A 115,343-nucleotide genomic window follows, 5' to 3' on the forward strand; every position below is an offset into this window, starting at 1 on the left:
GCTGATAGCTGATAGCTGATAGCTGATAGCTGATAGCTGATAGCTGATAGCTGATAGCTGATAGCTGATAGCTGATATCTATTCATCACGTTTTTAGCTACAATATGCGCCGATCAAATTTAAGGTAATTAATCACAGTGACTCACTCTTCCCATAATTCAGTACTGGTATTACGCGCTCAGCAAATTAGTGAATCTCGTCGCGAATTTAATGCCCGTGGCGCTAAGTTAGCACGTTGTGAGCAATGCTTAATTGCAAAGCACTACTGTATTTGTGAAGGCGTAGAGAAAGCGCAGTGCGATGCTGCAGTGTGTTTATTGATGTACCATAACGAAAGTTTTAAACCTTCAAATACGGGGCGTTTAATTGCCGAAATTATACCCGATAACCATGCTTTTAAATGGGATAGAACTAATCCAGATGATGCGCTAATAGCGCTTATTAATGATGAGCAATATCAGCCAATGGTTATTTTTCCTGCTGAGGATGTAGAAGAGGGCCGAGCTATTACGCAAGTGAATATTGAGCCTAATAAAAAGCCGCTATTCATATTTTTAGATGGTACATGGCGTGAAGCGAAAAAAATGATTCGTAAAAGCCCATATTTAGATAACTTGCCCGTATTGTCTATTACAGCTGATAAGTTATCAGATTATCGCTTACGAGTTGCGCCTCATGCGCATCAATTAGGCACAGCTGAAGTAGGTATTTTAGTGCTAGCACTCGCGGGTGAAATGGATGCAGCTAAAAAGCTTGAGGATCACTTTATAAAGTTTAGAGATGCGTATCTTATGGGAAAACGAAATAAAGGTAGACCAGAGTCTCTCTAATACCAATTGTATTGAGTGGTAGTATTAAATTTAGGGCAAAGAAAAGCGCGCTCTATCTCTAGGCGCGCTTGCGGAATCTTCTAATTTTCTGCATCCTGCAATTGAACTTAATCAACTCCAATTTTTACTGTTCCATGTTTATTGCTATATTACTTTTTAGTTCTATGCAATATAAGCCAATCCGGGCTTATCTCCTTTATTCCTAAACGTCCTGTTGCGGTAAAACCTATTACCAAATCCTTCATTTGCACGTCCTAGTGCTTCCGTGTTGTTATCAGTCCATTGTGTTGCCTGTTAAGGCCTGTCCTTTATATTCCTTCAACTTCCTGTTAAGCAACACTCCAATGTTGCACTCCTGTGTGCATCTTCCTGATGCTGTCCGTTTATTAACACTCCGTTGCGATACTCATCCTGAGCCTGTCCTAACTCCGTGTTATCCTTAATAACCAGTCACTGGTTTGCGAGTAATCAATCCCTGTCCTTTTACTCGTTAAGCGTCATTGCTTAGTTGATGTATTAATTATAGGTGGATGGTCCAACTAAAGTAGGACAAAAACGCTAAATAGTTTATGTATTATTATTGTTAAATACTATATAGTTATTTAATATCAATGGTTTATGTTTTTTTTGGTAGGTTTTTAATCGGTGTTTTACTTATAAGCTGCCACTTCCGTGAGATATCTCTTACAGGGTATTTCTGTTTTGGACGCTTTTTTAGTATTTATGGGTATTTAGGGTGTGCACTTTTTAACTGTTCACGGTAGAATTATTGATAATAATTACTATTTAGGTGGAATAATGAAGAAAACACTCGCTATCGCTTTAGGATTTATCGTATCGGCGCCAGCCTTTGCAAATGATGTTGTTAATATTTACTCTTTTCGCCAACCTTTTTTAATACAACCTATTTTAGACGATTTTACAAAACAAACCGGTATTAAAACAAATGTTGTGTTTGCTAAAAAAGGCTTAATCGAGCGTGTAAAACGCGAAGGTAAACATAGTAAAGCTGATTTAGTTCTTACTTCTAATTTTAGTGCACTCATTCAATTAGAAGATTTAAACTTAACTCAAACAATTAATAGCAATAATGTAAATGCTAACGTACCTTCTGCTTTTCGAGATGGAGATGGTCAATGGGTTGCGCTAACAAAACGCGTGCGAAATGTATATTCGTCGAAAGATCGTTTGGGCGCATTACCAAAGCTCACTTACGAAGAACTAGCCGATCCAAAGTATAAAGGGCAAATTTGTACTCGTTCAGGTAAACATCCGTATAACCTAGGGTTAGTTGCTTCAATGATTGCGCATCACGGTGAAGCGCAAACTAAAACATGGCTTGAAGGCATGAAGGCTAATTTAGCACGTAAACCACAAGGTAATGACCGTGCTCAAGTTAAAGCCGTTAAAGAGGGGCTATGTAATCTTGCGTTAGGCAATAGTTACTACTTGGGTAAAATGTTGCAAGACGAAGAACAAAAAGCATGGGCTGAGGCGGTACACATTAATTTCCCTAATCAAACTGATCGTGGTTCACATATTAATGTTTCGGGGGCTGTTATCACTAAATATGCTAAAAACCCTGAAAATGCCTTGAAACTCATAGAGTATATGACCGACAATAAAGCGCAAAACATGTATGCATCGCTTAATATGGAATACCCAGTTAAGCCTGGTGTGCAATTATCCAGTTTGGTTGCATCATGGGGCAGCTTTAAAGAAGATAGCTTGCCACTTGATGAGATCAGTAAATATCGTCCGTTAGCGCTTAAGTTAATTGATGAGGTGAAGTTCGATCTTTAATGACTTATAAATTTAAGCTGTCTAAATGGCAGCTATTCGCGTGGTCGACAGGTTTAGTTTTGTCGGCCCCGTTGTTCTTCCTTCTTTTTGAATCGCTACAAGGCAACTCAGAGGTTTTTACTCACCTTTGGGACACTGTGCTTTGGGATTACATTTCTAACACTGTACTACTTATATTAGGTGTATGTGCACTCAGTAGTGTTATAGCGTTGCCACTTGGTTGGCTAACTGCTTATTGTAACTTTCCCGGTAAAAAACATTTTGAATGGGCGCTCATGCTCCCCCTTGCTATGCCTACTTACATTATTGCCTACGTGTACACTGATTTACTTGATTATGCAGGACCTGTGCAAATTACTCTAAGGGAGTGGTTTGGCTGGCAATCTCCCAGTGACTATTGGTTTTTTGATATACGTACCCTGCCGGGCGCAATAGTCATGATTGCCTTGGTGCTTTACCCATACTTATTTTTAATTTTTAAAACGGCTTTGAGAGAGCAGTCTTTTAAATTGGTACAGGCAAGTCAATTAATGGGACTTTCCCCAACTAAAAGTTTTTTTAAAGTGAGTCTTGTATTATCTCGTGGTTCTATTGTTGCGGCCCTTGCGCTTATTAGTATGGAAACAATGGCCGATTTTGCAACAGTAAGTTATTTTGCTGTTAGCACGCTTACAACCGCGGTATACGATACATGGTTTGGCTATTACTCCTTGACTGCCGCTGCAAAAATATCAGGTGTCATGCTGTTACTACTATTTTTAACGCTTATGGCAGAGCGCTTTAGTCGTCGTAATCAAGCTGTATTTGAACGCCAATCGGGCGTAAATAGTGAAGCACTTTATATTTTAAAGGGAAAGTCGGCTTGGTTAGCAACGGCATTTTGTGGCACGGTTTTACTTGTATCTTTTGTGATCCCGATTGCAGTATTACTTAATTACGCCATTACCTACTTTGAAAAAGCATGGAGTGCTGAGTTTTTTAATTATGCGTGGCAAAGCCTAAAAGTGGCAGGCGTTGTGAGCGTAGTAACAATTGCATTAAGTGTTTTTGTTGTTTTTTATCAGCGTATAGCAACACAGTCTTACCCTCTCGTTCCTGGGCGACTAGCGAGTACGGGCTATGCACTGCCTGGCACCGTATTAGCAATTGCCGTTTTATTACCTCTAACACTGTTAGAAAGTAGTATTAATAATGTATTAGAGCCTTATAATTTAGACATAGGTTTGTTACTAACAGGCAGTGTGTTTACTATTGTGATTGCTTATGTCGTTCGGTTTTATGCCATTGCTCACGGAGCGATAGAGTCGAGCTTTGTGCGTATTAGTCCATCACTTGATATGGCAAGCCAGTCTATGGGTAAAAGCCAAGGCCAAACATTGCGTTTAGTGCACCTACCTTTATTAAGAAGAGGCTTACTGACAGCTGCTTTACTCGTTTTTATTGAATGCATGAAAGAGCTTCCTGCTGCGTTACTACTCAGACCATTTAACTTTGAAAGCCTGGCAACGCATGTTTTTCAGTACGTGAGTGATGAGCAGTTAGAGCTGGCTTCTATATCTGCTTTATCTATTGTTATTGTTGGATTTATCCCCTTGTATTTTATTAACCGTTCTATGGAGCAACACACTTAAATGAGTAGTTTAATTTTGCAAGGTGTCAGCTATCACTATAACGGTACAAAGGTGATCGAAAACTTAGACTTAACCGTGGGTAAAGATGAGATTGTATGTTTGCTTGGTGCTAGTGGCTGCGGTAAAACCACCACATTGAAAGCCATTGCAGGCTTAGTTGAGGCCAAGCACGGAAGTGTATTTATAGATGGCAAGCTGGTAAGTGATGAGTCAACATTTATTGCACCAGAGCACCGAAATATAGGTATGATGTTTCAAGATTACGCGTTGTTTCCTCATTTAAGCGTAGCAAATAACATTGCGTTTGGGTTAGGTAAAATGAGCCAATCTGAAAAACAACAGCGTGTGGATGAAATGCTTCAGTTAGTGCATTTGTCTGGTTGCGCAGATAGATTTCCTCACCAGCTTTCTGGTGGGCAGCAGCAACGCGTTGCGATTGCCCGTGCATTGGCTTATAAACCAAGTTTACTACTTCTTGATGAGCCGTTTTCAAATATAGATACCCAAGTTCGTTTTGAATTAATTGCAGATATTCGCCGTATTATTAAGGCGCAACAAGTATCAGCGGTATTTGTTACCCATTCAAAAGAAGAAGCTTTTGCTTTTTCTGATACGCTTGCCATTATGGACCGCGGTAATATTGCCCAACAAGGCACGCCAGAGCAGCTTTTTGCTGCTCCTAGGTCAAAGGTGGTTGCAGAGTTTCTAGGTCAAGGCATATACTTATCCGCAGAAGCATTAACGGCTACTGAATATAAAACACCTTTTGGCACCGTTGAGTCAGATACGCAAACGAGCCGCCATCCATGTAGTGGTGAGTTATATGTGCGACCTCACCAAATTGAACTTGTGCAAGAGTGTCAAAGTGACAAACTCAGTAAACGGGCTACAATATTAAGTCGTCGCTTTATTGGCTCTGCGTATGTTTATAAAGTTGTTATAGCCGAACAAACGCTTGAAGTTGAAGCGCAATATGGCCAATCATTTGAAATCAATGAGCAGGTTATAATAAAAATAAAACCCCACACAGTGAATTTTTTTGAATCATAGTTAATGTGATTCACTGTGTTTATATCTGTAAAACTGAGGAATAACAATGGCGCAAGCGCAATCTGGGATTTGTGCTGAAGCAAACCTGCATGGTTTGCATTTATTTTTTAATGTGTTTGATGGTCAAGACGAATCATTGCGCGCTAAATTAAAACAAGTAAGCGCAATCGAAGAAGAGTTTAATGATCAGTTTTCAGAGTCGATGTTGTCGTGCGTTGTTGCCATTGGCGCCCAATATTGGCCTCATATTCTTCCTGAGTATATTCCTAGTGAGTTGCAAAGCTTTCCTAATATAAATCATCCAGATCACCAAATGAGTGTTCAGCCGTGCGACTTGTTTGTGCAGGTGCGTTCAGACAGAGAAGACGTAAACCACTTATTTGCATTGCAAGTTTTAAAGCTTTTTGCACCTGATGTAGAGCTGGTGGAGCAAATACGTAACTTTCGTTTTTTAGATGGCCGAGATTTTAATGGTTTTATTTATGGTGGTGATATGCCACACGGAAGAAAAAAGCGTTCAACTGCTTTAATTAATAAACCTGGTTGTTTTGAAGATCAGGGAAGTTATATTCATGTTCAGCGCTATAAACACGACTTAACTGTTTGGCAGCACTTATCGCTCAGTGAGCAAGAGCAAATTATGGGCCGTACACGACTTGATAATACGCTTATAACCCCAGCATTAAATACCAGTCATGCCACGCGTAGCGAATTAAAAGATGAAGAGGGGCAACCCCTTTTGTTGAATCAAAGCATGCCTTATGGCGATGTTTATGAGCAAGGTATGTTATGCATAAGCTGCGCAAGTACTGGTACTGCATTTGAGGCTGTATTAAATAGCCGTTTAGGAGAGGGGGAGTGTTACGATCATTGGCTTGATTTTACTCAAGCCGATATGGGGTCAGCTTTTTTTGCCCCCTCAGTTGGGTTTTTAAAGCAAATTTAAACCGTATCAAACAAAATACGTACACGTTCAAGTGTGACATCTATTTCAGAAATTTTTGCTGGAGCAATAAATATAGTATCGTCTCCGGCAATAGTACCTAATACACCATCGGCCTTTCCTAACGAGTCAAGTAAGCGGGCAATAAGCTGCGCAGCGCCTGGGCTGGTGCGAATAATGATCATCATTTCATTATGCATAATATCAATGACTAACTGGCGTAATGGGCTTTTAGCTGTCGGCACTCCCATTTCAGCGGGTAGGCAGTAAACCATTTCTTGCTTAGCGTTGCGGGTACGCACAGCACCAAACTTACTTAACATGCGTGACACTTTACTTTGGCTTATATTGTCAAAGCCTTGCTCTTTAAGTGCATCAACTATTTCGCCTTGAGAGCCAAAGTTTTCTTCTTTTAAAAGTGATTTAAACGCTTTTACCAATGCTTCTTGTTTATCTTGAGGTTGCATAGTCTTTATTCATTATTGTTATTTATGCTGTAAATACTACACAAAAATGAATAATTATGCAGCAGTTGTTTAGTCAACTTGACAGTTTGATGCGATAAACCACCAAAGTTTACAACTATGGTCGAAAATATCGCAAAATAGGCCCGATAAATTTGTTTTTAGGCGCTAATTTCATTATCTTAAGGGCCACAAGTATTTCCTACCTCAAATGACGGAGAATTCCAATGAAAGTTGCTGTATTAGGTGCTGCAGGCGGTATCGGTCAAGCATTGTCTTTACTATTAAAAACAGGCTTACCAGCTGGTTCTGAATTATCACTTTACGATGTTGCACCAGTTGTACCAGGTGTTGCTGTTGACCTATCACACATCCCAACTGATGTTAAAGTAGCAGGTTTTGGCGCAGACGATTTAAACAAAGCGCTTGACGGTGCTGATATTGTTTTAATCCCAGCGGGTATGCCACGTAAACCAGGTATGGATCGTGCAGATTTATTTAACGTAAATGCCGGTATCATTAAAACACTAGCTGAAGGCATTGTAGCTAGTTGTCCTAAAGCACTTGTGGGTATCATTACTAACCCAGTAAACGGCACAGTACCGATTGTTGCTGAAGTGTTCAAGAAAGCAGGTACATACGATGCAAGCCGTGTATTTGGTATTACTACGCTTGACGTGATTCGTTCAGAAGCATTTGTTGCTGAACTTAAAGGCGTAGACGTTGCTACAGTTAAAGTACCAGTAATTGGTGGTCACTCTGGCACAACTATTCTTCCTCTACTTTCTCAAGTTGAAGGCGTAACTTTCACTGAAGACGAAGTTGCTGCACTTACTCCACGTATCCAAAATGCAGGTACTGAAGTAGTAAATGCTAAAGCAGGTGGTGGTTCAGCTACATTATCAATGGGTGCTGCTGCAGCACGTTTTTGTATGTCTTTAGTTAAAGGCCTACAAGGTGAAGATGTTGTAGATTACGCATACGTTGCTGTTGAAGATGGTGATGCAGAGTATTTTGCACACCCAGTACGTTTAGGTAAAAACGGCGTTGAAGAAATTCTTTCTTACGGCGAGCTAAGCGCATTTGAAGAAAAAGCGAAGAACGATATGCTTGAGACACTGAAAAAAGACATCAAAGAAGGTGTTGATTTCATGGCGTAATAGCCAGAATGAGCATTAAAAAGCCTGCATTTGCAGGCTTTTTTGTTGCTCGAATATTATTTACTATTAGTGTTAAATAACAGGCTCGTTAAGGCTAGTGATCACGGTCAACGGCTATACGGGCTAAGCTTACCAATGCGTGCTTGTATTCAGATTCTGGTAAAAAATCTAAGCAAGCAATTGCTTTATCGGCTTCAAGCTCTGCTTTTTGCATTGTAAACTCAAGTGCATTGGTTTGTTTTAACGTAGATAAAATCTCTTCTAAATGTTCCATACCATTACTGTGCTCAATGGCATCACGAATTAACTGTGTTTGATGTGTATTACCGTGTTGCATTGCATATATAAGTGGTAGGGTAGGCTTACCTTCGGCTAGATCATCGCCTATATTTTTACCTAGTTGGTCTGCATCGGCGTTATAATCAAGCACATCGTCAACAAGTTGAAATGCCGTACCTAAGTGCATACCGTATAAGTTTAATGCATTGAGCGTGGCTTCATCATTGTTGGTAATAATAGCAGCAAGCCCGGTAGCAGCCTCAAACAGCTTAGCCGTTTTAGAGTAAATAACTTGCATGTAGCTGGCTTCGGTTGTGTCTGGATCGTTGCAATTCATAAGTTGCAGCACTTCACCTTCAGCAATTATATTGGTTGCATCGGCGAGTATTTGCATAATTTGCATTTTGCCTAAACCAACCATTAACTGGAATGAGCGCGTGTATATAAAGTCGCCAACTAATACGCTAGCAGCATTACCAAATTCAGCGTTAGCCGTCGGGGTGCCTCGGCGTAAGTTTGACTCATCAACAACGTCGTCGTGTAATAAGGTAGCGGTGTGAATAAACTCAACAATGGTCGCAAGTGTAATGTGGTCTTTACCAGTATATCCTAGCGCTTTGGCAGCTAAAATAGCCAACATAGGGCGAACGCGTTTGCCGCCGCTATTAACTATGTATAAACCAAGTTGGTTTACTAACGCCACATCTGAGCGCATTTGCGCATGTATAAGTTGATTGACGTCATTCATATCGCTTTCTATTAACGCCTGGATAGCTTTTATATCCATTGATCTCCGAGCCAATTTTTATGTGTGAACGGCGCAGATTGTACAACAAAAAACGCACTAGCTCGATATTTTGTGACGATTGATTTAAAAAACCTACCTAAAGTGCTTAATAAGTGCTTAATTCAATCACAAATGTGTTTAATTATTAGACGATGAAAGGTGGTTTTTGAGTTTGAATAATGGTCGACGCAGGTTGCAATTTTATTAGTAGGGTTATTTTTGCAAAGAGTTAAAAAGCGCTTGGCAAAAGGCTTAATTAATATAAAATAGAGAAAATATTGAATTGCTCTCAAAGCAGCTACTTTTTATTCATTTTAATTACAAAATAGGCTTGCTAGTTATTTCGCGTTAGCGTAAACTTCGCGCCCTATCGAAGAATATTTTAGTTGCGCCGATTTGAGGGTGCACAGACGGAGTTAATTATGTACGCGGTTTTCCAAAGTGGTGGTAAACAGCATCGTGTGACTGAAGGTCAAACGATTCGTCTTGAAAAATTAGACGTTGAAACTGGTGCGGCAGTTGAATTTGATTCAGTGCTTTTAGTTGCTGATGGTGAGAAGATCGAGATCGGTGTACCGTTCGTAAACGGTGGTAAGATAACAGCTGAGGTTGTTTCACATGGTCGCGGTGAGAAAATTAAGGTTGTTAAATTTAGACGCCGTAAGCATTCTCGTAAGCAAATGGGCCACCGTCAATGGTTCACTGAAGTTAAAATCACTGGCATTAGCGCTTAATTAGAGGTACTTAGAAATGGCACATAAAAAAGCAGCTGGTAGTACTCGTAACGGTCGCGATTCAGAAAGCAAACGCCTAGGTGTTAAGCGTTTTGGTGGCGAATCAGTTCTAGCGGGTAGCATCATTGTTCGTCAGCGTGGAACACGTTTCCACCCTGGTACAAACGTAGGTATCGGTAAAGACCACACTATCTTTGCAAAAGCAGATGGTAAAGTTCAATTTGAACAAAAAGGTCCTTTAAACCGTAAATACGTAACTATCGTAACTGAGTAATCAGTAAGGTAGTTAAAAAACCCCGCCTTTGCGGGGTTTTTTGTTTTGAGACAAAAATATATACCAAAGCCAAGCCTGCAATCGGCTTGGCTTCGGTATATAATGTATAAATTAGCAAGCCAATCCCTAAAGTGAGTAATCATGAAGTTTGTAGATGAAGTAGAAATTCGCGCAGAGGCCGGAGACGGCGGAAGCGGTATCGTGTCTTTCCGACGTGAAAAATATGTCCCAGATGGTGGGCCTGACGGCGGTGACGGTGGAGACGGTGGTAGTGTTTATCTACAAGCTGATGAAAACTTAAATACCCTTATTGACTATCAGTTTGAGCGTTTTCACAGAGCTGAGCGCGGCACAAACGGACGTAGCCGAAACTGTACAGGTAAAAAAGCAGACGATTTGTTTGTAATGGTTCCTGTAGGTACGCGTATAACCGATGTTGATACGCAAGAAGGGCTTGGTGATTTGACCCAACATGGTCAACGAATTTTGGTTGCAAAAGGTGGTTTCCACGGCTTGGGGAATGCACGTTTTAAATCAAGTACTAACCGAGCGCCTCGTCAAAAAACATTAGGTACCCCCGGTGAAGTACGTAACTTAAAACTAGAGCTACTACTATTAGCGGATGTGGGCTTATTGGGTTTACCAAATGCAGGTAAATCGACCTTTATTCGCAGTGTGTCAGCAGCAAGACCAAAAGTAGCTGATTACCCATTTACAACGCTTATTCCTAATTTAGGTGTAGTGCGTCCGGAAGCTAACAAGTCATTTGTAATAGCTGATATACCTGGGTTGATTGAAGGTGCGTCTGATGGTGCCGGTTTAGGTATCCGCTTCTTAAAGCATTTAGAGCGTTGTCGTGTGTTATTGCACATTATTGACGTAATGCCTATAGATGGATCAAATCCAGTCGATAATGCGTTTGCAATTATAAACGAACTGCATCAATACAGTCCTAAGCTTGCAGAAAAGCCTCGTTGGTTAGTGTTTAATAAAATAGATTTGTTACCTGAAGATGAAGCACAAGCACTATGCGATGCGATTGCACAAGAGCTAGGTGAGTCTGAAAATATTTATCAAATCTCAGCTATTAACAAGCTGCATACTCAACCGCTTATACACGATATTATGACATTGCTTGATAGCATGCCTAAAGAGAAGTTTGAGCAAGTTGAAGATGAAGAGATAGAGTTTAAATGGGATACCTACCATCAGAAAGCCACTAAGGGCGATGATGATTGGGATGACTGGGATGAAGATGATTACGATGTAGAAGTAGTCTACGAACGTTAATTTTCATTAAATATAAAAAGGAGCAGTGGCTCCTTTTTTGTTTTTTAATAGTAAAGTATTAGGTATTTAATGTGATTATTTCAATGATTGCCGCTATGGCAAATAACCGTGTTATTGGTCTTGATAATAAAATGCCGTGGCATTTACCTGCAGATCTCCAACATTTTAAAGCCGTTACTACAGGCAAGCCTGTGATCATGGGTCGTAAAACTTTTGAGTCTATTGGCCGTCCTTTACCTGGTAGACGCAATATTATTATTACGCGCAACACTGAATATAAGGCCGAAGGTATTGAAACGGTAACAAGCCCAGAGGCCGCGCTGAGCTTGGTTTGTGATGTTGAAGAAGTGATGATTATTGGTGGTGGAAATGTTTATCAGCAGTTTTTAACACAAGCTGAGCGCTTATATTTAACCTTTATTGATCTCGATGTTGAAGGCGATACACAGTTCCCCGATTACCAAGCTATTGCAAATTGGGAAGTGAAAGAAGAGCAATCTAAACAGCCAGACGAAAAAAATAAACATAGTTATAAATTCGTAACTTTATATAAATACTGCTAACATTATTGCGAAAGGTTAACTAGGTTGGTACAATATTAACCAGTTAACGTAGGAATAAAGTACCAAACAAGGGTCGACAATGTTTAAATTATCAAAGTTAGTTGTTATTGCTGCTATCGCTGCAGTTTCACTTTCGTACACAGCTCCAGTAAAAGCTGATGATCAACTAGCAATATCTATTTGCGAGTATATCGCAGCAGATGATAAAAACCGTTTACGTAGCAAGTTAAAAAGCTCTCGTGTAAAAATTCGTAACATATATGATTCTATTCAATGTAACGGTAATAACTTATTGCGTCATGCTGTTGCCAGCAATGCAGTAAATGCAGGTGAGTATATTGTTAAAAACTTATCTAAAAGTTCATTGTCAGACGGTGCCGACATAGCCTGGGCTGAAGGCAATCACGCAGGTTCTGCGCTTATTCCTGTAATTAAAGACCGTGCTGGTTTGTAATTATTAGTAATTTAAAAAAAGCCGCGATTATCGCGGCTTTTTTGTTGCTGGAAAAATAATTGACTATTTAGAGGCCGATATTACTGAGTAATATCGGCCTCTATCTGTCTGAGTACTCTGATCAGCTTTTATCATGTTTATTTATGAATGTCTCAGTTCACTCACTTATAAATGCTTCACCTTCAATCATCCATTTAGCTGCAGGCTGACCTTTTAGGTAATGATCGAAGTACTGCATCATACGGACTGAAAAATCGACCTGATTTGGGAATTTTTTAAGGTGATGCGGTTCACCTTCATACTGTAAAAAAGTGGCATCTTTGCCTGCACGACGAAGTGCTAAATAATACTGTACGCCTTCGTGCCAAGGCACCGCATCATCTTTGTCTCCAAACATGATTAAAATTGGCGTATTGACCTTGTCAGCAAAAAATACGGGTGAGTTTTCAATATATAACTCTGGTGCCTCAAATAAGTTTTTACCTATGCGGCTTTGTCCTGTTTCGTATTGAAACTGGCGAGCAAGGCCTGACTTTAAGCGTATGCCACTGTATGCGCTGGTCATGTTAGATACCGGCGCGCCTGATACAACCGCTTTAAACATATCTGTTTGGGTGATCATAAATGCACTTTGGTACCCGGCCCATGAGTGACCTTGCAAGCCAATTTTGTTTGGATCGGCAATACCAAGATCTATTAACTTTTGGGTGGCGTTGATCATGGTTTGCGTTGACGATTTGCCCGGGTGACCTATTTCAAAACGAATATCAGGTAAAAAGATGGCGTAGCCATTTGATGTAAACATTGGGAAATTAGGGCGATGATTTAACTCCATTTTAGGAAAATCAAACATACGCTGGCTCATGTAACGATAAAAATAAACAACAACAGGCACTTTATCGCCTTTTTTGTAACCGTCAGGCTTTATTAAAACACCTTGCAAGTCTTCACCATCAAAGCCTTTGTAGCTAATCAGTTCAGGTTTTTCACCCCAAGCAAAATTTGCGGTTTGAGGGTTCAAATCAGTTACTTTTTGTGTGGTTAAAAAGCTTAAGTCGGTTTGATAGAAATCTGGGAACTGATGATAACTCTGTTCAGTAAATAGGTATTTATCTGCTTTCTTGGCTTTTTTAACAATATCAAAACGTTTATCACCACTGAGTGTCTCAGTAATGGTCGTATTTTCTAAATCAAGCTTTGCAACCCCCCGTTGCTTTGTTTGAAGGTTAACAGCAGTAACTAGTAGTGTTTCATCTTGTTTAAAGCCTACCTGGTTTCTATCAAGTTTAATGACGCGATACTGTGTATTAGTCTGCTTTCCATTTGTTAAGCGTTTAGCTTGATTGGTGTTTACATTAAACGCCCAAATATCATATTTGCTATAAGCAAGTACTTGGCTGCTATCGCTCATCCAGCCTGCAAAACCATAGCCTGGTTGATCTGATGGGTAATCGTGTTTGTCGTCGGCAAAAGTTGCTTTTATGGCTTTTGTAACCGGAGTAACTTTATTGTTAGCTAATTCTTTTAGTTGTATTTGGTTGTCAGCAAAGTAAGCCGCAAATAAGCCATTAGGAGAAAGAGAAGGTCTAAAAGGGCTGTTAGTCACAATAGGAGTTTGCTTGCCTGTATTAATGTTTACAGCGTAGTAATCTGCAAAAAAGCCGCCATACATTATTTTTTCTAAATAGGGAGTATTTGACGAGCCCAGTAAGGAAGTATCGCGTTCTGTATTAAGAGCAACACTAGGCATTGCAGGGGTACTTAGTTGAACCACTTTTTGTGAATTTACATGGTATACGGCTTCGTAGTGACGGTGCTTATTAACCGCGTTCCATTGCTGTTTTTCTCGTGGTTTTATCTCTGGGTCTTTATTATGCCAAACATCCAAGCCTTTTTGATCGCGAATAGTGGCAATGTCATAGAGTGAGGGTTCATCTACGAATTCTTTGGCTTTTACTTTCGCTGCAAGTTTTGGTCGGTTTTCAAAGTATAAGCGTTCGCCGTTTTCTGACCAGCTTAGTTTTGCGGTTTTGCCTATAGTCCACTCTTTGTTTGTAGATTCAATAGTTAAAAGTGCTTCGTTTTTCCATAATTGTAGTGAGTGGTTTCGACGGCGAGTATCTTCGTTTACATAATTACCCAAAGTAAATGCTACGGTTGCTTCGATTGGGTGCCATGCTATTTTATTAGCAACAACACCGGGTTCATCAATTAGCACTTCACTTTTAAAAGTTGTTAGTGTGATTAGCTTTATTTGGTTGTCGTTACCATCAGGGTAACTTTGGCTTAGTAAAAGCTGATCATTGGTAGCACTTATACTGTAACTAAAAACATCATCAATAGTTTCACTTTGTTGGTTTTTTAAATTAACAATAACGAGCGAGTAAACCTTGTCTTTTTTGTCAGGTGAAATGGCGCTGCTGTCTTCATCTTCACTCTTATCCTTGGTATTTTTTTCTACATTATCAGTTTTATCTGCTTTTTTATCTAAGCGATACGCAAGCCATATCCCGTCGTTTGATAATGCGTAGTCTTTTACATTCTCAAAACGTTTTTGCTCACCTGTTTCTGTATTTACTAGCACTAAGTTATTTTTAAGCGTGTTTTTTTTCTTGGTGGTTTCTTTTTCGAGTAATGTGGGTACTTGTGTAAATGCAGTCCAGTTGGCTGCTTTGTTTATAAACGGCTTGGTGCCGCGGTCCACTTCGCTGATTAAACTATTTGAGGTTAAAGAGTAAACCTGACCTGCAGCATTGCCGCGGTATGGCGTGGCACTTAAAGATAAAATACGTCCATCTTCAGATAGTTGTGTGCCTTTGGCTGATTTAAAGTTAAATACATCTGTGAATTCTAATGCCTCTTTTGCATTAGGCGCGGTGCTGACTAAGCCAGTAATAAGTGCGCTACTTAGTAGGGTGAGCTTTGTTTTCATTATTGAATCTCGTTTTTTAACATTATTTTATTGTAACGAGTTTGACTAATATTTCGACCAGATAGGATAGAAGGCAGGTGGTGGCGATAAGTAACAGGTATAAACGATAAAACGACCATTTGGTCGTTTTATTTAAAAAATAATTCAGTGGGTATGATTATGTTAGAGCCAAATTTTTTGCAATTCAGGCCATTGTTTTTCAAATTGCACGCTTGGCTTAGTTTTAAAGTCACTGCGCACAAATTGATTCATTTTTCCTTCAACATAGGCAAGTAAAAAGTTAGCCAGTGTAAGCTCATCGCTTTGGAAGTTTTTACCTTCACGGAGCTTACGTTCTCTGAGTACTTGTTTAAGTTGGGTCTCTAATTTCTCAAAAAAGCTTTGAACGCGTTCACGTAAGCGCTCTTGTTCACCTTGCAGCGCATCACCGGTTAAAATACGAGTAATACCAGGGTTTTTTTCGGCAAATGTTAAAAGTAAAAGTAAAATATTATAAACACGGGTTTGGCTTTCTTTTTCGTTTTCTAAAATAAGGTTAATGCGCGATAAAAGAGTGTCTTCAATAAACTCGATTAAGCCTTCAAACATGCGCGCTTTGCTAGGAAAATGACGATACAGAGCCGCTTCAGATACACCAACCTCAGCAGCTAGTTTAGCTGTGGTGATACGTTGACCAGGGCTTGTTTCTAACATTTGTGCGAGTGCTTGCAGTATTTGCTCTTTGCGATTACTTCTTTTTGTCGCAGGCATGAACATTCCTTTTTTATTAGTTATTCTTGGCTGGGGTTAATCATTTTTTGTTCAAATGAAAAGCATATGTTAATGTTTTATTCAGTTTGTTTCCAGCCTTTTATAGATGTTTAGCCAGCTGTTCGATCACTTTTAAAGCAATTGTACTTTTACTGCTAACGGGCAATTCTAACTGTTTATTTTGCCAATACAGAGTCAACGCGTTTTGATCAGAATTAAACCCTAAACCACTTTGCGATACATCGTTTGCGCATATCATATCTAGGTTTTTATTAACTAATTTACCTTTAGCATAACTCTCAACGTTTTGCGTTTCAGCGGCAAAACCTACAGTGTAAGGGCGGTTTTTTTCTATATTAGCAACCGCTGCAATTACATCTGGGTTTTTAACTAACGTTAGTGTTAGCTCGTCGCCTTGCTTTTTCATTTTTTGAGTTGCTACTTCGCCAGCTCTGTAATCGGCAACAGCTGCGCAGCCAATAAACGCATCCGACTGCGGTGCATATACTAGTGCTTCATTTAATAGTTGCTCTGCGCTTTCTATATTTATTAGGTTTGCACCAATAGGTGCTTTAATAGTTACAGGGCCAGAAATTAAATTAACGTTAGCACCGAGTAACAACGCGGCTTCTGCAAGTGCGTAACCCATTTTTCCAGAACTATGGTTTGATATAAACCTAACAGGGTCAAGCGGCTCACGGGTTGGGCCTGCAGTGATAGTAATTGTTTTACCAGCTAAAATTTGAGGAGGTTGGTTTTCAACACATAACGCTACAAGCTCATGTGGTTCAAGCATACGTCCTGAGCCGACATCTCCACACGCTTGCTCTCCTTTACCCGGGCCCCAAATAAGTACGTTACGCGCTTTCAAGGTGGCTAGGTTTGCTTGCGTTGCAGCATGTGCATACATTTGCTGGTTCATAGCTGGGGCTATTGCAACTTTTGCTGGGGTCGCAAGTAGTAAAGTCGTCAGTAAGTCGTCTGCAATGCCGGTCGCCATTTTTGCAATGATATTACATGTTGCAGGAGCGACTAAAATAAGATCAGCCCACTTGGCAAACTCAATGTGTCCCATCGCGGCTTCAGCGGCAGGGTCGAGCAATGAATCCGATACTATCTCACCGCTAACGGCTTGCATTGTGAGTGGCGTAATAAAATGCTTAGCTGACTCAGTCATGACAACTTTTACTTCACAACCATGCTCTTTTAATCGTCTTACGAGCTCAGCGCATTTATAGGCTGCAATTCCACCGCTAATACCCAGTACAATTTTTTTGTTTGTTAACGTCATCATGGTTGTCTGTCAATCTTATTAAATATGGCGCCTAAAATAACAAATCTTTACTCGTTCAGCTAAGTTTTTAATTTAAAATTACAAGCTAAATTTTTATTTTGCATTACATTTATAAGACACATGAGTTATTCAAGGATGAAAAAATGCAACTAACTTCACTGCCCAATGCTCAACGCCCACGTGAAAAGCTTATCGAAAAAGGCGCTAAAGCGCTAAGTGATGCAGAGCTCCTCGCCATATTTTTACGTACCGGGTTGCCGGGGATGAACGTAATAGAGTTGGCTCAGCACTTACTGAACGAAAATAAAACATTACATAACTTGTTTAATGCCAGCATGGACGAATTTTGTTCGCAAAAAGGATTGGGAACGGCGAAGTATGTTCAATTACAAGCGGTACTTGAATTAAGTCAGCGTTATATGCAGGAGCGCTGCCAACGAGATGCCGTGTTTAACTCCCCTAATTCAGTATACGATTACCTAACCATTCAAATGCGGGGTCTACAGCAAGAGGTATTTATGGTGCTTTATCTTGATAGTCAAAACCGCTTAGTAAAAGATGAGATTCTTTTTTACGGCACAATAAATGCCGCAAGTGTGTATCCGCGGGAGGTTGTTAAAGCGGCACTTAAAAATAATGCAGCGGCTGTTATCTTTGCTCATAACCATCCAAGTGGGATTGCTGAACCAAGCCAAGCAGATAAGCTTATTACCAATAAATTGCAGCAAGCACTGCAATTAGTAGACATAAATGTGCTTGACCATATCATTGTGGGAGGTGAAACGTGTGTTTCGTTTGCCGAGCGTGGCCTTATTTAACTCTCTTTAATATAGAAATGTGCTAAAAATGAGCGGTTTAATACATTTTAGCAAATTAGTTTAATTTAAATGCAGTTTTTACTTTCCCTAAGGGCATTCGATCTTTATAATTGGCCGCTATCAAATTTACATATGAGCTGGTTGGATAGATCAGTATTTGATCTTTGCCTGTAAAAGCTGTATAAAGAGCGCCCTTCGATTTATCTAGGGCAGAAATACACGGCCTTAGATTAAATTAAGCTCGAGCGAAGTTATTGGAGATATATAGACATGTCTAAAGTATGTCAAGTTACAGGTAAGCGTCCAGCGGTTGGTAACCACCGTTCACACGCGAGAAACGCGACTAGACGTCGTTTCCTACCTAACCTACAAACACACCGTTTTTGGGTTGAAAGTGAAAAACGTTTTGTAACATTACGCACTACTACTAAAGGTATGCGTATTATCGATAAAAAAGGCATCGACGCGGTTCTTACAGAAATCCGTGCTCGCGGCGAAAAAGTTTAAGGAACTGAATCATGCGCGATAAAATCCGTTTAGTTTCAACTGCCGGTACTGGTTTTTTCTACACTACTGACAAAAACAAACGTAACATGCCTGAAAAGATGGAAATCAAAAAGTTCGATCCTAAGGCTCGTAAACACGTGATTTTCAAAGAAGCTAAAATCAAGTAATTTTAGTTTTTTAGAATTTAAAAACCCAGCTTAGGCTGGGTTTTTTGTTTTCTGGTGATAAGTTAGTAATATATTTGAACTAATACGTATGTTCATTAGCAACGATACCTAACTAGTTTTAGGGAATAAAACCGATATTTTTCGTTTAATCTTTATATAAAACAGGTATATAACAAAGCTTCCTCTATTGATTGACGAGGCTTAGTTGTCTAAAAATAGCTCGTTAGTATTAAGCCTCATTAAACTAAAAATTACCTTATTCACAAAAAAGGCCAAACAGTCAGTTTGGCCTTTGCTATCCCAAAGATTATGAAATTACTATTATGGTTGGTATTGTCCGCTAATAGTTAAACCAGAGAAGGTTCTGTAAGCATTTACACTTAAATGCCATGTACCGGCTTGTGGGTTATTAAAGGTACATGTTTCAGCATTACCATTTTTATATGGACGACAGTCGTAGCTAGACGATGTTGGCTGACTACCAAACTTCACAAATAAATCAGCATCACCTGTGCCACCAGAAGTAGTCACAGTAAATGAAGACATACCTGCAGGCACATCTAGTGTGTAGTGTTTCCACTGACCAGCACTGGCACTTACGTCACTAACAGTACCACCACCTGCTTCAGGTGTGCCTGAGCCGCCACCAGGAGATGCACCTGTGATATTACCTACCAAGCTAACACCAGAGTAGGCAGAGTAACCACGAAGCATTACATGGTATGTACCTGCCGTTGGATTATCGATAGAACATTCTTCGCTGTTGCCGCCTTTGTACGGACGACAGTCGTAGCTTGATGTAGTTGGTTGGCTGCCAGCACGAACGTATAGATCGGCATCACCTGTACCACCGCTCATTGTAAACGTCACATTGGTTGCTCCGCTTGGTACGGTCATGGTGTAAAAATATTGTGCGTTAGCACCACCGCTTAAGCCTGTTTTAGCTTCGCCATCAACAAGTTCATTATCACCTGTTGTAGGTGGTGTTGTACCGCCACTTGCTGCGGCAACAGCAGCTGCTGCATCAACAATACCTGTACCACAGTTGTTACATGTTGCAGGGAATGAGCGAGTAGACGATTTTAAAATACTCTCAATTTCATCAGGCGTAGCATTTGGTTTTGCTTGCTTGATAAGTGCAGCTACACCCGCTACGTGCGGAGCGGCCATAGATGTACCTTGAGAGAATGAATAGCTATCGGTTGATGGAGAAGAAGATCCCGAGTTATACGTAGACAGAACACCTTCAGAATCGTTAGCAAAGCTTTGTGCACCACCGGGTGCAGCAACATCAATGTTACTACCGTAGTTTGAGTAATAAGCACGGCCACCATTTCGACCAACTGATGCTACATTAACAACACCGTTACAGTTACCTGGGTTGTAGTTTGCTGAGTTATCGTTATCGTTACCTGCTGCAATAACTACAACAGCGCCATTGTTGCGAGCTGTATTGATTGCATTTTGTGTTGTAGAACTACAAGAGCCACTTCCGCCTAAGCTCATGTTAATAACATCAGCTGGGTTAGGGTTTCCAGGGATGCCCGATACGTTACCGCCAGATGCCCAAATAATGCCGTCGGCAATATCAGACGTTAAACCACCACATTTACCAAGTACACGTACTGGAACTACTTTTGCGTCATAAGCAACACCGGCAACGCCTTCACCATTATTTGTAACGGCTGCAACAGTACCCGCAACGTGCGTACCATGCCAGCTAGACCCTTGCGCACCATTATTACCACATTCGCCGGCTGCTACTGCATCGCCCGGATCACGTGCATCGCTATCACGGCCGCCGCCATCGTTAGCAACTGATAGGTTAGAAATCATATCGTAACCTGGCAAAATATTAGCGTTTAAATCGGCATGAGGGCGGTAACCTGTATCAAGAACAGCCACTACTACACCACTACCTGTTGCGGTGTCCCAAGCTGTTGGTAAGTTCAGACCGCCAGCTTGCTCATAGTAGTGCCACTGGTCGCCATAGCGCGGATCGTTAGGTGTCGCAAAAGGTTTTAACATTTGGTCAACTTCAATGTACTCAACGTTGCCTGAATCAACCATTTCTTGCATAAACTCTTGTGCTTCTGCTGCGCTAAGTTTTTTATCTGCTCGCATAACATGGTGGTTATTTAGTGCCATTGCGCGAATGTACTTTGCTTTAACTTTTCCTTTTTTAGAGGCAAAGTTTTTAACAAAGTTTTTTGCACGTGCTTTCATGTTTACAGGGCTTTCATCTGCAGTAGAGTAACTCAGTGCATCAACGTTGTTATTTTTATATTTAATGATGAATTGCGTTTCAAAGCCACTTTGATTTTGAAGTTTAGCTGTTGTATCAGCCACTGAAGGGCCAATTGCTTGTGCTGGGTTAGCCATGCTTGATGCAGTAGCAAAAAGCGTACTAATGGTAAGTGCTATTGCACACTTATTAAATGTTTTACTTGTTGTCATAATTTTCCCTAGATTTTTTTATTAGTTATATCGTGATGGATTGTCACAATGCAGGTACAAAGGTAAATTATGTGTTAATAAAGTTAAAATACTAAATCATTATGTCCCTATTTCATTTAGTTATAACGAGTGTTTTAAAGGGGTTTGTCATTGTTTTGTATTTGTCATATAAAATAAAAATGATATAAAGGTACTGCTTTTTGATTTGTTTTTTTAATACTTTTAAAAAGTAGAAAGTATATTTATTGTGTTATTTGTAATAATGAATTCTGTACATTGCTGGCGATTAAATTTTGCTATAATCGAGCAAATTGTTAAGTGAGATAAATAGATGACCCAGGTAGATGTAATTGTAATTGGCGCGGGAGCGGCTGGATTAATGTGTGCAGCACAAGCTGGATACCGAGGCCGACGTGTTACAGTACTTGATATGGGTAAAAAGCCGGGTCGTAAAATTTTAATTAGTGGTGGCGGGCGCTGTAATTTTACAAATGAGAATGCAGCACCGGAAAATTACTTATGCAGCAATCCACATTTTGTTAAATCATGTTTGAGCCGTTATACGCAATATGACTTTATTGAGCTGGTGGACCGCCACGGTTTGGCATACCATCATAAAACGTTAGGCCAGCTGTTTTGTGATAATAGTGCGCAAGATATTGTTAATATACTTCTTACTGAATGCGAGTGGGCAGGTGTAAATATAGCCTTGCGCAGTGAAGTGATTAATGTACAAAAAACAGAGTCGGGTTATAGCGTTACCACAGAGCAAGAGACCTTACATTGCGAGTCGTTAGTGGTTGCGTCGGGTGGGCTTACTATGCCCAAGCTTGGTGCTACACCTATTGGTTATAAAATTGCTGAGCAGTTTGGTTTAAACGTACTACCTACTATGGCCGCGCTTGTACCATTTACCCTTCACCAACACGACAAAGAACGCTTTGAAGGGTTATCAGGCGTTAGCATACCGTGCGAAGTAACAAGTGAAGACGGCACCACATTTAAAGAAAATATATTATTTACGCACCGTGGTTTATCTGGCCCCGCTATATTACAAATAAGTTCATTTTGGCGTGCAGGGCAGGCTGTTACTATTAACCTACTTCCAGAGCTAGATTTAAAACAGCAGCTTGCAGACTGGCGAGAAACGCAACCTCAAAAATCACTAAAAAATAGCCTAACGACAATATTGCCAAAACGGTTCATTGAAATACTACATGAAAGCAATGCAATACCCGATTGCAATATTAATCAGCTTACCCATAGTCAAATTGAAGACCTTGCTAACTACATTTATGCGTGGCAAATAAAACCCAACGGAACGGAAGGTTATAGAACTGCAGAAGTAACCCTGGGTGGTGTAAATACTGACGAACTAAGCTCTAAAACGTTTGAAGCCAAAAAAGCACAAGGCTTGTACTTTATAGGGGAAGTAACGGATGTAACCGGTTGGCTTGGAGGGTATAACTTTCAGTACGCTTGGAGCTGTGGATTTGCAGCCGGGCAATACGCGTAGTTATTTTATCCATTGTTAAATAGAGCACACTCATATTACACTTAAAGCTTATGTGGCTAATATGAGTGTTCTAATGCTGAAGCATGTTTTAATTGTTTTTTTGCTTTTATATGTAAGCATGGGTGCAAAAGCCTCTGAAAACTTAAGTGATCATGAAGTGTTTTGTATGAAAACAGACCAAGATTGCTTAACCTACATTCAATCTCGCCTTTTAAATACACAAAAGAACTCCTCTAATTGGTATAAATTGAAAACTTACGAGTTTGACTATTATTTTGATTATCAAAAATTCGATAATCTTCATAGCGCATTAAGCCCCTTTGTTGACCAAGAAGAATTACCCGGCGCATTTAAAATACAAGTTTATTTTTATTATGCTAAATCGCTTAATTACTTGGGTGATAAGCAACAAGCGAAAGCCTATGCGGCAAAAGCATTTGCTCAACTTGATGAAATTTATAATGTATTTGGTGATCCTTTAAGGCTTGTAGAGCTGGCTAATTTACAGCACATATTTGGCGATAAAAAAAAGGCACTAAGGGTATTGCTTGATGCCGAAAAGCGTTATGCAAAAAGTAGTGATGCTATTTTTCACTTTGAGCTGCACATCAATAAAGGGCACATTTATTACAATTGGCAACAGTACCCTCAAGCGATAGAAAGTAATTTAAAAGCCTACAACGCTATAAAAAGAACAAAACATCATGCTAAAACTGTAATTGCGCTAGGTAACTTAGCTTTTTCATATTTTAAGCATAATGATTTTAATAACGCAGTAAAATATTATAAAACTGCGTTCGACTACATCGAACCGGATAGCATTTACCAAGCAACCTATAGTTTACGTTTAGCGCAATCGTATTGGGAGTTGGGTAACAAAACACAAGCGGCTTTGTGGTTAAATAAAATAGATAGAACTAAAGTGGAATTCTCAAAAAGCCATGCAAAAGTTTATGAGAACTTGTTACATGAACTTAAAAATTGAGTTTTAGCAATTAGGTATTACCGCTTGATGAGGTTTATTAACTCCAGCGTAACGCGGGCCAAATATTTCTAAACCTTTAGGGCCTATAAATTCCTTTGGCGCTGGCAAAATTACAACGGCTACTTTCATGCCTACCTCGTAATTAGGATTAGTAATGGGTGTGCCTGTTTGGCTGTTAATACAGCATATTAAATCAGGAATGGTTACGTGCACTTCATCATTTAAAAACGCGGCCATGTTTTCGTTTTTAACCGTTATTAATAAACACCATAATTTACTGATCACTTTGAACTTTGATGTATTTCTAGGCCGGTGATAAAAGTGGGCAGCGAAAAGCTGAGCATTGCGGCTATGGCTGCAATACGCGGCCAAGCAACAAGTTCTTTGGGGTTAATTGTGTGAGGGTCATTCCCGTTAGGCATTGCCTGTTTCTCTTTTTTATTATCTTTTATATTACTATACGCCGCTGGCGTGCAAAATTTTTTATTATTAGGTGTTTATTCAAAATGTGAGGTTTAAAAAGTAGGGGGCGCACAAAATTATATTTTGTGGTGATTATTTTTAGGTGTTAAAGGCGTAATCATTTAGGCAAAAAAAACCGCCAAAAAGGCGGTTTAAAGGTCTACACAACACAATTAAATGTTTTACCATATTGGGTTATTTCAATAACGCCAACACATCAAAGCAGGCACCCATAGTATGGTAATCCGTTTTACCAATTGGGCTTTTCATGCTATCTATTTTTTTGTTATCTACGGTTAAAATTCTAAACCACGCACCGTATTGATGATCAACTAAGTGCTGCCACGAGTACTGCCAAATTTTGTCATACCACTGCTGGTATTTTTCATCCCCTGTGGTTTCATAAAGGTAGGCTGCACAACACAGTGTTTCGGCTTGTACCCAAAAGTACTTATCGTCATCACATATACTTTTATCTGGCGCAAACCCATAACAAATACCGCCGTGTTGTTTATCCCACGCAACGTTTATTGACTCATCAAATAAAGCTTTGGCGCGTTCTACAAGCCAGGTTTGTGGCTTATGCTTATTTAAAAACATCAGCAGTTTTGACCACTCAGTTTGGTGACCTGGTTGAAACCCCCACGGGCGAAATAAATTTTTAGGGTCGTTTTTGTTGTACTCTAAATCAACCTGCCAATTTATATCGTAGTGCTCCCAAATAAGCCCGCCCATTAAATTAGCTTGGCGATTAACCATGTTGTCGGCAAGTGTGAGTGCACGATTTGAAAATAGCTCATCTTGAGTTGCTTCATAAGCGGCAATAAGTGCTTCGCACGTATGCATGTTGGCGTTTTGGCCGCGATACGGGTCACACTCAGTAAAGTCACTGTTATGTTGATCTTTATATAAACCAGCCTTTGCATCCCAAAAATGTGTTTCCATTGTTTGAAATGTATCACTTAGGTATTCGCGCGCCTCTGTAACGCCTGCGCGGTACGCCCAGCTGTAGGCTAAAATAACAAATGCAAAACCATAGCAATGGTTTGTGTTATCAAGCACGGTGGCTTTACCTTGCTCAACACTCAGTAGCCAATTGTACCCACCGGTTTGTTCAACAAAATGATGCTTACGAATAAACTCAATACCCGATTTAACACGGCTAAGATACTTTTCGTCATTAAAGGTTTGGTACGCGCGTGCATAATTAAATACAAATCGAGTGGAGCTTACTAAATGGCGAGTTTGCTTATCAAACACCTCACCATCATCTGAAAAGTTTTGGTAAAAACCGCCGTGTTCATCGTCAATGTTTGGCTCATAAAACGCCAGTGTATCGGCAATGTGCTGCGTTAAAAACTCGCGGCTTTTAAAGTTGTCAGGTGTGTGACTCATAGTGCGCTCCTAAAATCGTTAAGCGATTTTTCGTTAGGTAAGGAGGTAAACGCTCCTTTGTAAGATGCGGCATGTGCACCACATAACGAAGCAAATTCAAATATAGTTGTTAGCGTATTAGGTTTGTCGCAAAGCCCGCTAAAACTTGCAGGCGTTAAATTTTGTAAGCCTAGCTGATACAGTAACCCACCTACAAATGCATCACCTGCTGCGGTGGCATCAACCATAGTTATTTTTTTTGGGATAAGCGTTTGCTTGGCATTTTTGGTATACCAGTGCATTGGGTTGCCTGCATCAGTAACTACAAATAACTCACAACCGTTATTAAGTGTGTGGGCAATAAATTCTTCACCCGTTTGCTCACCGGCTAAATACTCAAGCTCTTCTTTTGAGGCTTTAATAATAGAGCAGTGTTTTAGCAAGGGTAAAATGTGTTCACGCGGGTCGGCATTACTTGGCCATAAGTTTAGGCGCAAGTTAATGTCAAAACTGACAATTGAGTTATTTTGCTTGGCAAATTCAACCCCATACGCGGTAGTTTTACGTATGCGCTCGTCGGTTAAGGTATTTGAGCAAATATGAAAAATATCGCATTGCTCAAACCATTCACTGTTAAAGTCACTATTAGTAAAGTGCAGATCGGCGGTGTTATCGCGGTAAAACTCAAACGTACGGTCGCCGTCCTTATCAAGTGATACAAACGCAAGTGCGGTTTTAGCTTGGCTTGTAAAACGCATAAAGTCGGTTTTTACGCCTTGCTCTTTTAAAGCGTTATGTAAAAAATCACCAAAGCTGTCGGTGCTTAGCATGCCAGCAAAGTAAGCGTTACCACCTAGCTTTGCAATGGCTACGCTTACGTTTGCAGGTGCACCACCTGCAAATTTAGTAAATGCTTCGTGCTCGCTGTTGTTTTGACTTAATTTATCTGAGAGTAAATCAACCAGTACTTCACCAAAACATATTGTGTGTTTCATTATGCTGCCTTAGTTATTAATCAAGTAGCCAATGCAGTGCAATTGCTGCTGTCCATGAGAAGTCTTTACCACCACAGCCTGCGCCAGTTTCTGGGTTAAAGTATTCGTAGTAACCCGATTTAAGCACTAAGTCGCGGGTGTCATCCTGAATTTTTTCAGCGGTTGTCACAAAACCTGCTTCTTTAAGGCCTGTGGCTATCATCCAGTTAATGTGTAACCAAATAGGGCCGCGCCAGTAGCGCTGTGGTTCGTACTTTTCTTCTTTAGGGTGAGTAGAAGCCACACTAAATTGGCTCGACTCAATAAAGTCTTCAGTTGCGGTATTAATAATCTGAGTTTGCTCGTCAGTTGTTAAACCAGCATAAACAGTTAATAGTGCTGCTGAGGTTTTAACTTTAGCTAGGCTATTAGTTAGAATGTCTTTACAGTAAAAATACTGGCTTTGCTCACACCACAGGGTGTTAATAGATTGTGTTGTAAGCTCAGCACGTTGGGCTAAATAATCAGTGCGTGCATCGCTTAAATCTAGTTTTTCACCCATTTCGAGTAAATCTTTTGTGGCGCGATGTAAAATAGCAATAATACCTAGGTCGTTCATTTTGTAAGGGCTGGTCTCGTAAATCACTTTGCTGTCAAAGTTGTTACGTTTAAAAAAGTCTACTAGGTATAAAAAGCGGTCGTACTCACTTTTATGTGGGCGCTGCGACGAATCTACATGGCTTGTATCACGACGAGTGTACTCCCAATCAACACATGGCACGGCTTGGAGTGCGTCATCCCATGATGGGCTGTTATCCATGCCCGACTCCCACGGATGGTAAGTCACTACTAAACCTGTATTTTCAGGATCGCGGTCGTTGTACCACCATAAATGGTAATCAACAACTTTTGAGAATAATGCCTTAACTTTTTGCTCTGCAAGGGTTTTATCTTGTGCGCTTGCAAGCATTTCTTTCATTACTGTGGCCACAACGGGTGGCTGTGAAATAGACGTACTTTTAATTTTTTTGTCTGAGCCCCAAACATCAGGACCTGGGAAATACGTGTCGGCATCTTTATGAAATAAGATATGTGGCACCATACCGTCATCCCACTGACCTGAAAATAACACATCAATTTCTTGCCACGCACGCTCCTCATCAGACTTCATCCAACCTAGCGCAGTTATTGCTGAATCCCAGTTCCATTGAAACGGGTAAAGGCCATGTGTTGGTACTGTATAGCCACCTAAATCGTTTGCTATAAGTGTTTTAGTAGCAAGGTCTGCAAGTGATGAAGCTGTGACTGCATCAATTTTACTGCTGTTTATAGTAGTCATATTGGGTGCTCTTTGTGTGTTATTTTCGATTTATATAATACTAAAGCACTCATTATGGGTTGTAAATGTTTTTTTTCTGTGCTTAAATCCTGTTCGAAGTAACAAAAAACTAACATGTATATCTTGATTATTTTTATTTTACTTAGCCACACTCTAAGTAAATACACACTGACAACTAGCACAATTGGAGAATACCCGTGAATAAAACAACGATCGCCTCTATTGTATCTTTATGCCTCGCACAGGGCGCGTTTGCCGCAGAAGAGTCTGCGCCAGATACAGCAAAAAAAGCTAATAACGTTGAGCGTATTATCGTCTCTGGTACCAGTAAAGGGCGTGTAATTTCAGACACTCCACAATCTGTAACCTCAATTAGCGAAGACGAATTAGTAAAGCTTTCATCAAGCAGCCAAGCAGATGTACTTCGTTACATCCCAGGTATTAAAGTAGAAGGGGGCGGTGGTGAGGTTGCAACAAACCTACAAGTAAGGGGCTTACCTTCGTCGGGTCAGTTTCAGTTTACGCCACTGTCGTACGACGGTTCACCTAGTTTGAGTGTTTTTGGCTTAAACTCGTCGGCATTTGATGTCTACTACCGTAATGACTTAGGTATTGAGCGTGTAGAGTTTGTACGTGGTGGTGTATCTAACTTATTTGGCCAAGGTTCTGTAGCGGGTATTATTAACTACATTTCTAAAACAGGCAGTGATGATCCGCAAAGTACCGTGCAAATGGAGCTATCTGATCAGGGTCGTACTCGTTTAGATTTTGCTACAAGCGGGCCGCTTAACGAAGATGGCCTTTACTATGCGCTATCGGGGTTTTACCGTTACGACGAGGGCCCGTTAGATACAGGACTTGAGACTAAAGGTACTCAGCTTCGCGGTAATATTCGTAAAGAATTTGATGACGGCTCAGGCTCATTTACAGTTTATGGCCAATACATTGACGATCAAGCGCAGTTTTACCTTCCTATTCCGCTTGATGGTAACAGCCGTGAGCGTTTAATTGGTAACGATGGACGCGAAGTGGAGTCATTACAAACAGCTAATGTATCTAACCTCTCTTACGATACTGCCAATGGTCGTTATGAATCGCCAATTAGTGATGGTGTGGTAACTAAAGGTGGCTCAATCTCGGTCGTATTTGAAAAAGAGCTCGCTAACGATTTTGCTATTAACATGCGCAGCAAATACGCAAAGTACCAGCACGAATTTAACCTATTTTTAGATGGCGACGGTATTATTAACGTCCCTGAGAGCCAAGAAGACTTTTTAGCTAACCGTGGTTTAGGTGATGCAAGTGGTGCAGCGTTTACTTATACTGCATCGGGTCAGGCACTGGCAAGCGATGACTTATTATTTGCTAATCGTATTTTAGATAGAGACCGCCCAGCAGAAGATTTTTCTGCCGAATTTAATATTATTAAAAGTATTTTTGTTGGCGATTTTAGCCACGATATCACGGTAGGTACGTTTTTCTCACACAGTGAAGCCGATGACGATAACGTTATTACGACCTACTTAGGTGAGTTTAACAATAACCCAAAGCTGGTTGATTTAACGTACACCAATGCCGATGGCGATGTTGTTCAGTACACACAAAATGGCATTAGTGGGCCTGGTATTTCATACACTAACCAAACTATTAGCGCTACGCGCCGTGCACTTTACATAGCGGATCAAATGGAAAGCGATGATTGGATTATCGACTTTGGTGTACGCTATGAAGAAATAGACGGCAAAATTAGCCGTGAAGGCAGACAAGTTGTACAAATTTCTGATGCTCTATCACTTGCGCCTAATTTACAGGTAAACACCACAGGCAGTGGTGTAATGACCTACGGTGAGGTAGACACCTCTGAATTTGCGGTATCGGGTGCGGCGTTATATCGCTTAACTGATAATTTAAATGTATATGCCAATGCGTCTCGCGGGTTTTTCTTCCCAGAAATTAGAGGTATTCAGTTTAACGATTTAGGCGAGCCTGCCAGCTACGAAGCCGAAATTGTTGAGCAAGGCGAGCTAGGTGTTAAGTTTTTTGATAACGACTTTAGCGGTAGCGTTGCTTTATTTAGAACCGACTTAAAAGACAGGCGCAGCGTAGACTTTGTAAACGATGGTAACGGGGGCGTATTAGAGCTGCCAGTTATGCAATCGACCAAAGCAACGGGTGTGGAGCTTACTGGTCGTTACGATATTACCGACGAGTGGGCTGTTGATGCCAACATGACCTACACCGACCACGAATTTACTGAGTTTGATTCAGACTCTTCTATTATTGGCAACGAGTTACGCCGTAAACCGAAAATATTATTTAACTCATCTATCAGTTATACCGCAGATAACTGGGATGCATCGATTTACCATAACTTTACCGGTAAAAACTATGCTAACGACTCGAACTCGGTAGAGCTTGATTCATTTCACTTATTTAGGTTTGATGCAGGTTATAACTGGCAAATTGCACCAGAGCAAACAGTACGCTTAAGCGTAGGGGTATTTAACTTGTTTGACTCTGATGGTGTAACCGAAGGCTCGCCGCGTTTAGGTAATAGCCAAACGTCAGACAACCCATATTTTGTAGGTCGCCCAATTCTCCCACGACGCGTTACTTTAAGAGTTAAGTACGACTTTTAAATAAATGCTTTATGCCTATTAACCTACTTTGGGGTTAATAGGCTTTTTGCATTGTGATGCAATTTTCAGCTAAGTTAGTGATAGGCTTGTTTTTAGGTACTTTTTAGAAGTAAGCAAATAGCAAATTTGGTTTTTTATTTTTGAGAAGGCGCTGTGTTTTCTTAATGTGAATACGCGAAATAATTATGAATATATTAGATTTTTCAATAGTTGCTCTCTACCTTGGTGCCTTATTGGTAATGGGGTTTATGCTACGCGAACAAACCAATAAAAGTGATTACTTTTTAGGAGGCAAAAGCTTAGGATGGAAACCGCTGGCTTTGTCGGTAATGGCCACTCAGCTTTCGGCTATTAGCTTTATTTCGGCTCCTGCATTTGTTGGTTTGCGTGAAGGCGGTGGTATGCAATGGCTCTCGTATGAGTTAGGTGTACCGCTGGCGATGATTTTAATTTTAGCGACTATTTTACCTAAGCTTTATAAAAGCGGTATTGTCAGTATTTACGATTACTTAGAAATGCGTTTTGGCCGCTCAACCCGTGTGCTTATTAGTGTGGTATTTCAGTTTAGCCGCGCATTTGCCACCGGTATTATGATTTATGCAGTATCGCTTATTTTACAAGGCACCATGGGCATAGAAGCGTGGCAGGCTATTGTGCTTACCGGCGTGATCACGGTGTTATATTCACTACAAGGCGGTATGAAAGCGGTTGTGTATGGTGATGCCATTCAAATGATCATCATTGTACTTGGCACCATTGCCTGTATTGGTTTTGGGCTTTATCACTTAGGTGGCGTTGATACCTTTATTGCAAATGTTGATTCGAGCCGATTAGAAGCTATAAAGCTTGATTCGTTTGGCTTTAGTGGTGACGGCTTTGGCTTTTTACCTATGATTTTTGGTGGTGTAGTACTTTACGCTTCTTACTACGGGTGTGACCAAACGCAGGCACAGCGTGCCCTTAGTGCAAAAGATCCTAAAAACTTGCGCTACATGATTTTAGCCAACGGGGTAGTGCGTTTTCCTATTACTATTTTATATTGTGTGTCGGGTTTAATTGTAGGCACACTGGCTATGACTAATCCTGACTTTTTAGCAAAAATTCCAGCCGATAACCCAGATTGGATGATGCCAATATTTATTTTAGATTACTTGCCGCATGGCCTAATTGGTTTATTAGTTGTAGCTATTTTATCGGCGGCTATGTCGTCACTCAGCTCAGCTATTAACTCGCTTTCGGCGGTCAGTATTGAAGATTACAGCCGTATTTCTAATAAAGAGCTAGACCAACCAACGTATTTAAAACTGGCTAAGTACTTAGGCTTAGCATGGGGCGCAATTACGCTTGTGTTATCACTTTTTGCTGGTGACATAGCGCCCACTATTATTGAAGCAATTAACAAAGTGGGCTCACTATTTTATGGCCCAATACTCGCAGTATTTTTAATAGCAGTGTTAAGTAAGCGAAGTGCTGCCCTGCATGCAAATATAGGCTTAATTAGTGGTGTACTAATTAACTTGTTGGTGTCGATATTTGCGCCTGATGTATTTTGGTTTTGGTGGAACTTCATTGGCTTTGTAAGCACTGCAATTATTATTTATGTAACCAGTCGCGTTATTCCTCGTGAAGTAAACGAAGTCGCTAAAGCGCAAAACGCTGCGACAATCTCAAACTCTATTTTAACCGGTAAAGATATCGTTATGCTGCTGAGCATGTTTGTAGTGATGATATTAATTTGCTTTGCTATTCCTTCAATTTTTTCGTGAGCTTTGACTAATGGATGCTAACAAGTCGTTTTTAATCGATTTATTTACCACTGCGGTAAATGCCTGTAAACCGAGTGATTGCATGAGCAAGTACTTAAAAAATATAGATGCCAGCAATGGCTTATGTGTAGTAGGTGCAGGTAAAGCGGCCGCAGAAATGGCCGCTGAGGTTAATCGCTTTTATGGTGATAAATGCTTTGGCGCTGTAGTGACGCGTTATGGCTATGAAAGTGATAGCGATACTGGGCGCATAAAAGTACTTAGCGCTAACCACCCAACACCTGACGATAACAGTTTAGCAGCAGGTAAAGCGCTGTTAGAGCTGGTAAAAAATAACCCTGCCGATATTCCTATTTTGTTTATTATTTCGGGTGGCGGTTCGTCATTGATGTGTCTGCCTGTTGATGATGTACCGTTTGCGAAAAAGCAGGCGCTTAATCAGTTTTTACTTAAAAGTGGTGCAAGTGTTGATGAAATTAATGTTGTGCGTAAACAACTCTCGCTTGTTAAAGGCGGTAAGTTAGCGCAAGCGGCTAAATCGGATTATGTAACGCTGATTATTTCTGATGTAGTAGGCGATAAGCCAAGCGATATTGCCTCAGGCCCTACTGTTAGCGATGGCAGCACTAAAGCTGATGCACTGGCTATTTTACAAAAGTACAATTGGCCAGTCATAAGTGAGATTGAAGCCCATTTACTAAAACCTGAGCAAGCGGGTGCAGCCGATACAGTTGGGGAGCACTTTATTGTAGCTAATGCGCAGCACGCCATAGATAGCGCAATAAATGTAGCAGAGCATCAAGGTTGGGATACGCAAGTACTTGGATACGATATTCAAGGAGAGGCGAAAGACGTTGCCCTAGCCCACGCTAAAATTGCCCTTGAGCAAAAAGAACAAGGCAAGCGGGTTATGTTGTTCTCAGGTGGCGAGCTTACAGTAACTGTTGCCGATGTATATGGCGATGGCGGCCCCAATCAAGAGTATTTAATGGCACTGGCTGATGCGCTAAACGGCGAAGCCGGTATTTATGCAATAGCGTGCGATACCGATGGCGTTGACGGTAGTAAAGACGTTGCTGGTGCGTACATAGATTGCAGTACGATTGCTCGCGCACAAGCCGCCGGGGAGAACTTACAAGCGCAGTTACAAGGTCACAACAGCTATCAATTTTTTAAAGCTATTGATGATTTAATTATTACTGGGCCAACAAACACTAACGTTAACGATTTTAGAGTGATTGTGATTGAGTAGGCGCTGCGCCATACTTGTTCTTTATAGTGGTTTAACGTAATCTTGAGCTCCAATTTTATTAGGGTTAATAGCTATGTTTTCGCTAAATAACAGTAAGTTATTACGCTCAGGTTTTGAGCTTGGAAAAGGCGATAAGCTTTTTCAAGACATTGAGCGTGATATTATTAAAGTGGTGTTTTGGGAGCAATACGTAACACAAAGCCATATTGTGAGCGCAACCCGAATTCCGCAGCAAACTGTCTCGCGTTTACTTAAGTCGTTAACTCAGCACGGCGTAATAGTGCAAACCGATACGCTTATTCCTAATAAAAAAGGCAAACCTGGGTTTGGCATTGCGCTAAACCCTGATTACGGGTTTACCTTTGGTTTAGCTATTTTGCTTGATGCCATTTCACTTGCGGTTATGGATTTTACTGGCAAAGTGGTTTACACCCACATGCAGCTAATGTCGGATATGAGCATCAATAACGTGCTTAAATGCGCGAAAAAGCTGGTGGATGACATAAGCGCAGAACGCGATATTCCAAGCGATAAAATACTGGGTATGGGCGTGGGTATTTCAGGTTTTTTTAGTTCTATGGATGGCAAAATGAATACCCACCATATGCTAGAAGAGTGGTCGCAAGTTGATATTATCGATATTGTATCGCAGTGTTTTCAGCTACCTACTTGGGTGGTTAACGACGCCACAGGCGCAGCTGCAGGCGAGGGCGTTGCAGGTATTGGCCGTGAATATAAAAACTTTGTATATATGTTTGTATCGGCGGCATTTGGTGGCGGTATAGTTAATAACGGCGACGTACTGCGTGGTACATACGGTAACGCTGGCGAGCTTGGCGATATGCTACCGCCTAAACTATATGCTCATCCAAATTTAGAGTTACTGAAACGTATTTTGAAAAAAAATGGCGTAGCGGTTGATTCAATTTACGATCTACACGATAACTTTGACCCAGAATGGCCAGGCGTAGAAGAGTGGCTATTTAAAGTTCAAGATTCATTTGATCTAGTAGCAACCTGTTGCTCGGCGTTATTAGATGCAGAAGCGATTATTATTGGCGGCCATATACCTAAAGAGCTGGCTGAAAAAGTGATAGCACGTACTGAGGTTTACGCGCAATTTAGACGAGGTGCTAAACGCCCAATGCCTAAGCTGGTGGTGTCTAATATTGATAATTTTCCGGTGTCGATAGGCGCAGCAACATTGCCATTTAGAGAGCTGTGTTTGTAGCGTTTTCTTATCTTAAAATAAATCGCGTAATTTAGCGATTTGGTACTGTAACCGTAAATTTAAAAACAAAAAAGCCGATAATGCCTATGCAATATCGGCTTTTTAGTGTTATTTATTAAAGCTATTAGGCTTTAGCAAAGGCATCTTGTAGTGGAGGTACTACTTGCTTTTTACGGCTTAATACACCATCTAACCATACTTTATCATTTTCTGGTTTTACGCCGTAAGCCTGCTCAACTAAGTTTGCATCGTCAGATACAATTAGCATTTGTGAGCCTTCTTTCATAATATCGGTAAGCAGCAAAAATACTGAGTGACGATTACCTTCGGCTTTAAGCTTTGCAATATCAGCTTCAAGGTCAGCTTTAATATCGTCAAACACAGCAAGGTCGATTACTTCTAGTTGGCCAATACCTACTAGGTTACCGTTCATGTTGAAATCTTTAAAGTCACGCATAACTAAGTCACGTGCAGGTGTATCTTCTACTGCAGACTTAACGCGGAACATATCCATGCCTAGTTCTTTAAAGTCTTCAACACCCGCAATTTCAGCAAGTGCTTCAACACATTTAATATCGGCAGTGGTACATGTAGGTGATTTAAATATTACGGTGTCGCTTAAAATTGCACACATCATAATACCTGCGATGTCTTTAGGGATTTCTACGCTGTAAAAATCGTACATCATTTTAATAATGGTATTTGAGCAGCCAACAGGACGGATCCAACATTCAAGCGGAGTAGATGATGTTAAGTCACCTAATTTATGGTGATCTACCACGCCAACAACACGGGCTTGGTCGATATCATCAGGTGCTTGTGTTTTTTCTGTGTGATCGACAATATAAACATCTTCACCCGCGTAGCTTAGTTTAAGCTCAGGTGCTTCGAAGCCAAATTTATCAAGGATAAATTGAGTTTCTGGTGAAACTTCACCAAGACGAGTTGGTATTGCCGGCTCATCAATTTGGTTTTTTAAATAAGCCAGTGCAATTGCACCACAAATAGAATCTGAATCTGGGATTTTATGGCCCACTACATACATAGACATTGACGGAACTCCTTTAAATTTGCCGATATTCTAACAAAGTCTGCGCCCTTTAACATATAGACAGTGCAATTAAGTTTTAGTTACACTTTAAAATATTGAATTTACTAGGTGTATAAATATGCGACTGGGCCGTAAGGGGTGGAATAACGTTATAATCTTCTCGATGCTGATTATGATTTTCTTTTTAAATGGTTGGCATAAGCAGTTTTTAAGTGGTGAACAAGAGCCCACATTGCAAGCGGTGTTACCTACACAAAGCTTTGTTTTAACCCTTAGTTTTGTTGATCAAAAAATTGAGCGTATTGGTACTAGTTGGCGTACAACTGCAATAAAAAAAGATGTGCCTGTTTTTTGGCAACCATCAGAGCAACAACTACAAGAACTTGTTAATATTTGGCAAGGAATACAGTTGCCAGTGGTTAATGAGTCTGTGGTTTTTAACCCAAATGCGCCTTTGTTTGTTGCCACATTTGAATTAGCTGGAGAAAGTTTGCCTTGGGTATATTTACTTTACAAAGGAAATAATCAGTATTATTTACTCGAAAAAAGTACTCAGCGCGTATTTTCACTTGATATAACTACAGCTACACAGTTGTTTCCTAGTTTTGATTTTTCACAAAGTGGGTCTAATTAATGCCTGAATTACCAGAGGTAGAAGTGAGCCGAATGGGCATTACTCCTCACATAAAAAACCAAGTTGTAACCAAGGTTAATATTTATAATGCGAGTATGCGCTGGCCAGTACCTGACGATGTTTACCAGCTAGAGGGGTTAACTGTTACCAATATTGAGCGCCGTGCAAAATATTTATTGCTGCATTGTGAGCTTGGTAGCACTATTTTACATTTAGGTATGTCAGGTAACCTACGGGTTGTAGATAAGAGCGAGCCTTTAAAAAAGCACGACCATGTTGAATTTGTATTTGCTAATGATAAAGCGCTGCGCTTAAACGATCCTCGCCGCTTTGGGTGTTGCTTATGGCAAGAGCCAGGTGAGGTGCATAAGTTACTCTCAAAGCTTGGCCCAGAGCCCTTAACGGATAACTTTTTCGCAAAGCGCGTATACGAGCAGTCACGCAATAAAAAAGTACCTGTAAAACAGTTTATTATGGATAACGCTGTGGTAGTAGGGGTTGGGAATATTTACGCTAACGAGTCATTGTTTAAAGCTGGGATTCATCCAAAGCGCGAAGCGGGGAAGGTGTCACTTAAGCGCTATCAAGCACTTATCCCTATAATAAAAGACACGCTTGCTGCCGCTATAACTCAAGGTGGTACCACGCTTAAAGACTTTGCACAAAGTGATGGTAAGCCGGGTTATTTTGCTCAAGAGCTATTGGTATATGGGCGAAAAGGAAAGCCCTGTTTAACGTGTGATAATGAGCTGGAAGAAATAAGGCTGGGGCAGCGTAGTACTGTTTTTTGTTCACATTGCCAAAAGTAACTACCTTTACTTTCTAATGCTATAAAGAAAACCCCGTTAACACATGGTGCTAACGGGGTTTTTAGTATATGCAAAGCGTTTTAAACTTTAAACTCGTCTACCGATAAACGCAGCTCTTCGGCTAGTTTTGCTACTTCAGAACTTGAGATATTAGTTTGGCTTGCGCCTTCAGCTGTTTGTTCTGCAATAGCAACAATAGACTCTAAACGTTCACTAATTTCTTCAGCCACTTGTTGTTGCTCAAGTGCTGCTGTAGATATTTCTTCACTCACGTCATGGGCTTGCGATACCGCAAAGGTGATTGAGTCAAGCGCTGTACTTGCTAAGTCAGTTTGCTCTACACACGATACCGCACGTTGCTTACCTTTGGTCATTGCTGTTACAGCCGCTTCTGCGCCCGTTTGTAGCGATTCAATCATTGATTGGATCTCTTGTGTCGACTCTTGAGTTTTACTTGCCAGTGAGCGTACTTCGTCTGCTACAACGGCAAAGCCACGGCCGTATTCACCTGCACGGGCGGCTTCGATTGCGGCGTTAAGCGCGAGTAAGTTAGTTTGATCTGCAATTCCACGAATAACATCAAGTATGCTGCCAATCGATGCGCTATCTTGGTGAAGCTTATTAATAACTTGAGAGGCATCATCAACCTCGCGAGCTAATTGCTCAATAGTTGCTTTGTTATTGTTTGAAATACCTTTAACACGCTCAGCTTCTTTATCTGCGTTTTTAATTTCGCTTAATGCTTGCTGTGCACTATTGCTTACTGTTTGCGATGTGCTGCTCATTTCAGTCGTTGCTGTTGCTGCCTGCTGTACTTGTGCCTGCTGATTGCTAATAGCTTGGCTTGATTCAGCAGTAATGGCTGAGGTTTCTTCTGATGCAGCTGCTAATTGAGTCGAGCGAGAAATAATACCTTTAATTAAGCTGCGTAGGCTGTCTATTAAAGTATTACAGCTTTTAGATAACTCACCAAATTCGTCTTTAGCGCTGTCATCCAAGCGTTGAGTCATATCACCACTGGCTACAATATCTAAAATTCTGTTTACTTCGGCAAGTGGTTTTGTAATACGGCTTACGGTTATATATGCAATGGCGATAGCGAGTAAAGTTGCGATAATCATGCCCGCCCACGTCCATAAGTTTGCTGAGTCTACGTCATTACGAACGCCTTTTTGCAGCTCAAAAGCAACATTACTTGCTTGCGAAACTAACTCGTCAATTTGGTTAAGTGCTATTTTTGTTGCGGCCTCTGAATCGGCTAGCTCTTTTTCAGTGAGCGCAATTGAATCAATTAAACGTTTTTTATTCGCAGCTAAACTATTATTACCTTTTACGTTACTCTCAAGTGCTTCAACATGCTCTTTAAGGTCATTAAACAAGTCGCTATGGCTTTGTTCTATAGCCGGTTTAATCAGAGCAACAGTGCGTGTTACTTCTTCAAGGTAGTAGGTTTGCTCGCTTTTAACTATATCTAATGTGGTTAATGTTTTTACTGTTAACATATCGGTACTGTTGGTAACCACCGACATAAAGTTATTTTCCAAGTTATTTGCAGCTTGAAAAGCACGAGGGTGGTCTTGTTCAAAACCATCTATATCTATTATGTCTAAAACTACTGAGTTAGCATCTTCTGCGCTAAGCTCAATGGCTTCAATTTGTGCAGAGAGTGTTTTATTTAGCGCCAGTTGTTTATTTTTATCTTCGAGTAAGTCTTCAACAATACCTATAAAGTTTTTATACGTTTGCTCAACACTTTGGCTACTTTTACTTAGTTCAGGATCGTTTTTAACAACGCTCTGAAGCTGTGCATGGAGTTCGTTGAATGATTTTTTTTGTTCGAATACTCTTTTTTTAATGGGTTCAAGCTCACTTGCAGATGAAGTATAAAAACTTGCTTGTGCTGCCTTACTCATTAATATGAATTCAGCTTGTAGCTCTGAACTTTTGTTTAATGCGGGTAATGATAGCTGGTTCACCTGTTGAGTAGAACGGTCTATATTAGCTATTTTAATTAACGAATTGCCGCCAATAATTAAAAGTAATAGCGTGATAAATATAAAACCACCCCAAATACGTTGGCTCACTGTTAGATTCATATGGATTTCCACTCAAAGATACTTAATTAAAACTTATCGGCTTTTATCCGGATAAGTTAAGTAATTAAAATCAATTACTTTAATTAATTTTAACTATTAGTTTATAAATCTAACAGATGTATTGGAATTTTTCAGGTTATTTAGGTGAAAAGAATCATTTTTCTATAATTAGATTTTTTGTTTTTATATTCATTAACGTCATCCCGTTGCCCCACACGCAGCCTGTATCTAACGCGTGAATGTGATTGAGGTCTGTTTTACCTTCAAGCGATGCCCAGTGGCCAAAAATAAGCTCATCCTTAAGTGTGAGAATATTCTTGTGCATAAACCAAGGTGTTAACGAATTACTATCTGCTATTGCGCCTTTTGCATTAAGGTCAAGCATATTATTGCGGGTTAAAAAACGCATTCGGGTAAAGTAATTGACTATGTATCTAAATTTTTCATAGTCATTAAGTGTTGTTGACCACGTTTTAGGATGAGGAGAGTACATATGCTCAAAAAAGTTTTTTGCATTCTTTGATTGATAGCAATCTTGAGCAAATTTTGCGTGTTGCAATGCGTCTTCAATTGACCAATCAGGGTTTAAGCCTGCATGGGAGATAAAGCAATTATGTGTTTTTAAATATAAAGCGAGTGGTTGGGTTTGTAAAAAAGAGATATAACGCTTTAGTAAGCTACTTTTAAAAATAGGGGCTAATTTATCTTTTGGGTTAGTCGGCTTATTTAAAAAATAACAAGCAATCATGTGTAAATCATGGTTACCCAGTGTGATGGTCATGCTGTCTTGATGTTGATAGATGAAATCAAGACAAGCAAGTGAGTCTGGACCACGGGCAATAATGTCACCCACTAAATATAGGTGATCTTTACTTGGGTTAAAATTAACCCGTTGTAATAAAGTGCTGAATTCTTTGAAGCACCCTTGTAAATCACCTATTGCATAATCGGCCATGTAGCGTTTTTACTAATGCAAAATATTAGGGCAAGCTAAACGAAATACATTAATAGGTGCTTCAAACTCTGCGCCAAACTCATTGCGTAGCGTGTAGTGGCCTTGCATTGTACCAACAGGTGTATCTAGGATAGCACCACTGGTGTATTTGTAACTCTCACCTGGGCCAATTGTTGGGGTTTCGCCAACAACGCCTTCGCCTTCAACTTCAACTTCTTTGCCGTTTGCGTCTGTAATTAACCAATAACGGTGCAATAGCTTAGCACTGCATAAGCTATGGTTTTTTATTGTTACAGAATAAGCAAATACGTATTTTTCTATTTCCGGCTGCGATTGACCTTCAACATAAAATGTTTCTACAGACACCTTTACAGGTGACCCAATATTACTGCTCTTTGTCATAAATCCAGTTAGCTATATCGATAAATTGTTGTAGAGACAAGCTTTCAGCGCGTAATGTAGCATCAATACCTATGCTTGCCATTTCATCGGCTGTTAGTAAGTTGCCAAGACTATTTCGTAATGTTTTACGACGTTGATTAAACGCTTCTAAACAGACTGTGTTGAGTATTTTTACGCTTTTAGCTGTACGTTGCTCAGGCTTTTTAGGAATTAAGCGAATAACTGCAGAGTCAACTTTAGGAGCGGGCTTAAAACATTCTGGCGGCACTTCAATTACAGGCATTGCATTACAGTAGTACTGCGTCATTACACTTAAACGACCAAATGTTTTACTACCAGGGCCTGCAACCATGCGCTTTACAACTTCTTTTTGAAGCATAAAGTGCATGTGCTCAATGTTATCGGCAAACTCAAAAAGATGAAATAACAATGGCGTAGAGATGTTGTAAGGTAAATTACCAAACACTTTTAACTTTTTGTCGTCTTTAACTAAGCTTGCGAAGTCGTACTTCATTGCATCGCCTTGGTTTACCGTTAATTTTGGCCCTAAAAATGGGTGTTCAATTAAGCGTTTTGCAAGGTCTTTATCTAGCTCTACAACTGTTAGGTGTCCGCTAAGTTCAGCAACAGGTTCGGTGATCGCACCTAGGCCTGGGCCTATTTCTACTAAATTATCTTCTGGTTTAGGATCGATTGCTGAAACTATTTTATCGATGATCATTTCATCAAATAGAAAGTTTTGTCCAAAACGTTTTCGGGCGCGGTGTCCTAAATGTACTTTATCGGTCATTGATTTTGTGCTTTTTCATGGGCGAGCTTAATTGCTTCGCGGATCGCTAATTCAAAACTTCCAACATCGGCGGTACCTGTACCAGCTAAATCTAGCGCTGTACCGTGGTCAACTGAAGTGCGAATAAAAGGTAAACCCAGCGTGATATTCACCGATTTACCAAATCCTTTGTATTTTAGCACAGGTAAACCCTGATCGTGATACATAGCAAGTACGGCATCGGCTTCTGAAAGGTATTTATCCTGAAATAATGTATCGGCAGGTAGTGGACCAATTAAATTCATCCCTTGGCTTCTTAAAATATCAAGGGTAGGGGTAATTGTGTCTATTTCTTCACGGCCCAAGTGACCATCTTCACCAGCGTGCGGATTTAACCCACAAACTAATATACGTGGCTTTTCAATACCAAACTTAGTCCGTAAGTCGTGATCTAAAATAGTGGCAACCTTGGTCAGGCGGTCTTCGGTGATTGCACGAGAAACATAAGCCAGCGGGATGTGTGTTGTAACAAGCGCAACACGAAGCCCTTCTGTGGCTAATAACATGACAACATCTGCTGTGTTTGACTGCTGTGCAAAATACTCTGTGTGGCCACTGAACGAAATACCGGCTTTATTAATAATGCCTTTATGAACAGGACCTGTAACTACAGCGTCAAACGTGCCATCCATGTTTTTTTCGCTTGCGATACGCAAGGTGTCTAACACGTATTGGCCATTAGCATCGTTAAGTACGCCTAGCTCTACATCATCACCTAAATTGACTTGATAAATATACACACTGCATGCTGGTGTTGCTTTAGCAGGAGCGTTTTCGTCAAACTCAATGAGGTTTATAGTTAAACCTAAAAGCTTTGCACGTTCTTTTAATAATTTGGCATCAGCAAGCACAACAAGTTGTGCATCCCACGCTTGCTGAGCAAGCGTAATAAGCAAATCTGGACCAATGCCAGCGGGTTCACCTGGTGTAATTGCTATTCTTAAGGTCATATTTATTCGTCTGTAGGGAAAATTTCAACATGGGCTTGTTCGCGCATTTCTTGCTGCCAGTTGAAGCTTTCTTCTTTAAATTTACGGTTAAATAGCATGCCATGTGCGCGGTTACGTTTTGCTAACTCAGTTTTATCAGCAACACGTTTGTCGAGTAGCTGTACTATATGCCAACCAAACTGGGTTCTAAAAGGCTCGCTAATCTCGTTTTGTTTGAGCGATAGTAATGTATCTCTAAACGCAGGGACATAGGTAGTTGGATCAGTCCAATCGTATTCACCGCCTTTAAGTGCAGAGCCTGGATCTTCAGAGTATTCTTTGGCGAGCTCGCCAAAATCAGCGTTGCCAGCACGTAAGTCTTTAGCAAAACCAGCAAGCATGTTACGTGCTTTTTCTTCGCTTAAAATAATTGAAGGTTCAATAAGTATGTGGCGTGAGCGCACTTCTGTTGTTTCAACAACTTGTAGGCCACGCACATCTTGGACTTTAATAATATGGAAACCAGCACCTGAGCGAAGTGGCCCTACGATAGCACCTTTCTTTTTACTCTTTACAGCTTCAGCGAAAAGAGAAGGCATCTCATTTATGCCCATCCAACCTAATTGACCGCCTTCAAGTGCTTTAGAGCCACTTGATGATGAAATTGCAATGCGTTTAAATTCTTGGCCGTCGTTAAGTAATTCAATAACTTTATCAGCACGTATTTTAGCCGCTGAGATTTCATCTGCTGTTGCTTCGTTAGGAATATCGATCAGGATGTGGCCAATATCATACTCTTCTGCACTTTGACCTTGGCTAGCCATTATTTTTAATAAATTATCGACTTCTTGCTCACTAATATAAATGCGGCGGTCAACGTTTGCGCGGGTAACTTGTTGTGTTGTGATTTCTTTACGTATTTCTTCACGGTATGCTTGAAAGCTATCGCCAGATGCTTCAACCGTACGTCGTAAATCGCTAATTGTACCGCCTTGCTCTTTTGCAATGTTAGCAAGCGTTTGATCTAATTGGCTGTCAGAAATTTGTAAACCCATGCGCTCAGCCATTTGCATCATCAGTGCTTGGCTAACTAAACGTTCCATGGCTTGCACACGTAAAGTTTCGTCTTTAGGTAATTGTTGACCTTGTTCTTGGGCTTGCTTTTTTACGCGATCAACAATGGAGTTTACTTCGCTTTGTAAAATAACACCTTGGTTTACAATGCCAACAACTTTGTCAATTTCTACTGGTTCAGCAAATGCATTTTGGCACAGGCTGATACTTAAAACGGTTGATACTAATAATTTTTTTAAAGTCATGTTCTATTTACTACTCTTGCTAATAGTACGTTTGTAATACTAGTTATTAAGAAAATACGGTCTACGATAGCCAAAAATACCTTGTTGTAATAGTTTTTGTGCATCATAGCGGCTTTTACTTCCCAGTCCTTTTAGTACAAAATTAAAACTAATACCTGAATCAAAGGTGGCTTGCTCTGTACCTATTGACTGATTTAAATCAGTTTCGATTTGGCGGTGACCAGTAATTTGAAACGCCCAACAGCACGATTCATACTGCAACCCACTTAATATTTCGACACTTCGGTTGTTTTCAAGGTCGCGATGATAGCTTGCAATAAACTGCCATTCGTCACTTATTGGAATACTTGTAAACACACCTGTTTGCTCGATTGTATTTCCTGAGACATCATTTGCATAGCGATGGTTCAATTGCACTAGCTGATTATTATCACCTTTGTAATCTAAAGTGGCATTTGATTGAATCATTTGTTTGCTATCAGTGTTGTACTGTATACCCGCAGAAAAATACCAACGACGATGCCAATGTACCATGGTTTGCGCTGCAAATAATGCATTGTAATTGGTATCTGAGTTTAAGCTTTGCTCGGTTGGCTTGGCATCATCAGATAAATAAAATATTTGTCCGGCACTAAAGTTAAAAATCTCTTCTTGTTTTTTATCAAATAAGCGCGTTGTTGCACCGAGCGTAAACTGGTTTGCAGCGGCTATTCTATCAACACCAGAAAAGCGTGTGTCTCTAAATAAGCCGTAATAATCGTCTTGTAATTTGGTTGTATCGTATAAACCAATATCAGATTGATCCTTATTGGGCGTATATAAATACTGTATTTGCGGCTCTAGTGTTTGAATACCGTCTTGGACAAGGAAGGAAGTATCGCGCTCAAAATTAAGCTGTGAATATAAACGTACTTTTGGCAAAGTACGCGATACGCTTTGTTTAAACTGTGTGCCAGAAAGGTCACCTTGTTGATCGTAATTTGTTTGTAATAAGCTTACTTCAGATAAAAATGACCATGCGTATTGGTCGTAATCAAACCGTGCTTTTGGCTCAATATGAACTCGAGTTGCTTGATCTATAATTGCAGAGCTGTTGGTGAAATGGCTCAACTCACCAGACACGCTAAAATCAAAATGATCAAATTTCCATGGTACTGTTTGTGTGAAATTAATTTGTGGGATAGCAGTGTACGACTCTAAGTGATCACCCAGTACCTCAAAGTTTTGAACTTTTATATCGGTCCGCCATGTGTCTCCTAAATGAGTCAGTACGCCGGTACGATAAAGTTGAGTGTCGGTTTTACTCGCATAACTAGATTCTAAATCAGTAATGTAGTTATCGTCGCTTACATTGGTAACGTCAACACTTGCTCGCCAATTTTCGTTTAAGTAACTCTTTTGCTGCCAATGAAACATGTAGCGCTCACCAAGCGCTGGCTCTGAGTCGTCTTTGTTTAGGTATTCTATACCCACTAGGCCTTCATGTTGCTTGGTTAAATATCTAAGCTCTGTTTTTAATTGCAAACCCTTGTTAGCCATATAACGTGGTGTGATGGTGGCATCTAAGTTAGGCGCAATATTCCAATAATAAGGAGTAATGGTTTCTAAACCATACTTGTCTGAGCTTGAAATACTCGGGGTGAGTAATCCCGATTTACGGCGCTCGTCTAATGGAAAAGTAAAATAAGGTAAATACAAAACAGGGGTATTTAAAATTCGAAGTATGGCGTTATGAGTTTCGCCCCAGCCTTCTTCGCGAGATAAATTAATTTCGTCGGCTTCAATTTCCCAAGCTGGGGTTTCGCCCGGACAAGCAGTAAAGCTTGCATTCATCAGTACTAAGCCAGAATCATTTATAGTGAGCTTTTCAGCACCGCCTTTACCTTGTTGTTCTGTTAGCTTGTAATCAGCACCTAACAGGCTAATTTCTGAATTATTTAAATCGGCATTTAACCCTGAGCTATTTACGTTACTAACAGCATCGCGATATACAATAGGACCTGTGGCATTAAGTAAACCACGTTGCTTGTCTATCAATGCAGTTTGTGCGGACAAACTCATATTAACGGTGTTAATATCAACATTGCCGGTAAATTCGGCGCTTTGAGTACCAAGGAGTTCTACATCATCAGCTTTAATGTCAACATTACCGAGTTTTACGCCAGGTAGCGGTTGCCAAGCTCTGGTTTGCATTGAAGTGCCACAAAGTTTGTGTGTCAGTTCAGTTTCGGCAAGCGATGGTGCGCTAACTACGCTTAGCATCAAAATGCCCCAGGTTTTGCTCATTTATTGACCCTAATACTGTGTGTATAAATATAATTTACACATAATAAAGGAAAATAATGGCAAATACAGTAATTGACCTAATTAACTTAGTTAAAAATAGATATCTTATAAAATGACACGCTTTGATAATTTACAACACTTCATAACGACCCACTTTGGCAAACAGCCAGATACACTTGAGGCGATAACCGGAGATGCGAGTTTTAGGCGGTATTTTCGCTTAGCAATTAATAATCAGCAGTTTATTGTAATGGACTCCGATCCACAAAAGGTCAATAACGCACCGTATTTATCTTTAAATCAAGTTTTTACTGACCAGGGTTTTTTGTTACCGCATATTATTAAAAGTGATGAACAACAAGGCTTTTTTATTTTAACTGATTTAGGCAGCACACACTTAGCTGACATGCTTAATGATGCAAATAGAACCGACTACTACACACAGTTAATAAGTTTATCAGCTAAGTGGGCACAGACGCCTGAGGCTCCAGATATGCTGGCTTATGGTAAAGACTTTATAGCGCTTGAATTATCGATATTCAGCCAATGGTTAGTAAAAGAGTTTATTGCTGAAAGCGTTGATACAAACCAACTTAAAATGTGGGAGTCGAGCTGTGATCTACTCACTCAAACCATGCTTGAACAACCCACGGTCACAGTTCATCGCGACTTCCACAGCCGTAATATTATGCACAGCGATTCTCAGTGGGCAATAATTGATTACCAAGACACCGTACGCGGCCCACTTTGTTACGATTTAGTTTCGTTGTTACGCGATTGCTATTTTAAGCTCCCTAATAATGAACTCGCTCAGCTATTAGCATTTGGATATAACGAGTTTAAACGCGAAGGCTTAGTCACTAATACTTCGTTTGAAGAATTTAAGGTTTGGTTTGACTTAACGGGTTTACAGCGTCATTTAAAAGCCGCCGGTATATTTTGTCGCCTGTATTTGCGTGACGGTAAGACAGGTTATTTAGCTAATATTTTGCCTACCCTTGAATATATTGTAGATGTTGCTGAGCGCTATCCTGAACTTAATGCACTCAGTGACTGGGTTAAAAATACAATAGTGCCAAAAGTGACTAAAAGATTAGAGCAGGTAAATTTATGAAAGCCATGATTTTAGCCGCAGGGCGAGGGCAGCGCATGATGCCGCTCACTCAAGCTATGCCTAAACCTATGCTTAAAGTGCAAAATAAACCACTAATAGAGCACCATGTTAATAACTTAAAGGCCGCTGGCATTACCGACATAGTGATAAACCTTGCATGGCAGGGTGATAAAATTAAAGCGTACTTTAAAGATGGCAGTGAATTTGGTGTCAATATTGTTTATAGCCAAGAAGTTGAAGGCGGCCTTGAAACCGCAGGCGGAATTATTCAAGCACTTCCGTTATTAGGTGAATCGTTTATTGTGATAAATGGCGACGTATTTACCGATTACGATGTAAGCTCGCTTATGCAATTACATTTGCAACCAGGTGAGGCACATTTGGTGCTTATTGAAAATCCCCCTCATAATCCTGATGGCGATTTTGCATTGAGTCATTTATCGCCTGAGAGTCCAAAATATACGTTTTCGGGTATTAGCCGCTATCAGGCTGACTTTTTTAATGGTTTAGAGCCGGGTATTCGTCCGCTTGGGCCGTTATTACGAGAAAAACTAAGTAAGCATTTAGTGTCTACCGAGCTTTATATTGGTAATTGGGATGACATAGGCACACCAGCGCGTTTAACGGCATTAAATGAGCGCTTGGCTTAAGCGACACATAATTAATAGGAGTAGTTTATATGTGGGGGAAAATACTCGGATTTTGTTTTGGCTTTATGTTTGGCAAAATTTTTGGTGCTATTTTAGGGTTATACCTTGGTCATTTATTTGATAAAAGCTTAAAAAATAATTTTGATAAGGCGGGTGGTTTTTCAAGTTTATTTAATGGTGATGATGTCCACGAGCGCCAAGCGCTATTCTTTTCTAGCTGCTTTGCAGTGATGGGGCATATTGCAAAGTCTAACGGCCGAGTAAGCGAAGTACATATAAAAGCCGCCAGCTTATTTATGGATGAAATGGGCTTGAAAGGCGAAGAGCGCCGTGAAGCACAGCATGCTTTTCAAGCGGGTAAGCAAAGTGACTTTTCATTAAAAGAAACCGTCTATGATTTTAAAGAACGTTTTGCTAAGCGTCATGACTTACTGCAATTATTTTTAGAAATACAAATTCAAATGGCGTTTTCTGATGGCGTTTTGGCTGAGCAAGAAAAGCAGTTACTAAGTGAAGTAAGTAAACAGCTAGGCATTTCTAAAACGCATTTTGCGTTTGTGCTTAAACGCTATCAAGCTGAGTTTAATTTTAGAAAACAGCAACAGCGTTATCAACAACAGCAAGGGCAAAGTAGCAGTTATAAAGAAGGCTCAGGGCATCATGTGCCACCTAATAACAACATGAATCGTACTCAAGCACTTGGACTTTTAGGGCTTAACGAGGGAGCAACAGAGCGAGAAGTAAAAGTAGCGTACCGTAAGTTAATGGCGCAACACCACCCAGATAAATTAGTATCGCAGGGTTTACCAAAGCACATGATGGAATTAGCCGTTAAAAAAAGCCAAGACATTCAAGCAGCCTATGAGTATTTAAAAAAGGCGGCGTAAAAAGCCGTCTATTTCTTTTGTTAGCCGAGCATGTTGTTGAGGTTGATCACGAAGCCCAAATAACTGGCGCTGGCGGTAGTCAAACTTGGCGTTTCGGTTAACCCAGCGCTGGCGATTTTTTAAGTTAATTAAAATGTCACGGTTGTCGCTGGCGTAATAAATATCTAAAAGTGCAGGCGTAACAAGAGACGTTGTTTGGCTTAAGCTTTTATTGCGCTTTGCATTGGGTAAATAGCTACTTACACTAATAAACGCATCAATACGCTCTTGTGGAAAGTCTGCATAGTACTCAGTTAAAACCCCTGCGCTGGTGCCTTGGGCAATAATAACAATATTACTAGGCTCTTCCATCGCGGTTTGGTAAAGGGCTTTGTAGCGCGCCAGTAAATTTAGTTTGTAGTTATCGAGTATTTCGTCGCTGATGGCTTCAATGGCATCCACATGATGAGGCGCTTCATTTTTACTTGAAGCATTAGGCTGCTCTGACTCACTGTTGGCTTGACTCTCTGTTTCAGTGGCGGCACGTGGTGCTGTTTCTGCAGCAGGCTCAGCTATTTTACTCGCTTGCCAATCAATATCAGGGGTGGTCATCGCATAGGTGGTGTAGCCTAAATTGTTAAGCTCTTTGCGCAAGTAATTCATTCCAGCATTGTTGGTAGGGGTTGATTGCCAATCGGGAATAAGTAATACAATCCCTCTAAAATCAGCGCTCATGTACTCACTACGTAAACTTAAAAATTCAGTTTCACCAGCTAGCATTGTTTTTACTTCGTCGGTAGGTAAAAGGCGTTTAATATCGCTATTTTCAATACTTGATAAAGAAGGCGGGGCAATATGTTCTGCAGCCGTTGTACACAGTGCTAAAAGGGCTACACAGCTAAATGCCATGTAACACAGAACCTTTTTAAATAATTGCAAAAACACCATAACACGCTCAACCAGTCGTCATTAGTTAGGTATCGGCATAGTTGTTTAAAAGTTTAATTTTTCCTAAGTAATTGAGCCCATTAAAACTCGGGTTCTGCTTCAAAGGTCATTACTTGTTCGGTTACCGGGTGTTTTAGTTGCAACATTTGTGCGTGGAGTTGTAAACGCGGTGCGGCTGCAAGCGCCTCTTTATAGGCATAGAGTCGGTCACCTAAGATAGGGTGGCCAAGGCTTAGCATATGTACGCGCAATTGATGTGAACGCCCCGTAATTGGAGTGAGCTCTACGCGTGTGGCGCTTTCTTCGCGTTCAAGTATTTTGAAATGAGTGAGTGATGGCTTGCCATTTTCATGATCTACCATTTGCTTTGGGCGATTAGGCCAGTCGCAAATAAGTGGCAAATCAACCGAGCCATTGTCTTGTTCAAGTTGCCCAAATATGCGAGCAATATACCGCTTAGCAGTTTCACGTTCTTGAAACTGCATGCTTAAATGCCTATGGGCAGCTTTATTCATAGCTAGGCAGAGTATGCCAGACGTTGCCATATCAAGACGATGAACAATTCTTGCGGTTGGAAATACGCGATTAACGCGGTTAATTAAGCTGTCGGCATGCTTAGGATCTTTACCTGGTACGGTCAATAATTCGCTGGGTTTATTAACAATGAGCAAGTCGTCGTCTTGAAAAAGTATGGTTAAATACGGGTTCATTGGGGGATTGTAATTAACTAACACGGCCGACCTTAATGATTTTGAAGGACGCTATTTTAGGGTAGCAAGGGCAAAGGCTCAAGGAAAACATTGATAGCCTGTACGAAGGCTTCTAATTTATATACTTTTTTGAATATAAAAAAGCGCGGTATAAATACCACGCTTTACTTAGCTGCTGTTGTTTGCAATTTTTACTAACAACTAAAAGCTCAAAACCTTAGTGAGAAACCACGATTAAGCGAATTGCATCTAGTTGTAACTGCGCCTTTTCAATGTGTGCAGTTAGCTCGGTGCGTTGCTTATCGTAAAAGGTAATTTCTTCTTGGCGAATATTAGGGTTAATTTGCTTAAGCGCGCTTAATCGCTCTTGTTCTTCGCTAAGAGACGTTTGCATTTTAGCTAGCGACTGTGCACGAATAACCTCGAGTTTTTCTTGTGCCATGTCTTTTGCTGTTGTGATCATAGGGTGAATTGCGCTTTGTAGTGCACCCGCAAGTTTACTTGCTGTTTGACGACCAACGGCTGAAAGCTGTTGGTTAAACCCGTCAAATGCGACGTTTTCGCCTAAGTTATTACTGGCTTTATCAAGCAATATACGAATAGGCGTTGGGGGTAAAAAGCGGCCCACTTGTAATGCTTTAGGCGCCATTGCTTCGGCTACAAAAATAAGCTCAACAAAAAAGGTGCCCGCAGGGAGTTTTTTGTTTTTGAGTAAAGCAACCGATGCGCTACCAAAGTCATCATCACAAATCATATCCATCGTGCCTTGCACCATTGGATGATCCCAACTGATAAAATGTACATCTTCTTGTGAAAGTGCAGTATCACGGTCAAATGTCACTGTCATGCCGTCATCTTTAAGCGATGGAAATGACGCGCTTAACATATGCTCTGTAGGCTTTAATATAATTGTATTTTCGCCTTTGTCCTCTTGGCTTACACCAAAGGTGTCGAACACGTTAATCATGTAGCTGGGCAGCTCAAACTGGTTGTCGAGCTTTTCAATATCAGCAACTAATGAGTCGGCGGCGCCTTGTCCCGATGAGTGCAGTTCTAATAAACGATCTCGTCCACTTTCCATTTTTTTACGTAGCACAGTATTTTGCTGAGCTACTTGCTCAAGGAGTGGGTCAAGTTCGTCTTCATCACAGTTATGGGCTGAAATAAACTCGAGTAAGTCATCACGAAATTCTTTATACAATAGCTGGCCAGTTGTTGATGTGGTTTCAAATGCATCAAGGCCTTCATTGTACCAACGCAGTAACACTTCTTGCGCCGTGTTTTCAAAGTATGGCACGTGAATGTTTACATCTTGTGTTTGCCCTATACGGTCTAATCGACCAATTCGTTGTTCTAGTAAATCTGGGTTTAATGGTAAATCAAATAACACTAGGTGATGTGAGAACTGAAAGTTACGACCTTCTGAGCCAATTTCTGAACACAATAATATTTGTGCGTTATCGTATTCGTCTGCAAAAAAGGCGGCCGCGCGGTCACGCTCTATAATCGACATACCTTCGTGGAAAACCGAGGCTTTAATCGCTTCACGTTCACGCAGTATTTGTTCAAGGCTAATAGCCGTTTCGGCTTTGGCACATATAAGAAGTACTTTTTCGTGTTTAAGTGTTTTAAGTGTTTCGATTAACCAATCTACGCGAGGGTCAAAGGCGCCCCAGCTTGCGCTTTCACCTTCAAACTCTTGGAATATTTTTTCAGGAAAAAGAGCACGATGCGCGCTCAGCTCAGCGTTTTGAATACCACTCATGTTACCTAATACCGACATGGCCGTTTTGTATTGCTTTGGTAATGCCATTGGATAGGCATGCAATTTACGACTTGGGTAGCCATCAATGCCACTGCGGCTATTTCTGAACAATATACGGCCAGTACCGTGTCTGTCGAGTAGCATGTTAAGTATTTCTTTACGCGCTGGTAAATCACCTTGCTGTGCTTTTTCAAGAATGACGGTAATGTCGGTTTCTTTTAATAGCTCGATAAGCGTTGCTTTTGCATTGTCGTCAAGAGCTTGCTCTTGCAATAACTGGTTTGCAGCTTGCGCTACATCTTTGTAATTGGCTTCTTCTTCTTTGAATACGTCGTAGTCGTAAAAACGGTCAGGGTCGAGCAATTGTAAACGTGCAAAGTGACTGCTATGGCCTAGTTGATCAGGCGTTGCTGTAAGTAAAATAAGGCCTGGAATATCTTGGCTTAGCTCAGCCATGCGCTGATATTCAGTACTTGGTTTACCGTTATTAATGCTTAAGTGGTGCGCTTCATCAACAACTAATAGATCCCAATCAGCCAATGTTGCTTGTTCAAACCAGCGCTTTTTCTTGGTTAAAAACTCAAGGCTAGTAAGGACTAACTGCTCTGTATCAAATACATTTGGCGAGTCGGCAAAGGCTTCGTCGCAACGCTCTTCATCAAAAATAGAAAAACGTAAGTTAAAGCGGCGTAGCATTTCGACTAACCACTGGTGCTGAAGGTTTTCAGGTACAACAATAAGTACACGGCTGGCGCGACCACTAATAATTTGCTGATGCAGTATCATGCCTGCTTCAATGGTTTTACCTAGGCCTACTTCGTCAGATAATAATACGCGTGGTGCAAAACGTTTACCCACTTCTTGGGCAATGTAAAGCTGATGCGGAATAAGGTTAGCGCGTTGACCAATCAATCCTTTTATAGGTGATTGTTCGCGTTCAAATTTATGTTGCCATGTTTGGTAACGAAGCGTGTAACGATCAAAACGGTCTACTTGGCCGGCAAATAAACGGTCTTGTGGCTTATTAAATTTTATAAAATGATCTAAAAAGGTTTCTTTTAACTTTGCTTCTTCGCCGTTATCAACACGGGTGCCCACATAGCAAAGTAACTCACCTTGTACTTCAATAGATTCGACTTCTAATTCCCATTCTTCAACGCTTTTGATCACATCGCCTGGATTAAATGCCACACGGGTAACGGGTGCTTCTGCTGTAGAGTAAACACGGTTTTCACCACTGGCTGGAAATAATATGCTGACCTGGCGGCCTTCAATGGCAACAACGGTGCCTAATCCTAAATCTGACTCTGTATCACTGATCCAACGCTGACCTAAGGAAAAATTCATGTATGTCTCGTCTATGATGAAAAGGGCGGCTATGTTACCTGTAAGCTAACACCACTGCAAGGCGCTATTTAGCTCACTTTTAATTAATTTTATAAGTGTTAATTATAAAGAATAAAACCGCCATTTTTTAACCTATTAAAAAGGTAAATAAAAACTAAATTCAGGTTGTAATAAAACGGACTTTTATGACAAATAGACTAAACTTTCAATATGCCTTGGCAATTAAGTATTGCAGGTTTTGATTTTTGCCCGTTTTACTTAGTTATTTTGGTATAGCATAAAAATCATAAAACGTAAGGAAAGTGCTATGGAAAAAGCTTCGAACCTTGAAAGTAAAATGTATGTGCTAGACACCAACGTACTCCTCCACGAGCCCCTCGCTTATTTGTCTTTTCAAGAACATAACGTGGTTATTCCGATGACCGTACTTGAAGAGCTTGATCATATTAAAGATAGAAAACACGATGTAAGCCGCGATGCCCGCGTTGCAATTCGTGGTTTAGATGAGGTACTCAAAAACGCAACCCCTGAACAAATGCTACAAGGTGTAGCCTTACCCAGTAATAAAAAAGCAAAGTCGAGCTCTGCCGGTACGCTCATTATTGTTAACGACCATTTATTCGCAGATTCAATTTCGGGTTTGCCAGGCAATGAAAACGATCATCGAATTATTAACTGTGCTGTATATTTACAAAAGCAGCATAGCGATTCAAAAGTAATATTGGTTACCAAAGATATAAACATGCGCTTAAAAGCTAAAGGCGCAGGGCTTAAATATGTAGAGGATTACCGAACAGATCAGCTTATTGATGATATTAATTTGCTCACTAGCGGTTATAAAAAAGTAGAGGGTGATTTTTGGGGACATGTAGGGCAATGCAATACAGAGCAGCACGGGCGAGATACGTTTCATCATGTGCCTAAAAATTTAATACCCGATGTATTTTGTAATGAGTATTTACTTGACGAGAGTAATCACTTTGCAGCTAGGGTAAAGTCGTTTGATGATAAGCACATTACTATAAAAGATATTAGTGTTGAGCGGTTAATGCATCATCATGCATGGGGCGTTAAGCCCAAAAATATTTATCAGGGTATGGCGCTTGATGCATTACTTGATACTAGCATTGAACTGGTGATTTTAACGGGCCCCGCTGGATGTGGGAAAACGTTATTAGCGCTTGCCTGTGCACTTGAGTTGGTTATAGAAAAAGGTATTTACGATAAAGTGCTTGTGACCCGAAATACCCCTGAAATTGCAGAGTCTATTGGTTTTTTACCCGGTACGGAAGAGGAAAAAATGGCGCCGTGGCTCGCTGCTATTACCGATACGCTAGAAGTGCTCCATAAAGGTGACGAGAACCCAATATCGAGCCGAAATTACATCATGGAAAAGGCCAATGTACAGTTTAAGTCGGTTAATTTTATGCGTGGGCGCAGTATTCAAAATGCGGTAGTAATTTTAGATGAAAGCCAAAATTTAACAGCGTCTCAACTTAAAACAATTATTACTCGTTGCGGAGAAGGCACCAAGCTCATTTGTACCGGTAATTTAGCGCAAATAGACAGTAATTATTTAACGCCAGTCACATCAGGTTTAACCTACATAGTAGAGCGTTTTAAAAACTTTGAAGGCAGTGCAACTATAAATCTTAATGGTGTTGTAAGGAGTCGGTTGGCTTCATTTGCAGAAGAGAATTTATAACTTGCGCTTAACTATTTGGCTCGATAGTCTAATGATTGATTTTCGGGCCAAATGGCAGACTGCACGTTGAATTTTTTACCTCTCAAACATTATTATCGCTCTTTAATTGTTGCCCTGTTGGTGCCTTTAATCGTTGCTTTTTTACTGTGTTTACATCTTTACAATATCAAGCTTGAGCGCACAGTAGAAAAACGTGACGCTGATTTTCTTAATATATCCGCCCAAATAAATCATGGCATGCAATCAATCAGTGATTTAATGGCTAATATGCTTAACTTATACGAGCAGCCTGCACTGAGTCTTGCTAATCGTAATTTATTTGAAGGTATTAATCAGTATGAAGGTTATTACTATCGCCATTTTACTCAACAAGGCACCGAGATTGTAGGTAAAGGGGATTTTAATCTTTCACCAAATGAACTTTCAAAGTGGCAACAGTTAGTTAAATTAGGTCCTTCGTTTAATACAACTCTGGCACTTATGCAGTCGCTTAGCGCCGTTGCGTATGTTGATGAAAATGGCGCTGCATTTGTAGCTAGGCGTAATAAGAGCAAGAGTTTATTACTAACAGAGATTCTTGAAGGGCGATTTAAACCAGACTTTTCAGGCAGCCTTTTATCTTCAAGCCCGATTGTAAATATAGACGGGAAGGCTTACTACTCAATCGGACGCCAGCGAGAACTTGGCTCGCGTGATTATATTATCGTTATTTACGATGTGGAGGTTATTTCTGCCTGGCTAAAAAAAGTTACGCCAAATCAGGGAGAATATATATTTGTTAATCGGTTTGATCAGGTTGTTGCAAGCACAAAAAATGCGATAGCTGAGGGGATCACACTTAAAGAATACTGGCCTGAAATGGCGGCAGCACAACAAAAATTAACGGTGTTAACCAGTGGCACAAACTTTTTTATGCAGCCAAAAAGCAACCTCCCAATACATGCTGCATTTTATGAGCCTAAATCCGATTTTGTAAATCTTATTCGGTATGAAATTTTACTCGAGTTTATATTTTTAACGCTGTTTTTAAGTTTGATGTTTTGTGTGTTCTTTTGGTTAAGTCAGCGCATATTTTTAAAACCTATGACACATCTCATGCATTACTTAGAGCAAAGTAATAGCGACAACAGCAAAGAGTCTAATTATCAAATCCCTATTAATTGGCAGCCATGGTTTACCAAAATAAAACTAGTATTTGCTAAAAACAGACAACTAGTCGATTCGCTGCAAGATGTAAACCGAGAGCTTGACGAAAAGCTGCAATTGCAATCAGAAAAACTAACACGCAGTTATCAAGCTAAAGAGCGACATTTAGCTTTACTAAACACAATGTTAAACAGTGTTCCAGATTTTATATATTTTAAGAATATTGATGGGTCTTTTTTAGGGTGCAACAAGGCATTTGAAGCGTACATTGGGTGCGATCAAAGCGCACTAGTGGGTAGGCGTATACAAGATATAACTGACGAATACGAACAAATAAGTATTCTTGAAAAACAGGTTTTACAAAATCGCAGTAATGTTCAGCAACGCGTTGATACAGATGATAAGTCTTACCAACTGACGATTGCGCCTTTTTACAATGAGCAGCAGCACTTGTTAGGCACAATGGGGATCGGTAGAGATATAACAGAACAGCAGCAAACTTTACATGCACTAAAAGCGTCTGAGTCTAAATTTAGAAGTGCTATTGAATTTGCTGCGAACGGTGTTGTGCTTCTTTCGCTTGATCAGACTATATTGCAAGTAAACAAAGCAGCAAGAAAACTATTTTCTGAGCAAGGTGTGTTGGTAGGTGAGCAACTTAAACTGCTATTTGATGATAGTCAGTGGCAAGAAATTAAAACAAGACTAGCTCAGCTGCTTGATGATAAGAAAGAGGTTTATCATTTAACATTAGCACGAGGAAATTTGACTAGCTGGCTTCAACTCAGTGTATCGCTCGTGTGGGATGAAAAGCGAGATCCTTCGTATTATGTTATCCACTTACAAGATGTGAGTGCATTAACTAAAGCTAAGCACAATGCTGAGCGCGCAACCCTTGCTAAAAGTCGCTTTATTGCTAACTTAAGTCATGAAATACGTACCCCTTTGAATGCGGTGTTAGGTTTGCTTGACATGCTTATAGAGCAAGGGCTTACCCAAAGACAAATTCAGCAAACAGATCAAGCTAAGCAAGCTGCGCAAAGTTTACTCTTAATGCTCAACCGCATGCTCGATTTTGCCAGAGTTGAAAGCGCACAAGCTGAGTTAAAACTAGCCCCATTTACGGTTGTGGAACTTGTTGATATTTGCGACAGCTTAACAGGGCCCTTGTGTGAGCAAAAAGAGGTTGAGTTTATTATTGATGTTGACCCTTTAATTGCACCTAGTTTGATTTGCGATAGCATAAGACTACAGCAGGTGTTGGGTAATTTATTAACTAATGCTGTTAAGTTTACTCACAATGGCAGTATTACCTTAAAAATGGAGCTAATTGAGGGAGATAGTACCGAGCAAGCGATCTGTTTTAGTGTAAAAGATACTGGCAGCGGGATTAATGAGGCTGACCAATTACGTTTATTTGATGCCTTTACACAAGGCGATGAATCATCAACACGCGCCCATCAAGGTGTAGGGTTAGGGTTGGCTATTGTAAAACATGCTGTATCTCTTATGGGCGGCGAGATAGCCGTAAACAGTGAAAAAGGCCTTGGTTGTGAGTTTTATTTCAGTATTAGTTTACAGGTAGACGATACAAAAAATCAGCTGTTGCCTGTTGATGCTCTGGCTATTATATCCCAGCGAAGCCGAGCTTTAAAACGCGCTGTAGCAGCCTATTCAGAGTTAACCAGTATTGACTTAGATGAAGCATTGAATTACCCAATCAAACTTTCGGGATGTAATCAGCTCATTGTTGATGAAGCTGATTTACCTGAACTATTAAGTGTAAAAGCAATATATGACTCGCTTACTTCACACGCTGTATCGGTCATTATCGTTAATCATCAGCTAACCTTTAGTTCATCTATGAGCAAAGGCTTATTAGCGCAGCATGTTAAAGCATCTGCACTTGGGCAGCGATTATTTGATTTAAGTAGTGGTTTTGCATTAAAGCAAATTGCAAGTGACGCTAATATACAGGCACAGCAACCGAGTAGAGAGGTGTCAGGTTTACTGATCTTGGCAATTGATGATAATAAACTAAACTTAGAAATTATAAGTAGTGTTTTAGAAAAAGCTAATGTAAATGTTGTAACCTCAACCAATGCATCTGATGGTATGGAGCTGCTACAAGTTTTAAAACCAGATCTGATTTTAATGGATGTGCAAATGCCGCATATAGATGGTTGTCAAGCTACTACTTTGATTCGTCAACAGTTTGACGATAAGCAATTGCCTATATTTGCATTGACAGCCCATTGTGAACCTGCGGATATAGAGCGTTCGTTAAAATGCGGTATGAATAAACATTTAACAAAGCCCGTTGTTGCTAAAGTTCTTCTAGATGCCATTGCAGATATGCAGATCACTAAAACGGTATTTTTTGATAGGGCATTTGCCTTAGCTCAATTTAGTGCTGATGAGGCGTTACTTAATACTATGATTGATAAATTTGCTAGCCTATGTGAGACCCAATTACAACAAATTGACGAATGTACCGTTAAAGGTGAATTGGTACGTTTAGTGCATAGTATCAAAGGAGTATCGGGTAACTTGGGTTTTAAGCGGTTATCGTCTTGTGCGCTTCAGTGCGAACAAAGTCTTAAAGCAACCAATGACCCTGAAGATCAAATCATAAAAGAGCTTATTATGCAGTTGAAGCAGGTTATTGTATTTATTAGAGGTTTGGAGGCGGTGGATGTCAAAAAAAGCTAAAGTGCTTGTAGTTGACGATGATCCACTTAACAGATTAGTGCTTGAAAAAACGTTGTGTGAAGAGCATGACGTGTTTTTAGCTAAAAGTGCAGAAGAGGCACTCGCTTTTGTAAGAACTACGCAGTTTGATTTGATTTTGCTTGATATTGTAATGCCCGTTATGAACGGCTTTGAACTTATTGTTAAGTTAAAAGAAAATCCTATTACCCAGGCTATTCCAGTTATTTTTATTTCTGCTAATCAAGAGCATGCTGATGAATCAAAAGGATTAGAGCTAGGCGCGATGGACTATATTACTAAGCCATTCAGTGCTTCTATTGTTAGAGTGCGAGTACGAAATCAATTACTGATAAAACAAAAAAACGATTTACTTGAAATGTTAGCGTCCATAGATGGATTAACCGAAATACCCAACAGACGCTACCTTGATGAAAATTTGTCTCGAGAGTGGCGAAGAAGTAAACGAGGGGGCTCGGTGCTATCTGTACTGCTAATGGATATAGATTACTTTAAACGATACAACGACACATACGGTCACAGAGCCGGTGATGAATGTTTAAAAAAAGTAGCACAATCTTTATTGGCACAATGTAAACGTGGAAGTGACTTTATTGCCCGCTACGGTGGGGAAGAGTTTGCGGCTATTTTACCTGATGTATCTAAAGAGGAAGCAATTGCGTTTGCAAATAAGCTCAGAAATGCTGTAAACAAATTAAATATAGAGCACAAAACATCGTTAAATGCACAATGCATAACTATCAGTATTGGCGTTGCAACTATGGAAGATGGCCGCTCAACCTCAGAGCATTCATTATTAGAAGAAGCTGACTTAGGGTTGTATGAAGCAAAAGAGGCTGGCCGTAATAGAGTGGTCGCTCACTAATAAAATAGGCCAGTAACGTTACTGGCCTTTTTGTATTTTAGTGGCTAACCATATTTAATGCGCTGTCACCAATACCGACAAGTTTATCGTTTTTGAATACAAGTGGCGTACACTCATCTTTAGTCATTTTACCATCAGAATGAATACTATGAGTTGCATAAAATAAGACTTGATACACATCATCCCCTTTTTTTAGTAACTCTGTAAAATTAGGGGTTTTAAGTGTTGTTAATACCGACTGGTAGCTGCTATCCATTTTTAATTCAGAAATCGCTTCGCGATTATTTTTGTGCTTAGTTTGCCAGCTAGTTGAGTCATTACCTGCCCAGTGCGTTTCTGCTTCACCATCAGATACGGCGATAACACAACCCGTTAAAAATGGAGTAATAAGTGCCGCTGCTAGTAGAGATTTATTCATTTTTGTATGTACCTTAATCATTTTTACTTAATTATTAATGATAGTAACGCAAAGTATACGCCAAGTTTAAATTTTATTTATAATCAATTGCTTACGTTGTGTGTGGTATTTAGTTAATTTTAAAAAATAAAAAAATTGGTAAAAACAGCCACTTTTTAGTTTATTTAACCCAAGCAATGATTAAGGTATTTACTATTCAGAGCTCAGGTTACTTGGCTAAGGTGAGTATTAAACTAAGCGGCTACGAGACTCTCCTTGTTTGAATGCTTTAATATTTAAACTTACCTCTTTAACTAATCGCACAATTGATTCGGTGCTTGCCCACGCAATATGCGGCGTTAGCAATAGGTTACTCCCTTTATAATTTGCCAGTGGATTTGAAAGCTCAGCAGGCTCTTTTGTTAATACATCAACGCCTGCGCCAGCAATTATATTTTGCTCTAGTGCACTGGTTAAATCCGCCTCATTAATAATACCGCCTCGTGCTGTGTTAATTATGATGCAGCTTGGTTTCATTACTTTAAATTCGTTTAAGGTAATTAGATTGCGCGTTTCTTCTGTTAACGGACAGTGCACACTAATTATGTCTGCGGTTTTTATGGCTTCGTCAAAGGGCGTTCTGCCATCACGGCATGGTGCGCCTTTGCGCTCAGACATAACTACATTTGCACCAAAAGCCTCGGCTACATTTGCAACAGCCTGTCCTAGTGTACCACCGCCTATGATTGTTAGTGTTTTGCCTTGTAAATCATTAAAACTGTAGTCAAGACGGCAAAACATTTCACTTTTCTGCCAAGCACCTTGCTGACAATCAGCTTGATATCGGTGTGTATTACCTAGCAGGTTTGTGATTAAAGAGAAGGTATGTTGAACAACCGAAGGTGTTGAATAACCTGCAACGTTTGTAACTGCAATGCCGTGATCTTTTGCAGCCTCTAGATCAACATTATTAGTTCCCGTAGCACTCACGCATATTAGTTTTAGATTTTTTAGTTGGCTAATTGTTTCGCGGTTTAACACGACCTTATTGGTAATTAAAATATCAGCCCCTTGGCTATGCTCAACAACTTGCTCTGGGCTAGTAAGTTCGTAGGTTTTAAGGCTCCCTAGTTGCTCTAAACAGGCAAGTGATGTATTTGCTAATGTGGCGTTATCGAGAACAGTAATTTTCATGATGTGTCCTAATTAAATAAAATAATTTTAATACTTGACCTTGGTGCGTGCTCTAAGGTTTATAGTTGGCATCAGTTGAGAATATACTCATTGGAGAAACAAATGAAAATAGGTGAGTTTGCAAATCAGTTAGGTGTCTCAACAGATACCCTAAGATACTATGAAAAACACAATTTGTTAACGCCATCAAGTCGAACCGAGGCAGGTTATCGCGATTATGATAAGGCAGCTCTCAAACAAATGAAGTTTATTTTGCGTGCTAAAAATGTTGGTTTTAGCTTGTTAGAGATCAGAGAGTTACTGCAAATTAAATTTAAAAAACACCAGCATTCGTGCCATGAAGTGAAAGATTTAACAATACAAAAACGCGATCTAGTTGCAGAGCGTATTGCTGAGCTAACACGTTTTCATCAATCGCTATCGATACTGGCAGATAAGTGCTGTGGTGGACAAGAACCCGCTTATAACTGTTCAATATTAACAACCTTGGAGGACATCGATGGACTTACTTAATAATTTTTGGCAGTTATTTTTACTATCTGCCCCTTGGTTAATGCTTGGTTTACTGATTGCTGGGTTATTAAATGTATATTTACCGGCAAATTTTTTAAATAAACATTTAGGTAAAGAAGGCTTTTTGACCACAGTGAAAGCGGCTTTAATTGGTGCGCCAATGCCCTTGTGTTCATGTGGTGTTATTCCTGCTGCAATAGGATTGAGACGCGCCGGTGCTTCAAAAGGTGCCACGACTGCGTTTTTAGTGTCGACGCCTGAAACGGGGGTTGATTCTGTTTCAGTATCGTATGTGTTATTAGGTCCGTTTATGTCTATTATTCGTCCCATAGCTGCTATCTGCAGTGCTATTGTTGCAGGTGTGTTAGTTGGGCGAGATACCGATAGGCTGCAGACTAAGCCAGCCGCAGATGCTCAAACAAAAACCAGTTGTTGTGCGTCTAAAACGGCGGAGCCTAAAGTTCAAACCAGTTGTTGTGATAAACCAAACAAGGCATTACAAAGTCAATGGCAGAAAGTACAACAAGCGATAAGTTTTAGCTGCAATAAACTTCTGTCGGATACCATGGTCTGGTTAATGATTGGTTTATTCTTTGCCGCGTTGGTACAGACCTATGTTCCAGAGTCATTTTTAACACAGTGGGGCAGTGGCATTGTTGCCATGCTTGTGGTGATTTTGATCAGTATACCCATGTATATTTGTGCCACTGCTTCTACGCCTATTGCTGCAGGCTTGTTATTGAGTGGAGTATCGCCTGGAGCGGTGTTAGTGTTTATGCTCGCAGGGCCGGCAACAAATATTGCTACGTTAGGTGTTGTAGCTAATGAGCTTGGCAAGCGTGCTGTATTCGCTTATTTGACAGGGGTTATTGGGGTTGCATTGATTTTTGGGTTTTTAACGGATTATTTAGTAACTGAGTTTGGGTTTGTTGTTTCCCCGCAACTAGGTGAAGAGCATCAGGTGCTTCCATATTGGCTAAGCTTTATTTGTGGTGTAATTTTAATCGCACTTATTCTGCGTTTAGTTGTCATAGCATTACAAGCAAAGCGAAAGGTAACTGGTAAGAGCATTACTTAATTCTTTGTTATATATGTACTTTTTAGAGTGCTTGTAAGTTTTTATAAAAATGCAATAGCCTGACTTAGTTCGCATTTCAGTTTGCCTGAGTTATACTCAAACCAATAAAACAAACGGTACGTATTTTACGTGCCGTTTTTTAACTTTATAGATGCAGTAATGAGTGAATTAGAAGACAAGTACGCAGACATAAGACCTTACAACGACAATGAGGTTAACGCATCATTAGCGCGTTTAATGAGTGATGATGCATTTATAGATGTCATTGCTAAGTATAATCTACCGCGCTTTCTATCAGCAGTGCCATTTATTGCCCGCCCATTGGTAAGAAGCCAACTACGCAAAAAGTGGGGAAAAGTAACGAGCGTTGAAGATGTTCAAAATGAAGTTGCTACGTATTTAGATAAACTTATAAAACGCACCACGTCAAAAGTCACCTTTTCAGGTTTAGATAAATTAGATCCTAATCAAGCTTATTTATTTGTTTCTAACCACCGCGATATAGTGCTTGATCCTGCGCTTGTTAACTGGGGGTTATACCAACATAAAATGAAAACGGTACGAATAGCTATTGGCGATAATTTACTGCAAATACCCTACATAACAGAGCTGATGCGTTTAAATAAAAGCTTTATTGTTAAGCGCTCAGCTAAAGCCCCTAAAGAAATGCTAAAAGCCCTTACTCAATTGTCGTCGTATATTTATGACTCACTAATGGGCGGGCACTCCATTTGGATTGCACAAAAAGAAGGGCGCGCTAAAGATGGCTTTGATCAAACCGATCCTGCATTACTAAAAATGTTGCAACTTAATGGCCGTAAGCAAAAGAAAGAGTTTGGTGAATACATTAAAGAGCTAAAAGTTGTGCCTGTGTCTATTTCTTATCAATATGAGCCATGCGCTATAGCAAAAGCTAAAGAGCTTTATCATAAGCAACAACATGGTGAATATGTTAAGTCGGTGGGTGAAGATATTTTAAGCATTGTTGAGGGCTTTAGTACGGCAAAGGGCCATATTCATTTAGCTTTTGGGCAGCCTATTGAGTCACAATGCGATAGCGCTGAGGAACTTGCTAACACTATTGACCAGCAAATAATAGATTCATTTTACTTACATCCAGGCAATTATATTGCTGGTGGTTGTAAAGAGTCGGTAATTAACTCTCCAGATACGGCAACATTTGAACAACGTATTGCGCAGGTACCTGAAGAGCTTAAGCCACTTGTATTGGCTATGTATGCAAAACCATTTCATCGTAAAGCACAAATAAATGTTAAAAGCCCTGAATCGCTTTAGCAATAAGTATATAAAGTAAAAAGTAGCAATAGTATTGCTACTTTTTTTTTGTTTAAAAATAACGCTATACTGCAAGTATGACCTTAACTAAGCGGTGTATGCTATGCAACAAATTGAAATATTTGATATTCCAAGTCCTTGTAAAAGTATTTGCTTAGTTAACAATCGAGGGTATTGCAAAGGGTGTTACCGTAGTCGTGACGAGCGATTTTTATGGAACTCTTTAACCAATGCACAAAAGAAAAAAGTTTTGAGCCTATGTCAGCAGCGCTACAAGCGATATCTTCTCAAAAAACAGCAAGCTGAAAGTGCAACTAACACGACAAAGCAGCACGGATTCGATTTTTAATCATACATATTGTATTTAGCTTTAAGCGCATAAGCCGTGCCATTGTTATGAAGTTTATTGAGTGCCGCTTCTAAGCCTTCAATTAGGTGCGCATTTTTTTTGTTTAAGTAATGATAAACAGGTGTTACACGTAGTGTCTCTTTTTGGTAGCAAACATCAGGATGCTGGATTGGTAGACTGTCAGATGCAAAATCGAGTAGCAATATACCTTTTACTTTTTTTTGAGTAAGCAGGTTTAGTTGCGTACTTATATTTTTTACTTCAATTACATTACCATCAAATTGCGTATTTTTTATGTACTGTGCTTGTATGGGGCAATCAGCTAAAATAGCAACGTTATCGAGCCGGTTTAATATGCTTTGCTGGCAGTTTTTATACAGTATTAATTTAAACTTGAACAATGGGTAGTTAACAGGCAGCAAATTAGGAAAATCTACCTCTATACTGTTGTCTCGACCCAACTGTCCGTCTAGTGTGCCATTATTAGCAGCGCGAAGAGCATTTTGGGGATTAAAATCGATAAGGTGTATTTCGTAGCCTATGTCCTTGTAGGCGAGTGTAAGAAGCTCAAGAACATAATTTGCTTGCGGTACGTTATCAGGGCGGTTAAATGTGAGCGTGTTTTGATTGCTAAAACATGCCGTGCTCAACATAAAACACGTTAATAGAAACAATACACTAAAGCGACTTTGCATTATCATTTCCAATTACTGCTGAGATAAATTAATAAGAGGCGTATAATAGCAAGGTGCTTGCTTTTTGCCCAGCACTGCAAGCTATGTATTACACCCTAAGCCATATAAAGAATGAGGAAATCCTGTGAGTTTTAACCTATGTTTATTACCACGTGAAGATAAGTACCAAATCCAGCTCGACTATGAAGCCTCATTTTGGGCATACCAAATTAAGCGTAATAAAAAAACACGCGAGCAAGTTTATAATACAATCCATAGCCGTCCAGTAGCAGAGCAAACGGTATTAAAACAAAAGTTTGAGCAATATTTGGCACTAATGCTTAGTTAAAAATGTATACCACCCAATTATTAGATAAAGTAAAAACACCCTTAGTAAATAAATTTTACAAACTACATGGGGCTAGCGGGCGCGCTAATAAGCAAGATCAAGTCTGGGTTATATACTTAGATGAGCAAATAGTGGCTGCATGTAGGGTGCAACATAAATCCAATTTTTTGTTTTTATCCACGGTTTATGTTGCTAAAGAACACCGCTCAAAAGGGCTAGCAAAGCAATTAATAACTGATCTTTTGAAGCATCAACACATGCATGTTTATACCTTTGCATTTAAAAACATAGTCGATTTATACCTCAGTATTGGTTTTAACCAAGTGTTAACATATACTGCTGATCTACACGTACTTTTTGATATGTATAAGCACCGTAATATTGTCGCACTAGAGTACCCATAAAAATAAAAAACCATATGGAATGACCATGAGTAAGGGCGTTAATTGGATTTTAAGTTGCTGCTTAGTTTTAATAACTATAGTGAGTTGCCAGGCTGGTGCACAAGTTAAGCGTTTATCACCCAGTGAAGGCCTATCACAAAGCTACGTTAATACCATACTCATCGATAATAACGGGTATTTGTGGCTTTCTACCGAAGGGGGATTAAACCGTTACGATGGGTATCAAGTAACCCCGATTAATGGCCCAAATGGAGAGCTAGAAGAAGCAATTATTGACAGAATATACCAAGACTTAGACGGTTATATTTGGATTGCCTCATTACTCGAGGGTCTTTTTAGATATGATCCAGCCACAGATACTTACAAGCAATTTTTAAGTCCTCCAAGCAACGAAGAGCAAATTTTTAATCAATCAGTATTTACCATGCTAGCGGCTGATTCAAAAACACTGTGGATTGGACGAGGTCGAGATTTTGCGAAGCTCGATATTCAAAGCGGTGTGATTGAATCTGTTTTTGAGCTGCCTAAAGAATACAAAAATACATTAGTAAGAAGCTTGTTTCATTATAACGGTTACATTTTTATAGCGACTTCTCACGGTGCTTACGTTCATGATATTGCTAATGATTTAACTCGTCCATTACAGCATTTAAAAGGCGAGGCGGCGCATGTTTACCAAAATAATGTTAAGTCGTTTGAGCTGGGTGAAAATAACCAATTATTAGTCGGTACGGTCAAAGGTATGTATCAGGTTGATATTAGTGATTTACCAAGCATGTTTGAACGTCCCGATATCGCATTCAAAAATAAAGTGCTACTTGCCGACCTAAATGTGTGGAAAATAGAGTACAACCAAGGTGAAATCGATCTTGCGACAGACAAAGGGTTATTCAAATTTGATTTAAACAGTGGTGAGTTAATCAAAAATACACGAATCACTCAAAGTAAATATACCTTAGCCGACACCAGTATTATTGATATGGCCAAAGATAAGTCTGGTGGCGTATGGGTGGCCACAAAAAGTGATGGTGCCTTTTACCTATCAAAAGATACGTATCATTTTAACAATGTTGATGGCAGTGTGCTGGGTGGCGCAGGTTTATCTCACCATTCAATATGGGGAATAACCGAATTTAACGAAAAGCTCTGGCTTGCAACCAATAATGGCTTAACTGAGGTTGATTTAAAAACCAATACCAGCAAAGTATATTTAAAAGATTATAAAGCTGACGCTTACACACGCGAGTTTAGTGTTTGGCAAATTATGCCCTATAAAAATATGCTTTGGCTTAATACAAATCGAGGCTTGTATATTTTTGATCCAAATACGTACCAAGTCACTGAACCTATAACAAAAAATGCGGCAAACCAAGATCATATCTCAGGGTGGGTACACGGTGTTGCTTTAATGCCAAATGGCGATTTATATTTTATGCATCGTGACCATGGCGCGTTTGTTTATAACATAGACACTAAAATTGTGACACGATTGGGCGGTGAATTGGCACAGTTTAACCCTTTTTTAGCGCATGGTTTTTTACCCGCTTTACCAAATAAACCTGACTGGCCACTCTTTTTTAATGCCGGTATTTTATATCAATTAAACCCTAACAACTTAGCGTTAGAAATGATTTATAAAGTACCCAAACAACATGAAAACGTTGCAATTAGTGTACTTTCATACGTAATTGATAATAACAACGTGTTGTGGATCTCTCTTTCTAACTTTGGCTTAATTGGTATTGATTCATCAACGTATGAACACCTTCATACTATTGATCTTGATAAGAATAAATTAGGTACATTACTTTATAGTATGGTGCTTGACGACGACGGTATGATTTGGATGAGTAGCCATAAAGGAATATGGCGTTTAAATCCAGAAACGCTCCACTTTCAGCAGTTTAGTACAGCCGAGGGGCTTTTATCGGCTGAGTTTAATAGCTCAGCAATGGCGCAGCTTAACGATGGCCGCATTGTATATGGGGGGTTAAAAGGAATAACGTATTTTCATCCAATGGAAAACCAAAGTTATAAGCCGCTTATAGAGCATGTAAATATAACGCGGGTAAATTTAATGTCCCGAGAGTTATCTCGCGATTTAAGGCAACCTCTGAATGAAGTCGTTTTAAACCACGATGACATTGGTCTTGAAGTGGCTTTTTCTGCAATGGCTTTTAGTAATCAAGAACGTATTATCTATGAGTACCAGCTTGATAACGGGCAAAAAACCTACGCAAGAAATAACAACCGAGTACTATTTCCTAAGTTAAACCCTGGTAGTTATACATTAAAAGTTTGGGCCAAAGACCCCTTAACGGGAATTTTTACCAAGCCAGCTACATTAAAAATAAAGGTTAAATACCCACTTTGGCGTGCGCCTTATTTTATGGTGTTATATGGCGCTTTATTTTTATTTTTTATTGCCATGTGGGTCAGACGACGTAATAAAATTCAACGTATCTTATTGGCTGCGCATAAAGAAAGTAAAGACAGTGAATCCCGTTTAAAGCTTGCCCTTGAAGGCAGTGAGTCTGGCGTATGGGATTGGCAGTCAAGTAATCCAAGTATTTATCAGCCTCGTTTAAGTAATGAGCTGGGTTATAAACACGATACTGTAAGCCTTGATGAATACTTGGCTAAAATACATCCGCAAGAGAAACAACTATTTCGTTTAGAGTGGTTAGAGTTTTTGTCGACCGATAAAGGCTACTTTAACTGCACATACCGTGTACGTCATGCCAAAGGCTATTGGCGTTGGTATAAAGACTTTGGCAAAGTGGTTGAGTGGGATGAAAAAACGCCTCAAAAAGTAGCGGGTACATACACTAACATGACCCGTGAAATGGTATTTGAAGAGCACGCACGCTTATTTACTGCTGCATTTGAACAAACTCGTGATTGGGTTTTTATTCTCGATAAAAACTTTAATGTTCGTGCCTCTAATAAATCACTGCAAACCGCTTTTAACTTTGCTGCAGAGCCTATTTCAAGCAGGGCGTTAAAATTAGGTATGTCGCCTAAAAGCCGTGTTGATTACTTACGTATTATGAATAAGCTCTCAGAAGGGGAGCATTTTTCTTGTGAAGATATGGTACGCCTTCACAATGGAGAGTCGCGCCATGTGCTAGTTAAAATAAGTGCGGTTGCTGATACAGAACAACGCTTAAGCAGCTACGTGGTTATTTTAACTGATATACACGCACAAAAACTGGCAGAGAGTGAACTGCACCAACTCGCTAACTTTGATGTGTTAACCGGCTTACCAAATCGTACGTTGTTTAATGATAGAGTTGAGCATGCCCTTGAGCAAGCCCAAAAGCACTTATGCAAAGCTGCGCTTTTACATATTAATATTAAGCGCTTTAAATATTTTAATGATTCATTAGGCCACGAAGTCGCCGATGAACTTATTAAAAAAGTTGCAGAGCGGTTAAAATGCTCACTACGTTCATCAGACAGTATTGCACGATTTGGTGGTGATGAATTCGTGGTCCTGGTTGAAGATATTCACCAAATAGAAGAGGTATTACTTATTTGTACCAAACTTATGGATTGCGTGAATCAAAATATAAGTATTAACGACCAAGTAGTGAATATTAATTTAAGCATTGGTGTTGCTATTTCTCCTGATGATGCAACACAAAGTGGTGCCTTACTGAAGGCGGCAAACATTGCGCTCTATCATGCCAAAGGTGCGCTTGAAAGTAATTATCAATTTTACAAACAAGAAATGAATCAGCATGTTCAAAAAGCCCTTCATTTAGAATCACAGTTAACAAAAGCCTATCAAGAGCATGAGTTTTGTAATTACTACCAACCTATTATAAATGCTCACACACATCAAACTGAAGGCTTTGAAGTATTACTTCGCTGGCCTGAAAATAAGCGAATCCAAACACAGGAGTTTTCGTTGGCGGCTGAAGGTATTGGTTTAATAACTAAAATAATGCTACAAACCTTTGGCAGAGCATTAAATGAGCTTAACGAATGGCGAAAAGCATCTCCTGATTTGTATTTATCGATTAACTTATCGGCATTAGATTTTGAATTTATAGAGCTTGTGCCAGAGATTAAAAAAGCGCTTATCAATGCTAATGTGCCATCAGAGGCTATTGTATTTGAAATAACAGAATCTATTTTAATGCGTGACTCAAACCTTGCACTGCAAAGTATGAAAAAGCTAAAAGAGTTAGGCTGTAAACTCTATATGGACGACTTTGGTACCGGCTATGCATCGCTGACTTACTTAAAGCGTTTTCCTATAGATGTGCTTAAGATTGATCGAAGTTTTGTGCAAGACATCGGTATTGATTCTGATGATGAGGCAATTATTGAATCAACACTCACATTGGCACATAGTTTAGGCAAAGAGTGTGTGGCTGAGGGCGTTGAAAGCCAGCAGCAGCTTCTGTTTTTAACCGCGTTAGGGTGCAAGCATTTTCAGGGTTATTTATTTAGTAAGCCTGTTCCAAGAGAAGATGTACCAGCGCTTATAGTACGTGACTGGCAAGGTATTTTTGGTAGTAACCTACACGCAGATCATAGATAAGCGGTTATAAATATCAAAAATAGTGTTATTAGTCCTTTTAAGCACAGTGCACGTTAAGTTGTTAAAGCAATATTATAGCGCCTTACTGGTTTTAGGCGCTCTGAACATAACGTAAGTTATTGGGCTGAGTTTATTTTGTGTTGAGCACCATGTTAATGCTGCCTTCTTCAAAATCGCGGCTTACTTTAAAGCCCAACTTGCGGGCAAGTTCAATCATACCTGTGTTTTCTGGTAGTGTTATACCTTCAATCCACTCAACGCCCTGGCGTTTACAATGGTTAATTGCAGCATTCATTAAAATTCGACCTAGCCCTAAGCCCTGGCAGTCAGAACGAACCACAATAGCAAACTCAGCATGCACGTTGTCGGGATCCATAATCACACGCGAAACCCCTAAGGTGCGTGTTTTTCCCTCTAAGCGTTGGCAAACAATAAACGCCATTTCTCGGTCGTAATCAATTTGAGTCATTTTAGCGAGTTGATCGTGGTTAAATTGAGGTAACTCGCCAAAAAAGCGTTTGTAACGATCTTCTTTATTGAGTGATTGATCAAATGCCTTATGGGCTTGCTCATCTTCAGGTTTTATTGGCCTAAGCGTTGCCTGAGTATTATTTTTTAGCGTTACTATTTCTACAAGATCTATAGGGTAGGGGCGAATACATAACCGTTTACGGTTACTTTTTGACTGGTATCGATTTAGCGTTATGGTGGCATCAAGTACTAAAAATTGCCCGTTACTTGCAAGTATTGGGTTAAGTTCCATTGCGCTAATGTCGGGTTGATCCACAACGAGCTGTGAAATACGCGTGAGCAACGCACATAAACGATATTTGTCGACCTTTTCAGGTAAAATGCGATCCTTTAATACGCCTTTATCATGTGCGGCAGCAATTAAATATTTAGCCAAGTTCATATTAAGGGGAGGGAGAGCTACTGCCGCTTGAGCGTACTCAAGTCCTGTACCTGCCTCACCAAGTAAAATAACGGGGCCAAAATTAGGCTCTGTTTTAATTGCAATCCGCAGCTCGTTTGCACCTGCACGCGGTGCCATTTTTTGGAGTGAAAACCCATCAATAGTGGCATCTGGATAAGTGTTTTTAATTCGAATAAGCATCGCAAATGCGGTTTGCTCAACTTCATTGGCATCGTTTAGATTTAAAACCACGCCGCCGACTTCAGACTTAGAAGCAATACTTGGGCTTATAAGCTTAAGCGCAACGGGAAAACCAAGCTCTATTGCTTGCTCTTTTGCCTCAGTGGGTGTGTACGCCACTTTAGTTTCAATACATTCAACACCATAGTGGCTTAGTACTTGGCTTGCATTGTGAGTGGGTAGATAGGTTTGTTCTTCATCTAAATATTCAGTTATTAACCTTGTGGCAGCAGCTTTGTTTATTTTTGCATCGTCGGTGTTCGACTCTGGCGTTTGCGTTAAATGTTTTTGGTTTCGACGATACGATACCAAGTGCATAAACGCACCGACAGCGCCTTCAGGTGTTCGATAAGTAGGAATTGCATTATTAGCGCATATTTTTCTGGCTGCAAATGAAGCATCTTCACCCATAAAGTTGGTAAACACATAAGGGCGAGCCATTTTGGGCAACGCTTGCAGCGCTTGAACAATTACATTGGCATAGTCTTCACTTGGAGCCAGTGCCGATGGGGTGTGTATTATCAATAAGTTTTTTACTTCTTTTGCATGCAATAATATTTCTAATGCTTGTTTGTAACGCGCTGGTGCCGAGTCACCAAAAATATCAATCGGGTTGGAGGTTGCTTCCGAGCGGGGAATAACGTGATTAAGCGCACTGCGTGTTTCACTACTAAGCGCTGCTAATTTCCCAGATCGTTGAATTAGCTCATCAACCGCCATAACACCCGGGCCTCCTCCATTTGTTAAAATAGTGAGCTGTTCAACTTGCAATAATTTTGGGTGCATGGCGAGCGTTTGTGTTGCAGCAAATAGCTCTCGTAGGTCGTTAACGCGCAGCATACCCGCACGTTGAAATAATGCATCGTATACGGCATCAGAGCTTTGTTTTCCACCGGAATGGATCTCTGCCGCAAGAGCGCCAGCATTTGTCTTTCCAGTTTTTATAGCAATAACAGGTTTACTAAATGCAGCCGCTCTTGCGGCCGAAATAAAGCCACGGATGTCTTCAATGTTATCAATATAAAGTAAAATAGCTTTAGTTTTTGAATCACGCCCTAAAAAGTCGAGCAGCTCATCAAAATCAATATCTAAACACCCTCCCACAGAAACAAAGTACGAAAAGCCAATATCTTTATTTTTAGCCCAATCTAAAATAGTGGAACAAACTGCTGCAGATTGCGACACAAAGGCAATTTTACCTGGGCTTGCCACTGTATGAGAAAAGCTGGCATTTAACCCAATGTGGGGAATTAATAGCCCTAAGCTATTAGGGCCTAATAAAGTAACGTTGTGTTTATGGGCGCATGCTTTTAGCGCACTTTTTTGATCGTTCGTTAAGCCATCGGCAATAATAATAGCGCTTTTACAGCCCAGCTCGCCTAGTTGGCTAATAATGTCGAACAGGGTATTTTTATTGGTACAAATAACGGCAAGATCAGGCACTTTAGGTAGATCATTAATACACGGGTATGCAAGTACGCCATGAACAGCGCTATAGCTTGGCGTTACAGGCATGATTGGTCCTTTAAAACCGCCTTGTAACAAATTACGCATAACGACAAAACCGGCACGAGAGGCGTTATTTGACGCACCTATCACGGCCACTGAGCTTGGGTTAAAAAACTGACTAATTCGCTTTAGGCTCATTGCGTTTCCTTAGCTTTTAAATTTTGCGTTATACATTGTCTCAATGTACCCTGTTTAACAGGTTATTTCGAGTTTATAGATACGTATTATTGATATCAATCAAGGAGTTTACTGTGATTAAAACACCTGGTTTTCACACTGTGCTGGCGGCTATTTTTTTAAGCCTAGGCTTAATTAGCTTAGGGTTTATTTTAAAAAGTGCAGCACTAAATGTAAAAGAAATGGAGCGTACAGTACAAGTTAAAGGATTAGCAGAGCAAGAGGTGATTGCCGATACTGTTATATGGCCTTTGCAATTTAGCGATGCAGACAACGACCTTGAAAAGTTGGTGAATAGGGTTGAGAAAAAAAACGCTGCCGTGATCGCATTTTTAAAACTGCATGGTTTTGATGACACTGAAATATCACTTGGTAGCCAATCTATTGTTGATAAGCAGGCGCGCGAGTACGGCAATGAAAACCAGCAATTTAGGTACATTGTTCGTTCAAATATGACCGTTTATTCTAGCGCTGTAGACAAGGTGCAAAATGCGCTGAGCAAAGTAAGCCAATTAGCTAAACAAAATATTGCCATAGTACAAGATAGTTACGAAACACGTGTTGAGTATATTTTTACAGGGCTAAACGATGTGAAACCGGCCATGGTTCAACAAGCAACTGAAAAAGCCCGCGAAGTAGCTAACAAGTTTGCTAGGGATTCCAATTCAAAACTAGGAAAAATAAAAACAGCTCGCCAAGGGCAGTTTAGTATTACTAATCGCGATTCAAATACACCACAAATAAAAAACGTAAGAGTAGTAACCACTGTTGAATACTACTTAAACGACTAGGATCTATTTATTTTTTTAGGTTAAATTTATAGCGGTGTGTTTAGTATTTATGTAACTCATTAGGTTACAAATCTCGTACCTTGGTAAAATAGTTACTCGATTGGCCAACGCTTAATCTATCAAGGTTTTCACGACCTAAACCGCTTTAACTAAATGTGCAACTTGCGCGGTTGAACGTTGCAGGTAAGCAGCACTAAGTAAAATACTGGTTTCGTTAAGATCTGTTCCTTTTAATATATTTGCCAACTGCTGTTTAGCTGTTGGGTTCTGTTTTTGTTCTATTTCCATCAAGGCTAACAGTGCCGAAAATTCATGCTTTACCGGCGTGCTTGGTTTATTTGCGTACGCAATGTAACACGCAACAGGTGTTAGGCCATGAGCATTGGGTTGAGCAAGTGCTTTTACTAAGTCATCGTTAGATTCAAATAACATTAATGAGCGCACATAATTAAACGCCAGCTTTTGGGCGTTAGCGTGTTTAAATACAGTGTGTAACACATTATTGCCTTGGGTATCTTGTGCCAAGAAGCCCTTATTTTCTCTAAGCGCCGGAGTAAAAAACGTCAAGGCATCTGTGGTTGTTAACTGATTGATAAAAGGTGCAGGTGGGGTATTGCTTGTTAAAATACGTGTTGCTACATTTTGCATAAAATCGTACTTAATACTCATGCGCAAAGCGCTTTCGTATAGATGATTAAGCTGTAATGTTTGTTGTGCTTGGTTTAACTGCTTAAAGTCATTATCAAGTTCATTTAATTGATGCTTTGAAATACGTGCGTTAAGTAACTGTATGCATAACTCCATAATTTTTGCGCCTTTTAAATACCTTTTTGTTTAGCTTAACCTATTATTGCCAAATGGTACAAAATACAAAAAAGGTCGCATAAGCGACCTTTTAGTTAGCTTTATAAATTGGGATTAAGCTTTTTTGCTTGCTACCCATTCATTTACAAAGTTTTCTAGTACGTTAAGTGGTACTGGGCCATTTTTTAGCACTACATCGTGGAATTGACGAATATCAAACTTGTCGCCAAGTTGCTTTTTAGCGTCTTCACGTAGTTCTAAAATTTTCAACATACCTACTTTGTAAGCCGTTGCTTGCGAAGGCATTACAATGTGACGTTCAACCATTTTAACGCCGTCAGAAGTGGCATTAGGGGTATTATTCACGTAGTAATCAATCCCTTCTTGGCGAGTCCACTTCATTGCGTGAATACCGGTATCAACCACTAAGCGGCACGCGCGCCATAATTCCATAGAAAGACGACCAAAGTCTGAGTATGGGTCTGAGTACATACCCATTTCTTTAGGTACAAGCTCAGAGTATAAACCCCAACCTTCAATGTAGGCTGTGTAGCCGCCAAACTTACGGAACTTAGGCACACCTTCTAGTTCTTGCGAAATAGCTATTTGCATGTGGTGACCCGGAATACCCTCATGGTAAGCCAGAGCTTCCATTTGGTACGTTGGCATCGCTTCCATGTCATAAAGGTTTGCGTAGTAAATACCTGGGCGTGAACCATCTGGCGCAGGCTGTTGGTAAAATGCTTTACCCGCCGCTTTTTCACGGAAAGCTTCAACTGCTTTTACTTTAAGGTCGGCTTTTGGCTTCACAATAAATAGCTCATCAAGACGCACTTTCATTGTGTCGATCATAGCTGTTGCTTCGTCAAGGTAGCGTTGTTTACCCTCTGCTGTATTTGGGTAGTAAAATTGCTTATCAGTTTTCATAAACTGCATAAACGCTTTTAAATCGCCCTTAAAGCCTACTTTATCTTTAATCTCACGCATTTCGTCATGTATACGGCTTACTTCTGATAGGCCAATTGCATGAATTTCTTTTGCCGTTAAATCAGTGGTGGTTGTGCGTTTAAGTGCATTATTGTAAAAGGTATTACCTTCAGGTAATTTCCAAGCACCATCACGGTCGTCAGCACGTTTTTCAAGTTGTGCTAGGTAGTTAATAAGCTTTGAGTAAGCTGGTTTAACTGCTGATTTTAACGCGTCAGTTGCCTCGTTAATAAGTGCATCTTTTTCGTCTTGGCTGATTTCAAGTGCCGTTACTTTGCGTTTAAAGTCTGCTAAAAGTGTTGAATCGTCACCTTTTTCAAATGGTGCACCTTGAATAATGTTTTTGCTTGAATCAATAACATGTGGAAACACAAACTTAGGTGCAATAATGCCTTTGTTTGCTCGTGTTTCTAAGTCAGTTACTAATTGGTCAAATACCGTAGGCACCCCATTTAAACGCGAAATGTAATCTTTTGCTTCTTTAACATTACTAATTGAATGTTGGTTTATTAAAAATGCAGGCACCATAGAGTGTGTACCAAACATTTGGTTTACCGGGTAGTTGTGGTAACGCCATTTAAAGTCAGCAATTGAGCTTTCTAGGTCTTGTTTTTTTAAGTCGTAGCTTACTTTAGTTGCATCGTCTAGCAGGTCGCGGTTAATCGCGTTTAGGGCAACTAAGTCGGCTTTAGTTTCAGCGAGGTCTTTGAGTTTTTGCTCTTCGCTGCCGTCATCCCATTTATCGTAATCTTTTTTAATACCCATGTAAGTTTGGTAAACCGGGCTGCTCATCACATCACGGTTAAAGGTATCTTCAAAAAACGCATTGGCTTTGTCAATTTCGCTTTGTACAGGTTGCGCTTGTACAATTGGAGTGGTTACAGATTGTTGTGGTGCTTGTTGGCAACCAGCAAGGAGTGCAACACTCACAGCTGCTGCAATAAAGGTAAGTTTACGCATTGTTTTCCCTTTTGTTGTTAGAAACCCATTAGGGTATTTTAATTTTTCATGTATTCGCTTTACATGACGTATAACGCCCAATGCATTATACGAACAATTCTAGCAGGTCATTTAAAAAGCGATGCCCTTTAAGGCTCACTTGCCAGTGACCGTCTTTTTCTATTAATAAACCGGTGTTTATGGCTTTATTTAAAGCTGCTTGTTGGCTTTGCAATGGCTGATTAGTCAGCGCACTGTAGTCTTCAATCGGGCATGGTTCGACAAGGCGAAAGCGATTCATAAAAAACTCAAAGGCCAAATCGTCTTGCTCAACGTGCCAACTTTTGTACAAATAAGGTTTTACCATATCCATGTAGCCACGGGGATGTTTGACCTTTTCAGTTCGGGTGATTATGCCAGTTTTTGCATTGGTGACCTTACCATGAGCACCACAGCCAATCCCTAGATAATCGCCAAACCGCCAATAATTTAAGTTATGTTGGCATTGATAGCCCGGTTTTGCATACCCTGAAATTTCGTATTGTATATAACCTGCCTTTGCAAGTAAGGCTTGGCCTTGCTCTTGAATATCCCACAGAGTTTCATCTTGGGGCAGTGTTGGCGGTTTAGATGCAAACTGAGTATTAGGTTCAATAGTGAGTTGGTACCACGAAATATGTGGGGGATCGAGCGCAATAATTTGCTTTAAATCACTTAATGCATCGTCTAGGGTTTGCCCTGGTAAGCCGTGCATTAAATCAAGATTAAAGCTATTTAAACCAGCCTCTTTGGCTTGCTCTGCTGCATAGGTCGCTTCGTTAGCACCATGAATGCGGCCAAGCGCTTTTAACTTGTCGCTTTGCAGGCTTTGTATGCCAATTGAAATGCGGTTTATACCTGCTTTCACATACTCTTTAAATCGGCCCGTTTCTACTGTGCCTGGGTTTGCTTCGAGGGTTATTTCACAATTATCGGCAAGACCTATAAGGTTATCGACTTCGCTTAGTAGGCGTGTGTAAGCATCACCGGTCAATAAACTTGGGGTACCGCCACCAATAAATATACTGTGAATTTTTCGCCCTTGAACTAAGTGTAAGTCGGCTTTTAAATCGTCTATTAAATGCTGAACATATTCGGCTTCTGGTATGTCGCCTTTTTGCCCGTGGCTATTAAAGTCGCAATAAGGACATTTTTGCACGCACCAAGGTACGTGTACATATAAACTTAGAGGAGGAAGAGTCACAGGCCGCCTTTTAGTTGTAGCTCATTTAGCAAAGCCTGTAGTGCTTGACCGCGATGGCTCACAGCATTTTTTTGATCTTTGGTTAACTCGGCGCTGGTACAGTTTAGCTCTTCAACAAAAAATACCGGGTCGTAACCAAACCCGCCTTCGCCATGTTGGGTTTGTGTAATTTCGCCTTCCCAGCTTGCGCTGCAAATAAGCGGGGTAGGGTCATCAGCGTGGCGCATTAATACTAATACACACCAAAAACGCGCTTTACGATTCGGGTTATTACCTAAATCATTAAGTAATTTATCTATGTTGTCTTGATCGCTTGCGCTCTCACCAGCAAAGCGAGAAGAGTAAACCCCCGGTGCACCATTTAAACCATCAACCTCTAAGCCGGAATCATCAGCTATGGCTGGCATACCCGTAATTTTAGCTGCATGACGGGCTTTAATAATAGCATTTTCAACAAAGGTAGTACCGGTTTCGGCTACTTCACTAACGTTAAAATCACTTTGTGGAACTACATTAATATTAAGTGGGCTTAACATGTTGGCCAGCTCACTTACTTTGCCAGGGTTGCCCGTGGCAAGGACTAAAGTTTTGTTCATAATATTATTTATCTACGTAAAATTTTTGCTGAAATTGCAGTGTTTGAAATTGATTGCTTTGCTGTATTTCAATTTCAAAGCGCAGTATTTCTTCGTTTGTAAAATCGACTTGGGCAAGGTAATAAATCGACTCGCCTTCAATTACTTCTTTAAAGTTAAGCGTTTGTTTGTTGCCAAGTAGGTTTCTGGCTGTGCCAGATAACTCGGCCTTTTGAGCTGTATTGCCTGTATTGCCTGTATTGTTTTTTAACACAGAAATATTAACAATCCCTTTATAGCCACTGCGCTCAAGCCCGTAAGCTTTGGCAATTTGTGGCTGAATAAAGGTTGATGGAAAAGCAATGTAATGTACTTGCCACGGGCCAAGTTCTTTATATTGTCCGCCCAATGTTTGTTCGCTGTGTGCGTTAAATGCGAATGTTAAACAAGCAATAAAACAAAATTTAATTAACCGATTCATTGTTCACTCCAAAAATATAAAAAAGAGGCCATAAGACCTCTTTTACTTAAAACAAAGGCTTAAGCTAAAAAGTCCATTAACAGCATTTGCAAAAACTGAATACCAATAATTAATACAAGTACTGATAAATCTAACCCACCCATTGGTGGAATAATTTTACGAAGTGGCTTGAGCATTGGCTCAGTGAGCTGGTGGAAAACCGCTTCAATAGGGTTGTAGCCTTGGCTTACCCAGCTGAGAATTGCGCGGATAATTAATACCCAAAATACTAAGTTTAAGCCTTCTTTTATTACGGTAATTAGAGCTTGAATAAACACGGGTTGCGCAGCCCATGCGCCGTAAATTACCAACATTAAAGTACTAATTTTGGCAATAGCTACAATAAATGCCAGCAATAGTGAGGCTAAATCAAGCCCACCTAACCCGGGTATAATTTTACGTAAAGGGTTGACTGCAAACGACGTTGCTTTAACCACAAACTGGCTCATTGGGTTGTAAAAATCGGCTTTTGCCCACTGTAGCCAAAAACGCAGTAGTACCACCATTAAAAACAAATCAAACAGAGTACTGATCAAAAATTGCATGGCATTCATAGTGTAACCTTTAATAGTAAAGTAGTTTTAAAGTTCTTTTTCCATTTGCATCGCTCGAGCAATACACGCATCCATCGCATCGCCAACGGTTTTAGTTAAGCCTTCGTCTTTTAAATGCTCAACTGCGGCATGTGTAGTACCGCCTTTAGATGTTACGTTTGCGCGTAGCTGAGAAATGCTAATTTCTGGTTGGCTTAACGCCATTTCGGCAGCGCCAAGTGCTGTTTGTTGTACTAAACGACGAGCATCTTCATCATTAAAGCCAAGCGCTTTTGCTTTTTCTTCAATGGCTTCCATAAATAAGAAAAAGTAAGCTGGTGATGAACCTGTGACTGCAATGATGTCGTTAATTTGCGCTTCTTGTTCGACCCACACCACAATACCTGTGCACTCAAAAACTTGTTGAACAAATTCATGTTCTTGTTGCGTTTCGCCAGCGCCAAATAAGCCAGACACGCCACGCCCTAATAAAGACGGTGTATTAGGCATGCAGCGTACAATTTTTACATCTTGCCCTAACATTTCGCGCAAGCGGCTTACTGTTAAACCAGCAGCTACTGAGATAAATAGTTTATTACTGAAATCGATGCCAGACTCTTGAAACGATTTACATAAATCGCCCATCATTTGTGGCTTTACAGACAAAACAATTACATCAGCATCGCGTAGGGCTTCGTTATTGTCACTGGTGGTTTGCACCTTGAAATCGGCTGCTACCTTTGCAAGCTTTTCTTGGTTGCGGTTAGTCGCAATGATGTTGTTTGCGTCAAAGCCGTTTTTTACCATGCCACCAATAATAGCGTAGCTCATGTTACCTGTGCCTATAAATGCGATTTTTTTATCTGACATAAATCTGTTTTTACCTTTTAAGTTCGTGTTCCAAAAATGTCTGTTCCGATCCTCACCATAGTTGAGCCTGCACTAATTGCGGCTTCAACGTCATTACTCATACCCATAGATAGAGTGTCTAACTGTGGATATTGGGCCTTTAGTTTATCAAAGCAAGTTTGTAATTGCTCAAAATATTGAGTTTGTGTCGTTGGATCGTCACTTTTTGCAGGAATAGCCATCAAACCACGTAATCTTAACTGATCACATTGGCTAATAAATTCAGCAAGATTTGCGATGTCATTGGGATGACAACCTGATTTAGCCTCCTCGGCGCTAATATTTACCTGAATAAGTACATTAAGTGGTGGTTTACTGGTTGGGCGCTGAGCGTTGAGGCGCTTGGCTATTTTGATTCGATCAACGCTTTGTACCCAATCAAAATTTTCTGCCACTAAAGCACTTTTATTTGACTGGATAGGGCCAATGAAATGCCAAATGATATCGCTATATGTGTGCAGTTGAGCTATTTTATCTACAGCTTCTTGAACATAAGACTCACCAAACTGGCGTTGGCCATAATTGTAGGCAGCAACGATATCGTCGCTAGGTTTGGTTTTAGACACCGCCAGTAAGGTTATTTCATTTTTGCTTCTGTGCGTGTTTTTTGCCGCGTTTGAAATTCTTGCGTAGGCGCAAGTGAGTCGTTCTGCTATTGTAACCATATAATTATCAGCCAGTTGTGGAGTCATAAATGGATATTACCGAATTATTAGCGTTTAGTGTGCAACACAATGCATCCGATTTACATTTATCGTCGGGTGTTTCACCTATGATACGCGTAGATGGTGATGTTCGCCGCATTAATATACCAGCCCTTACAGATAAAGACGTAAACAGTTTAGTTTACGATATTATGAACGATACTCAGCGCAAAGATTACGAACAAAACCTTGAGGTGGATTTTTCGTTTGAGGTTCCTAATCTTGCTCGCTTTCGTGTTAATGCCTTTAATTCAAACCGCGGTCCTGCGGCAGTATTTCGTACTATACCGAGTGAAGTATTAACACTTGATGATTTAGGCGCGCCAGATATTTTTAAAACAATATCAGACAACCCGCGTGGGTTAGTCCTTGTTACCGGGCCAACAGGGTCGGGTAAATCAACAACACTTGCGGCCATGGTTGATTACATAAATCAAAATAAGCATCACCATATTTTAACGATTGAAGATCCAATCGAATTTGTTCACGATAACAAGTTAAGCTTAGTTAACCAACGTGAAGTACATCGTGATACACACAGTTTTTCAAACGCACTACGTAGTGCGCTGCGTGAATACCCCGATGTTATATTAGTGGGTGAGCTGCGTGATTTAGAAACTATTCGCCTAGCGATGACCGCTGCTGAAACCGGTCATTTAGTGTTTGGTACGTTGCATACAACCTCAGCGCCCAAAACCATTGACCGTATTATTGATGTATTCCCTGGTGAGGAAAAAGCAATGGTACGCTCTATGTTGTCAGAGTCATTGCGTGCGGTTATTTCACAAACACTCCTTAAAAAAATTGGCGGTGGGCGAGTGGCTGCTCATGAAATTATGATTGGTGTACCCGCCATACGTAACTTAATTCGTGAAGACAAAATTGCACAAATGTACTCGTCTATTCAAACGGGGGCATCAATTGGTATGCAAACAATGGATCAATGTTTAACAAACTTAGTTAACAGAGGCATTGTGACCAACACCGCAGCGCAAGCTAAAGCGCAAGACAAAACACAATTTGGTGGTTAAGGAATTAGAATGACTTTATCTTTAAACCGTTACTTAATCACTATGATTGAGAAAAAAGGCTCTGATTTATTTGTATCTAGCCGTTTACCTGTTAGTGCAAAAATAAACGGTGAATTAATTCCTTTGGGCGACGACAAACTCACTGACGAAGAGTCTTTGCAGTTGGTTGAGTCTGCGATGAGCGAAAAGCAAAAAGCGGAGTTTCATGCTACTAAAGAATGTAACTTTGCTATTGCAACCGACGAAGGGCGTTTTCGTATTTCTGCGTTTTGGCAGCGCGATAGAGCAGGTATGGTTATTCGCCGAATTGTGACACAGATCCCCGATGTCAGCGATTTGGGCCTACCCTCGACACTCACCGACGTCATTATGGCTAAGCGCGGTTTAGTTTTGTTTGTTGGTGGAACAGGAACCGGTAAGTCGACCTCATTAGCAGCCTTGATTGGCTACAGAAACCGAAATCAACGGGGTCATATTTTAACAATTGAAGATCCTATTGAGTTTGTTCATGAGCACCGTAAAAGTATTATTACTCAACGCGAAGTAGGGCTCGATACAGATAGTTTTGAGTCGGCGCTTAAAAGCTCATTACGTCAAGCTCCTGATGTTATTTTAATTGGTGAGATACGCTCGCAAGAAACCATGGAATACGCATTAAGCTTTGCTGAAACAGGGCATTTATGTGTGGCTACACTGCATGCCAACAATGCCAACCAAGCTATTGACCGTATTATGCATTTGGTACCAAAAGAAAAGCATGACAAGCTAAAGTACGATCTAGCCCTTAACTTACGTGCCATTGTTGCTCAACAATTAATACCTACCTCAGATGGCGAAGGACGCGTTGCCGCAATAGAGATATTACTTAATTCACCTATGGTGGCAGAGCTGATTAAAAACGGCGATATTGGCGGCATTAAAGAGGCTATGGCTAAATCTAACGATATGGGCATGCAAACCTTCGACCAAGCCCTTTTTGAGTTATACAGGCAGCAACGTATCAACTATGCAGACGCATTGCATCACGCCGACTCACCAAATGACTTACGCTTGATGATTAAACTGCGTAATAACGAACAACAAGGTGCGGGCTTTTTACAAGGTGTAACCATAGATGGAATGGGGGATGACGATAACTAATCAGTTATTGTTATTAAAAAAGCGCGACTTTCCAGCCGCGCTTTTTTAATATTTGACACACCTAATTACAGCGTTACTCACCGTAAAATGATTCAAAAAAACTTTCTAAAATAATTACCGCAGACATATTATCTACATTTCCTTTACCTAAATTTTTATAACCGCCTTGCTCAAATAAACGGGCTTTTGCGTCAGCAGTTGTTAGGCGCTCATCTTGTGTTTGCACAGGAATTCCATAGTGATTATGTAACCTGTTAGCAAACTTTTTAGCTTTGAATGTCACCTCTTGTGAAGTGCCATCCATATTAAGCGGTAAACCGACCACCATTAAATCTGGCTGCCATTCGTTTACTTGTACTGCGATATGATCCCAGTTTGGAATACCATCTTGCGCTTTTACGGCTTTAAGGCTTGATGCGCTGCCAGTGAGTTCTTGCCCTACGGCAATACCAATACTTTTAGTGCCAAAATCAAATCCCATTACGGTGCGCTCGCCTTGTGGCTTAAATGTTCTTTTTGTCATTGATAATGTTTTACTTAGGCTGCTTTTCAAGCCGTTATGTTAAAGGTTTACATAAAAAAATTCACTTGTAATAGCGTATCTATTTCCAAGTGAATTTATATTATGAACTTAATTTAGAAAGGGAATATTTACGCATGCCCGGCTTCAGGGCTGAGTTGGCCTATATCAAAGCCAAGCATTGAAACGGCTTTTTCCCATCGTTTTTCAGCGGGCGTGTTAAAAATAATGGCCGGATCCGCTTCTATAATTAGCCAGCTGTTATCAAGCAGTTCTTGTTCTAATTGGCCTTGTTCCCAACCTGCATACCCTAAGGTGATAATAAACTGCTCAGGGGCATGTGCTGTCGTTAAACTTGCTAGCACGTCTTTAGAGGTGGTGATCATAATATCACTACTGAGCTTTTGGCTTGAGGTATACCCGAGCTTAGGGGAGTGAAGCACAAAACCTCTATCTGTTTTAACTGGACCACCTGCAAACACAGCTACTTTAGCTGCTTGCTGGGTTTTGTCGTTATCGATTTCTATTTTATCAAGTAGCTCACCAACGGTTACGTTGATGGGTTGGTTTATCACCAATCCCATAGCCCCATCTTCATTGTGCTCGCAAATATACGTAACAGCACGTTTAAAAAAAGGGTCTTGCATTGACGGCATGGCGATTAAAAAATGATTTTCTAATGACTGCATAGATTTCACCCTTTCAGTTAATGAATTTTGAGTATGGCACAACCCTGTATTTTATAACTAAATAAGTTAACTGATTTTATTAAAATATTAATACAGCAAGTGCTGCATTAATATTTAAACGTTAAACGCATTGTGTTCAGTCACTTTAACTTATTTAACCTGAGGCTAGACTATTTAGCTAATTTTCTCTCAATAGCATCAAAAAGAATACCTGTGATTGATATATCATACGCTGCTTCAATTTCACGCACACACGTAGGTGCTGTTACATTAATTTCGGTTAGCTTGTCGCCAATAATATCAAGGCCAACAAATACAAGGCCTTTTTCTTTAAGAGTGGGCGCAACGGCCTGTGCAATTCTCATATCTGACTCGCTCAATGGGCGAGCTTCACCACGACCGCCTGCGGCTAGATTTCCGCGAGTTTCACCGTTTTGTGGAATCCGCGCTAAGCAGTAGGGAATGACTTCACCGTCAACCACAAGAACGCGTTTATCGCCTTGTGTAATGGCAGGAACATAATTTTGTACCATGGCATAACGGCTGCCGTGTTCGGTCAGAGTTTCGCAAATAACACCTATGTTTGCATCATCTTCTTTTACACGAAAAATAGATGCGCCGCCCATACCATCAAGTGGCTTTAAAATAATGTCTTTATGCTCAGCTAAAAATTCACGAATTTGTTTTTGGCTGCGCGTAACTAAGGTATCTGGCGTGTGTTCGCTAAACCATGCAGTAAACAGCTTTTCGTTAGCATCACGCAAGCTTTGTGGTTTATTAATAATTAACGTGCCTTCATCTTCAGCGCGCTCTAAAAGATACGTTGCGTAAATGTATTCAGTGTCAAACGGCGGATCTTTGCGCATTAAAATTACATCAAGATCGGCAAGGGCAATGGTGGTTTTTTCTTCTAGTTCGTACCATTTTTCTTCGTTGTTAAATACACGCGCTTTGGCAGCGGTGGCATAAGACTTACCTTTACGAAGTGATAAATCATCCATCTCCATATAGTAAATTTCGTAGCCACGCTCTTGCGCCTGCATCATCATTGCAAAGCCGGTGTCTTTTTTGATGTTAAACCCACTAATAGGATCTGAAATAATACCTAATTTAATTGCCATGCGCTGTGCCTTAATCTATGTGTAATTACTACTAGAGTTTACTAATAGCTTTGATATGAGGGTGTTTTTAGCTATTTCAATTAGCTAAATCACCAAATTGTAGTTGTAATGCACTTAAGACCGTTAAAGCGGCGGTTTCAGTTCGTAAAACACGTGGCCCTAAACGAATATCAACAAATTCTTGTTGTTTAGTTTGTGCCATTTCTTCGTCAGTAAAGCCGCCTTCTGGGCCGACTAAAAACCGAACGCCATCTTTAGGTACAGTAATGGTTTTAATGCTGTGTTCTGCGCGAGGATGAAGCGTGAGCTTTATCGCGTTAGTTGATTGCTCAAGCCACTGTTTTATGTCTATAGGGGGGTGAACAACCGGTACATAATTACGCCCCGACTGCTCGGCTGCCGCAATCGCTATTTTTTGCCATTGTTGATGCTTTTTATCAAGGCGGTCGCCAATGAGCTTCACGCCACAGCGCTGACTAAAAATAGGGGTGATTTCGGTAATACCTAACTCAACGGACTTTTGAATTGTAAAATCCATTTTATCACCACGCGATACGCATTGGCCTAAGTGAATTTTTAATGGTGATTCTACGTCGTGAGGATTAAACTGCTGTGGCATAACCACTACATTTTTTTTACTCACTTCTATAATTTCACTTAGGTATTCACCACCTTCGCCATTAAAAATAGACACATGTTCGCCTACTTTCATGCGAAGTACTCTGCCTATGTGGCCAGCTGCATCGTCATCGAGTGACACGGGAGTGTTTAGTGTAATAGAAGACGCTTGGTAAATATGAGGAACTCGCATGTGATTTCACTTATAAGTTGGCGATAAAGTTATATACCGCTATGGTAAGTAAGCTGCGAGCTAGGTGCAATTATTTATTGTTTATTAAGTAACTCTGTTAACTCAATAATATCGACTGATGTATCGGCTATGTCGGTATGACAAGATAGGTGGTTTGAAAAGCCTTCCTCTTTTACAGGGCTAAAAGCAAAACCACTTTCATCTTGAGTGACTAAAAAACGTTTTTCATGCAGTGAGTTATAAATAAAACGTTGTTTTTCATCAGCCAGTAAATAATCGGTTTGATTAAACAATACACCTTTAATGTCGTGATGTTCATGCAAATAACTGGCAAGCTCAGAAACGCTAATTTCGTTTTCAAAATCGCAATAACAATAATCTTTAATGAGTTCATCAAACATCATTTTAACTAACTGGCGAGTATTAGCACCTGCAATGACTAAGGTACTTGGGGCATCTCGCTTTGCACTATTAAAATAGTGACCAGCAAACGCTCTGCTAAATTCGTTATCTATATCGATTAATAGATAGTTAGTAACTTCAAATGGCATAATGTCCCAGTGCAATTAAGCAAAGTGTTATGTAAGCAAGTTTTGTGTAAGCCCAAGCGAAAAATGTTTAAAGTTAAATAGAGAACATGCTAATTAGTAAATAGCCTATTGCACAAAAAACAGCAAATTCAATACAAGCAATACCTATGTTGTCTTGATGATCAACTTCAAGTGCCGCATCAATATTGGGTAGTGATATTTTTTTTACAATAAATGTTAACGCATATAACAGTATCCACATTACACCGCAATGCATTACCAGTGTAAACAGGTTTTCAACCATTTTACCGTTTTGAAACGTAGCACTCGACAAGCCTGCATACGAGGCAAGCGATAAACCAATTGATTTACCAGCATAGCGAATACCAATAGAGGTATTTTCTAAATTAAAATTACTTTGTAGCGAAGCGCCTTGATTGGCTTTTGCAAAACGGTGTTCGCGTATTTTACTATCAAGTGCAAACATACCTTGCAGTAAAAAAAAGCTGACTAACGCGATTAATAAGTTACTGAAGCCTTGAGTGTGGGTCCATGTGTAAAGGCCTAAGGTCATAATGAAATTAGCTATTAGCATGCCAGAGTCTACTAAGGCGGCGCATACATTTTGTTTTAAAATAGCCGCTTCTTCGTTAAAGCGATGCAAAATCCACTTTCGGTGAATCAAATGTCCCACTTTTATAAATGAAAACAACAGCAATACTAATATTGCTACTTTAAGTGGATTAGATTGTGCGGTACTTACACTTATTTCATCAAATAAAAAGGCAATGGTTGCAATAACAACCGAAATCTCTGAAGCAAAATTGATCCCCATGGCAAAGTTATCATGCTGGGCTAATTCATCTTTAAGCGCTTGTTTTAATTTAATTTGAGTTATTATTCTTAATGAAAAAATAGTTAAGCAAATAACAGCAAAACTAATAGTAATCGCAACAAAACTAGTGTTAGATAAAGATAAATATGACATGGTTGTCCTAATTAGAGTTAACCTTTAAGGTTTTAATCATTCTAGTACGGTTACTGATGATATAAAAGAGAGGATTGATGAGTAACGCAATACAACTTCCTATTCAATTACAAAAACTTGGGTTAAAGCGCTATGAGCAGCTGTACCCGCAGCATCCTATAGAAAGCGAAGTTGTAAGGTTATTAGCGTTAAGCGACTTTGCTTGGCGCTGTATTCAGTCTCAGCCTGATTTAAAAAGCGGGTTACTATGTGAAGACGAAATTAAAAGTAGAGACATACCTTCCCCCTTCGAAAACTTAACACTGGCAGATATAAACGAAGCACAGTGTCATCAAATACTTCGCAAATATCGTGAAAAATACTGGCTTAAAGTTGCTTTTTTAGATTTATGTTGTGAAAACCCAATTGCAGATAGCATTGAGTATATTAGCCAGCTCGCTGATAAGTTAATTCAAAGCGCTAACGAGTGGGCCCATGCGCAAGTGGCCACACTTAATGGTGAGCCTATAGATGAGCAAGGGCAATCTTTGCCTTTAATGGTACTTGGTATGGGCAAGTTAGGTGGTAAAGAACTTAACTATTCTTCAGATATCGACCTTATATTTGCATACCCTCGTAGTGTTAAAACTCAAGGCGGGCGAAAAAGTATTGAGGCGCAGGTGTTTTACACAAAAGTGGCTCAAAAGCTAATAGCAGCACTTAACCAAACAACAGGGGATGGGCAGGTATTTAGGGTTGATATGCGCCTTAGGCCATTTGGTGAAAGTGGCCCATTGGTCATGAGTTTTAACGCTATTGAAGATTATTACCAAGAGCAAGGGCGTGATTGGGAGCGTTACGCCATGCTTAAAAGTCGTTTAATTGGTAGGCCCAATCACTATTGGGATGAATTTAATCAATTGCTTAAACCTTTCGTATACCGGCGGTATATTGATTTTTCAGTTATTGAATCGCTTCGTAAAATGAAACTCATGATTGCACAAGAAGTTCGCCGTAAACGTTTAACCAATAATATAAAACTGGGGGCTGGCGGAATACGAGAAGTTGAATTTATTGTTCAAGCACTACAAATGGTACGCGGCGGGCGAGAGGCTAATTTACAGACGCAATCATTACTTAATGCGTTAAACCAGTTAGCACTAAACCAAGTTATTGATAACGACGAAGCAAAAGAGCTGAAAAGTAATTATCTTTATTTACGAAAAGTAGAGCAATACCTGCAAATATTCGACGACCAGCAAACGCAAACTTTGCCTGATGATGAAATAAACCAACAACGATTAAATTACCTATTAGCACAATCAGACTTTGCAGCGTCAGTAAATGAAATTGAGCAGGTAATGGCGCAGGTGCACAATGAGTTTATTCAGGTAATAGGGGAAGAAACAGAGCCACTAGACACGTGTGAAGGTGCATTTATAAGTGCGTGGGATCATTGTGATGTCAGTTTTTTAAATGAACCTAAAGACGAATGGCAAGAGCCACTGCAAGACTTTAAATTACGTTTGTCTAAAGTAAAAGTTGGAAATCGAGGGCGTGAGATTCTTGATAAACTCATGCCAGCCATGCTTAAACAGCTAAGCGACTTTAATGCCAGTGCCATAGTATTTGGTACTGTGTGCCAAATTCTTAATAAAATTATTTCGCGTACTGCCTACTTAGAATTGCTATATGAAAACCCAGGCACGTTAAAGCAGTTAGTTTCTTTGTGTTGTCATAGTAAGTGGATTGGCGAGCATATTTCTCGTTACCCAATTTTACTTGATGAATTAATTGACCCTGCCGTGCTTTATAAACCAACACCACTTAGCGCTTATAAAGACGAAATACGTCAATATTTTTTACGCATAGAGCACGACGATTTAGAGCTACAAATGGAGTCGTTAAGGCAGTTTAAACAAACTCATCAATTACGGATAGCAGCCGCAGACGCCACTGGCGTTTTGGATGTTATGAAAGTAAGCGATCACTTAACCGCATTGGCAGAAGCCATAGTCGAGCAGGCTGTAAACATTGCATGGCATAACACGGTAAAGCGTTTTGGCATGCCGCCAAACACTGACAATGAACACAAGGGTTTTGCCGTTATTGCCTATGGTAAAACGGGTGGTTTTGAAGTGGGCTACGACTCAGATTTAGATCTTGTGTTTGTTCACAATCACGATGGCTCGAGTCAAACCAATGGCGATAAAGCGATTGATTCTCGGCAGTTTTATTTAAAACTGGCCCAACGTTTAATGCACTTATTTAATACGCGAACGGCGTCGGGTATTTTATACGAGTTAGATACACGTCTTCGCCCAGAGGGTGCTTCGGGTTTACTTGCTATCAATTTAGAGAGCTTTAATCACTATCAACAAACACAAGCGTGGACATGGGAGCACCAAGCGCTGGTTCGTGCTCGTATTATTTTAGGTCAAAATGAGTTAGAAGCACGCTTTTCGCAAATACGTAAAAATATACTTTGCCAAGCGCGTGAAACGCCTGTGTTAAAAGATGATGTCATTAAAATGCGAGAGAAAATGCGTGGCCACCTTGCAAAAGGTAACACGCAGTTATTTGACCTAAAACAAGATGCTGGTGGCATGGCCGACATTGAATTTATTACGCAATACCTTGTTCTTAAAAATGCACACGATAGCGAGCAACTAAGCGTATTTTCAGATAATGTAAGAATACTTACTGATGCTGCTAAAATAGGCTGTATTACAAAAGAGCAAAAGCAGCAGTTAATTAAAGCGTATATTGACTACCGTTCGTGTTACCACGTACTCAGCTTAGATCAGCAAGGAAAGTTAGTTGAACGCGAGCAGTTTTTACAAGACATCACTAATGTGACTGCCATTTGGAAAGCGGTTTTTGAGCTGTAGGATTTGTTCAATCATATTTGTTTGCTTTATAAGCAAACACGCTCTAAGTGATGTGCTTTGATAAAAAATCACGCAAAAGCGTGATTTTTTATCTAACTCAAATGTTGAGTTTTAAGCAGTTAGCACGCACAAACTCAGAGGGCAATTCAGTAATTACTGCCGCTCTTTGCTTATTACAAAAGTAGGTGTAAACCTCGTGTTCAAAGTCATCATTTATTGCTCTGCCTACTTGGTACAGGGCTGAGGTGAAATTACTGTCGACCCTAAAATGATCTTTAACGACATAGTCTTTACTTAAGTACCAATAGAGCTCAATGCCTTCGCTTTTAGCATACTCAACTAAAACATCTTTCAATGTTGAACCGTTTTCGAAGCGCCTAGGCTCCACACTTCCTGTCCAACTTGCTGGCATGGGGGTAACAGTGCGCGTGCGCTCAGCTAAAACTCTATCGACAGTTTGATCTGGCTTTTTTAAACTCAATACGTATTGGTCGCGCTCTTTGTTGCTTTTAACTTGATTTCGAATCGAGGCATAAAAGCGAGATAATCCTTCGGCAGCGGCATTTTTAGATTCTTTTAAATCTAATGTTGGAACATTTCCCATTAAAAAGTACGCAGCAAGCGCTATTAATATGACTGCAAATGACAAGTACCTAATCCAAAACCACATTACAACAACCACCCTTATTTGTTCCTGTTATTGTTATACCATTACTATTTGTAAAATGAAGGAGTATTTTTATCTGGTCGCGTTTTAAAACGGCGATGTAGCCACATGTATTGTTCTGGTGCGGCATTAATTGATAATTCCATGCGTTGATTAACACGCGTGACATCGGCTTTGTCATCACCGCTTGGGAAGTTTTCAAGCTCTGGAATAATTTCTAAATGGTACTTTCCACTTTCATCTCGGCGGGTAATCAAACTCATTGTTTCGCAATTTTTACTGCCAGCAAACATCAGTGTACCTGTTGTAGTTGCGGTATCTTGCACTGCATAAAAAGGGACGAATTCGCAGCGGTTACGGCCATAGTCTTGATCGGGTAGGTAGTAGCACACTTTTTTATTTTTTAAGGCTTTTAGTAAGCCTTTTACGTCCTTTTTACCAACCAAGTATTCATTAGAGCGAAGGCGGCCATTAGTTGTAAAGTACTCCATTAATGGGTTGTTGTGCGGGCGGTAAAAACCAATACCCATACAACCCAATCCCATTAATCGGCCTGCCATTTCAAGGTGTAAAACATGAGGTACTAGTAACAGTACGCCTTTTCCAGATTGTTGCACTCGTTCAAAGTGTTCAAGCCCTTTTAAAGACCCTAAAGCTTTTTTCGCTCGCCACTGCGGCCACCACCATGCCATTCCGGTTTCAACCATCGCAATGCCAGTGTTTTCCATATTTTTTAGCACCAATGCTTTTTGATCTTCGTCGCTCATATCAGGAAAGCAGCGTTTAATATTTACTTCGGCAATGTGTCGGCGGCGTTTCATGTATTTATGAACTAAACGGCCAAGTAGTTTGCCCAGGGCTAATTGAAGTTTTTGCGGAAGCCAAGAAATTAGGTATAAGAAAAAAACGCCAATCCACGTTAGCCAGTATCGAGGGCCTAAAAAAGATGCTTTAAAAGGAGATGAGGTGACCACAAAAATTGCTCTAAAATTAAAAACGCTAGTTTAACGCTAAGCGCTGTAAAATACAAAAAGCCAGCATGTAGCTGGCTTTGTATGTGTTTTGTGACTGTTTAGGCTGCTTTTAAACCCTGGTTTATAGCTGCTAGGTCTTTGCTTGTTAGTGTACCCGCTGCTTGCTTTAAGCGCAGAGTAGATAGCACATAACGATAACGTACATCAGCAAGGTTACGTTTAGCATTGTATAGGTTTTGTGTGCTTACAAGTACATCAACAATTGTACGCGTACCGACCTCAAAGCCTGCCTCTGTTGCTTTTAAAGCACTTTGGGCAGATACAACTGCTTGCTCTAGCGCTTTATAGGTTGCAATGTCAGACACTACTTGATTGTAAGACGTGATAACCGTGCGGGTAATTGCGCGGTAATTGGCTTCGTAATCTTGGCTAGCTGCCACGTAAAATGCACGTGCTTGATCAGTAGCTGCAACTGTTGCACCCCCAGAGTATAAAGGCAGGCTAAAGTTAAGGCCTACCGAGGTTGAGTCTGCACGAGGTTGTCTAGTTAGGCTTGTACCATTTCTGTCTGCGTCTGTTAAAGAGTCGCCATAACTTGCGCTTAGGGTTAGCTTTGGATAGTGGCCCGCTCTTGCCAGTTTAATTTGATCTTGCGCTATATCTACGGTTACTTTAGCAACTTGCAAGCTAATATTTTTATCTTTAGCAATATTTAAAAAGTCGCTAGAGTCTCGAGCTGGCTTAGTTGTAGAAAATGTCTCTGTATTTAAAAAGTCTAACTTAGCGTGGTATTTACCCGTAATTTCTCGTAGTTGCTCACGCGCTGTTTCTACTGAGTTATTGGCAATAATTTCTTGTGCAACAGAGTTGTCGAACTGTGCTTGTGCTTCGTGTACATCGGTAATTGCCGTTAAACCAACAGCATAACGTTGTTTAGTTTGTTCAAGCTGGCGTTCGATGGCGCGTTTTTCCGTTTTAATAAATTCAAGGTTATCAATCGCACTTAAAACGTTAAAGTAGCCTTCAGCAACACGAACAATTAAGTTTTGTTTAGCCGAGTCGTATTGAGCATTTGCTTGCAACGCTTGTTTGTCTGCAATGTCTAACGAGTTCCATGCGCCCAAATCAAATAAAGTTTGGCTTAAGCTAAGGCCACGGGTGAACTGATCAGAGTCGCTTTCGACTTTAACTTGGTTTGATAAATCCGTCACACTTTGAAAAGAGGTTGAGTCACTTTTTGTATAACCCATTGTTAAACCAATTTGCGGCAATAATGCAGCCATTGCAGTATCTGCTTGGTAAGATTGTGCGTCTGCTTGGGCTTTTGCTTTTAAAACGGTAGGATCGTTGGCCGTTGCAATTTCAAAAACTTGTAGTAAATCTTCAGCGTTTGCTGCTGTTGTGCCTAATGCGCATGATAAACTAACTAGCGCCGCAAGAATGTTCTTTTTCATGTGTTGTTCGGTCCTTAGACAATTTTTATACTAAAACCATGGTAACCTGTTTTACGTAATAACTAAAAATAAAAAGAGTAAAACAGTGCGTCGAAATGTAACAGAATATATTAACGTACTTCAAAGTTTTTAATAACTAGAGGATGCTTACGTGCCAGATAAAAAACTTGTTCAGTTTACGCATAAAGATGTCAGCGTAAAGCCTGTCAAAAATTTGTATAAAGGCTTTTTTCAGGTTGATTTGTATCAGTTTGAACATGCCTTGTTTGCGGGCGGTAAATCAGAACTTATTAGTCGCGAGATTTTAGAGCGTGGAGACGCCATTGCTGTGTTGCCTTACGACCCCATATCAGACACTGTGCTTTTAATTGAACAAATACGTATAGGGGCTATTAAAAGCAAACATTCACCTTGGCTACTAGAATGTATTGCTGGAATGACTGACGGCAGTGACGATTATGAATCGGTCGTAAAGAAAGAAGCGTACGAAGAAGCTGGGCTTAATTTAACAGAGCTTGAATTTATGCTTTCGTACCTTTCAAGCCCTGGTGGTACAACAGAGCGGTTACATTTATATCTTGCACGGGCCGATTTAAGTGACGTTGAGTCTGGCGTGTATGGCCTTGAAACCGAAGGTGAAGATATAAAAACTCATGTACTCAGCGTTGATGATGCGCTAACTCGCCTCAACAATGGTGAAATGGATAATGCTGCAACTGTTATTTGCATGCAGTGGCTTGCACTTAACCATGAAAAAATGAAACACAAGTGGACAGACTCTTCTTCATAGCCACAAATTGGCTCACAGTATAATGGTGGTATTTTGACAGTACAATTAGCAACAAATAGATATATCCAAAGCCTCCCAAAGTATTTAACGCTTTGTGAGCACAACTACTTACGACTTTTAAAATTGTTACCGGCTGAACGAGCGATTGGCTGCAGCCGAGAAGTGAAGTTGGGGAACAGTGAGTTTGCGACTAAGGTTGATGGCAGTGCAAAATACACTATGGATATTTCTATTAAGCAGCTAAGCGGCATGGTAAAGGGGATTGCACCGCTTTATTTAACTGTGAGGTTGTATCACGATGCTAAAGTGGCTGAAATTATCCATCACGATTATCATCAGCGTATTAAGCCTTCTTATGGTTACCCTAATCCAAAAATGCACCAAAAAGATGAAAAATATCAACTCAATGCATTTTTATACGACTGGCTTGTAGCCTGTGTAGAACACGGACAAGCAACGCTGAATTGGGATGTAAATAATGGCTTGGTTTGATGAACCTTACCTCATTGATAAGTCGTCGCTACGCATAGCACATATTACCGATTGTCATTTATTCTCAAATAAAGCAGGTGAGTACTTTGGCGTAAATACGGCGAATTACTTTGAACAGGCGCTGGCTCATATGGCTAAGCAATCCCTTGATTTTGTAATATTTGGCGGCGACCTTACACAAGATCATAGCGCAGAGTCCTATTTTTTATTTAGTGAGCTGATTAACCAAAGTGATTTAAGATGCCCTGTTTTTTGGGTTCCAGGTAACCATGATGACATTGCTCAGCTTAACCGAATGAGTGGTGGGCAAATAAATCGCGCTAAACATATAGTGGCAAATGGCGTTGAGTTACTTCTTATTAATTCTAAAGGGCCAACGCCTGCAGGGTGGGTAACAGGCACGCATTTGAATGAAATTACCGAACGGCTGTTTGCTTCGGCGAGTTCCAAAATTATGTTTTGTCACCATAACCCACTCCCCATTGATGGCTACCTAGACAAACACATGCTCGAAAACGGGCCGCAATTACTTAATATATTAGTTAATAGCGAAAACGTTTTCGGCTTGTTTCATGGTCATGTGCATAACGAATACATGCAAACGTTTAGAGCGCTTCCCATTTACGCTACCCCAGCCAGCTCAGTGCAGTTTAAAAAACACAGCCCCGAATGGATACAGCAAGACCATGGGCCAGCATACAGGCTGATATGTATCAGCACCAAAAAAGAGAATATAAGCACAGATATGGAAGTAGTATGGCTAAACGGGTAATCTATATTCATGGTTTTAATAGCTCAGATAAATCATATAAAGCTGTGCGCTTTGGCGAGCTTATGGCACACTATGACGTTGACTATTGTGTACCGTGCCTAAACCATGAGCCCATACAAGCCATCATAGCGCTTGAGCAATTACTTACACCTAATACTGTTTTATTAGGTAGCTCATTAGGTGGATTTTTTGCCACGTATTTATCGCAGCGTTATCAAATTCCTGCTGTGGTTATAAATCCCGCGGTTGCGCCATACACTTTATTAAAGCCGTTGCTTGGTTTAAATTATAATCCGTATCAAGATTATCATTATGAATTGAATAGCAGCCACATAGCGGCTTTAAAAGCGTTGGCTGTTGATAACCTAAAGCACCCTGAATTACTGTATTTATTACAGCAAACAGGCGATGAAGTGTTAAATTTTCAACACGCAGTAAACTATTATTCGCAATGTAAGCAAAGGATCGAGTTTGGTGGCGATCACAGCTATCTTGGCTTTGAACAAACCTTTGCAAGTATTGTAGATTTTCTTAAAATCACGTAAAACTAGTTAAGCATAGCCTTAGCGCATATAAAGATAAAAACTATGAGTGATCAAAATTATAACGCCGAAGCCATTGAAGTACTTAATGGATTAGATCCGGTAAAAAGACGCCCCGGGATGTACACCGATACTGTGCGCCCAAATCATTTAGGCCAAGAAGTAATCGATAACAGTGTCGATGAAGCTATGGCGGGCCATGCAACTAAGATTGACGTAATTCTACACGAAGATAACTCGCTTGAAGTAAGTGATGACGGTCGTGGTATGCCCATTGATATTCACCCAGAGGAAGGTATTCCAGGTATAGAGCTTATTTTTACTAAGCTGCATGCCGGTGGTAAATTCTCAAACAAAAACTATCAGTTTTCAGGTGGTTTACACGGGGTAGGTATTTCAGTTGTAAATGCATTATCTACACGTGTAGAAGTAACAGTTCGCCGTGATGCGCAGCAATACAGAATGGCCTTTGAAAACGGTGATAAAGTTGAAGATTTAAACGTTATAGGCACTGTCGGTAAACGTAACACCGGGACTACCGTTCGCTTTTGGGCCGATGCCAGCTATTTTGACTCTGCTAATTACTCTATTACCAAGCTTAATCATTTATTAAAAGCCAAAGCGGTACTTTGCCCTGGTTTGCGTATTAAATTTGTTAATAAACAAACAAAAGAAACGCAAGAATGGTTTTACGAAACCGGCTTAAAAGATTATTTAATTGAAGCGGTTAAAGGTTTCGAAACGCTGCCACAAGACCCATTTGTAGGTGAGTTTAAAAGTGCTATTGAAGGGGTTGATTGGGCTGTGGTATGGCTGCCAGAGGGCGGTGAATCGATAGCTGAAAGCTATGTAAACCTAATCCCCACTGCGCAAGGCGGTACACATGTTAATGGTTTACGCCAAGGCTTACTTGAAGCCATGCGCGAGTTTTGTGAATTTAGAAACCTATTACCTCGTGGTGTAAAACTTACCCCAGACGATATATGGGAGCGCTGTAGTTATGTGCTTTCGGTTAAAATGCAAGACCCTCAGTTTGCCGGTCAAACAAAAGAAAAACTGTCTTCACGCACGTGTGCGGCACTTGTTTCGGGTGTTGTAAAAGATGCATTTAGCCTTTGGTTAAATGAACATACAGATACAGCAGAGTTGTTAGCTGAGCTGTGTATATCAAACGCACAAAGTCGTTTAAAAGCCGCTAAAAAAGTAGTGCGCAAACGCGTTACAGCGGGCCCTGCATTACCGGGTAAACTTACCGACTGTAGTGCAGCAGATAACGACCGTACTGAACTATTTTTAGTAGAGGGTGACTCTGCTGGTGGCTCGGCTAAGCAAGCGCGAGATCGTGAGTTTCAAGCAATAATGCCGCTGCGTGGTAAAATTTTAAATACGTGGGAAGTTGAGTCAGGGCAAATATTAGCATCGCAAGAGGTGCATGACATTTCGGTAGCTTTAGGGATCGATCCTGATTCAGCCGACATGAGCGGGCTACGCTATAATAAAATTTGTATATTGGCCGATGCTGACTCCGATGGTCTTCACATTGCCACACTGTTATGTGCTTTGTTTGTTCGACACTTTCCACAGTTAGTAAAAACAGGTCATGTATACGTAGCAATGCCACCACTATTTAGAATAGATATTGGTAAAGAGGTATTTTACGCCCTAGATGAAGATGAAAAAACTAGTATTTTGGCCCGTATTGAAGCAGAAAAAAAACGCGGTAAAGTAAACGTACAGCGTTTTAAAGGATTGGGTGAAATGAACCCACTGCAACTTCGCGAAACCACCATGGATCCAAATACAAGACGTTTAGTTCAGCTAACACTTGATGAAGAAGTTCAAACCATGGAAATGATGGATATGTTACTTGCTAAAAAGCGCTCGCCAGACAGGCGCCAATGGTTAGAAGATCATGGTAACAAGGCACAAGTATAATGATGCGTGTTGGCCACTAGGAGATAGAAATGAATAAACTACTAGCAAGTGTATTGTTACTGAGTTTAATAAGTGCGCCTGCAATGGCTAAAAACATACTCGATAAGCTTAGTGTTGCGCCTGGTTTTGAACTTAGTTTATTTGCAGACGACGTTGAAAATGCGCGCCAAATTGCAGTATCAAAAAAAGGCATTGTTTACGCAGGCTCGCGTAAAGCAGGTAATGTGTATGCGCTTATCGATCATAATAGCGATGGCGTAGCCGATAAAAAAATTGTGATTGCAGAGGGTTTAAATATGCCCTCAGGGCTGGCTATTAAAGAGGGTGATTTATACGTAGGTGAAGTGCATCGTATTATTCGCTTTAAAAATATAGACACTCAATTAAAAGATCCAAAGTTTGATGTGATCTACAACGCATTGCCTTCAGAGCGCCACCATGGCTGGAAGTTTTTACGCTTCACACCCACAGGCGAATTGCTTATTCCTGTCGGTGTACCGTGTAATATTTGCGCCGAAGACGAGCGCTTTGGTCGTATTTTTTCACTAAACGTAGAAACCAAGCAAATTAAAACAATAGCGCAGGGCGTTCGAAATACCGTTGGTTTTGATTTTCACCCAAGCACTCAGGCTTTGTGGTTTAGTGATAATGGTCGCGACATGATGGGCGATGATATTCCACCAGATGAAATAAACCGCGTAAGTAAAGAAGGGGAGCACTTTGGGTTCCCTTATATTCATGCCGGTGCGATTAGTGATCCTGAATTTGGTAAAGGAAAAAATATTGCTGATTACACGTCTCCTGCGCTCGCATTGCCTGCCCATGTGGCACCATTAGGTATTCATTTTTACAACGCAAAACAATTCCCAGCAAGCTACAAAGAGCAGTTATTTGTTGCTGAACATGGCTCATGGAATCGTAGTAAAAAAGCAGGCTACAAAGTAGCTATAGCCACAATAGAGCAAGGCCGTGTGACTAAATACACGCCGTTTATTACCGGCTTTATGAAAGACGAAACAACATTTGGACGCCCAGTTGCATTTGCAGAGTTAGGTGACGGCAGTCTGTTAGTAAGTGACGATTACGCCAATGTAATCTACCGCGTAAGCTATAAGAAAAACTAGGTAAGCTTTAATGAGTGATACAGATACCTTGCTAATGCAAGGAATAGAGCAACAAACAATGGGGCGCTTTACTGAAGACGCCTATTTAAACTATTCCATGTACGTGATCATGGATCGTGCTTTGCCACATGTTGGTGATGGCTTAAAACCAGTGCAGCGTCGTATTATTTACGCGATGAGCGAATTAGGCTTATCGGCCGCAGCTAAATACAAAAAGTCAGCCCGTACCGTGGGTGACGTACTCGGTAAATATCACCCTCATGGCGATAGTGCTTGTTATGAAGCCATGGTACTTATGGCGCAACCGTTTTCGTATCGCTATCCACTTGTTGACGGCCAAGGAAACTGGGGTGCTGCTGATGATCCTAAATCATTTGCTGCAATGCGTTATACTGAAGCGCGTTTATCTAAGTTTTCTGAAGTACTGCTTAAAGAGCTTGGCCAAGGCACGGTAGATTGGACACCAAACTTTGATGGTACACTAGACGAACCAGTTGTATTGCCCTCACGCTTACCGCATATTTTACTTAATGGCATTACCGGTATTGCTGTTGGTATGGCAACTGATATTCCGCCTCATAACGTGAGAGAAGTAGCCAGTGCATGTTGTTTATTACTCGACAAACCAAAGACAGAGCTTGATGAATTATTAGAGCTGGTACACGCACCTGACTACCCAACCGATGCCGAAATAATTACCCCAAAAGCCGATATTCATAAAATATATAAAACCGGCCGAGGCTCAATTAAAATGCGTGCGGTGTATAGTGAAGAGCAAGGCGATATTGTGATCACCGCGCTTCCGCATCAATGTTCAGGCGGTAAGGTACTTGAGCAAATTGCAGCGCAAATGAACGCAAAAAAACTGCCTATGATTGCTGATTTACGTGACGAATCAGATCACGAAAACCCAACACGTATAGTGATTATACCACGCTCTAATCGTATTAAAGCTGAGCCATTAATGGCTCACTTGTTTGCGACCACCGATTTAGAAAAAAACTACCGCGTAAACTTAAATATGCTGGGGCTAGATGGTCGTCCGCAGGTTAAAGATTTGCGTAGTATTTTAAGTGAGTGGCTCATATTTAGGCGCGAGACTGTTCGTCGTCGTTTGCAGTATCGTTTAGATAAAGTACTGGCGCGCTTACATATTTTAGAAGGCTTATTAGCAGCGTTCTTAAATATTGATGAAGTGATTGAAATTATTCGTAGTGAAGATAAGCCAAAGCCTATTTTAATGCAGCGCTTTGATTTAACCGATATACAAGCAGAAGCTATTTTAGAATTAAAACTTCGCCATTTAGCTAAACTTGAAGAGTTTAAAATTCGTGGTGAGCAAGACGAGCTTGCTAAAGAGCGTGATAAATTAGAACTCACGCTTGGTTCAGACCGCCGTATGTCAACGTTGCTTAAAAAAGAAATTCAAGAAGCGGCAGAAATGTATGGTGATGATCGTCGTTCTCCTGTTATCGAGCGCTCGGAAGCGAAAGCTTTAAACGAAAAAGATTTAATTCCATCAGAATCAGTGACTGTTGTTCTTTCAGACAAAGGTTGGGCACGCGTTGGTAAAGGTCATGACTTGGATGCGCAAGGATTAAGTTACCGCTCAGGCGATGCCTACAGAGCTTCAGCTCGCGGTAAGAGTAATCAGCCCGCTGTATTTCTAGATTCAGCAGGGCGTGCATTTGCAACTGATGCACATAGTTTACCGTCGGCACGTAGCCAAGGCGAGCCAATGACTGGGCGTTTTAACTTAACAACCGGTGCAAATTTTGAGCACGTTGTTATGGCTGAAGATAGCCAAGTATTACTTATGGCATCGGACGCGGGTTACGGTTTTATCACTGATTTTAAAGACCTTGTGAGTAAAAACAAAAACGGTAAAGCGTTAGTGAGTGTGCCTAAAGGCGGTATTTTACTCCAACCAATTAGAGTGAGCGATGTAGCTAGCGATTACTGTATGGCTATTTCTAACGAAGGACGCATGCTTTTATTCCCGCTACGCGATTTACCTAAACTAGGTAAGGGTAAGGGTAATAAAATTATTTCTATCCCTGGTGCAAAGGTACAGGCTCGTGAAGAGTTTGTGAAAGTACTGGCTGTTGTCCCTCTAGGAAGTAGCGTTACATTGCATGCCGGTAAACGCAAGCTAACCCTTAAACCAACAGATTTAGAGCATTATCATGGTGAACGAGGTCGTCGAGGTAATAAGTTACCGCGAGGCTTGCAGCGTGTTGATGAAGCCGTTGTTGAGCTAACGCCTCAAGATGAAGAGTCTGTTGAAAGTACAGTAGATGAATCATAAGCTCTGAGCTCACGTATTACGGCCTGCAATTGCAGGCCGTTTTTGTTTTTAGAGCCCAATTTTTACCATTTTATTGTTATGTGTTAAGCAATTAATTTTAGCATTGACTCTATTTCAGCGTACAGTTGTTCGCTATTGTCTCGTCTGTGTCACAAAATAACGCTATAATAGTGTCATAGTGCACAATGACATGCGCACCGCACACAATTGATTTGGAGAACGAGTTTGTTAGCTGTAATACGTGTTTTTATTATGTTTATGTTTATATTATTGAGTTGTATTTTTGGTTTATTACTTTCATTAGTCAGGCCTTTTCACCCAAATAATGTTCACATAATTGCAGGTTGGTTTGGTTCTATGGCCAAAATGATCGGTGTTAAATTAGTGCTGACACGCCATCAAGATGCTGAGAATATTGGCCCTGCAGTGTACGTTGCAAATCATCAAAATAGTTATGATTTATTTACAGTACCAGCAATGGTACCAAAAAACTGTGTAAGTCTTGGTAAAAAGAGCCTAAAGTGGATCCCATTTTTTGGTCAACTTTATTGGCTGTCGGGCAATATTTTAATAGATAGAGCAAATCGTTCAAAAGCGGCTGGTACTATTTCAAAAGCAGCTGAAAAAATTAAGAAAAATGGGCTATCTATATGGGTATTCGCAGAAGGTACACGAAGCTATGGGCGCGGTTTATTACCTTTTAAAACAGGTGCTTTTCATACCGCGATGAGTGCGGACGTGCCAGTGGTTCCCGTGTGTATGAATACAACGCATAAAACCATTAAGCTAAATCGTTGGGATAATGGTACAATTTACATCGAAATGTTAGCGCCTATATCACTTGATAAAAGTATAAGTGCGCGAGAGCACGCTCAAAACGTACATACTGTTATGGCTGCTAAAATAAACGAATTAGATGCTCAAGTGAGAGAGAAATAATGGAAAACTGGCGCGAAATAAGTGAAGACATCGTAAGTTCATTACTTGAAGATGGATCAGATCCTGAAATACTTTATGAAGTAGAACACCACTTTGTGTGTGAAGACTTCCCTAAACTAGAGCAAGCTGCATTGGCTGCTTTTAAATTAGGCTACGATGTTGAAGAGCCAGCAGAGCTTGAGCTTGAAGACGGCAGCAAAATTTGGAGCTTCGACATAGTCGTAGAAGCTGAGCTAGACGTAGACGTCATTATGGAAGACGTTGATAAACTAGCAGCACTTGCTGTTGAATGCGACGTTGAGTACGACGGTTGGGGCACTTACTTTCAAGAGTAATTAGCGATTCAAGTATAAAAATTAAAAAAGGCGAGCATTTAACAATGCGCGCCTTTTTAGTTTTTAATTGATGGCTATATCAGGTTTATATCAATACTTAATAAACTTGAAGGGCTAAACCAGGGAGGCACTGGTTTAAACTTAGGTATTTAGAATAACAAAATGTTTGCCCTGTCATCGACATGATTTTTTAGCCTCCAGATAGATCACTTAATACTATTAGAGCCACTTTTTATTTTTAAAATACACACCAATACCACCAGTAAGTATCACTAAAAACACAATAAATAGCGTAAATGCGTAAGGGTTGTCTGTACCAGGAATTCCCCCAACGTTTACCCCAAGCAAGCCTGTTAAAAAGCCTAGCGGTAAAAACAAGGCAGCCACTACCGACATCACATACATACGTTGGTTTAACTGCTCAGAAACATGGTTAGTAACTGTTTGTTGAATAATTTGTGCACGCTCTATTGAGCTGTCTAGCTCTTCAAGGTAGCGAATAAGTAAGTTAGTGGTTTCGTTTAGCTTTGCCTTATCGTCATCTAAAAGCCACTCATAATGACCGTTTACCATTGTAGTGAGCGCCTCTTTTTGAGGCTTTAAATAACGCTTAAGCGCAATAGTTTGGCGGCGTAACTGCGATAGCGCTTGGTTGTCAAAACGCTTACTTGGCTCGTCTATTTCTTCTTCAAAGCCATCAAGTGTTTCATCTAAAGAGTTAATAACACTTTGCATACGTGAAGTCAGCTTTTGTGTAATAGCACACACAAGCTCTGATATAGAGCACGGGCCTTTATTGTCTTTTAACGAGTTAAGTACATCGTCAATAGATAAAAGGCGACGCTTACGCGAAGTGATGACTATATTTTCGTTAATAAATAAACGTACCGACACCATGTCCTCGGGGCTTTGCGCTGGGTTTAAGTTTACACCGCGCAAAAACAGCAAGTGCCCATTTGTAGACTGAGTGATACGTGGGCGTGTTTCATCCGCCGTAAATGACTCTAGCTCATAATCGGTTAAAAGCTCACAGTGTTTGAGCCAGTTGACTACGTCGGTTTGGCTGTAATCCATATGGACCCATAATTTACCTTGCTCAGGTTGCCAGTTGTGAAGATCTTCGCTGCTTTGTATAGCGCGAGCACCGCCTTTTTCATCAAGCACTAGGGCGTGAAGCAAACCGTTAATCATAATAATGTCTCATAATAGTGTAATTTTAATACTATAAACTATAGTGTATCTAACTGACCAAAACATATTTACTTTTAATAAGTTAAGGTACTTTTTAAATTATTGGTCTAGCTTAAATGCTGTTTAATTATATTGCAGCAAGACGTGCATTGTGAGACTAATAGGCATTAAAGATCAATCAAATTGATTCATGAGTAAGATAAATTTATTTTGTTGGTCTTTTTATTTCTATAGCGTATAAACCTCTTTTTTACTAAGGGCACATTTATGACGACAAAAATAACAATAGGTTGGCGTGAGTGGTTAAGTTTACCTGAGCTTGGTATTGAGCGGATCAAGGCTAAAGTTGACACTGGTGCACGCACTTCATGTATTCATGCAATTAACATTGAAGAGTACGAAGTTGATGGCGAAAAGTGGGTTAAATTTATAGCTCAACCATTACAAGATGACGAAGAAACTCAAATTACTTGTAATGCTAAAGTGAAAAAAATGAAATACGTAACCAGCTCCAGTGGTGAAAAGCAATTGCGTTATTTTATAGAAACAACATTACACGCGGGTGAACATAGTTGGCCTATTGAAGTCACCCTCACAAGCCGCGCAACCATGAAGTTTAGAATGTTGCTAGGTCGAACAGCCATGGAGAATCGTGTCGTTGTTGACACGGCATTATCTCATTTACTATAAAAAGTATTGGGCTTATGCTGCAAAAAAGCAGCCATTAAGCACTAATGCTGTAAAATTTAGTTAAGGTTTTAACTATGAAAATCGGTATTTTATCTCGTAACAGAAAGTTATATTCAACACGTCGTTTAATCGAGGCTGCAGAGGCTCGTGGGCACGAAGTGAAAGTGATAGACGCACTTCGCTCGTACATGAATATAAACTCTGAACAGCCAGAAATTCACTATCGCGGTGAAAACTTAAAAGATTTCGATGCCATTGTGCCGCGTATTGGCGCCTCGGTAACATTTTATGGCTGTGCCGTTTTACGCCAGTTTGAAATGATGGGGGTATACCCAGTAAACGAATCTGTGGCTATTTCTCGTTCACGCGATAAATTACGTTCGTTACAGTTATTATCACGCAAGGGTGTAGGCATGCCTGTAACGGGGTTTGCGAGCAAACCTGATGACGTGAAAGATTTACTCGAAATGGTTGGCGGTGCACCGGTTGTGATTAAATTACTAGAGGGCACACAAGGTATTGGTGTTGTACTTGCTGAAACGCGCAAAGCTGCTGAAAGTGTAATCGAAGCTTTCATGGGCTTAAAAGCTAACATTATGGTTCAGGAATATATTAAAGAAGCGGGTGGTGCGGATATTCGCTGTTTTGTATTAGGTGATAAAGTAATTGCAGCAATGAAGCGCCAAGCGCAAGAAGGCGAGTTCCGTTCAAACCTTCATCGTGGTGGTAGCGCAACGTTAGTACGTATTACCCCTGAAGAGCGTAAAACAGCAGTTGCTGCTGCTAAAGCGATGGGGTTAAACGTAGCGGGTGTAGATTTACTTCGTTCATCTCGTGGGCCTTTAGTGATGGAAGTTAACTCATCACCAGGTCTTGAAGGTATTGAAATAGCAACAGGTAAAGATATTGCAGGTATGGTGATTGATTTCATCGAAAAAAATGCCTCAATCAAAGGAACCGCAACTCGTGGCAAAGGTTAAAATTAACCGTCCTTTCGCTTTATTAGGTGAAAGTATTGGTGTTGGTGAACGCAAAACGTTAGCTTTAGAGGCTGCAAAGCTTTACACCCACTCACCTCTTAACATACCTATAGAGGTTGTTAATGGCGTAATGGAGGGCCCTGTACTCATGGTATGTGCCGCTATCCATGGCGATGAGCTAAATGGGGTAGAAGTTGTTCGTCAATTACTTGCTAAAATAGATCCAAACCAGCTACGTGGCACGCTTATCGCTGTGCCAATTGTGAATGTGTTTGGTTTTATTCATAAATCGCGCTATTTACCCGACCGTCGCGATATGAACCGCAGTTTTCCAGGTTCTGAAAGAGGGTCGCTAGCGGGTCGTATGGCGTATATGTTTTTCAATCAAGTTGCAGTGCATTGCACACACATTATTGACTTACATACTGGGGCTATTCACCGAACAAACTTGCCACAAATACGTGCAAATTTGGCGGATGAGGCTACGGCGCAGATGGCCAAAGCCTTTGGTACACCGGCGGTGATTGATGCCTCGCTACGCAATGGCTCACTAAGAAGTGAAGCGGCTAATTTAGGCATACCGGTTATTACTTATGAAGCGGGTGAAGCACTGCGTTTTGACCCAATTGCAATAGCCGCCGGCGTGCAAGGGGTTGACTATGTAATGCGCCATTTAAAAATGATGCGCGGCAAACGCCCTAAAAAACTACCAGAGCCTGTCATTGCAAGCTCGACAAGCTGGGTGCGAGCTGAAGTAGATGGCATTGTGCGTGCTCAAGTATCGCTGGGAGAGCGTGTTACAAAAGGGCAAATACTGGCGTTTATAAGTAGCCCGCTTGGTGACTCTGAACTTGAGTTACTAGCACCACGAAGTGGTATTGTAATTGGTCAGCAAACTATGCCATTGGTTAATGAAGGTGATGCAGTTTTTCATATTGCTTATTTTGCTCATGCTAATAGCTTGGTTGAGCAGCAATTAGAAACATTTATTGATGAAATAAATGATTTGGACGAAGAACTAAAAACTGCAGAGTTAAATAACTAACCCTTAAGCAATTAGTAAAAAGCCGTTTTAGTTATTTAAACGGCTTTTTTTATGCAAAATTTATGATTTTTTAGGGCCTATAATCCGCTTAATTACCGGCGTTTTTGATGGCTTAGGCTCTGCGTTTAAAACCAAAACAGGGCGCGTAACAAATAAATTATTAGGGTAAATGACGCGGTGCCCATCAATATGTTCAAGTACAACATTCATTAAGCCCATTTCGACAATTCGCCCTTCAATATGGTTTGCGCCATCAACAATGCGTACCCAAAAGCCAACACGGCAGTCGTTTTGAATAAACATTAATAAAAACGCGGTCAGGTTACTTAATAATGACCATGCTGCAAATAGCGCTACACCTAACATTGCAAATAGTGACGAGCCTAGAACCAATAATCCTCTTAGTTCAATACCCCAAAATACTAACACTAAACATAACATTACAAAGGCGAGAATAATTTTAAGCAGTAACTCTGCGCGGTATTTACGGTGCAAATCTACTTTACCTTTAATGGCTTGCTCAAGTAACTTTTTAGTTAGCTTTAATAGCACTGGAAACAGTAACAAGGCAATAATGGTGACTATGAGTTTATATTGATTGGTGAGTAATTCTAAAACATCTAAAAATTCCAAAATAGCGCCTTTTGTAGTTATGTAGTAGTTAAAAGTAGTAAATAAAGCAACACGTTAGGTTGAATTTCAACTAGCTTAAAGGCCTTAGTTTAGCGTGTTATTTTAGCGCTAAGTAGCAATTTAAAAAGATTTTTTTACACTGACAAGCCACTGCACAGAGTCGACATCGTCGGCGCTATCTATGGGAGCAGCTATATCAAGGTGGATCATAGTGCCTGCATTTGCTCTACTTGGTGCTAGGCGCAAACCAACGCCTACATTTTTGAGAACATGATTATTTTCACCATTTGTTTGGTCATTAAACCATGCTCTACCAATATCTATAAAGCCTGCGCCACCTACTTTAAATAGTTGAAGCAAATCGTACTCCCAGTAGTAGCGTTTTTCTAGGCTCACTAAAAAGCTACGGTCGCCATGTTGGTAATCCATAGGGTAACCACGCAAGCCTGTTTCACCACCTAGGGTAAGCTGTTGGTCGGCGGTGAGGTTTTTTGCGTATTGCACACGGCCTTTTACATACCAGGATTGATCAACACTTGTATTTAGATAATATTGTACTTGCGATGTCGCTTTAAAGTTTTCGAGTTGTTTTTGTTCTTTGTTCCAAAACCCCTCTAGGTTCGTGCTAAAACGCCAAAGCGTATTATCGCCAGAAAAATGCGCTGTTTTAACATTAAGCGAATACACCAAGCGGCTATCGTCATCACTTAATGACTCATCTGAGTAACCGAGTAATGCTTGTGCATTCCAACCTAGGTTTAAATCTTCAGTGCGATAAATGCTGTCAAAATTACGCACCTTAATAAAATTATCCTCAAACCAATGGCCGCTAATATAGGGATAACTGTAGCTTCTATCTTTAGCTATAGGCTCAAACGTGGTTTGAATAGCATTAAATTTATGCTGCTCATCTACATAACCTAAGCTAATTCGCTGGGTCCAGCTATTACTTAATGCTTTAGAATGACCAATAAAAATGCGATTGAGTTCGGTTGTTTGATCAAATTCACTAATTTCTTTACCACGCCGATATAAGGATTCTTCTCGTTGTTCTGAATAGCTTAAAATACCGTAGCTGTAAGGTGTGTCTATGGCATAAAATGGATAAGTAAGCTCAAGTAAATGACGCTTACCATCGCTGTTATCGGCATACTCTATGCGACCACGATAGCGGCTAGAAAAAATATTAGGATCGTCGTAAACAAATAAATAACCGCTGCGGTCGCTGTCGGTTGTACGAGAAAAAGACAACCTTTTACCCCAGCCAAACAAGTTTGATTCTCTAAAACCAATGCTCGATTTATTTTCGCCTCCGCTGCGGCTAAAGTTTATTTCTGGCAAGAGTGTCCATAAATCACGGGTAATTACTTTTACATCTATGTCGCCATCACAGTTTTCTGTTGCGCTAATTTGTGCGTCGTATAGGTAGTTTTCTTTTCGCAGTAGACGCTCTGATTCAGAAAGCTTTTTAGCATCGTAAAGATCGCCAGAGTTAAAAAGCAGTAGGTTTTTAATTACCTCAGGCTCAGTTTGAATGTGTGCTCGGTTAGCAAACCTAAACAATGCGTTATTTTCTTCTTCCAGCGCAGTATTAAATACATTGAGTTGCTCAAGCGTAATGGTGGCAATTTTTGCATCAGGCTTTGCGGCAACAAGCACTGTTTCATCGTTAAGTTGGCGACGTAGTTTTTCTTCGCTCAAATTTATTGATGACTCAAGAGGACAGCTACCAATGTTTGAAGGAAATTGCTCAGCAAAGGCGCAAGGCATTAATAAAAAAAGACAAATTAACCCACCACAATAGGGCGAAAACCACGTATTACTAACCATTAAGCCTCTTATCTACTGCGTAGCAAACGACTACCGTGATATCAGCTTACATCATTGTTATTTAATTGTAAGTAAAAAGCATGGGTGTTAACAAAATAATTAATTTAGCTTAAGTAATAGGCCAGCGCGGCTAATAAATGTTCTGCTTCAGGCCCTTCGCCGTTAATCCAAATACTTTGGCTGTAGTGTTCGTAATTTAGGTTAAACGTTTGTTGGCTATAAAAAAAACGCACCTGATGCCTATCCGCTCCCGCCGAATACTCGCTAATAGCGATATCATCTGAGTGTAAAAATAAGGTACTCCATAGCTCAAAGTCTTCATCGTGTGGCGGCTCTGTTGGGGTAATGATGATGCATTGGTGCGTGTGGTCGTAATCTATTTTGCTCATAATTGGCTTATTGTGTGGCTAAGTAGTTGCGAATTGCTGTTAAAAAAGCTCCGCCGTATTTGTTTAACTTGGTAAAACCAACGCCAGACACTTTTAAAAACTCACTGTCGGTCGTGGGCATTAGCTGCGCCATTTCGGCTAACGTTTTATCATTAAATACCACATACGGTGGCACATCGTCGGCATCTGCAAGTTCTTTACGTAATGAACGCAAGCGAGCAAATAGTTTTTTATCATAATTAAATTGCGCTAGCTTATCTTGATATACGTGTTTTGCTTGTAAGCGAGGTTCAGCTAATTGCAGCGCGTATTCGCTTTTTAATATAGCGCGGGCGGCTTCGGTTAAGCGCAAAGAGGCGCCTTGTGTTATATCTTGGCTTAGTAATCCTTGGTGGATTAATTGGCGTAAAATACTCAGCCAAAACTCACTGCTTCTGTCTTTACCTATGCCGTAAGTGCTCAACTGATGGTGGTTGTTATCGCGAATACGACTCGTGTTGGCGCCACGTAATAGCTCTACAATGTATCCTAAACCAAATCGCTGTTCAGCTCTGTATACACACGAAAGCGCTTGTTGGGCAACAAGCGTACCGTCAAAGCTTTTTGGTGGGTTTAAGCAAATATCACAGTTACCACATTGCTCGCGTTGGTATTCACTAAAGTAGTTAAGTAGTATCTGACGACGGCACGTTTGTGCCTCAGCAAAGCTTGCCATGGCATTAAAGCGCTGCTCTTCTACACGGCGACGTTGCTCGTCGTCAATATCTTCAAAAAAGCGCCTTACACGGCCTATATCGGCAGGGTCAAAGTACATAATTGCTTCGGCGGCTAAGCCATCGCGTCCTGCTCTTCCTGTTTCTTGATAGTACGCTTCTATACTTTTGGGAATGTCGTAGTGCAAAACAAAACGTACATTGGGTTTATTAATCCCCATACCAAAAGCCACGGTTGCCACCACTATTTGAATATCGTCACGGGCAAACCCTGTTTGCACAAACTGGCGTTGTTCGTTGCTCATACCTGCATGGTAAGCGGCTGCATTAAGGCCTGCATCGGCAAGTTTTTCTGCTATGTCGTCAACACGCTTTCGGCTAGTGCAATAAATAATGCCACTTTGGTTTTTTTGTTCTTTTAAGTAGCGTAATAGTTGCACCATAGGTTTAAACTTTTCTTCTATGGTGTAACGAATGTTAGGTCTATCAAAGCTGCCAGTATGAATGTAAGGCTGCTGAAGTTTTAACTGTTCAACAATATCAAAGCGTGTGGCTTTATCGGCCGTCGCTGTAAGGGCCATCATAGGCACATGGGCAAAGCGTTGCTTAAGTTCGTTTAAGCGAAAATAATGCGGCCTAAAATCATGACCCCAATGCGACACACAATGCGCTTCATCGATCGCAAATAAGCTTATTTTTAAATGCGATAATCGCTCTAAAAAATCACGTTGTAATACTTTTTCGGGGGCTACATACAATAGTTTAATAAGCCCTTGATGAAGTTGCTGATAAACACGTTGTTGTTCTTCGCGAGCTAGGCTGTTATTAACATATGCCGCTTTTACACCCAAAGCTTGAAGTTGCGCGACTTGATCTTGCATAAGTGAAATAAGTGGCGAGATAACAATGGTCACCCCTTCAAGAACTAACGCCGGAATTTGATAACACACAGATTTTCCGCCACCAGTGGGTAGCAAAACAAGTGTGTCCTGAGCATTTAAAGCGGCATCAATAACGGCTTTTTGGCCATCTCGAAACTCGCTGTAACCAAACACTTGCTTGAGGACAGTCTCGGGTTTTCGCACTAAGGTGCTTGAAGGTAGTGTAGATGTATTCATTGGCGGGTATTTTAGTGTTTTTTTTATAAGATGTCTTTAGCTTTACGCTCGTAGTTTTAAACAAGGTATGTTTTACTCGATGTACCTATTGATATCAGAGAATAATAATGAATAAAGAAATGTTAATTGAACAAGTGGGAGCGCTATTCGTAAATGGTATGCCGTTTAATCAATTTTTAAATATATCGGTAGAATCACTTAGCCCAGAACAAGCTAAAATTACATTCCCGTGGCAGGATGTTTTTATAGGTAACCCAGCCCAAAAAATTCTTCATGGTGGGGTTATTTCAGCGGTGCTCGATAACGTCGGTGGTATGCTCGCAGCGGCGAGTGTGATAGATAAGCTGACCGATTTAGATATGAACAGTGTACAAAAAAAATTAGCAACACTGGGCACTATTGATTTACGCACCGATTATTTGCGCCCAGGAAAAGGGGATGTGTTTACCGCCAGTGCCACGCTTATTCGTTCGGGTAATAAAGTGTGCGTGTGCCGAATGGAATTACATAATGAGCAATCTGTACAAATCGCTTTTGGCACGGGCACGTATTTAGTTGGATAAAACCTGTTTGGCGAGTAAACTGGCGACCTTTTAAATCACTAAGTGTTTACTATGCCAATTGTTACCGAGCAGCGTAAAGGCGCAATATTTGCCTGTCTTGCTTTTGTTATGTGGGGTCTTGCTCCCATTTACTTCAAGTTAATACAACATGTGACTGCATTTGAAATATTAATGCATCGTGTTGTGTGGTCAGTCGTATTTTTAATTTTAGTGGTGAGTGTTCTAAAGTATTGGCGTAAAATTAAGCACATTATAATACAGCCCAAACTGATGCTAATGCTGGTTGTCACCTCGGGGCTACTTGGTTTTAACTGGGGATTATTTATATGGGCGATTAACAATAACCATATGCTCGATGCAAGTTTAGGCTATTACATAAATCCGCTGTTAAATGTTTTATTAGGCATGCTTTTTTTAGGTGAACGCCTCCGAAAATTTCAAGGTGTGGCTGTTGGGCTTGCGTTCTCGGGTGTGATATTACAGTTGGTGAGTTTTGGCTCGTTCCCTGTTGTTGCTTTTTCACTCGCGATATCGTTTGCACTTTATGGCCTGTTACGAAAAAAGCTTCCTGTTGAGGCGTTGCCGGGCATTTTGCTCGAGGCGTTAATATTACTACCAGTGGCGTTGGTTTATTGGTGGATGATGGCACCTTCTGCTACTTCAAGCCTGCCAAATAACGATTGGCTTACTAATTTACTTCTTATTAGTGCTGGTATTGTTACCACATTGCCGCTGCTTTGCTTTACAGGTGCCGCTAAGCGCTTGCAATATACAACCCTAGGCTTTTTTCAATATATAGGGCCTAGTTTAATGTTTATACTTGCTGTGGTGTTTTACGATGAGGTATTTGATACAGAAAGGCTTATTACCTTTGCATGTATTTGGAGTGCTCTGGCTATCTTTAGTTGGGATTCTTATCATCAATCACGTAAGCGTAAAAAAGCGGCCATTACAGCCGCCGAAGTTGCTTAACTATTTATTTAGCTAGTTACTTGGTTGCGACCAGCTTCTTTAGCCTCATAAAGTTTTTGGTCGGCCTGTTTTAATAATGTATCCATTTGATAAACGGGCCCGCCAGAAAAGCCAATCGAAATAGTCAGTTTTATTTTTTCTTTACTAAACTCTTGGCTGTTATTTTCTACAAAATACCTAAACCCTTCCAGTCTCTTCAGTGCTTCTGGGGTGTTTTCATCTGCAAAGTAAACGGCAAATTCTTCACCACCTAAACGCGCGACTAAATATTTTTCAAAGTATTTTTTTAAGCAAATAGCGAGTCCTTTTAAAACCTGATCGCCTGCATCATGGCCATATGTGTCGTTAATAGATTTAAAGTGGTCTATATCAATCATAGCCAGTGAGCCGTTTGCCTTTTTAAGGCTGAGCGCTTTTAAAGACGTATTTGCTTGCTCAAAAAAGTAACGACGATTAGGTAGGTCAGTGAGGTAATCCGTATTCGCTTGGCGCTTAATTGTGGCTATTTGTTGAAGCATGTCGACGTTTTGGCTTAGCCTGCAATAAAACTCTTCGTTATTAAAGGGTTTATGGAGGTAGTCATTTGCGCCATTTTTTAAAAATAAAGTAGATAGCTCCGACGAGTCAGCGCCTGAAATACCAATAATTGCTTTTTCGTCGTTATTGTATAATCTGCGAATTTCACTGCATAACTCATCGCCATTCATATTGGGCATTTCGTTGTCGGTAATGATCACTGAGATGTCGGGTGACTTTGCCAACATTTCTAGTGCTTGCTTGCCATCCTCAGCTTCAGATACTTGATATTTATGACGTAACAATAAGCTCACAATATAGTGGCGGGTAGATATAGAATCATCAACAACTAATACTTTTACACTTTCGTTGCGAGGCAAACGCTTAAGCTGTTTTTCAAGGTATTGATAAGCTTGTTTATTTTCTTTTATTATGTAATCAATTATTGGGAATTTTTCAACAGTATCACGTGTTTTTTTATCAATGCTACCCGTCATGACAATGGTGGGGATTTCTGCGTTAATTGTGCACGGTACTGCCTCACCATTAGGCGCATCAGGCAAAATAAAATCTACAACAGCGCAAAAGTAATTATTTTGACTAATTAGTATTTTTGTTTGTGCTAACGTTTCTGCTACATCTACTTCGTAGCCTACTTTTAGCGCTATATGTTTCTGCACAAGCGCTATAGCAGGTGTATCTTCAACTATTAATATTTTTCGCTTCACGGAACACCCAGTTTATATTATGCAAAAAAATTGCTTAATACACTTTGTAACCGTAAAAGCGCCAAAAAGCAAATAGCTGAGTGTGTTATAGGCTATCTGATTCTGAAAAACTTTCATGATTTATTGGCGCAGGGCTCGATATTTTTGAGCGGCCAAATAAGGTATGAAACTTCGTTTTACAAGTAGTGAGCTTTAGGTATTTCAGCCATGCTCGTTCAATCGGATTAGTGGGTTCTTGTGAACCAGTTACTACAGCTACAAAATTTTCTTGGTGCTCATTTTGTGGTTCAATCGTCTTACTATATAAACCTTTTAAAACAATGCCATGTTGTTCTAGTATACTGGCTTCTAATAAGGTGAAATTTCCGCTGCGGCTAAAACCACGTGGAAAATTTTGATCATCATAAAATTG

At 40.3% G+C, this 115,343-nt stretch carries 103 protein-coding genes (1 of these 103 running past the window's edge); 53 read left to right on the forward strand and 50 right to left on the reverse strand.

Translation table 11 applies throughout. From position 1 onward, the window contains the following. Nucleotides 1-137: 137 nt before the first annotated feature. The 5 genes from R0J88_RS09125 to R0J88_RS09145 all read left to right on the forward strand — a co-directional run bounded on the left by R0J88_RS09125 (nt 138) and on the right by R0J88_RS09145 (nt 6,260). Nucleotides 138-830, forward strand: coding sequence for a tRNA-uridine aminocarboxypropyltransferase (locus tag R0J88_RS09125; RefSeq protein ID WP_008131110.1), 693 nt, complete (start codon nt 138-140; stop codon nt 828-830). A gap of 798 nt (nt 831-1,628) precedes the next feature. Next, complete coding sequence (locus R0J88_RS09130; protein WP_410899726.1) at nt 1,629-2,633, forward strand: Fe(3+) ABC transporter substrate-binding protein; 1,005 nt, start codon at nt 1,629-1,631, stop codon at nt 2,631-2,633. Next, on the forward strand, nt 2,633-4,264 hold the full coding sequence (locus tag R0J88_RS09135; protein WP_410899727.1) for an ABC transporter permease: 1,632 nt from the start codon (nt 2,633-2,635) through the stop codon (nt 4,262-4,264). Before R0J88_RS09130 ends, R0J88_RS09135 begins: the two co-directional genes overlap by 1 nt. Next, entirely contained in the window at nt 4,265-5,314 is a 1,050-nt protein-coding gene (locus R0J88_RS09140; RefSeq protein ID WP_006794543.1) for an ABC transporter ATP-binding protein, read from the forward strand. Between the two features lie 46 nt (nt 5,315-5,360). After that, nucleotides 5,361-6,260, forward strand: coding sequence for a Dyp-type peroxidase (locus R0J88_RS09145; protein WP_008131120.1), 900 nt, complete (start codon nt 5,361-5,363; stop codon nt 6,258-6,260). Here the strand turns inward: R0J88_RS09145 and argR are convergent. Next, nucleotides 6,257-6,724 carry a transcriptional regulator ArgR gene (gene argR, locus R0J88_RS09150; protein ID WP_006794541.1) on the reverse strand — a complete coding sequence of 156 codons (468 nt, stop codon included), beginning with the start codon at nt 6,722-6,724 and terminating at the stop codon, nt 6,257-6,259. The genes R0J88_RS09145 and argR overlap by 4 nt on opposite strands. Nucleotides 6,725-6,948: 224 nt before the next feature. Here argR and mdh point away from each other — a divergent pair, with 224 nt between their 5' ends. Then, entirely contained in the window at nt 6,949-7,881 is a 933-nt protein-coding gene (mdh, locus tag R0J88_RS09155; RefSeq protein ID WP_006794540.1) for a malate dehydrogenase, read from the forward strand. A gap of 94 nt (nt 7,882-7,975) precedes the next feature. Here mdh and ispB read toward each other — a convergent pair whose 3' ends face one another. Continuing rightward, the gene (ispB, locus tag R0J88_RS09160; protein ID WP_410899728.1) at nt 7,976-8,947 is read right to left on the reverse strand and encodes an octaprenyl diphosphate synthase; all 972 of its coding nucleotides are present in this window, start codon (nt 8,945-8,947) and stop codon (nt 7,976-7,978) included. Nucleotides 8,948-9,369: 422 nt separating this feature from the next. Here ispB and rplU point away from each other — a divergent pair, with 422 nt between their 5' ends. The 5 genes from rplU to R0J88_RS09185 all read left to right on the forward strand — a co-directional run bounded on the left by rplU (nt 9,370) and on the right by R0J88_RS09185 (nt 12,262). Beyond that, complete coding sequence (gene rplU, locus R0J88_RS09165) at nt 9,370-9,681, forward strand: 50S ribosomal protein L21 (protein ID WP_006794538.1); 312 nt, start codon at nt 9,370-9,372, stop codon at nt 9,679-9,681. A 16-nt stretch (nt 9,682-9,697) separates the two neighbouring features. Further along, complete coding sequence (gene rpmA, locus R0J88_RS09170; protein ID WP_002957747.1) at nt 9,698-9,955, forward strand: 50S ribosomal protein L27; 258 nt, start codon at nt 9,698-9,700, stop codon at nt 9,953-9,955. 141 nt (nt 9,956-10,096) lie between these two features. After that, nucleotides 10,097-11,245 (forward strand): Obg family GTPase CgtA, encoded by a 1,149-nt coding sequence (gene cgtA / locus R0J88_RS09175; protein WP_410899729.1) that lies wholly within the window; start codon nt 10,097-10,099, stop codon nt 11,243-11,245. 71 nt (nt 11,246-11,316) lie between these two features. Further along, nucleotides 11,317-11,808: a type 3 dihydrofolate reductase gene (gene folA / locus R0J88_RS09180; protein WP_243531704.1), complete on the forward strand. Its 492-nt coding sequence runs from the start codon at nt 11,317-11,319 to the stop codon at nt 11,806-11,808. A 79-nt stretch (nt 11,809-11,887) separates the two neighbouring features. Continuing rightward, on the forward strand, nt 11,888-12,262 hold the full coding sequence (locus R0J88_RS09185; RefSeq protein ID WP_010556612.1) for a DUF3718 domain-containing protein: 375 nt from the start codon (nt 11,888-11,890) through the stop codon (nt 12,260-12,262). A 157-nt stretch (nt 12,263-12,419) separates the two neighbouring features. On the opposite strand, the gene R0J88_RS09190 is transcribed toward R0J88_RS09185, so the two are convergent. From R0J88_RS09190 to coaBC, 3 genes are all read right to left on the reverse strand, one after another. After that, on the reverse strand, nt 12,420-15,194 hold the full coding sequence (locus R0J88_RS09190) for a prolyl oligopeptidase family serine peptidase (RefSeq protein WP_410899730.1): 2,775 nt from the start codon (nt 15,192-15,194) through the stop codon (nt 12,420-12,422). 162 nt (nt 15,195-15,356) lie between these two features. Further along, a complete protein-coding gene (slmA, locus tag R0J88_RS09195; protein WP_006794533.1) occupies nt 15,357-15,944 on the reverse strand; it encodes a nucleoid occlusion factor SlmA in 588 nt (195 codons plus the stop codon). 100 nt (nt 15,945-16,044) lie between these two features. Continuing rightward, nucleotides 16,045-17,238, reverse strand: coding sequence for a bifunctional phosphopantothenoylcysteine decarboxylase/phosphopantothenate--cysteine ligase CoaBC (coaBC, locus tag R0J88_RS09200; RefSeq protein WP_410899731.1), 1,194 nt, complete (start codon nt 17,236-17,238; stop codon nt 16,045-16,047). Nucleotides 17,239-17,381: 143 nt separating this feature from the next. Here coaBC and radC point away from each other — a divergent pair, with 143 nt between their 5' ends. From radC to rpmG, 3 genes are all read left to right on the forward strand, one after another. Continuing rightward, nucleotides 17,382-18,056: a RadC family protein gene (gene radC, locus R0J88_RS09205; RefSeq protein WP_008131137.1), complete on the forward strand. Its 675-nt coding sequence runs from the start codon at nt 17,382-17,384 to the stop codon at nt 18,054-18,056. Nucleotides 18,057-18,326: 270 nt separating this feature from the next. Next, nucleotides 18,327-18,563, forward strand: a complete 237-nt coding sequence (rpmB, locus tag R0J88_RS09210; RefSeq protein WP_006793236.1) for a 50S ribosomal protein L28 — start codon at nt 18,327-18,329, stop codon at nt 18,561-18,563. 11 nt (nt 18,564-18,574) lie between these two features. Then, complete coding sequence (rpmG, locus tag R0J88_RS09215) at nt 18,575-18,730, forward strand: 50S ribosomal protein L33 (protein ID WP_004587947.1); 156 nt, start codon at nt 18,575-18,577, stop codon at nt 18,728-18,730. A gap of 321 nt (nt 18,731-19,051) precedes the next feature. On the opposite strand, the gene R0J88_RS09220 is transcribed toward rpmG, so the two are convergent. Continuing rightward, nucleotides 19,052-21,187 (reverse strand): S8 family peptidase, encoded by a 2,136-nt coding sequence (locus R0J88_RS09220; protein ID WP_410899732.1) that lies wholly within the window; start codon nt 21,185-21,187, stop codon nt 19,052-19,054. Nucleotides 21,188-21,518: 331 nt separating this feature from the next. Here R0J88_RS09220 and R0J88_RS09225 point away from each other — a divergent pair, with 331 nt between their 5' ends. Together R0J88_RS09225 and R0J88_RS09230 are read left to right on the forward strand one after the other, a co-directional pair. Next, on the forward strand, nt 21,519-22,703 hold the full coding sequence (locus R0J88_RS09225; protein WP_410899733.1) for an NAD(P)/FAD-dependent oxidoreductase: 1,185 nt from the start codon (nt 21,519-21,521) through the stop codon (nt 22,701-22,703). 73 nt (nt 22,704-22,776) lie between these two features. After that, nucleotides 22,777-23,688, forward strand: coding sequence for a tetratricopeptide repeat protein (locus tag R0J88_RS09230; RefSeq protein ID WP_410899734.1), 912 nt, complete (start codon nt 22,777-22,779; stop codon nt 23,686-23,688). A gap of 3 nt (nt 23,689-23,691) precedes the next feature. Here the strand turns inward: R0J88_RS09230 and R0J88_RS09235 are convergent, their stop codons facing one another. From R0J88_RS09235 to R0J88_RS09255, 5 genes are all read right to left on the reverse strand, one after another. Then, on the reverse strand, nt 23,692-23,973 hold the full coding sequence (locus tag R0J88_RS09235; RefSeq protein ID WP_410899735.1) for a hypothetical protein: 282 nt from the start codon (nt 23,971-23,973) through the stop codon (nt 23,692-23,694). After that, on the reverse strand, nt 23,970-24,110 hold the full coding sequence (locus tag R0J88_RS09240) for a hypothetical protein (protein WP_410899736.1): 141 nt from the start codon (nt 24,108-24,110) through the stop codon (nt 23,970-23,972). Before R0J88_RS09240 ends, R0J88_RS09235 begins: the two co-directional genes overlap by 4 nt. A 235-nt stretch (nt 24,111-24,345) precedes the next feature. Beyond that, nucleotides 24,346-25,545, reverse strand: a complete 1,200-nt coding sequence (locus tag R0J88_RS09245; RefSeq protein WP_410899737.1) for an AGE family epimerase/isomerase — start codon at nt 25,543-25,545, stop codon at nt 24,346-24,348. After that, nucleotides 25,542-26,519: a carbohydrate kinase family protein gene (locus R0J88_RS09250; RefSeq protein ID WP_410899738.1), complete on the reverse strand. Its 978-nt coding sequence runs from the start codon at nt 26,517-26,519 to the stop codon at nt 25,542-25,544. The genes R0J88_RS09245 and R0J88_RS09250 overlap by 4 nt, the downstream gene beginning before the upstream one ends. A gap of 16 nt (nt 26,520-26,535) precedes the next feature. After that, nucleotides 26,536-27,837 carry an MGH1-like glycoside hydrolase domain-containing protein gene (locus R0J88_RS09255; protein WP_410899739.1) on the reverse strand — a complete coding sequence of 434 codons (1,302 nt, stop codon included), beginning with the start codon at nt 27,835-27,837 and terminating at the stop codon, nt 26,536-26,538. Between the two features lie 197 nt (nt 27,838-28,034). Here R0J88_RS09255 and R0J88_RS09260 point away from each other — a divergent pair, with 197 nt between their 5' ends. The 4 genes from R0J88_RS09260 (at nt 28,035) to R0J88_RS09275 (ending at nt 34,725) form a co-directional block, all read left to right on the forward strand. Beyond that, nucleotides 28,035-30,476, forward strand: a complete 2,442-nt coding sequence (locus tag R0J88_RS09260; protein WP_410899740.1) for a TonB-dependent receptor — start codon at nt 28,035-28,037, stop codon at nt 30,474-30,476. 185 nt (nt 30,477-30,661) lie between these two features. Further along, a complete protein-coding gene (locus R0J88_RS09265; RefSeq protein ID WP_410899741.1) occupies nt 30,662-32,242 on the forward strand; it encodes a sodium:solute symporter in 1,581 nt (526 codons plus the stop codon). Nucleotides 32,243-32,252: 10 nt separating this feature from the next. Continuing rightward, on the forward strand, nt 32,253-33,494 hold the full coding sequence (locus tag R0J88_RS09270; protein WP_410899742.1) for a glycerate kinase: 1,242 nt from the start codon (nt 32,253-32,255) through the stop codon (nt 33,492-33,494). 73 nt (nt 33,495-33,567) lie between these two features. Next, a complete protein-coding gene (locus R0J88_RS09275) occupies nt 33,568-34,725 on the forward strand; it encodes an ROK family transcriptional regulator (protein ID WP_410899743.1) in 1,158 nt (385 codons plus the stop codon). A gap of 124 nt (nt 34,726-34,849) precedes the next feature. On the opposite strand, the gene R0J88_RS09280 is transcribed toward R0J88_RS09275, so the two are convergent. After that, the gene (locus R0J88_RS09280) at nt 34,850-35,776 is read right to left on the reverse strand and encodes a manganese-dependent inorganic pyrophosphatase (RefSeq protein WP_010556607.1); all 927 of its coding nucleotides are present in this window, start codon (nt 35,774-35,776) and stop codon (nt 34,850-34,852) included. 118 nt (nt 35,777-35,894) lie between these two features. On the opposite strand from R0J88_RS09280, the gene R0J88_RS09285 reads away from it, so the two are divergent. After that, the gene (locus tag R0J88_RS09285) at nt 35,895-36,410 is read left to right on the forward strand and encodes a hypothetical protein (RefSeq protein WP_276753904.1); all 516 of its coding nucleotides are present in this window, start codon (nt 35,895-35,897) and stop codon (nt 36,408-36,410) included. Then, entirely contained in the window at nt 36,410-37,219 is an 810-nt protein-coding gene (gene mutM / locus R0J88_RS09290) for a bifunctional DNA-formamidopyrimidine glycosylase/DNA-(apurinic or apyrimidinic site) lyase (RefSeq protein ID WP_006793230.1), read from the forward strand. The genes R0J88_RS09285 and mutM overlap by 1 nt, the downstream gene beginning before the upstream one ends. 80 nt (nt 37,220-37,299) lie before the next feature. On the opposite strand, the gene R0J88_RS09295 is transcribed toward mutM, so the two are convergent. From R0J88_RS09295 to lptD, 7 genes are all read right to left on the reverse strand, one after another. Further along, nucleotides 37,300-39,315, reverse strand: a complete 2,016-nt coding sequence (locus R0J88_RS09295; RefSeq protein ID WP_410899744.1) for a methyl-accepting chemotaxis protein — start codon at nt 39,313-39,315, stop codon at nt 37,300-37,302. Between the two features lie 154 nt (nt 39,316-39,469). Further along, a complete protein-coding gene (locus R0J88_RS09300) occupies nt 39,470-40,270 on the reverse strand; it encodes a symmetrical bis(5'-nucleosyl)-tetraphosphatase (RefSeq protein ID WP_410899745.1) in 801 nt (266 codons plus the stop codon). A 12-nt stretch (nt 40,271-40,282) separates the two neighbouring features. Next, nucleotides 40,283-40,672, reverse strand: a complete 390-nt coding sequence (gene apaG, locus R0J88_RS09305) for a Co2+/Mg2+ efflux protein ApaG (RefSeq protein ID WP_006793227.1) — start codon at nt 40,670-40,672, stop codon at nt 40,283-40,285. After that, nucleotides 40,656-41,462, reverse strand: a complete 807-nt coding sequence (gene rsmA / locus R0J88_RS09310; RefSeq protein ID WP_010556602.1) for a 16S rRNA (adenine(1518)-N(6)/adenine(1519)-N(6))-dimethyltransferase RsmA — start codon at nt 41,460-41,462, stop codon at nt 40,656-40,658. Before rsmA ends, apaG begins: the two co-directional genes overlap by 17 nt. Then, the gene (pdxA, locus tag R0J88_RS09315) at nt 41,459-42,451 is read right to left on the reverse strand and encodes a 4-hydroxythreonine-4-phosphate dehydrogenase PdxA (RefSeq protein ID WP_410899746.1); all 993 of its coding nucleotides are present in this window, start codon (nt 42,449-42,451) and stop codon (nt 41,459-41,461) included. The genes rsmA and pdxA overlap by 4 nt, the downstream gene beginning before the upstream one ends. Nucleotides 42,452-42,453: 2 nt before the next feature. Beyond that, a complete protein-coding gene (gene surA / locus R0J88_RS09320) occupies nt 42,454-43,749 on the reverse strand; it encodes a peptidylprolyl isomerase SurA (RefSeq protein ID WP_410899747.1) in 1,296 nt (431 codons plus the stop codon). Nucleotides 43,750-43,788: 39 nt separating this feature from the next. After that, a complete protein-coding gene (gene lptD / locus R0J88_RS09325; RefSeq protein WP_410899748.1) occupies nt 43,789-46,035 on the reverse strand; it encodes an LPS assembly protein LptD in 2,247 nt (748 codons plus the stop codon). Nucleotides 46,036-46,147: 112 nt separating this feature from the next. On the opposite strand from lptD, the gene R0J88_RS09330 reads away from it, so the two are divergent. Genes R0J88_RS09330 through djlA form a run of 3 tightly spaced genes read left to right on the forward strand, consistent with a single transcriptional unit; the run spans nt 46,148 to nt 48,686 of the window. Continuing rightward, entirely contained in the window at nt 46,148-47,149 is a 1,002-nt protein-coding gene (locus R0J88_RS09330) for an aminoglycoside phosphotransferase family protein (protein ID WP_410899749.1), read from the forward strand. Beyond that, a complete protein-coding gene (gene murU / locus R0J88_RS09335; RefSeq protein ID WP_410899750.1) occupies nt 47,146-47,799 on the forward strand; it encodes an N-acetylmuramate alpha-1-phosphate uridylyltransferase MurU in 654 nt (217 codons plus the stop codon). Before R0J88_RS09330 ends, murU begins: the two co-directional genes overlap by 4 nt. Before the next feature lie 29 nt (nt 47,800-47,828). After that, the gene (gene djlA / locus R0J88_RS09340) at nt 47,829-48,686 is read left to right on the forward strand and encodes a co-chaperone DjlA (protein WP_410899751.1); all 858 of its coding nucleotides are present in this window, start codon (nt 47,829-47,831) and stop codon (nt 48,684-48,686) included. On the opposite strand, the gene R0J88_RS09345 is transcribed toward djlA, so the two are convergent. The 3 genes from R0J88_RS09345 to rapA all read right to left on the reverse strand — a co-directional run bounded on the left by R0J88_RS09345 (nt 48,669) and on the right by rapA (nt 53,435). Further along, nucleotides 48,669-49,574, reverse strand: a complete 906-nt coding sequence (locus R0J88_RS09345; protein WP_410899752.1) for a DUF3530 family protein — start codon at nt 49,572-49,574, stop codon at nt 48,669-48,671. The genes djlA and R0J88_RS09345 overlap by 18 nt on opposite strands. Nucleotides 49,575-49,693: 119 nt before the next feature. Then, nucleotides 49,694-50,347 (reverse strand): bifunctional tRNA pseudouridine(32) synthase/23S rRNA pseudouridine(746) synthase RluA, encoded by a 654-nt coding sequence (gene rluA / locus R0J88_RS09350; protein WP_410899753.1) that lies wholly within the window; start codon nt 50,345-50,347, stop codon nt 49,694-49,696. A gap of 193 nt (nt 50,348-50,540) precedes the next feature. Next, the gene (gene rapA, locus R0J88_RS09355) at nt 50,541-53,435 is read right to left on the reverse strand and encodes an RNA polymerase-associated protein RapA (protein WP_243531684.1); all 2,895 of its coding nucleotides are present in this window, start codon (nt 53,433-53,435) and stop codon (nt 50,541-50,543) included. A gap of 307 nt (nt 53,436-53,742) precedes the next feature. Between rapA and R0J88_RS09360 the strand changes: the two genes are divergently transcribed. The 3 genes from R0J88_RS09360 (at nt 53,743) to R0J88_RS09370 (ending at nt 59,881) form a co-directional block, all read left to right on the forward strand. After that, nucleotides 53,743-55,140 (forward strand): PhoH family protein, encoded by a 1,398-nt coding sequence (locus tag R0J88_RS09360; RefSeq protein WP_010556594.1) that lies wholly within the window; start codon nt 53,743-53,745, stop codon nt 55,138-55,140. 66 nt (nt 55,141-55,206) lie between these two features. Beyond that, nucleotides 55,207-58,998: an ATP-binding protein gene (locus R0J88_RS09365; protein ID WP_410899754.1), complete on the forward strand. Its 3,792-nt coding sequence runs from the start codon at nt 55,207-55,209 to the stop codon at nt 58,996-58,998. Then, nucleotides 58,982-59,881 carry a diguanylate cyclase gene (locus R0J88_RS09370; protein WP_006793213.1) on the forward strand — a complete coding sequence of 300 codons (900 nt, stop codon included), beginning with the start codon at nt 58,982-58,984 and terminating at the stop codon, nt 59,879-59,881. Before R0J88_RS09365 ends, R0J88_RS09370 begins: the two co-directional genes overlap by 17 nt. A 37-nt stretch (nt 59,882-59,918) precedes the next feature. On the opposite strand, the gene R0J88_RS09375 is transcribed toward R0J88_RS09370, so the two are convergent. Both R0J88_RS09375 and R0J88_RS09380 read right to left on the reverse strand, forming a co-directional pair. Then, nucleotides 59,919-60,299, reverse strand: coding sequence for a DUF3192 domain-containing protein (locus R0J88_RS09375; protein WP_006793212.1), 381 nt, complete (start codon nt 60,297-60,299; stop codon nt 59,919-59,921). A gap of 228 nt (nt 60,300-60,527) precedes the next feature. Continuing rightward, nucleotides 60,528-61,472: a D-2-hydroxyacid dehydrogenase gene (locus R0J88_RS09380; protein ID WP_006793211.1), complete on the reverse strand. Its 945-nt coding sequence runs from the start codon at nt 61,470-61,472 to the stop codon at nt 60,528-60,530. Nucleotides 61,473-61,574: 102 nt separating this feature from the next. On the opposite strand from R0J88_RS09380, the gene zntR reads away from it, so the two are divergent. From zntR to R0J88_RS09400, 4 genes are all read left to right on the forward strand, one after another. Continuing rightward, entirely contained in the window at nt 61,575-61,985 is a 411-nt protein-coding gene (gene zntR / locus R0J88_RS09385; protein WP_203985054.1) for a Zn(2+)-responsive transcriptional regulator, read from the forward strand. Continuing rightward, nucleotides 61,972-63,063 carry an SO_0444 family Cu/Zn efflux transporter gene (locus R0J88_RS09390; RefSeq protein WP_410899755.1) on the forward strand — a complete coding sequence of 364 codons (1,092 nt, stop codon included), beginning with the start codon at nt 61,972-61,974 and terminating at the stop codon, nt 63,061-63,063. Before zntR ends, R0J88_RS09390 begins: the two co-directional genes overlap by 14 nt. A gap of 159 nt (nt 63,064-63,222) precedes the next feature. Continuing rightward, nucleotides 63,223-64,359: a 1-acyl-sn-glycerol-3-phosphate acyltransferase gene (locus R0J88_RS09395; RefSeq protein ID WP_410899756.1), complete on the forward strand. Its 1,137-nt coding sequence runs from the start codon at nt 63,223-63,225 to the stop codon at nt 64,357-64,359. 103 nt (nt 64,360-64,462) lie between these two features. After that, nucleotides 64,463-64,708: a DUF1289 domain-containing protein gene (locus R0J88_RS09400; protein ID WP_006793207.1), complete on the forward strand. Its 246-nt coding sequence runs from the start codon at nt 64,463-64,465 to the stop codon at nt 64,706-64,708. Here the strand turns inward: R0J88_RS09400 and R0J88_RS09405 are convergent. Further along, nucleotides 64,705-65,403 (reverse strand): substrate-binding periplasmic protein, encoded by a 699-nt coding sequence (locus R0J88_RS09405; protein WP_410899757.1) that lies wholly within the window; start codon nt 65,401-65,403, stop codon nt 64,705-64,707. The two genes, R0J88_RS09400 and R0J88_RS09405, sit on opposite strands and share 4 nt — an antisense overlap. A 124-nt stretch (nt 65,404-65,527) precedes the next feature. Here R0J88_RS09405 and R0J88_RS09410 point away from each other — a divergent pair, with 124 nt between their 5' ends. Genes R0J88_RS09410 through R0J88_RS09420 form a run of 3 tightly spaced genes read left to right on the forward strand, consistent with a single transcriptional unit; the run spans nt 65,528 to nt 70,687 of the window. Further along, a complete protein-coding gene (locus R0J88_RS09410) occupies nt 65,528-65,731 on the forward strand; it encodes a DUF3283 family protein (RefSeq protein ID WP_006793205.1) in 204 nt (67 codons plus the stop codon). A 2-nt stretch (nt 65,732-65,733) separates the two neighbouring features. After that, the gene (locus R0J88_RS09415) at nt 65,734-66,135 is read left to right on the forward strand and encodes a GNAT family N-acetyltransferase (protein WP_008132419.1); all 402 of its coding nucleotides are present in this window, start codon (nt 65,734-65,736) and stop codon (nt 66,133-66,135) included. A 25-nt stretch (nt 66,136-66,160) separates the two neighbouring features. Next, nucleotides 66,161-70,687, forward strand: coding sequence for an EAL domain-containing protein (locus R0J88_RS09420; protein ID WP_276753874.1), 4,527 nt, complete (start codon nt 66,161-66,163; stop codon nt 70,685-70,687). Between the two features lie 130 nt (nt 70,688-70,817). On the opposite strand, the gene R0J88_RS09425 is transcribed toward R0J88_RS09420, so the two are convergent. After that, nucleotides 70,818-73,487, reverse strand: a complete 2,670-nt coding sequence (locus tag R0J88_RS09425; RefSeq protein ID WP_410899758.1) for a bifunctional acetate--CoA ligase family protein/GNAT family N-acetyltransferase — start codon at nt 73,485-73,487, stop codon at nt 70,818-70,820. A gap of 113 nt (nt 73,488-73,600) precedes the next feature. Here R0J88_RS09425 and R0J88_RS09430 point away from each other — a divergent pair, with 113 nt between their 5' ends. Next, nucleotides 73,601-74,317 (forward strand): SIMPL domain-containing protein, encoded by a 717-nt coding sequence (locus R0J88_RS09430; RefSeq protein WP_006793200.1) that lies wholly within the window; start codon nt 73,601-73,603, stop codon nt 74,315-74,317. Between the two features lie 135 nt (nt 74,318-74,452). On the opposite strand, the gene R0J88_RS09435 is transcribed toward R0J88_RS09430, so the two are convergent. From R0J88_RS09435 to R0J88_RS09470, 8 genes are all read right to left on the reverse strand, one after another. Further along, nucleotides 74,453-75,121, reverse strand: coding sequence for a hypothetical protein (locus R0J88_RS09435; RefSeq protein WP_410899759.1), 669 nt, complete (start codon nt 75,119-75,121; stop codon nt 74,453-74,455). Between the two features lie 114 nt (nt 75,122-75,235). Continuing rightward, nucleotides 75,236-77,068 (reverse strand): DUF885 domain-containing protein, encoded by a 1,833-nt coding sequence (locus R0J88_RS09440; protein ID WP_058433145.1) that lies wholly within the window; start codon nt 77,066-77,068, stop codon nt 75,236-75,238. An 85-nt stretch (nt 77,069-77,153) separates the two neighbouring features. Then, nucleotides 77,154-78,290: a radical SAM family heme chaperone HemW gene (gene hemW, locus R0J88_RS09445; RefSeq protein WP_276753871.1), complete on the reverse strand. Its 1,137-nt coding sequence runs from the start codon at nt 78,288-78,290 to the stop codon at nt 77,154-77,156. Then, nucleotides 78,287-78,886, reverse strand: coding sequence for an XTP/dITP diphosphatase (locus R0J88_RS09450; protein ID WP_410899760.1), 600 nt, complete (start codon nt 78,884-78,886; stop codon nt 78,287-78,289). Before R0J88_RS09450 ends, hemW begins: the two co-directional genes overlap by 4 nt. A 4-nt stretch (nt 78,887-78,890) precedes the next feature. Next, nucleotides 78,891-79,346 (reverse strand): DUF4426 domain-containing protein, encoded by a 456-nt coding sequence (locus R0J88_RS09455; protein WP_410899761.1) that lies wholly within the window; start codon nt 79,344-79,346, stop codon nt 78,891-78,893. 59 nt (nt 79,347-79,405) lie between these two features. Next, nucleotides 79,406-79,939 carry a YggT family protein gene (locus tag R0J88_RS09460; protein ID WP_006793194.1) on the reverse strand — a complete coding sequence of 178 codons (534 nt, stop codon included), beginning with the start codon at nt 79,937-79,939 and terminating at the stop codon, nt 79,406-79,408. A 27-nt stretch (nt 79,940-79,966) separates the two neighbouring features. After that, nucleotides 79,967-80,788 carry a pyrroline-5-carboxylate reductase gene (gene proC, locus R0J88_RS09465; protein WP_006793193.1) on the reverse strand — a complete coding sequence of 274 codons (822 nt, stop codon included), beginning with the start codon at nt 80,786-80,788 and terminating at the stop codon, nt 79,967-79,969. 17 nt (nt 80,789-80,805) lie between these two features. Continuing rightward, a complete protein-coding gene (locus tag R0J88_RS09470) occupies nt 80,806-81,519 on the reverse strand; it encodes a YggS family pyridoxal phosphate-dependent enzyme (RefSeq protein WP_410899762.1) in 714 nt (237 codons plus the stop codon). Between the two features lie 2 nt (nt 81,520-81,521). Between R0J88_RS09470 and R0J88_RS09475 the strand changes: the two genes are divergently transcribed. After that, on the forward strand, nt 81,522-82,562 hold the full coding sequence (locus R0J88_RS09475) for a type IV pilus twitching motility protein PilT (RefSeq protein WP_410899763.1): 1,041 nt from the start codon (nt 81,522-81,524) through the stop codon (nt 82,560-82,562). Nucleotides 82,563-82,571: 9 nt separating this feature from the next. Further along, nucleotides 82,572-83,702, forward strand: a complete 1,131-nt coding sequence (locus R0J88_RS09480) for a PilT/PilU family type 4a pilus ATPase (protein ID WP_008132400.1) — start codon at nt 82,572-82,574, stop codon at nt 83,700-83,702. A gap of 73 nt (nt 83,703-83,775) precedes the next feature. On the opposite strand, the gene ruvX is transcribed toward R0J88_RS09480, so the two are convergent. The 6 genes from ruvX to R0J88_RS09510 form a co-directional block, all read right to left on the reverse strand. Beyond that, nucleotides 83,776-84,225 (reverse strand): Holliday junction resolvase RuvX, encoded by a 450-nt coding sequence (ruvX, locus tag R0J88_RS09485; protein ID WP_006793189.1) that lies wholly within the window; start codon nt 84,223-84,225, stop codon nt 83,776-83,778. A 128-nt stretch (nt 84,226-84,353) separates the two neighbouring features. Then, on the reverse strand, nt 84,354-84,911 hold the full coding sequence (locus R0J88_RS09490; protein ID WP_008132397.1) for a YqgE/AlgH family protein: 558 nt from the start codon (nt 84,909-84,911) through the stop codon (nt 84,354-84,356). A gap of 170 nt (nt 84,912-85,081) precedes the next feature. Then, nucleotides 85,082-86,032: a glutathione synthase gene (gene gshB / locus R0J88_RS09495; RefSeq protein WP_008132396.1), complete on the reverse strand. Its 951-nt coding sequence runs from the start codon at nt 86,030-86,032 to the stop codon at nt 85,082-85,084. A gap of 76 nt (nt 86,033-86,108) precedes the next feature. After that, nucleotides 86,109-86,843: a 16S rRNA (uracil(1498)-N(3))-methyltransferase gene (gene rsmE, locus R0J88_RS09500; RefSeq protein WP_008132394.1), complete on the reverse strand. Its 735-nt coding sequence runs from the start codon at nt 86,841-86,843 to the stop codon at nt 86,109-86,111. A 74-nt stretch (nt 86,844-86,917) separates the two neighbouring features. Then, nucleotides 86,918-87,394: a hypothetical protein gene (locus R0J88_RS09505; protein ID WP_410899764.1), complete on the reverse strand. Its 477-nt coding sequence runs from the start codon at nt 87,392-87,394 to the stop codon at nt 86,918-86,920. Nucleotides 87,395-87,467: 73 nt separating this feature from the next. Continuing rightward, nucleotides 87,468-88,361, reverse strand: a complete 894-nt coding sequence (locus R0J88_RS09510; protein WP_410899765.1) for a hypothetical protein — start codon at nt 88,359-88,361, stop codon at nt 87,468-87,470. Between the two features lie 77 nt (nt 88,362-88,438). Here R0J88_RS09510 and glnE point away from each other — a divergent pair, with 77 nt between their 5' ends. Then, entirely contained in the window at nt 88,439-91,231 is a 2,793-nt protein-coding gene (gene glnE / locus R0J88_RS09515; RefSeq protein ID WP_410899766.1) for a bifunctional [glutamate--ammonia ligase]-adenylyl-L-tyrosine phosphorylase/[glutamate--ammonia-ligase] adenylyltransferase, read from the forward strand. Between the two features lie 97 nt (nt 91,232-91,328). On the opposite strand, the gene R0J88_RS09520 is transcribed toward glnE, so the two are convergent. The 3 genes from R0J88_RS09520 to tolC all read right to left on the reverse strand — a co-directional run bounded on the left by R0J88_RS09520 (nt 91,329) and on the right by tolC (nt 94,326). Beyond that, nucleotides 91,329-91,901: a toxin co-regulated pilus biosynthesis Q family protein gene (locus tag R0J88_RS09520; RefSeq protein WP_006793182.1), complete on the reverse strand. Its 573-nt coding sequence runs from the start codon at nt 91,899-91,901 to the stop codon at nt 91,329-91,331. Between the two features lie 44 nt (nt 91,902-91,945). Then, nucleotides 91,946-92,872, reverse strand: coding sequence for an LpxL/LpxP family Kdo(2)-lipid IV(A) lauroyl/palmitoleoyl acyltransferase (gene lpxL, locus R0J88_RS09525; protein ID WP_010556574.1), 927 nt, complete (start codon nt 92,870-92,872; stop codon nt 91,946-91,948). A gap of 98 nt (nt 92,873-92,970) precedes the next feature. Beyond that, the gene (tolC, locus tag R0J88_RS09530; protein WP_410899767.1) at nt 92,971-94,326 is read right to left on the reverse strand and encodes an outer membrane channel protein TolC; all 1,356 of its coding nucleotides are present in this window, start codon (nt 94,324-94,326) and stop codon (nt 92,971-92,973) included. Between the two features lie 151 nt (nt 94,327-94,477). Here tolC and R0J88_RS09535 point away from each other — a divergent pair, with 151 nt between their 5' ends. The 9 genes from R0J88_RS09535 (at nt 94,478) to rraB (ending at nt 103,563) form a co-directional block, all read left to right on the forward strand. Beyond that, entirely contained in the window at nt 94,478-95,116 is a 639-nt protein-coding gene (locus R0J88_RS09535) for an NUDIX domain-containing protein (protein ID WP_008110587.1), read from the forward strand. A 33-nt stretch (nt 95,117-95,149) separates the two neighbouring features. Next, a complete protein-coding gene (locus R0J88_RS09540) occupies nt 95,150-95,608 on the forward strand; it encodes a DUF1249 domain-containing protein (protein WP_008128954.1) in 459 nt (152 codons plus the stop codon). Next, nucleotides 95,595-96,380 (forward strand): metallophosphoesterase, encoded by a 786-nt coding sequence (locus R0J88_RS09545; protein ID WP_410899768.1) that lies wholly within the window; start codon nt 95,595-95,597, stop codon nt 96,378-96,380. Before R0J88_RS09540 ends, R0J88_RS09545 begins: the two co-directional genes overlap by 14 nt. Next, nucleotides 96,365-96,925 (forward strand): YqiA/YcfP family alpha/beta fold hydrolase, encoded by a 561-nt coding sequence (locus R0J88_RS09550; RefSeq protein WP_410899769.1) that lies wholly within the window; start codon nt 96,365-96,367, stop codon nt 96,923-96,925. Before R0J88_RS09545 ends, R0J88_RS09550 begins: the two co-directional genes overlap by 16 nt. A 42-nt stretch (nt 96,926-96,967) precedes the next feature. Further along, nucleotides 96,968-98,857 (forward strand): DNA topoisomerase IV subunit B, encoded by a 1,890-nt coding sequence (parE, locus tag R0J88_RS09555; RefSeq protein WP_010556570.1) that lies wholly within the window; start codon nt 96,968-96,970, stop codon nt 98,855-98,857. A 29-nt stretch (nt 98,858-98,886) separates the two neighbouring features. Beyond that, the gene (locus R0J88_RS09560; protein ID WP_276753852.1) at nt 98,887-99,981 is read left to right on the forward strand and encodes a PQQ-dependent sugar dehydrogenase; all 1,095 of its coding nucleotides are present in this window, start codon (nt 98,887-98,889) and stop codon (nt 99,979-99,981) included. Between the two features lie 10 nt (nt 99,982-99,991). After that, nucleotides 99,992-102,289, forward strand: a complete 2,298-nt coding sequence (gene parC / locus R0J88_RS09565) for a DNA topoisomerase IV subunit A (protein WP_410899770.1) — start codon at nt 99,992-99,994, stop codon at nt 102,287-102,289. 225 nt (nt 102,290-102,514) lie between these two features. Further along, nucleotides 102,515-103,228 carry a 1-acylglycerol-3-phosphate O-acyltransferase gene (locus R0J88_RS09570; RefSeq protein WP_006793172.1) on the forward strand — a complete coding sequence of 238 codons (714 nt, stop codon included), beginning with the start codon at nt 102,515-102,517 and terminating at the stop codon, nt 103,226-103,228. Then, the gene (gene rraB / locus R0J88_RS09575; RefSeq protein WP_006793171.1) at nt 103,228-103,563 is read left to right on the forward strand and encodes a ribonuclease E inhibitor RraB; all 336 of its coding nucleotides are present in this window, start codon (nt 103,228-103,230) and stop codon (nt 103,561-103,563) included. Before R0J88_RS09570 ends, rraB begins: the two co-directional genes overlap by 1 nt. A 219-nt stretch (nt 103,564-103,782) precedes the next feature. Here rraB and R0J88_RS09580 read toward each other — a convergent pair whose 3' ends face one another. Then, nucleotides 103,783-104,754 carry a zinc transporter ZntB gene (locus R0J88_RS09580; protein ID WP_410899771.1) on the reverse strand — a complete coding sequence of 324 codons (972 nt, stop codon included), beginning with the start codon at nt 104,752-104,754 and terminating at the stop codon, nt 103,783-103,785. A 267-nt stretch (nt 104,755-105,021) separates the two neighbouring features. Between R0J88_RS09580 and R0J88_RS09585 the strand changes: the two genes are divergently transcribed. From R0J88_RS09585 to R0J88_RS09595, 3 genes are all read left to right on the forward strand, one after another. Then, nucleotides 105,022-105,444, forward strand: coding sequence for an ATP-dependent zinc protease (locus R0J88_RS09585; RefSeq protein ID WP_058552430.1), 423 nt, complete (start codon nt 105,022-105,024; stop codon nt 105,442-105,444). Nucleotides 105,445-105,518: 74 nt separating this feature from the next. Continuing rightward, on the forward strand, nt 105,519-106,424 hold the full coding sequence (rimK, locus tag R0J88_RS09590) for a 30S ribosomal protein S6--L-glutamate ligase (RefSeq protein WP_006793168.1): 906 nt from the start codon (nt 105,519-105,521) through the stop codon (nt 106,422-106,424). After that, nucleotides 106,411-107,469 carry a succinylglutamate desuccinylase/aspartoacylase family protein gene (locus tag R0J88_RS09595; protein WP_203984985.1) on the forward strand — a complete coding sequence of 353 codons (1,059 nt, stop codon included), beginning with the start codon at nt 106,411-106,413 and terminating at the stop codon, nt 107,467-107,469. The genes rimK and R0J88_RS09595 overlap by 14 nt, the downstream gene beginning before the upstream one ends. Before the next feature lie 60 nt (nt 107,470-107,529). Here the strand turns inward: R0J88_RS09595 and R0J88_RS09600 are convergent, their stop codons facing one another. The 4 genes from R0J88_RS09600 to recQ all read right to left on the reverse strand — a co-directional run bounded on the left by R0J88_RS09600 (nt 107,530) and on the right by recQ (nt 112,152). Further along, entirely contained in the window at nt 107,530-108,102 is a 573-nt protein-coding gene (locus R0J88_RS09600) for a mechanosensitive ion channel domain-containing protein (protein ID WP_203984983.1), read from the reverse strand. 120 nt (nt 108,103-108,222) lie between these two features. Further along, the gene (locus tag R0J88_RS09605; protein WP_410899788.1) at nt 108,223-109,872 is read right to left on the reverse strand and encodes a BamA/TamA family outer membrane protein; all 1,650 of its coding nucleotides are present in this window, start codon (nt 109,870-109,872) and stop codon (nt 108,223-108,225) included. A 164-nt stretch (nt 109,873-110,036) separates the two neighbouring features. Beyond that, on the reverse strand, nt 110,037-110,321 hold the full coding sequence (locus tag R0J88_RS09610; RefSeq protein WP_410899772.1) for a DUF3630 family protein: 285 nt from the start codon (nt 110,319-110,321) through the stop codon (nt 110,037-110,039). Between the two features lie 7 nt (nt 110,322-110,328). Beyond that, nucleotides 110,329-112,152: a DNA helicase RecQ gene (gene recQ / locus R0J88_RS09615; protein ID WP_410899773.1), complete on the reverse strand. Its 1,824-nt coding sequence runs from the start codon at nt 112,150-112,152 to the stop codon at nt 110,329-110,331. A 107-nt stretch (nt 112,153-112,259) separates the two neighbouring features. Here recQ and R0J88_RS09620 point away from each other — a divergent pair, with 107 nt between their 5' ends. Next, entirely contained in the window at nt 112,260-112,715 is a 456-nt protein-coding gene (locus R0J88_RS09620; protein ID WP_410899774.1) for a thioesterase family protein, read from the forward strand. A gap of 51 nt (nt 112,716-112,766) precedes the next feature. Further along, nucleotides 112,767-113,687: an EamA family transporter RarD gene (gene rarD / locus R0J88_RS09625; protein ID WP_010556565.1), complete on the forward strand. Its 921-nt coding sequence runs from the start codon at nt 112,767-112,769 to the stop codon at nt 113,685-113,687. 8 nt (nt 113,688-113,695) lie between these two features. Here rarD and R0J88_RS09630 read toward each other — a convergent pair whose 3' ends face one another. Together R0J88_RS09630 and R0J88_RS09635 are read right to left on the reverse strand one after the other, a co-directional pair. Continuing rightward, nucleotides 113,696-114,931 (reverse strand): diguanylate cyclase, encoded by a 1,236-nt coding sequence (locus R0J88_RS09630; RefSeq protein WP_410899775.1) that lies wholly within the window; start codon nt 114,929-114,931, stop codon nt 113,696-113,698. Between the two features lie 85 nt (nt 114,932-115,016). Beyond that, nucleotides 115,017-115,343: the 3' portion of a DUF413 domain-containing protein gene (locus R0J88_RS09635; protein ID WP_203984954.1), read on the reverse strand. The gene runs 48 nt beyond the window's last position; 327 of the gene's 375 nt are visible here — the last part of the coding sequence; the start codon falls outside the window, past its right edge — the gene reads right to left on this strand; the stop codon is at nt 115,017-115,019.

Source organism: Pseudoalteromonas sp. SIMBA_162 (genome assembly GCF_046535955.1).
Taxonomy (GTDB): domain Bacteria; phylum Pseudomonadota; class Gammaproteobacteria; order Enterobacterales; family Alteromonadaceae; genus Pseudoalteromonas; species Pseudoalteromonas marina.

Excerpts from the sequence above, each read along its gene's own strand:
- R0J88_RS09130 (WP_410899726.1), top strand. The coding sequence starts at position 1,629 with ATGAAGAAAACACTCGCTATCGCTTTAGGATTTATCGTATCGGCGCCA.
- R0J88_RS09135 (WP_410899727.1), top strand. The coding sequence starts at position 2,633 with ATGACTTATAAATTTAAGCTGTCTAAATGGCAGCTATTCGCGTGGTCG.
- R0J88_RS09140 (WP_006794543.1), top strand. The coding sequence starts at position 4,265 with ATGAGTAGTTTAATTTTGCAAGGTGTCAGCTATCACTATAACGGTACA.
- R0J88_RS09145 (WP_008131120.1), top strand. The coding sequence starts at position 5,361 with ATGGCGCAAGCGCAATCTGGGATTTGTGCTGAAGCAAACCTGCATGGT.
- argR (WP_006794541.1), bottom strand. The coding sequence starts at position 6,724 with ATGCAACCTCAAGATAAACAAGAAGCATTGGTAAAAGCGTTTAAATCA.
- mdh (WP_006794540.1), top strand. The coding sequence starts at position 6,949 with ATGAAAGTTGCTGTATTAGGTGCTGCAGGCGGTATCGGTCAAGCATTG.
- ispB (WP_410899728.1), bottom strand. The coding sequence starts at position 8,947 with ATGGATATAAAAGCTATCCAGGCGTTAATAGAAAGCGATATGAATGAC.
- rplU (WP_006794538.1), top strand. The coding sequence starts at position 9,370 with ATGTACGCGGTTTTCCAAAGTGGTGGTAAACAGCATCGTGTGACTGAA.
- rpmA (WP_002957747.1), top strand. The coding sequence starts at position 9,698 with ATGGCACATAAAAAAGCAGCTGGTAGTACTCGTAACGGTCGCGATTCA.
- cgtA (WP_410899729.1), top strand. The coding sequence starts at position 10,097 with ATGAAGTTTGTAGATGAAGTAGAAATTCGCGCAGAGGCCGGAGACGGC.
- R0J88_RS09185 (WP_010556612.1), top strand. The coding sequence starts at position 11,888 with ATGTTTAAATTATCAAAGTTAGTTGTTATTGCTGCTATCGCTGCAGTT.
- R0J88_RS09190 (WP_410899730.1), bottom strand. The coding sequence starts at position 15,194 with ATGAAAACAAAGCTCACCCTACTAAGTAGCGCACTTATTACTGGCTTA.
- slmA (WP_006794533.1), bottom strand. The coding sequence starts at position 15,944 with ATGCCTGCGACAAAAAGAAGTAATCGCAAAGAGCAAATACTGCAAGCA.
- coaBC (WP_410899731.1), bottom strand. The coding sequence starts at position 17,238 with ATGATGACGTTAACAAACAAAAAAATTGTACTGGGTATTAGCGGTGGA.
- radC (WP_008131137.1), top strand. The coding sequence starts at position 17,382 with ATGCAACTAACTTCACTGCCCAATGCTCAACGCCCACGTGAAAAGCTT.
- rpmB (WP_006793236.1), top strand. The coding sequence starts at position 18,327 with ATGTCTAAAGTATGTCAAGTTACAGGTAAGCGTCCAGCGGTTGGTAAC.
- rpmG (WP_004587947.1), top strand. The coding sequence starts at position 18,575 with ATGCGCGATAAAATCCGTTTAGTTTCAACTGCCGGTACTGGTTTTTTC.
- R0J88_RS09220 (WP_410899732.1), bottom strand. The coding sequence starts at position 21,187 with ATGACAACAAGTAAAACATTTAATAAGTGTGCAATAGCACTTACCATT.
- R0J88_RS09225 (WP_410899733.1), top strand. The coding sequence starts at position 21,519 with ATGACCCAGGTAGATGTAATTGTAATTGGCGCGGGAGCGGCTGGATTA.
- R0J88_RS09230 (WP_410899734.1), top strand. The coding sequence starts at position 22,777 with ATGCTGAAGCATGTTTTAATTGTTTTTTTGCTTTTATATGTAAGCATG.
- R0J88_RS09240 (WP_410899736.1), bottom strand. The coding sequence starts at position 24,110 with ATGCCTAACGGGAATGACCCTCACACAATTAACCCCAAAGAACTTGTT.
- R0J88_RS09245 (WP_410899737.1), bottom strand. The coding sequence starts at position 25,545 with ATGAGTCACACACCTGACAACTTTAAAAGCCGCGAGTTTTTAACGCAG.
- R0J88_RS09250 (WP_410899738.1), bottom strand. The coding sequence starts at position 26,519 with ATGAAACACACAATATGTTTTGGTGAAGTACTGGTTGATTTACTCTCA.
- R0J88_RS09255 (WP_410899739.1), bottom strand. The coding sequence starts at position 27,837 with ATGACTACTATAAACAGCAGTAAAATTGATGCAGTCACAGCTTCATCA.
- R0J88_RS09265 (WP_410899741.1), top strand. The coding sequence starts at position 30,662 with ATGAATATATTAGATTTTTCAATAGTTGCTCTCTACCTTGGTGCCTTA.
- R0J88_RS09270 (WP_410899742.1), top strand. The coding sequence starts at position 32,253 with ATGGATGCTAACAAGTCGTTTTTAATCGATTTATTTACCACTGCGGTA.
- R0J88_RS09275 (WP_410899743.1), top strand. The coding sequence starts at position 33,568 with ATGTTTTCGCTAAATAACAGTAAGTTATTACGCTCAGGTTTTGAGCTT.
- R0J88_RS09280 (WP_010556607.1), bottom strand. The coding sequence starts at position 35,776 with ATGTCTATGTATGTAGTGGGCCATAAAATCCCAGATTCAGATTCTATT.
- R0J88_RS09285 (WP_276753904.1), top strand. The coding sequence starts at position 35,895 with ATGCGACTGGGCCGTAAGGGGTGGAATAACGTTATAATCTTCTCGATG.
- mutM (WP_006793230.1), top strand. The coding sequence starts at position 36,410 with ATGCCTGAATTACCAGAGGTAGAAGTGAGCCGAATGGGCATTACTCCT.
- R0J88_RS09295 (WP_410899744.1), bottom strand. The coding sequence starts at position 39,315 with ATGAATCTAACAGTGAGCCAACGTATTTGGGGTGGTTTTATATTTATC.
- R0J88_RS09300 (WP_410899745.1), bottom strand. The coding sequence starts at position 40,270 with ATGGCCGATTATGCAATAGGTGATTTACAAGGGTGCTTCAAAGAATTC.
- apaG (WP_006793227.1), bottom strand. The coding sequence starts at position 40,672 with ATGACAAAGAGCAGTAATATTGGGTCACCTGTAAAGGTGTCTGTAGAA.
- rsmA (WP_010556602.1), bottom strand. The coding sequence starts at position 41,462 with ATGACCGATAAAGTACATTTAGGACACCGCGCCCGAAAACGTTTTGGA.
- pdxA (WP_410899746.1), bottom strand. The coding sequence starts at position 42,451 with ATGACCTTAAGAATAGCAATTACACCAGGTGAACCCGCTGGCATTGGT.
- surA (WP_410899747.1), bottom strand. The coding sequence starts at position 43,749 with ATGACTTTAAAAAAATTATTAGTATCAACCGTTTTAAGTATCAGCCTG.
- lptD (WP_410899748.1), bottom strand. The coding sequence starts at position 46,035 with ATGAGCAAAACCTGGGGCATTTTGATGCTAAGCGTAGTTAGCGCACCA.
- R0J88_RS09330 (WP_410899749.1), top strand. The coding sequence starts at position 46,148 with ATGACACGCTTTGATAATTTACAACACTTCATAACGACCCACTTTGGC.
- murU (WP_410899750.1), top strand. The coding sequence starts at position 47,146 with ATGAAAGCCATGATTTTAGCCGCAGGGCGAGGGCAGCGCATGATGCCG.
- djlA (WP_410899751.1), top strand. The coding sequence starts at position 47,829 with ATGTGGGGGAAAATACTCGGATTTTGTTTTGGCTTTATGTTTGGCAAA.
- R0J88_RS09345 (WP_410899752.1), bottom strand. The coding sequence starts at position 49,574 with ATGGCATTTAGCTGTGTAGCCCTTTTAGCACTGTGTACAACGGCTGCA.
- rapA (WP_243531684.1), bottom strand. The coding sequence starts at position 53,435 with ATGAATTTTTCCTTAGGTCAGCGTTGGATCAGTGATACAGAGTCAGAT.
- R0J88_RS09360 (WP_010556594.1), top strand. The coding sequence starts at position 53,743 with ATGGAAAAAGCTTCGAACCTTGAAAGTAAAATGTATGTGCTAGACACC.
- R0J88_RS09370 (WP_006793213.1), top strand. The coding sequence starts at position 58,982 with ATGTCAAAAAAAGCTAAAGTGCTTGTAGTTGACGATGATCCACTTAAC.
- R0J88_RS09375 (WP_006793212.1), bottom strand. The coding sequence starts at position 60,299 with ATGAATAAATCTCTACTAGCAGCGGCACTTATTACTCCATTTTTAACG.
- R0J88_RS09380 (WP_006793211.1), bottom strand. The coding sequence starts at position 61,472 with ATGAAAATTACTGTTCTCGATAACGCCACATTAGCAAATACATCACTT.
- zntR (WP_203985054.1), top strand. The coding sequence starts at position 61,575 with ATGAAAATAGGTGAGTTTGCAAATCAGTTAGGTGTCTCAACAGATACC.
- R0J88_RS09390 (WP_410899755.1), top strand. The coding sequence starts at position 61,972 with ATGGACTTACTTAATAATTTTTGGCAGTTATTTTTACTATCTGCCCCT.
- R0J88_RS09395 (WP_410899756.1), top strand. The coding sequence starts at position 63,223 with ATGAGTGAATTAGAAGACAAGTACGCAGACATAAGACCTTACAACGAC.
- R0J88_RS09400 (WP_006793207.1), top strand. The coding sequence starts at position 64,463 with ATGCAACAAATTGAAATATTTGATATTCCAAGTCCTTGTAAAAGTATT.
- R0J88_RS09405 (WP_410899757.1), bottom strand. The coding sequence starts at position 65,403 with ATGCAAAGTCGCTTTAGTGTATTGTTTCTATTAACGTGTTTTATGTTG.
- R0J88_RS09415 (WP_008132419.1), top strand. The coding sequence starts at position 65,734 with ATGTATACCACCCAATTATTAGATAAAGTAAAAACACCCTTAGTAAAT.
- R0J88_RS09420 (WP_276753874.1), top strand. The coding sequence starts at position 66,161 with ATGAGTAAGGGCGTTAATTGGATTTTAAGTTGCTGCTTAGTTTTAATA.
- R0J88_RS09425 (WP_410899758.1), bottom strand. The coding sequence starts at position 73,487 with ATGAGCCTAAAGCGAATTAGTCAGTTTTTTAACCCAAGCTCAGTGGCC.
- R0J88_RS09435 (WP_410899759.1), bottom strand. The coding sequence starts at position 75,121 with ATGGAGTTATGCATACAGTTACTTAACGCACGTATTTCAAAGCATCAA.
- R0J88_RS09440 (WP_058433145.1), bottom strand. The coding sequence starts at position 77,068 with ATGCGTAAACTTACCTTTATTGCAGCAGCTGTGAGTGTTGCACTCCTT.
- R0J88_RS09450 (WP_410899760.1), bottom strand. The coding sequence starts at position 78,886 with ATGAACAAAACTTTAGTCCTTGCCACGGGCAACCCTGGCAAAGTAAGT.
- R0J88_RS09455 (WP_410899761.1), bottom strand. The coding sequence starts at position 79,346 with ATGAATCGGTTAATTAAATTTTGTTTTATTGCTTGTTTAACATTCGCA.
- R0J88_RS09460 (WP_006793194.1), bottom strand. The coding sequence starts at position 79,939 with ATGAATGCCATGCAATTTTTGATCAGTACTCTGTTTGATTTGTTTTTA.
- proC (WP_006793193.1), bottom strand. The coding sequence starts at position 80,788 with ATGTCAGATAAAAAAATCGCATTTATAGGCACAGGTAACATGAGCTAC.
- R0J88_RS09470 (WP_410899762.1), bottom strand. The coding sequence starts at position 81,519 with ATGACTCCACAACTGGCTGATAATTATATGGTTACAATAGCAGAACGA.
- R0J88_RS09475 (WP_410899763.1), top strand. The coding sequence starts at position 81,522 with ATGGATATTACCGAATTATTAGCGTTTAGTGTGCAACACAATGCATCC.
- R0J88_RS09480 (WP_008132400.1), top strand. The coding sequence starts at position 82,572 with ATGACTTTATCTTTAAACCGTTACTTAATCACTATGATTGAGAAAAAA.
- ruvX (WP_006793189.1), bottom strand. The coding sequence starts at position 84,225 with ATGACAAAAAGAACATTTAAGCCACAAGGCGAGCGCACCGTAATGGGA.
- R0J88_RS09490 (WP_008132397.1), bottom strand. The coding sequence starts at position 84,911 with ATGCAGTCATTAGAAAATCATTTTTTAATCGCCATGCCGTCAATGCAA.
- gshB (WP_008132396.1), bottom strand. The coding sequence starts at position 86,032 with ATGGCAATTAAATTAGGTATTATTTCAGATCCTATTAGTGGGTTTAAC.
- rsmE (WP_008132394.1), bottom strand. The coding sequence starts at position 86,843 with ATGCGAGTTCCTCATATTTACCAAGCGTCTTCTATTACACTAAACACT.
- R0J88_RS09505 (WP_410899764.1), bottom strand. The coding sequence starts at position 87,394 with ATGCCATTTGAAGTTACTAACTATCTATTAATCGATATAGATAACGAA.
- R0J88_RS09510 (WP_410899765.1), bottom strand. The coding sequence starts at position 88,361 with ATGTCATATTTATCTTTATCTAACACTAGTTTTGTTGCGATTACTATT.
- glnE (WP_410899766.1), top strand. The coding sequence starts at position 88,439 with ATGAGTAACGCAATACAACTTCCTATTCAATTACAAAAACTTGGGTTA.
- R0J88_RS09520 (WP_006793182.1), bottom strand. The coding sequence starts at position 91,901 with ATGTGGTTTTGGATTAGGTACTTGTCATTTGCAGTCATATTAATAGCG.
- tolC (WP_410899767.1), bottom strand. The coding sequence starts at position 94,326 with ATGAAAAAGAACATTCTTGCGGCGCTAGTTAGTTTATCATGCGCATTA.
- R0J88_RS09545 (WP_410899768.1), top strand. The coding sequence starts at position 95,595 with ATGGCTTGGTTTGATGAACCTTACCTCATTGATAAGTCGTCGCTACGC.
- R0J88_RS09550 (WP_410899769.1), top strand. The coding sequence starts at position 96,365 with ATGGCTAAACGGGTAATCTATATTCATGGTTTTAATAGCTCAGATAAA.
- parE (WP_010556570.1), top strand. The coding sequence starts at position 96,968 with ATGAGTGATCAAAATTATAACGCCGAAGCCATTGAAGTACTTAATGGA.
- R0J88_RS09560 (WP_276753852.1), top strand. The coding sequence starts at position 98,887 with ATGAATAAACTACTAGCAAGTGTATTGTTACTGAGTTTAATAAGTGCG.
- parC (WP_410899770.1), top strand. The coding sequence starts at position 99,992 with ATGAGTGATACAGATACCTTGCTAATGCAAGGAATAGAGCAACAAACA.
- rraB (WP_006793171.1), top strand. The coding sequence starts at position 103,228 with ATGGAAAACTGGCGCGAAATAAGTGAAGACATCGTAAGTTCATTACTT.
- R0J88_RS09580 (WP_410899771.1), bottom strand. The coding sequence starts at position 104,754 with ATGATTAACGGTTTGCTTCACGCCCTAGTGCTTGATGAAAAAGGCGGT.
- R0J88_RS09585 (WP_058552430.1), top strand. The coding sequence starts at position 105,022 with ATGACGACAAAAATAACAATAGGTTGGCGTGAGTGGTTAAGTTTACCT.
- rimK (WP_006793168.1), top strand. The coding sequence starts at position 105,519 with ATGAAAATCGGTATTTTATCTCGTAACAGAAAGTTATATTCAACACGT.
- R0J88_RS09605 (WP_410899788.1), bottom strand. The coding sequence starts at position 109,872 with ATGCCTTGCGCCTTTGCTGAGCAATTTCCTTCAAACATTGGTAGCTGT.
- R0J88_RS09610 (WP_410899772.1), bottom strand. The coding sequence starts at position 110,321 with ATGAGCAAAATAGATTACGACCACACGCACCAATGCATCATCATTACC.
- recQ (WP_410899773.1), bottom strand. The coding sequence starts at position 112,152 with ATGAATACATCTACACTACCTTCAAGCACCTTAGTGCGAAAACCCGAG.
- R0J88_RS09620 (WP_410899774.1), top strand. The coding sequence starts at position 112,260 with ATGAATAAAGAAATGTTAATTGAACAAGTGGGAGCGCTATTCGTAAAT.
- rarD (WP_010556565.1), top strand. The coding sequence starts at position 112,767 with ATGCCAATTGTTACCGAGCAGCGTAAAGGCGCAATATTTGCCTGTCTT.